The sequence below is a fragment of the Aliiglaciecola sp. CAU 1673 genome, from assembly GCF_029223185.1.
Lineage (GTDB): Bacteria > Pseudomonadota > Gammaproteobacteria > Enterobacterales > Alteromonadaceae > Bowmanella.
In genome coordinates, this window is record NZ_JARHUG010000015.1 from 1 (window position 1) to 115,343 (window position 115,343).

General features: G+C 51.2%; 104 protein-coding genes, 1 other RNA gene and 2 pseudogenes (1 of these 107 running past the window's edge). 54 read left to right on the forward strand and 53 right to left on the reverse strand.

Annotated features, from left to right (window positions below):
- Nucleotides 1-109 precede the first annotated feature (109 nt).
- The 4 genes from P2G88_RS14310 to P2G88_RS14325 form a co-directional block, all read right to left on the reverse strand.
- Nucleotides 110-547 carry a secondary thiamine-phosphate synthase enzyme YjbQ gene (locus P2G88_RS14310; RefSeq protein WP_275797109.1) on the reverse strand — a complete coding sequence of 146 codons (438 nt, stop codon included), beginning with the start codon at nt 545-547 and terminating at the stop codon, nt 110-112.
- A 362-nt stretch (nt 548-909) separates the two neighbouring features.
- Nucleotides 910-1,722, reverse strand: coding sequence for a phosphate ABC transporter ATP-binding protein PstB (pstB, locus tag P2G88_RS14315; RefSeq protein WP_275797111.1), 813 nt, complete (start codon nt 1,720-1,722; stop codon nt 910-912).
- A 16-nt stretch (nt 1,723-1,738) separates the two neighbouring features.
- On the reverse strand, nt 1,739-3,304 hold the full coding sequence (gene pstA / locus P2G88_RS14320) for a phosphate ABC transporter permease PstA (protein WP_275797113.1): 1,566 nt from the start codon (nt 3,302-3,304) through the stop codon (nt 1,739-1,741).
- Entirely contained in the window at nt 3,297-5,408 is a 2,112-nt protein-coding gene (locus P2G88_RS14325) for an ABC transporter permease subunit (RefSeq protein ID WP_275797115.1), read from the reverse strand. The genes pstA and P2G88_RS14325 overlap by 8 nt, the downstream gene beginning before the upstream one ends.
- Nucleotides 5,409-5,580: 172 nt before the next feature.
- On the opposite strand from P2G88_RS14325, the gene P2G88_RS14330 reads away from it, so the two are divergent.
- From P2G88_RS14330 to P2G88_RS14345, 4 genes are all read left to right on the forward strand, one after another.
- Entirely contained in the window at nt 5,581-6,087 is a 507-nt protein-coding gene (locus tag P2G88_RS14330; RefSeq protein ID WP_275797117.1) for an ACT domain-containing protein, read from the forward strand.
- A 128-nt stretch (nt 6,088-6,215) separates the two neighbouring features.
- A complete protein-coding gene (gene ppk1, locus P2G88_RS14335) occupies nt 6,216-8,309 on the forward strand; it encodes a polyphosphate kinase 1 (protein ID WP_275797119.1) in 2,094 nt (697 codons plus the stop codon).
- Complete coding sequence (gene ppx, locus P2G88_RS14340; protein WP_275797121.1) at nt 8,306-9,835, forward strand: exopolyphosphatase; 1,530 nt, start codon at nt 8,306-8,308, stop codon at nt 9,833-9,835. Before ppk1 ends, ppx begins: the two co-directional genes overlap by 4 nt.
- A gap of 277 nt (nt 9,836-10,112) precedes the next feature.
- On the forward strand, nt 10,113-10,385 hold the full coding sequence (locus P2G88_RS14345; protein ID WP_275797123.1) for an HU family DNA-binding protein: 273 nt from the start codon (nt 10,113-10,115) through the stop codon (nt 10,383-10,385).
- Between the two features lie 48 nt (nt 10,386-10,433).
- On the opposite strand, the gene P2G88_RS14350 is transcribed toward P2G88_RS14345, so the two are convergent.
- From P2G88_RS14350 to P2G88_RS14375, 6 genes are all read right to left on the reverse strand, one after another.
- Entirely contained in the window at nt 10,434-11,519 is a 1,086-nt protein-coding gene (locus P2G88_RS14350) for a PQQ-dependent sugar dehydrogenase (protein ID WP_275797125.1), read from the reverse strand.
- Nucleotides 11,520-11,622: 103 nt separating this feature from the next.
- Nucleotides 11,623-13,632 (reverse strand): asparagine synthase (glutamine-hydrolyzing), encoded by a 2,010-nt coding sequence (asnB, locus tag P2G88_RS14355; RefSeq protein ID WP_275797127.1) that lies wholly within the window; start codon nt 13,630-13,632, stop codon nt 11,623-11,625.
- Nucleotides 13,633-13,702: 70 nt separating this feature from the next.
- Nucleotides 13,703-14,776 carry an aspartate carbamoyltransferase gene (locus P2G88_RS14360; RefSeq protein WP_275797129.1) on the reverse strand — a complete coding sequence of 358 codons (1,074 nt, stop codon included), beginning with the start codon at nt 14,774-14,776 and terminating at the stop codon, nt 13,703-13,705.
- Nucleotides 14,770-14,892 carry a hypothetical protein gene (locus P2G88_RS14365; RefSeq protein WP_275797131.1) on the reverse strand — a complete coding sequence of 41 codons (123 nt, stop codon included), beginning with the start codon at nt 14,890-14,892 and terminating at the stop codon, nt 14,770-14,772. Before P2G88_RS14365 ends, P2G88_RS14360 begins: the two co-directional genes overlap by 7 nt.
- Nucleotides 14,879-16,309 (reverse strand): sodium:solute symporter family protein, encoded by a 1,431-nt coding sequence (locus tag P2G88_RS14370; RefSeq protein ID WP_275797132.1) that lies wholly within the window; start codon nt 16,307-16,309, stop codon nt 14,879-14,881. The genes P2G88_RS14365 and P2G88_RS14370 overlap by 14 nt, the downstream gene beginning before the upstream one ends.
- The gene (locus P2G88_RS14375) at nt 16,302-16,712 is read right to left on the reverse strand and encodes a hypothetical protein (RefSeq protein WP_275797134.1); all 411 of its coding nucleotides are present in this window, start codon (nt 16,710-16,712) and stop codon (nt 16,302-16,304) included. Before P2G88_RS14375 ends, P2G88_RS14370 begins: the two co-directional genes overlap by 8 nt.
- Before the next feature lie 77 nt (nt 16,713-16,789).
- On the opposite strand from P2G88_RS14375, the gene P2G88_RS14380 reads away from it, so the two are divergent.
- Both P2G88_RS14380 and P2G88_RS14385 read left to right on the forward strand, forming a co-directional pair.
- Nucleotides 16,790-18,028: a Zn-dependent hydrolase gene (locus P2G88_RS14380; RefSeq protein ID WP_275797136.1), complete on the forward strand. Its 1,239-nt coding sequence runs from the start codon at nt 16,790-16,792 to the stop codon at nt 18,026-18,028.
- Between the two features lie 59 nt (nt 18,029-18,087).
- A complete protein-coding gene (locus P2G88_RS14385) occupies nt 18,088-18,585 on the forward strand; it encodes a hypothetical protein (RefSeq protein ID WP_275797138.1) in 498 nt (165 codons plus the stop codon).
- Nucleotides 18,586-18,639: 54 nt separating this feature from the next.
- Here the strand turns inward: P2G88_RS14385 and P2G88_RS14390 are convergent, their stop codons facing one another.
- A complete protein-coding gene (locus P2G88_RS14390) occupies nt 18,640-19,587 on the reverse strand; it encodes an MBL fold metallo-hydrolase (RefSeq protein ID WP_275797140.1) in 948 nt (315 codons plus the stop codon).
- 188 nt (nt 19,588-19,775) lie between these two features.
- Here P2G88_RS14390 and P2G88_RS14395 point away from each other — a divergent pair, with 188 nt between their 5' ends.
- From P2G88_RS14395 to P2G88_RS14405, 3 genes are all read left to right on the forward strand, one after another.
- Complete coding sequence (locus P2G88_RS14395) at nt 19,776-19,949, forward strand: hypothetical protein (protein WP_275797142.1); 174 nt, start codon at nt 19,776-19,778, stop codon at nt 19,947-19,949.
- 49 nt (nt 19,950-19,998) lie between these two features.
- A complete protein-coding gene (locus P2G88_RS14400) occupies nt 19,999-20,349 on the forward strand; it encodes a VOC family protein (protein WP_275797144.1) in 351 nt (116 codons plus the stop codon).
- Between the two features lie 189 nt (nt 20,350-20,538).
- Nucleotides 20,539-20,955, forward strand: a complete 417-nt coding sequence (locus tag P2G88_RS14405) for a GNAT family N-acetyltransferase (RefSeq protein WP_275797146.1) — start codon at nt 20,539-20,541, stop codon at nt 20,953-20,955.
- Nucleotides 20,956-20,960: 5 nt separating this feature from the next.
- Here P2G88_RS14405 and P2G88_RS14410 read toward each other — a convergent pair whose 3' ends face one another.
- On the reverse strand, nt 20,961-22,799 hold the full coding sequence (locus P2G88_RS14410) for a hypothetical protein (RefSeq protein WP_275797148.1): 1,839 nt from the start codon (nt 22,797-22,799) through the stop codon (nt 20,961-20,963).
- A 249-nt stretch (nt 22,800-23,048) separates the two neighbouring features.
- On the opposite strand from P2G88_RS14410, the gene P2G88_RS14415 reads away from it, so the two are divergent.
- From P2G88_RS14415 to fliB, 9 genes are all read left to right on the forward strand, one after another.
- Complete coding sequence (locus tag P2G88_RS14415; RefSeq protein WP_275797150.1) at nt 23,049-24,338, forward strand: NAD(P)/FAD-dependent oxidoreductase; 1,290 nt, start codon at nt 23,049-23,051, stop codon at nt 24,336-24,338.
- A 137-nt stretch (nt 24,339-24,475) separates the two neighbouring features.
- Nucleotides 24,476-25,384 (forward strand): hypothetical protein, encoded by a 909-nt coding sequence (locus tag P2G88_RS14420; RefSeq protein ID WP_275797152.1) that lies wholly within the window; start codon nt 24,476-24,478, stop codon nt 25,382-25,384.
- Between the two features lie 131 nt (nt 25,385-25,515).
- Nucleotides 25,516-26,574 (forward strand): efflux RND transporter periplasmic adaptor subunit, encoded by a 1,059-nt coding sequence (locus tag P2G88_RS14425; protein ID WP_275797154.1) that lies wholly within the window; start codon nt 25,516-25,518, stop codon nt 26,572-26,574.
- Between the two features lie 22 nt (nt 26,575-26,596).
- On the forward strand, nt 26,597-27,304 hold the full coding sequence (locus P2G88_RS14430; RefSeq protein ID WP_275797156.1) for an ABC transporter ATP-binding protein: 708 nt from the start codon (nt 26,597-26,599) through the stop codon (nt 27,302-27,304).
- Complete coding sequence (locus P2G88_RS14435) at nt 27,301-28,458, forward strand: FtsX-like permease family protein (protein WP_275797158.1); 1,158 nt, start codon at nt 27,301-27,303, stop codon at nt 28,456-28,458. The genes P2G88_RS14430 and P2G88_RS14435 overlap by 4 nt, the downstream gene beginning before the upstream one ends.
- Before the next feature lie 5 nt (nt 28,459-28,463).
- Nucleotides 28,464-29,648: an ABC transporter permease gene (locus tag P2G88_RS14440; RefSeq protein ID WP_275797160.1), complete on the forward strand. Its 1,185-nt coding sequence runs from the start codon at nt 28,464-28,466 to the stop codon at nt 29,646-29,648.
- A 5-nt stretch (nt 29,649-29,653) separates the two neighbouring features.
- Nucleotides 29,654-30,937 (forward strand): DUF2254 domain-containing protein, encoded by a 1,284-nt coding sequence (locus P2G88_RS14445; protein ID WP_275797162.1) that lies wholly within the window; start codon nt 29,654-29,656, stop codon nt 30,935-30,937.
- Nucleotides 30,938-31,000: 63 nt separating this feature from the next.
- Entirely contained in the window at nt 31,001-31,954 is a 954-nt protein-coding gene (locus tag P2G88_RS14450; RefSeq protein WP_275797164.1) for an ABC transporter substrate-binding protein, read from the forward strand.
- A gap of 136 nt (nt 31,955-32,090) precedes the next feature.
- On the forward strand, nt 32,091-33,392 hold the full coding sequence (fliB, locus tag P2G88_RS14455; RefSeq protein ID WP_275797166.1) for a flagellin lysine-N-methylase: 1,302 nt from the start codon (nt 32,091-32,093) through the stop codon (nt 33,390-33,392).
- 1 nt (nt 33,393) lies between these two features.
- On the opposite strand, the gene P2G88_RS14460 is transcribed toward fliB, so the two are convergent.
- From P2G88_RS14460 to P2G88_RS14475, 4 genes are read right to left on the reverse strand one after another with little or no spacing between them, the layout of a single operon-like run.
- Entirely contained in the window at nt 33,394-34,584 is a 1,191-nt protein-coding gene (locus P2G88_RS14460) for an FAD-dependent monooxygenase (RefSeq protein ID WP_275797168.1), read from the reverse strand.
- Nucleotides 34,571-35,779: a 2-octaprenyl-6-methoxyphenyl hydroxylase gene (gene ubiH / locus P2G88_RS14465; RefSeq protein ID WP_275797170.1), complete on the reverse strand. Its 1,209-nt coding sequence runs from the start codon at nt 35,777-35,779 to the stop codon at nt 34,571-34,573. Before ubiH ends, P2G88_RS14460 begins: the two co-directional genes overlap by 14 nt.
- Nucleotides 35,758-37,071, reverse strand: coding sequence for a Xaa-Pro aminopeptidase (gene pepP, locus P2G88_RS14470; RefSeq protein ID WP_275797172.1), 1,314 nt, complete (start codon nt 37,069-37,071; stop codon nt 35,758-35,760). The genes ubiH and pepP overlap by 22 nt, the downstream gene beginning before the upstream one ends.
- Before the next feature lie 8 nt (nt 37,072-37,079).
- Nucleotides 37,080-37,640 (reverse strand): UPF0149 family protein, encoded by a 561-nt coding sequence (locus P2G88_RS14475; RefSeq protein ID WP_275797298.1) that lies wholly within the window; start codon nt 37,638-37,640, stop codon nt 37,080-37,082.
- Between the two features lie 444 nt (nt 37,641-38,084).
- Between P2G88_RS14475 and ssrS the strand changes: the two genes are divergently transcribed.
- Nucleotides 38,085-38,267: non-coding RNA, 6S RNA (ssrS, locus tag P2G88_RS14480), on the forward strand.
- Here the strand turns inward: ssrS and P2G88_RS14485 are convergent.
- Nucleotides 38,268-39,917, reverse strand: a complete 1,650-nt coding sequence (locus P2G88_RS14485) for an alpha/beta hydrolase (RefSeq protein WP_275797174.1) — start codon at nt 39,915-39,917, stop codon at nt 38,268-38,270. It abuts the RNA gene before it with no gap.
- A gap of 213 nt (nt 39,918-40,130) precedes the next feature.
- Here P2G88_RS14485 and P2G88_RS14490 point away from each other — a divergent pair, with 213 nt between their 5' ends.
- Entirely contained in the window at nt 40,131-40,547 is a 417-nt protein-coding gene (locus P2G88_RS14490) for a DoxX family protein (protein ID WP_275797176.1), read from the forward strand.
- Between the two features lie 97 nt (nt 40,548-40,644).
- Here P2G88_RS14490 and P2G88_RS14495 read toward each other — a convergent pair whose 3' ends face one another.
- A complete protein-coding gene (locus P2G88_RS14495) occupies nt 40,645-41,067 on the reverse strand; it encodes a DoxX family protein (RefSeq protein ID WP_275797178.1) in 423 nt (140 codons plus the stop codon).
- A 291-nt stretch (nt 41,068-41,358) separates the two neighbouring features.
- On the opposite strand from P2G88_RS14495, the gene P2G88_RS14500 reads away from it, so the two are divergent.
- From P2G88_RS14500 to P2G88_RS14540, 9 genes are all read left to right on the forward strand, one after another.
- Nucleotides 41,359-42,957, forward strand: a complete 1,599-nt coding sequence (locus P2G88_RS14500; RefSeq protein WP_275797181.1) for a GAF domain-containing hybrid sensor histidine kinase/response regulator — start codon at nt 41,359-41,361, stop codon at nt 42,955-42,957.
- Nucleotides 42,954-43,607 (forward strand): 5-formyltetrahydrofolate cyclo-ligase, encoded by a 654-nt coding sequence (locus P2G88_RS14505; protein WP_275797183.1) that lies wholly within the window; start codon nt 42,954-42,956, stop codon nt 43,605-43,607. The genes P2G88_RS14500 and P2G88_RS14505 overlap by 4 nt, the downstream gene beginning before the upstream one ends.
- Complete coding sequence (rpiA, locus tag P2G88_RS14510; RefSeq protein ID WP_275797185.1) at nt 43,594-44,247, forward strand: ribose-5-phosphate isomerase RpiA; 654 nt, start codon at nt 43,594-43,596, stop codon at nt 44,245-44,247. Before P2G88_RS14505 ends, rpiA begins: the two co-directional genes overlap by 14 nt.
- A gap of 151 nt (nt 44,248-44,398) precedes the next feature.
- A complete protein-coding gene (gene serA / locus P2G88_RS14515; protein ID WP_275797187.1) occupies nt 44,399-45,628 on the forward strand; it encodes a phosphoglycerate dehydrogenase in 1,230 nt (409 codons plus the stop codon).
- Between the two features lie 88 nt (nt 45,629-45,716).
- Nucleotides 45,717-46,358 (forward strand): methylamine utilization protein, encoded by a 642-nt coding sequence (locus P2G88_RS14520; protein ID WP_275797189.1) that lies wholly within the window; start codon nt 45,717-45,719, stop codon nt 46,356-46,358.
- Nucleotides 46,351-48,702, forward strand: a complete 2,352-nt coding sequence (locus tag P2G88_RS14525) for an EAL domain-containing protein (RefSeq protein WP_275797191.1) — start codon at nt 46,351-46,353, stop codon at nt 48,700-48,702. Before P2G88_RS14520 ends, P2G88_RS14525 begins: the two co-directional genes overlap by 8 nt.
- The gene (locus P2G88_RS14530; protein WP_275797193.1) at nt 48,699-49,901 is read left to right on the forward strand and encodes a hypothetical protein; all 1,203 of its coding nucleotides are present in this window, start codon (nt 48,699-48,701) and stop codon (nt 49,899-49,901) included. Before P2G88_RS14525 ends, P2G88_RS14530 begins: the two co-directional genes overlap by 4 nt.
- Nucleotides 49,902-49,906: 5 nt before the next feature.
- Complete coding sequence (locus P2G88_RS14535) at nt 49,907-50,821, forward strand: hypothetical protein (RefSeq protein WP_275797195.1); 915 nt, start codon at nt 49,907-49,909, stop codon at nt 50,819-50,821.
- 124 nt (nt 50,822-50,945) lie between these two features.
- Nucleotides 50,946-51,923, forward strand: coding sequence for a tetratricopeptide repeat protein (locus tag P2G88_RS14540; protein ID WP_275797198.1), 978 nt, complete (start codon nt 50,946-50,948; stop codon nt 51,921-51,923).
- A 3-nt stretch (nt 51,924-51,926) separates the two neighbouring features.
- Here P2G88_RS14540 and P2G88_RS14545 read toward each other — a convergent pair whose 3' ends face one another.
- From P2G88_RS14545 to tkt, 5 genes are all read right to left on the reverse strand, one after another.
- Complete coding sequence (locus P2G88_RS14545) at nt 51,927-52,619, reverse strand: DUF481 domain-containing protein (RefSeq protein ID WP_275797300.1); 693 nt, start codon at nt 52,617-52,619, stop codon at nt 51,927-51,929.
- Between the two features lie 362 nt (nt 52,620-52,981).
- Nucleotides 52,982-53,881, reverse strand: a complete 900-nt coding sequence (locus P2G88_RS14550; protein ID WP_275797200.1) for a fructose bisphosphate aldolase — start codon at nt 53,879-53,881, stop codon at nt 52,982-52,984.
- Nucleotides 53,882-53,976: 95 nt separating this feature from the next.
- The gene (locus P2G88_RS14555) at nt 53,977-55,155 is read right to left on the reverse strand and encodes a phosphoglycerate kinase (protein ID WP_275797202.1); all 1,179 of its coding nucleotides are present in this window, start codon (nt 55,153-55,155) and stop codon (nt 53,977-53,979) included.
- Nucleotides 55,156-55,168: 13 nt separating this feature from the next.
- On the reverse strand, nt 55,169-56,188 hold the full coding sequence (gene epd / locus P2G88_RS14560; protein WP_275797205.1) for an erythrose-4-phosphate dehydrogenase: 1,020 nt from the start codon (nt 56,186-56,188) through the stop codon (nt 55,169-55,171).
- Between the two features lie 58 nt (nt 56,189-56,246).
- Nucleotides 56,247-58,247 (reverse strand): transketolase, encoded by a 2,001-nt coding sequence (gene tkt, locus P2G88_RS14565; protein ID WP_275797207.1) that lies wholly within the window; start codon nt 58,245-58,247, stop codon nt 56,247-56,249.
- A 262-nt stretch (nt 58,248-58,509) separates the two neighbouring features.
- Here tkt and metK point away from each other — a divergent pair, with 262 nt between their 5' ends.
- The gene (gene metK / locus P2G88_RS14570) at nt 58,510-59,661 is read left to right on the forward strand and encodes a methionine adenosyltransferase (RefSeq protein WP_275797208.1); all 1,152 of its coding nucleotides are present in this window, start codon (nt 58,510-58,512) and stop codon (nt 59,659-59,661) included.
- 44 nt (nt 59,662-59,705) lie between these two features.
- Here metK and P2G88_RS14575 read toward each other — a convergent pair whose 3' ends face one another.
- Nucleotides 59,706-60,548: an HDOD domain-containing protein gene (locus P2G88_RS14575; protein WP_275797210.1), complete on the reverse strand. Its 843-nt coding sequence runs from the start codon at nt 60,546-60,548 to the stop codon at nt 59,706-59,708.
- Between the two features lie 36 nt (nt 60,549-60,584).
- Nucleotides 60,585-60,746 carry a hypothetical protein gene (locus P2G88_RS14580; protein WP_275797212.1) on the reverse strand — a complete coding sequence of 54 codons (162 nt, stop codon included), beginning with the start codon at nt 60,744-60,746 and terminating at the stop codon, nt 60,585-60,587.
- Nucleotides 60,747-60,778: 32 nt separating this feature from the next.
- Between P2G88_RS14580 and P2G88_RS14585 the strand changes: the two genes are divergently transcribed.
- Both P2G88_RS14585 and P2G88_RS14590 read left to right on the forward strand, forming a co-directional pair.
- A complete protein-coding gene (locus P2G88_RS14585; RefSeq protein WP_275797213.1) occupies nt 60,779-61,576 on the forward strand; it encodes a M48 family metallopeptidase in 798 nt (265 codons plus the stop codon).
- A gap of 89 nt (nt 61,577-61,665) precedes the next feature.
- Complete coding sequence (locus tag P2G88_RS14590; RefSeq protein WP_275797215.1) at nt 61,666-62,886, forward strand: DUF418 domain-containing protein; 1,221 nt, start codon at nt 61,666-61,668, stop codon at nt 62,884-62,886.
- Nucleotides 62,887-62,907: 21 nt separating this feature from the next.
- On the opposite strand, the gene P2G88_RS14595 is transcribed toward P2G88_RS14590, so the two are convergent.
- Complete coding sequence (locus P2G88_RS14595) at nt 62,908-63,741, reverse strand: mechanosensitive ion channel domain-containing protein (RefSeq protein WP_275797217.1); 834 nt, start codon at nt 63,739-63,741, stop codon at nt 62,908-62,910.
- 239 nt (nt 63,742-63,980) lie between these two features.
- Between P2G88_RS14595 and P2G88_RS14600 the strand changes: the two genes are divergently transcribed.
- The 4 genes from P2G88_RS14600 to P2G88_RS14615 all read left to right on the forward strand — a co-directional run bounded on the left by P2G88_RS14600 (nt 63,981) and on the right by P2G88_RS14615 (nt 71,814).
- Nucleotides 63,981-65,756, forward strand: a complete 1,776-nt coding sequence (locus P2G88_RS14600) for an autotransporter assembly complex family protein (RefSeq protein ID WP_275797219.1) — start codon at nt 63,981-63,983, stop codon at nt 65,754-65,756.
- Nucleotides 65,753-69,505, forward strand: a complete 3,753-nt coding sequence (locus P2G88_RS14605) for a translocation/assembly module TamB domain-containing protein (RefSeq protein WP_275797221.1) — start codon at nt 65,753-65,755, stop codon at nt 69,503-69,505. Before P2G88_RS14600 ends, P2G88_RS14605 begins: the two co-directional genes overlap by 4 nt.
- Nucleotides 69,506-69,557: 52 nt before the next feature.
- Nucleotides 69,558-70,286, forward strand: coding sequence for a 16S rRNA (uracil(1498)-N(3))-methyltransferase (locus tag P2G88_RS14610; RefSeq protein WP_275797223.1), 729 nt, complete (start codon nt 69,558-69,560; stop codon nt 70,284-70,286).
- A gap of 202 nt (nt 70,287-70,488) precedes the next feature.
- The gene (locus P2G88_RS14615; RefSeq protein ID WP_275797224.1) at nt 70,489-71,814 is read left to right on the forward strand and encodes a GAF domain-containing sensor histidine kinase; all 1,326 of its coding nucleotides are present in this window, start codon (nt 70,489-70,491) and stop codon (nt 71,812-71,814) included.
- Between the two features lie 35 nt (nt 71,815-71,849).
- Here P2G88_RS14615 and P2G88_RS14620 read toward each other — a convergent pair whose 3' ends face one another.
- The 3 genes from P2G88_RS14620 to P2G88_RS14630 form a co-directional block, all read right to left on the reverse strand.
- Nucleotides 71,850-72,845 carry a hypothetical protein gene (locus P2G88_RS14620; protein WP_275797226.1) on the reverse strand — a complete coding sequence of 332 codons (996 nt, stop codon included), beginning with the start codon at nt 72,843-72,845 and terminating at the stop codon, nt 71,850-71,852.
- A gap of 155 nt (nt 72,846-73,000) precedes the next feature.
- Nucleotides 73,001-73,642, reverse strand: coding sequence for a response regulator transcription factor (locus P2G88_RS14625; protein WP_275797228.1), 642 nt, complete (start codon nt 73,640-73,642; stop codon nt 73,001-73,003).
- Entirely contained in the window at nt 73,639-74,724 is a 1,086-nt protein-coding gene (locus tag P2G88_RS14630) for a sensor histidine kinase (protein WP_275797230.1), read from the reverse strand. The genes P2G88_RS14625 and P2G88_RS14630 overlap by 4 nt, the downstream gene beginning before the upstream one ends.
- 215 nt (nt 74,725-74,939) lie before the next feature.
- On the opposite strand from P2G88_RS14630, the gene P2G88_RS14635 reads away from it, so the two are divergent.
- Both P2G88_RS14635 and P2G88_RS14640 read left to right on the forward strand, forming a co-directional pair.
- Complete coding sequence (locus tag P2G88_RS14635) at nt 74,940-75,695, forward strand: hypothetical protein (protein ID WP_275797232.1); 756 nt, start codon at nt 74,940-74,942, stop codon at nt 75,693-75,695.
- On the forward strand, nt 75,692-76,663 hold the full coding sequence (locus P2G88_RS14640; RefSeq protein WP_275797234.1) for a hypothetical protein: 972 nt from the start codon (nt 75,692-75,694) through the stop codon (nt 76,661-76,663). The genes P2G88_RS14635 and P2G88_RS14640 overlap by 4 nt, the downstream gene beginning before the upstream one ends.
- A 14-nt stretch (nt 76,664-76,677) precedes the next feature.
- Here the strand turns inward: P2G88_RS14640 and P2G88_RS14645 are convergent, their stop codons facing one another.
- Nucleotides 76,678-78,018 carry an MATE family efflux transporter gene (locus P2G88_RS14645; RefSeq protein WP_275797236.1) on the reverse strand — a complete coding sequence of 447 codons (1,341 nt, stop codon included), beginning with the start codon at nt 78,016-78,018 and terminating at the stop codon, nt 76,678-76,680.
- 20 nt (nt 78,019-78,038) lie between these two features.
- The gene (locus P2G88_RS14650; RefSeq protein WP_275797237.1) at nt 78,039-78,491 is read right to left on the reverse strand and encodes a MarR family transcriptional regulator; all 453 of its coding nucleotides are present in this window, start codon (nt 78,489-78,491) and stop codon (nt 78,039-78,041) included.
- Nucleotides 78,492-78,684: 193 nt separating this feature from the next.
- Here P2G88_RS14650 and gshB point away from each other — a divergent pair, with 193 nt between their 5' ends.
- The 4 genes from gshB to P2G88_RS14670 are packed head-to-tail and all read left to right on the forward strand — an operon-like array spanning nt 78,685 to nt 81,516.
- On the forward strand, nt 78,685-79,644 hold the full coding sequence (gene gshB, locus P2G88_RS14655) for a glutathione synthase (protein ID WP_275797239.1): 960 nt from the start codon (nt 78,685-78,687) through the stop codon (nt 79,642-79,644).
- Between the two features lie 20 nt (nt 79,645-79,664).
- Complete coding sequence (locus P2G88_RS14660) at nt 79,665-80,222, forward strand: YqgE/AlgH family protein (RefSeq protein WP_275797241.1); 558 nt, start codon at nt 79,665-79,667, stop codon at nt 80,220-80,222.
- A gap of 51 nt (nt 80,223-80,273) precedes the next feature.
- Nucleotides 80,274-80,690, forward strand: a complete 417-nt coding sequence (gene ruvX / locus P2G88_RS14665) for a Holliday junction resolvase RuvX (protein WP_275797243.1) — start codon at nt 80,274-80,276, stop codon at nt 80,688-80,690.
- A gap of 55 nt (nt 80,691-80,745) precedes the next feature.
- Entirely contained in the window at nt 80,746-81,516 is a 771-nt protein-coding gene (locus tag P2G88_RS14670; protein ID WP_275797245.1) for a transporter substrate-binding domain-containing protein, read from the forward strand.
- Between the two features lie 17 nt (nt 81,517-81,533).
- On the opposite strand, the gene P2G88_RS14675 is transcribed toward P2G88_RS14670, so the two are convergent.
- The 4 genes from P2G88_RS14675 to P2G88_RS14690 form a co-directional block, all read right to left on the reverse strand.
- A complete protein-coding gene (locus tag P2G88_RS14675; RefSeq protein WP_275797247.1) occupies nt 81,534-82,013 on the reverse strand; it encodes a YbaK/EbsC family protein in 480 nt (159 codons plus the stop codon).
- A 135-nt stretch (nt 82,014-82,148) separates the two neighbouring features.
- Nucleotides 82,149-82,463 (reverse strand): DUF2007 domain-containing protein, encoded by a 315-nt coding sequence (locus P2G88_RS14680; RefSeq protein WP_275797248.1) that lies wholly within the window; start codon nt 82,461-82,463, stop codon nt 82,149-82,151.
- A 3-nt stretch (nt 82,464-82,466) separates the two neighbouring features.
- On the reverse strand, nt 82,467-83,579 hold the full coding sequence (locus tag P2G88_RS14685) for a PilT/PilU family type 4a pilus ATPase (RefSeq protein ID WP_275797302.1): 1,113 nt from the start codon (nt 83,577-83,579) through the stop codon (nt 82,467-82,469).
- Between the two features lie 21 nt (nt 83,580-83,600).
- The gene (locus tag P2G88_RS14690; RefSeq protein WP_275797304.1) at nt 83,601-84,638 is read right to left on the reverse strand and encodes a type IV pilus twitching motility protein PilT; all 1,038 of its coding nucleotides are present in this window, start codon (nt 84,636-84,638) and stop codon (nt 83,601-83,603) included.
- A gap of 110 nt (nt 84,639-84,748) precedes the next feature.
- Here P2G88_RS14690 and P2G88_RS14695 point away from each other — a divergent pair, with 110 nt between their 5' ends.
- The 4 genes from P2G88_RS14695 to P2G88_RS14710 all read left to right on the forward strand — a co-directional run bounded on the left by P2G88_RS14695 (nt 84,749) and on the right by P2G88_RS14710 (nt 87,372).
- Nucleotides 84,749-85,453: a YggS family pyridoxal phosphate-dependent enzyme gene (locus P2G88_RS14695; RefSeq protein ID WP_275797249.1), complete on the forward strand. Its 705-nt coding sequence runs from the start codon at nt 84,749-84,751 to the stop codon at nt 85,451-85,453.
- 28 nt (nt 85,454-85,481) lie between these two features.
- Nucleotides 85,482-86,300 carry a pyrroline-5-carboxylate reductase gene (proC, locus tag P2G88_RS14700; protein ID WP_275797250.1) on the forward strand — a complete coding sequence of 273 codons (819 nt, stop codon included), beginning with the start codon at nt 85,482-85,484 and terminating at the stop codon, nt 86,298-86,300.
- A 3-nt stretch (nt 86,301-86,303) separates the two neighbouring features.
- The gene (locus P2G88_RS14705; RefSeq protein ID WP_275797251.1) at nt 86,304-86,846 is read left to right on the forward strand and encodes a YggT family protein; all 543 of its coding nucleotides are present in this window, start codon (nt 86,304-86,306) and stop codon (nt 86,844-86,846) included.
- Nucleotides 86,847-86,946: 100 nt separating this feature from the next.
- Nucleotides 86,947-87,372, forward strand: coding sequence for a DUF4426 domain-containing protein (locus P2G88_RS14710; RefSeq protein ID WP_275797252.1), 426 nt, complete (start codon nt 86,947-86,949; stop codon nt 87,370-87,372).
- A gap of 156 nt (nt 87,373-87,528) precedes the next feature.
- Here P2G88_RS14710 and yaaA read toward each other — a convergent pair whose 3' ends face one another.
- From yaaA to P2G88_RS14725, 3 genes are all read right to left on the reverse strand, one after another.
- Nucleotides 87,529-88,308, reverse strand: coding sequence for a peroxide stress protein YaaA (gene yaaA / locus P2G88_RS14715; protein WP_275797253.1), 780 nt, complete (start codon nt 88,306-88,308; stop codon nt 87,529-87,531).
- A 79-nt stretch (nt 88,309-88,387) separates the two neighbouring features.
- Nucleotides 88,388-88,789 carry a VOC family protein gene (locus tag P2G88_RS14720; protein WP_275797254.1) on the reverse strand — a complete coding sequence of 134 codons (402 nt, stop codon included), beginning with the start codon at nt 88,787-88,789 and terminating at the stop codon, nt 88,388-88,390.
- 2 nt (nt 88,790-88,791) lie between these two features.
- Nucleotides 88,792-89,301 carry an O-acetyl-ADP-ribose deacetylase gene (locus tag P2G88_RS14725; protein ID WP_275797255.1) on the reverse strand — a complete coding sequence of 170 codons (510 nt, stop codon included), beginning with the start codon at nt 89,299-89,301 and terminating at the stop codon, nt 88,792-88,794.
- Nucleotides 89,302-89,491: 190 nt separating this feature from the next.
- On the opposite strand from P2G88_RS14725, the gene tal reads away from it, so the two are divergent.
- On the forward strand, nt 89,492-90,445 hold the full coding sequence (tal, locus tag P2G88_RS14730) for a transaldolase (RefSeq protein WP_275797256.1): 954 nt from the start codon (nt 89,492-89,494) through the stop codon (nt 90,443-90,445).
- A gap of 31 nt (nt 90,446-90,476) precedes the next feature.
- Nucleotides 90,477-92,126: a glucose-6-phosphate isomerase gene (gene pgi / locus P2G88_RS14735; protein ID WP_275797257.1), complete on the forward strand. Its 1,650-nt coding sequence runs from the start codon at nt 90,477-90,479 to the stop codon at nt 92,124-92,126.
- On the opposite strand, the gene P2G88_RS14740 is transcribed toward pgi, so the two are convergent.
- Nucleotides 92,123-93,517 (reverse strand): ATP-binding protein, encoded by a 1,395-nt coding sequence (locus P2G88_RS14740; protein ID WP_275797258.1) that lies wholly within the window; start codon nt 93,515-93,517, stop codon nt 92,123-92,125. The genes pgi and P2G88_RS14740 overlap by 4 nt on opposite strands.
- A gap of 236 nt (nt 93,518-93,753) precedes the next feature.
- On the opposite strand from P2G88_RS14740, the gene P2G88_RS14745 reads away from it, so the two are divergent.
- Both P2G88_RS14745 and P2G88_RS14750 read left to right on the forward strand, forming a co-directional pair.
- Nucleotides 93,754-93,930 (forward strand): DUF3545 family protein, encoded by a 177-nt coding sequence (locus tag P2G88_RS14745; RefSeq protein ID WP_275797260.1) that lies wholly within the window; start codon nt 93,754-93,756, stop codon nt 93,928-93,930.
- Between the two features lie 247 nt (nt 93,931-94,177).
- Nucleotides 94,178-95,206 (forward strand): DUF2157 domain-containing protein, encoded by a 1,029-nt coding sequence (locus P2G88_RS14750; protein ID WP_275797262.1) that lies wholly within the window; start codon nt 94,178-94,180, stop codon nt 95,204-95,206.
- 1 nt (nt 95,207) lies between these two features.
- On the opposite strand, the pseudogene P2G88_RS14755 reads toward P2G88_RS14750, so the two are convergent.
- From P2G88_RS14755 to P2G88_RS14785, 7 genes and pseudogenes are all read right to left on the reverse strand, one after another.
- A pseudogene (locus tag P2G88_RS14755) lies at nt 95,208-95,324 on the reverse strand (uracil-DNA glycosylase); the annotation flags it as partial.
- A 99-nt stretch (nt 95,325-95,423) separates the two neighbouring features.
- Nucleotides 95,424-95,540: pseudogene (locus P2G88_RS14760) on the reverse strand (uracil-DNA glycosylase); the annotation flags it as partial.
- A gap of 99 nt (nt 95,541-95,639) precedes the next feature.
- On the reverse strand, nt 95,640-96,242 hold the full coding sequence (gene ung, locus P2G88_RS14765; RefSeq protein ID WP_275797305.1) for a uracil-DNA glycosylase: 603 nt from the start codon (nt 96,240-96,242) through the stop codon (nt 95,640-95,642).
- Between the two features lie 49 nt (nt 96,243-96,291).
- Nucleotides 96,292-97,575, reverse strand: a complete 1,284-nt coding sequence (thrC, locus tag P2G88_RS14770) for a threonine synthase (RefSeq protein ID WP_275797263.1) — start codon at nt 97,573-97,575, stop codon at nt 96,292-96,294.
- 1 nt (nt 97,576) lies between these two features.
- Nucleotides 97,577-98,533, reverse strand: coding sequence for a homoserine kinase (thrB, locus tag P2G88_RS14775; protein WP_275797265.1), 957 nt, complete (start codon nt 98,531-98,533; stop codon nt 97,577-97,579).
- An 8-nt stretch (nt 98,534-98,541) separates the two neighbouring features.
- Nucleotides 98,542-101,001, reverse strand: coding sequence for a bifunctional aspartate kinase/homoserine dehydrogenase I (gene thrA / locus P2G88_RS14780; protein WP_275797267.1), 2,460 nt, complete (start codon nt 100,999-101,001; stop codon nt 98,542-98,544).
- Between the two features lie 226 nt (nt 101,002-101,227).
- A complete protein-coding gene (locus P2G88_RS14785) occupies nt 101,228-101,620 on the reverse strand; it encodes a response regulator (protein ID WP_275797269.1) in 393 nt (130 codons plus the stop codon).
- A gap of 100 nt (nt 101,621-101,720) precedes the next feature.
- Between P2G88_RS14785 and aceK the strand changes: the two genes are divergently transcribed.
- The 3 genes from aceK to P2G88_RS14800 all read left to right on the forward strand — a co-directional run bounded on the left by aceK (nt 101,721) and on the right by P2G88_RS14800 (nt 105,695).
- Nucleotides 101,721-103,454 carry a bifunctional isocitrate dehydrogenase kinase/phosphatase gene (aceK, locus tag P2G88_RS14790; protein WP_275797271.1) on the forward strand — a complete coding sequence of 578 codons (1,734 nt, stop codon included), beginning with the start codon at nt 101,721-101,723 and terminating at the stop codon, nt 103,452-103,454.
- Nucleotides 103,455-103,723: 269 nt separating this feature from the next.
- Nucleotides 103,724-104,575, forward strand: coding sequence for a hypothetical protein (locus P2G88_RS14795; RefSeq protein ID WP_275797273.1), 852 nt, complete (start codon nt 103,724-103,726; stop codon nt 104,573-104,575).
- Between the two features lie 10 nt (nt 104,576-104,585).
- Nucleotides 104,586-105,695 (forward strand): DUF4785 domain-containing protein, encoded by a 1,110-nt coding sequence (locus P2G88_RS14800; protein ID WP_275797274.1) that lies wholly within the window; start codon nt 104,586-104,588, stop codon nt 105,693-105,695.
- Nucleotides 105,696-105,726: 31 nt separating this feature from the next.
- Here P2G88_RS14800 and P2G88_RS14805 read toward each other — a convergent pair whose 3' ends face one another.
- Nucleotides 105,727-106,125 (reverse strand): MAPEG family protein, encoded by a 399-nt coding sequence (locus tag P2G88_RS14805; RefSeq protein WP_275797275.1) that lies wholly within the window; start codon nt 106,123-106,125, stop codon nt 105,727-105,729.
- Between the two features lie 33 nt (nt 106,126-106,158).
- Between P2G88_RS14805 and P2G88_RS14810 the strand changes: the two genes are divergently transcribed.
- Nucleotides 106,159-107,097, forward strand: coding sequence for a pyridoxal-phosphate dependent enzyme (locus P2G88_RS14810; RefSeq protein WP_275797276.1), 939 nt, complete (start codon nt 106,159-106,161; stop codon nt 107,095-107,097).
- Here P2G88_RS14810 and P2G88_RS14815 read toward each other — a convergent pair.
- The 6 genes from P2G88_RS14815 to P2G88_RS14840 form a co-directional block, all read right to left on the reverse strand.
- Nucleotides 107,087-107,509 (reverse strand): DUF192 domain-containing protein, encoded by a 423-nt coding sequence (locus P2G88_RS14815; protein WP_275797277.1) that lies wholly within the window; start codon nt 107,507-107,509, stop codon nt 107,087-107,089. The two genes, P2G88_RS14810 and P2G88_RS14815, sit on opposite strands and share 11 nt — an antisense overlap.
- A gap of 62 nt (nt 107,510-107,571) precedes the next feature.
- Complete coding sequence (locus tag P2G88_RS14820; protein ID WP_275797278.1) at nt 107,572-108,747, reverse strand: hydroxymethylglutaryl-CoA reductase; 1,176 nt, start codon at nt 108,745-108,747, stop codon at nt 107,572-107,574.
- A 332-nt stretch (nt 108,748-109,079) separates the two neighbouring features.
- Nucleotides 109,080-111,692, reverse strand: a complete 2,613-nt coding sequence (acnB, locus tag P2G88_RS14825; protein ID WP_275797280.1) for a bifunctional aconitate hydratase 2/2-methylisocitrate dehydratase — start codon at nt 111,690-111,692, stop codon at nt 109,080-109,082.
- 245 nt (nt 111,693-111,937) lie between these two features.
- Entirely contained in the window at nt 111,938-112,774 is an 837-nt protein-coding gene (locus tag P2G88_RS14830; protein WP_275797282.1) for an HDOD domain-containing protein, read from the reverse strand.
- Nucleotides 112,771-113,028, reverse strand: coding sequence for a DUF1289 domain-containing protein (locus P2G88_RS14835; RefSeq protein WP_275797284.1), 258 nt, complete (start codon nt 113,026-113,028; stop codon nt 112,771-112,773). Before P2G88_RS14835 ends, P2G88_RS14830 begins: the two co-directional genes overlap by 4 nt.
- A gap of 18 nt (nt 113,029-113,046) precedes the next feature.
- Nucleotides 113,047-115,343, reverse strand: partial view of a CusA/CzcA family heavy metal efflux RND transporter gene (locus P2G88_RS14840; RefSeq protein ID WP_275797286.1) — the 3' portion only. 820 nt of this gene lie beyond the right edge of the window; the window shows 2,297 of its 3,117 coding nt (coding positions 821-3,117); the start codon falls outside the window, past its right edge; its stop codon occupies nt 113,047-113,049.

Here is a 115,343-nt window from a genome sequence, read left to right on the forward strand (position 1 = left end):
GTCTCTAAGCATGGTGAATCCATGTTGTTCACTATGCTCATTAGATCAAAGGCCTGGATCTGCGTCCAGGCCTTTTTCAACAGTCTGAGGCGCCTTTTAGGCGCCTTTTTTATTTTCGATCTGAGTATGATTCCCCCATTATGGTCGCCACCAGGGTTCTTACCCCGCCTTGATTGCGATGCTCACATAGATAGACCCCTTGCCAGGTACCCAGCGCCAACTGACCATCACTGATGGGGATCATCAAACTTGCGCCCAGCAGACTGCTTTTTAGATGGGCCGGCATATCATCGCTGCCTTCAAAGGTATGCTGGTAGTAGGCCGCGTTTTCCGGCACCAGAACATTGAAGTGACTTTCAAAATCCCGCCGCACCGTAGGATCGGCGTTCTCATTGATAGTAAGGGATGCCGAGGTGTGCTGAATGAAGAGATTCAACATGCCTATTCGAATATTCCTCAACTCAGGCAATTGACTGATCACTTCCTCGCTGATCAGGTGAAATCCTCTTGGACGGGCTTTAAGTTGGATTTTTCTTTGTTGCCACATAAGCGCTCTGTACGATGAGTACCGGGTTGTTGCCTTAACGCTAACATCTGTGGTGTGTTCAGATAAATGAGAATAGATGTTTTCTTATTTTTCAGGGTAGATTGTTGTGACTTTTCCGAATCTAAAACCCAAGAGAGAACACATTAAATAACTTTAATATCAATATATTATTAAAGAACATTTAGTTTTTATTACCTGGCAGAATGGCTCTGTAAATCGGGCTGCATAATGCCACTGGCATAACGGTCATGGTTGAGGTTTGAGCTGTCCCCCATCCTTGGGGTATCGCCCAGATCGGCCGTCCGGGGCCTCCCGTAAATGGCTAGTCGAGCTGCGAGCCCTCGCTCGCCTCGAGACGCCATTTACCCAAATCGGCCGGTGATGTATTCCTCGGTTTGCTGCTCCTTGGGCCGGGTAAACAGGCGGTTGGTATCTGAGTATTCAATCAGATGGCCGTTGTGTAAAAAGGCGGTGAAGTCCGATACCCGGGCGGCTTGCTGCATATTATGGGTTACCACCAGTACAGTGTACTTCTGCTTGAGTTGAGTGATCAGCTCTTCGATGGTCAGGGTGGAAATGGGATCCAAGGCCGATGTGGGCTCATCCAGCAATAAAATTTCCGGTTGCAGGGCAATGGCACGAGCGATCACCAAACGTTGCTGCTGACCGCTGGAAAGGGTTAGTGCCGAATCGAACAAACGGTCTTTTACTTCACGCCACAGGGCCACATCGCGAAGGGCCTGCTCAGCCGCATTATCCAATGTGCGCCTGTCCTTTACGCCCTGTACTCTTAACCCATACACCAGGTTGTCATACACCGACATGGGAAAGGGATTAGGTTTTTGAAATACCATGCCGACCTTGGAGCGAAGGGCCGCCACATCCTCTTTACGGTGATAGATATTACGCCCGTTCATCAGCACCTGGCCTTCGATGCGGCAACTGGGGATCAGATCGTTGAGACGATTGAAGCAGCCCAGCAAGGTCGATTTGCCACAACCGCTGGGACCGATCACAGAGGTAATTTGGCGCCTGGGTATGCGCATCTTGATATCGTGTAAAGCGCGCTTCTGGTCGAAATACAGGGTCAGATTGTCCACCTCAATGGCCACATCGTCGGCACTAAGATTATCCAGATCGACTTCCGGCTTAGACAGATCAAAATACTCAAACATCCGTTACCCCGTTTCGCTAACGCAGCAGGTTTTGATACAACCGCCGCAGGCGGGCCCGTACCCAAATGGCGCTGATATTCAACAGCAAGACCACCAACAATAACAACAAGCAGGAGGCAAACATCATCGACGAGCCATGGCCAATATTGTTGCTATGAAAAGCGCCATCATAAATAAGCACCCCTAAGTGCATAAACTGCCTGTCCAGATGCAGGAATGGAAATTCTCCATCAATCGGCAAGCTGGGTGCAAATTTAACCGCGCCCACCAGTAACAACGGCGCCACTTCACCTGCGCCCCGGGCAATGGCCAGGATCACACCGGTCATAATACCCGGACTGGCCATGGGGATCACCGTGCGCCACAACGTCTCATATTTGGTAGCCCCCAGGGCATAACTGCCCTGGCGAAGGGAGTTGGGCACCCGGCGTAATCCTTCTTCGGTAGCTACTATCACTACCGGCAAGGTGAGCATGGCCATGGTCACCGATGCCCAGAAAATGCCTGGGGCACCAAAAGTCGGCGCCGGTAAATGCTCACTGAAAAATAAGGCATCGATGCTGCCGCCCACCTGGTAGACCAAGAATCCGAGACCGAATACGCCGTATACGATAGAGGGTACCCCAGCCAGGTTATTCACCCCAACCCGGATGAAGGACGTCAGCCAGTTGTCAGGGGCGTACTCGTTGAGGTAAATCGCCGCCATCACGCCCAGCGGCGTCACCAACAGCGTCATCATCAGCACCATGACCACCGTACCAAACAGAGCAGGAAACACTCCACCGGCACTGTTGGCCCGTTTGGGTTTTTCACTGACAAAATCCCACATGGCGCCCAAACACCAGCCCAACTCTTGCCAGAAATCGAACTGATTAGGCTGATAGTATTCCTCCACTTGCGCCAGCGGCAGCTCGTAGCGCTCTCCATTTGCAAAGCGCAATACCATGCGATAACGGGCCAACTCCTGTTGTAAAGCACCGATATCGCTCATGGTTTTGGTAAACTCTTCCTGCAGCCGCAGCTTTGCCGGCGCATCTTCCTCTACACCCCGCAAATTCAGCTCGTTAAGACGCAGATGGATAGTGGCCAGGCGCCCACTCTCTAACGTCTGTAGTTTCAGCACTTTTTGTTCAACAAGGTGACGCACCTGCGCAATCTCGGGCTCAGCGATTTCCTCATCGCCATTAACAATACTCTGTAACTCGGCAAAGAGTCGGTTGCCGTTACGAAGCTGAATGTCGGCAAGCGCAGGCAAAGGCTGTAAGGAGACAATGCTGCGCTCTTCGATCAAATGCTGTTGGTCACTAAACTGATACAGCGAAGCCTGATTAAATAACCAACGGCTTTGTCCCCGCACTATAGTGAAATCTTCCGACAGCAAGGTCGCAAACAAAGTGTTTTGTTGTCCGTGCTGATCGTATTTGAGTTCATAGATCTGAGAAGGCCAAAAATGGGTCATTCCTTTTATCAGCATAATGCCAACCATGCCCAGCAGGGCCAACAGCATCACAGCAACCACCGCAGCACTGGATACTACCGGTAACCCCTCGCGTAATCCCCTGAAACGGCTGGACTCAGACACTTTGATAATGCTTCCGTAAACGCCCCCGGATAAGCTCCGCTAAGGTATTGATAAAAAAGGTAAAAGCAAAGAGCAGTAAGGCCGTCAAAAAAAGCACCCGATAATGGATACTGCTGACTTCCGATTCTGGCAATTCAATAGCGATATTGGCAGTCAACGTACGCATGCCGGCAAAGATGTCCCAGTCTGCCACTGGAGTATTGCCGGTAATCATCAACACAATCATGGTTTCGCCAAAGGCCCGTGACAATCCCAGCATAATCGAAGAGAAAATACCGGGATAAGCAGCCACCAGCACCACACGACGTAAGGTTTGGGTGCGAGTGGCGCCAAGGGCAAAAGAGGCCTGGCTAAGGTGCGCAGGCACTTCAAAAATGGCATCTTCGGCCAGAGCATAGATACTGGGCGCAATCGCTAATCCCAGTGCCAGCGACACCACCAACGCATTCTTGCTGCTGTAATGGGCATCATCTTCAAACGGGAATCCTTGCGGCCACCAAAGTTCCGTCAAGACCATCCCCAGTTCTGAAGACAACCATATCAATAGCAGCAACATGGGAGCCAGTAACAACAGTTCCCAGCCGGATTTCCATTTCAGGCTCAACGCTCGTGCGATAGGCTGCTGCAACAACGCGGCCAGCACCAGAGTTGGTGGCAACAACAGCACAAACAACACAATCCCAACCAGATGATCGGCCACCAAGGGAATCAACCAGATAGCTGCAATAAAACCAATCACCACTGAAGGAATAGCTTCCAACAGTTCTATACTGGGCTTAACCCAGTTACGCACTGCCTGCGGCATAAAATAAGCGGTATAAACTGCGCCACCCACGGCCACAGGAATGGCGATACACAAGGCAAAGATAGCGGCTTTAAAACTGCCGATAAATAGGGGGACCAGACTGTACTTGGCCTGACTTAAATCCTCGGCGGCGGTGGATTGCCACACATAGTCTGCGCTCGGATATCCCTCATACCATACCGGTTTCCACAGGCTATCAAAACTGACGATAGAACTGGCGTTATCCACATTCCATTGTTGGATAAGCTTGTCATTCCAGACATACAGACGATTTTCAGTTAACCAAATATCCTGGCTGTCTATGCCGACTTTGCTGCTACGAAGGATCTCCCCGGTGGTGCCCAAAAACAGTAGCAGTTCGCCCTGTTCTCCCAGCACCACCCCTAAATCATTGCCCTGCGCCGACTGAAGCGCCTTGAGCTGAAATTTCTGGTTGAGGTGGTAGATAGGATGATAAACAAAGTGACCGTCCTGATTTTGCACCGACCACTTTTCCACCATGCCATTTTGGTGCCCCACCAATACCGCCTTGTCCCCGGGGAAAGCCAGTATACGGCTTACGTCGTCGGCCAGGGTAAGGGAATGGCGATACGTCTTGCCCACAAACAACAGTTCCTTACCCTGACTGAACAACGCGGTTTGCAAAGCCGGTAACAGCACGACATCACCCTGGTGGTTGATGGATTGCCTGCGGATATCCAAGGGGTTTTCACGGGATACCCAGACAAGGTTCCAGCCTTGCGCATACTTAATTGCGACCACCACCCAATCGCCGGACAAGGACACTTGCCAATCCAATGCCGGACGGGACTCTTCGGCACTTACCGCATAGAACGACGCCAGTTGTTCTTTGTAAAACTGGTCACCGTTTCTAGACAGCCTCTCTACCCGCACCAGTCCCTCCTTGGACAGTTGGAACAGATAGCGACCACCGTCAAAATACAATGTTTTGAAGCTTCCCTGACAGTCCAGCGGCAAGGTTTTTAAGGCCTGTAATGCGCTGCCTTTTTCTTCTTTTTGATACAGGGACAAACGACAGTTGTCATCGGCAAAGAGCATGGCCCGACCAAGCTGTAAGTCCTCCATCAGCATGACGCTATTGTTATCTGGCACCGACCATTGCTTGACGAAAGACAGGGAGGGAGTAAAGAGTAAGGGCGTGGTCACATAGAGTAAGTGCCAGATCAGCAGCCCCAGTGTCACCAGCACCGTGAGGCCGCCCACCGTGATCACGCGAGAGGCAACGCGGTCCCGTCGCAAGCGGCGCTTGTGCAAGAGTCTGTCTTGTGCTGAAACCACCCAAAAGCCCTGTAATCTGTGCCGGTCGCCATTGTAAAGGCCATACCGGACAAATCCTAGTGCCCTGATTCACTTACTAAGCCGTTGAACACAGACAATAAATTTATCGCCCCCGCAAGCCAGGTAGATTATAGTTTTTGGTAACAGTGGTGACGTTAGGCTAGGAGAATCAATGAAGTCCGTGATCTTTACCCTGCTAGGCAAAGACAAGCCCGGCATTATGGAAGCCATTTCCCGAACCGTCAGAAAACAAGATGGCAACTGGCTGGCCAGTAACTTTGCCCATATGGGCGGACACTTCACTGGCTTTGTGGAAGTACAGTTACCCGAAGACAATATCCAGCCACTGCTCAATCAGCTGGATGCCATGCCGGAGCTGAATATTCGCCTGGTACAAGGCGATACTCAGGGGGCCAGTCAGACCCACAAGGCCGCACTCGAGATAATGGGCAACGATAAACCGGGGATAGTGCAGGAACTCACTTCGGTGTTGCACAAATTCAATATCAATATTCTTAAGTTCAGTTCCAGCTGTGAGCCGGCTCCTAATTGGGGTGGTCAGTTATTTAAGGCCAGTGTGCAGATCGAGTTTCCTGATAAATTCGATTTGGACCCACTGCGTCAGGCGCTGGAGCAGATCGCCAACGATATGGTGGTGGATGTAGAATGGCAGGGCTGAGCCCTCAGGGTTGAACCCGCAGGGGTTAGGCCCTAGGGTCAGCCTGCTTCTGTCACAAAAGCTTCATCCAGTATGCGGAACCTAATTTGCTAAAATCCGGCGCTAATACGCCCCTTGCTAAGTATCTCATGAGCACCTATACCACGCCCTATTACCCGAAAGAATTAAGCTGGTTGGCCTTTAACCAGCGCGTATTGCAGGAAGCCGCCGACAGGCGCAATCCGATCATTGAACGCATCCGTTTTTTGGGGATCTACTCCAATAACATGGATGAGTTCTATCGGGTGCGGGTGGCAGATGTAAAACGTCAGATCTATATCCATCTGAACGATAAAAATATCGAAGCGGCGGAACAGACCAAAGCGCTGATGGATAAGATCCAGGCCAGGGTTAGGCTGATGACCACTGAGTTTGAGCGTGTCCATGCCGATGTGGTGACTCGTTTGGCCCGCTACAATATCCATTTGATATCCAAAGACGAATTGGACAGCTACCAGACGCAATGGGCCAAAGCTTACTTCCAGAATAAGCTGTTGCGTTATATCGCCCCAATTCTGATCACCAGCAAGGTCAACCTGGTAGAGCGTTTAAATGACGCCGCAACCTATCTTTTCGTTGGCATCCACAAAGAAGGCAAAGCCACTCAATATGCTGTGCTCGAAGTCCCTACCGAGTACACCAGCCGCTTTGTGCTGATCCCGCCGGAAAAAAGCCGTAAGAAGAAGCATATTGTGCTGCTCGATGACATTATTGGCCTGTGCCTGGACAGCATTTTTAAAGGCTTTCTCGACTTCGATCGCCTGGAAGCCTATTCCTTTAAGATGACCCGGGATGCGGAATACTCCATAAACGATGAAATTGATGAAAGTTATGTGGAGAAAATGTCCGAAAGCATGAAGCAGCGCCTGATTGCCGAGCCAGTACGCTTTATTTTCGACTCGGAAATGCCGGAAGACATGCTTCGTTTCCTGCAAAAGCAGCTGCATATTTCGTCATTGGACAGTCAAATCGCTTCCGGCCCCTATCGCAACTTCAAGGACTTTATCGGCTTCCCCAATGTGGGTCGCGAATACCTGGAAAACCCAACACTCCCGGCCATCAATACCCGGGATTTTGCCGATTTTGATACGGTTTTCGATGCCATCAGTCACCAGGATATTCTGCTTTACTATCCCTATCATCGATTCCTGCACCTGACCGAGTTTGTGCGCCAGGCCGCCTTTGACCCCAGCGTTAAACATATTCGCCTGAATATTTACCGGGTCGCCAGCCGCTCGCGCATCATCAACTCGCTAATCGATGCGGTCAATAACGGTAAGCAGGTTACCGTGGTGGTGGAACTGCGGGCCCGTTTTGACGAAGAGGCTAATATTGAATGGTCTAAGGCCATGACCGATGCTGGCATTAAGGTGATATTGGGCATTCCGACCCTGAAGATCCACGCCAAGCTGTGTGTCATCAGCCGCGAGGAAAAAGGCCAACTGATTCACTATGCGCACTTTGGCACCGGCAACTTCAACGAGAAAACCGCCAAGATCTATACTGACTTCAGCCTGTTCACCCGCAATCAGGATCTTGCCCAGGAAGCGGTGGATGTGTTTGATTTCATTCAATATCCCTACCGACGCTTTAAGTTTCAGTATTTGCAGGTCTCGCCTGTTAATGCCAGAACCAAGATCCAATTGCTGATCCGCCAGGAAATTCAAAACGCCAAGGAAGGGATCAAAGCGCAGATCCTGCTGAAGATTAACAATCTGGTCGATCTGTCACTCATCGAGGATCTTTACAAAGCCAGTCAGGCGGGCGTGCGTATCCGGGCTATCGTCCGGGGAATGTGTGCTTTGGTACCAGGGGTCAAGGGGCTTAGTGATCACATTCATGTTATCAGCATCGTCGATCGCTTTTTAGAACACCCCCGGGTCATGGTGTTTGAAAACGGCGGCGATCAAAAAATCTTTATCTCCTCTGCCGATTGGATGACCCGCAATATGGATAATCGTGTAGAAGTAGGCTGCCCTATACTGGATCCCAAGCTTAAGAAACGGGTGATTGATATTCTCAACATTCAATTCCGCGACACCGTTAAGGCCAGGGTTATCGATCAGGAGCAAACCAACAAATATGTACGCCGTGGTAACCGACGGAAAATTCGCTCCCAGGAAGAGATCTACGAATACTTTAAGGCGCTGGAAACTGTGCCAAGAGAGCCAGGCGCTTCATGATCCAACTTGCTAAAGCCTTCTCAGAGATAGAAAGCCGCGATACCACTCATGTGGCGGCATTGGATATTGGTTCCAACAGCTTTCATTTGGTAGTAGCCAGAATTGTAGCAGGCAGCGTGCAGATATTGTTTCGGGTGAAACAACGGGTGCGTTTGGCCGATGGGTTGGACAGCGAAGGGAATCTCGCCGCAGAAGCCATTGAAAGAGGCATTGAAGCATTGCAGCAGCTTGCTGACAGCTTACGTGGCTTTAATCCCGACTCGGTGCGCATTGTCGCTACCTACACCCTGCGTAAGGCCCGAAATGCCCATGACTTTATACGTGCCGCCCGCAGAGTACTCCCCTATCCGGTAGAGATTATTGCCGGTGTCGAAGAAGCCCGGTTGATTTACCAAGGTGTTGCACACACCACCGAAAATGCGGGTAAACGTCTGGTCATCGACATCGGTGGTGGCAGCACAGAATTTATTATTGGTACCGGCTTCAAACCCGAGTTGTTGCGCAGCTTACAGATGGGTTGTGTAAGTTTTACCCAGCGTTTCTTTGCCAGTGGCGAATTAAAGAACAAGGCCTTTAACAAGGCCATTACCGCCGCGCGTCAAGAAATGGAAATGATCGACAAAAAATACCGGCAACTGGGCTGGGATGTGTGTATAGGCACCTCCGGCACAATCAAAACCATTGCCGGCCTCGCTCAGGAAATCAATTCCAACCTCAAGCCCGGTACCTTTACCCGCAGCGAACTGCAGAAGATGATTGAGATGTGCTGCAAGGCAGAGCATATCAACAAGCTCAATATCAATGGTCTTAGCGAAGACAGGGTGCCCGTCTTCGCCGCCGGCTTGGCGATCCTCAGCGCCTGTTTCGACAGTCTGGAAATCAAAGAGATGGAGTTCTCCCAGGCCGCCCTGCGTGAAGGCGTTATCTATGAGATGGAAGAGCGCCTGCAACATCAGGATATTCGCGAACGCACCGCCGAAAGCCTGGCCATACGATACGATGTGGATACCGATCATGCCAAACGGGTGTTACATACCACCCTGCAAATTTACCATCAGGTGGCAGAAGACTGGGACATTAAACATGACGAATTGCACAGTCTGTTAGGCTGGGCCGCACTGTTGCATGAGGTGGGTCTGCAAATTAACTCCCGCGGCGTGCAGCGCCATTCCGGCTATATTCTGCAAAACGCTGAACTGCCAGGCTTTAACCAGGAGCAGCAAAACCTGCTGGCCAGTCTGGTGCGTTTTCATCGCAAGAAGATCAAAAACGCGGAGTTGACGGATTTTTCCCTATATAAACAGGAGCAGATCCTGCGCCTGATCTGCATCCTGCAATTGGGCGTGATGCTGAATATTAAGCGCCAGGACAATTTTTTGCCGAAAATCAGCGCCAAGGTGAAGGGGAATACTCTGTCTTTGGAATTTGCTGATGGCTGGCTAGATGAAACACCGCTGGTCAAAGCGGATCTGGATCTGCAAGCAGATATAATGCGAGCCTGCGGCCTGAGCCTGAAATTTCGCTAATGGATTCATGAATTTGTCACCCATTTGGGGCAGCATAGCGGGCTGCTAACGGTCAATCTGACGCCATTTGCCTCATTTCTGGCAAGAATTTCGTCAGAATCAAAGACAATAGTGGAAACAATAAAGGGATAGAGGCAGTATATGTATGGAATCAGGTACCGGCCTTAGCATTCATATACCACGCCACCATCGCCTTTGTTGTAGGTCTGGGGTAGCGTATTTCGGCTGACCGACAACGACAGAACCAAACTAAACGAGAAAACCAAAGGAAGCATCCATGAACAAGACTGATCTGATCAATCAAATGGCCGAGCGCGCCGACATCTCCAAAGCCACTGCTGGCCGCGTTATCGATGCCATGACTGGCGCCGTTACTGAAGCCCTGTCTAAAGGCGAAGAAGTTACCATCCTGGGCTTCGGCACATTCAAAATTTCTGAGCGTGCTGCCCGCACTGGCCGCAACCCACAAACCGGCGCCGTGATCCAAATCGCAGCCTCCAAAGTGCCTTCATTCAAAGCCGGTAAAGCTCTGAAAGACGCTTGCAACTAATCATCAGATTAATTGCATAAAGGGCGCCAAATGGCGCCCTTGTTGTTTCTAGTGACGGGTTATCGCGAACAACCGGCCATCATCACTCAAAAGATAGATCTCACCTCTTGGCCCCACTTCAATATCTCTGAGCCGGGTCGCCAACTCCGTAAACAGACTCTCTTGTGCAGTCACCCTGCCCTTGTCCAGCACCACCCTGCGTACTTCCTGGCTTTTTAGGGTGGTGGAAAGCAAATCCCCTGTTAACTCGGAAAACATAGCACCACGATAAACCACCAGCGCCGATGGAGCGATAGAGGGCGTCCAATCCACCAGCGGCTGCTGCATACCAGGATACTCCGTAAAAGGGCTGATTTGCGCGCCGGAATAGTCCTTACCGTAGGTGATCACCGGCCAGCCGTAATTTTTTCCAGCCTCGATGAGGTTGATCTCATCACCGCCTTTAGGGCCATGTTCATTGGCAAACAGTTGCTTGCGGACCGGATCGAAGGCCAGTCCCTGTGGATTACGATGACCCAGGCTATAAAGGCCTGTGGCTCCACCTTCAATAGCAGGGTTGTCAGTAGGTAGACTGCCATCATCCATCAGCCTGATCATTTTCCCCAGATGATTGGATGGCACTTGCGCCTGCTCCCGGTAGTCAAAGCCATCGCCGCTGCTCAGTACCAGGCTGTTATCCTGCAAAAACGCCAGCCGCCCGCCATAATGCACCGGCGTGGCTTTTAAAGGCTCTGCACTGAATAACACTTGTTGTTCTATCAACTTGTTGTCTTTGAGCTTGGCACGCATCAAACGCAATTGATTCCCGTTTTCCTGGCCATGGGCATAGGTTAGGTACAGCCAACCATTTTCGGCATAATCCGGATGCAGCACCACATCCATCAATCCGCCCTGGCTTTTAAAAAAGACCTCAGGTACCCCTTGAATCGGCGCGGAAATCTGCCCGTCTTCAACGATGCGTAGCTGTCCCGATTTTTCCGACACCAGAAAACGGCCCTCAGACAAGATAACCACCGCCCAGGGGAAATGGAGGCCACTAATCACTTCCCTGACTTGATAATCCGGCATGGGTGTTTGCGCCATACCTGGCAGACTCAGGCACAGTGCGCCGATCAACCCAATCAGCCTTTTCATCACAGATTGTCTCCTTGTCGCCATAGATCACTTCCTCAGTATGCAACGACTCTTAAAAAATTTCCGTATTTCAGTACGTTGCACTATCCACTACGGATCTACATCAGACCACCCAGCCCAAAGCCTGAGCACGCTCATGAGCAAGCGCGGGGATATCCTGCTCGACAAAGTGACGGTGCAGCATCATCACACCCAATACATGGTTAAGCAGGGCATCGATCTGCACTTTGTCGGCTGCCGGTGTGCTCTCACTCTCCTGACGGGCCATCAGCGTTTGCACAAAATCGCTGTCCACCAGACCCGTTTTGGCCAGAGCAGATGGCGAGGCATACTTCTCAAATAAGCCTTTGAGTTTTTTCCACTTTTTATCGTCGGTATGGGCAGGCGGCGCCATAAAGGCAAACTTCTGACGTTCATATAACACCGTCGGCAAGAGTCCTTTCATGGCCTCTCGCAGCACGTGTTTTTCTTTACTCCCTTTGATGCGAAGCTGAGGTGGAATGGTGGCGGCAAACTCGGCTAAGTGATGATCCAGGAAGGGCGGACGAGCCTCCATGGAATTGGCCATATCGACCCTGTCTCCGCCCCAAGTCAGGATCTGTCCTTCGAGCATGGTTTTTATCCACACATACTGGGCTTTATCCAACGGGTGGCGCCCCTCTAAATAGCTATCATCCAACTTTGCAGCAATCGCAGTTCCTGGCTCATATTCCGCTAATTCATCGCGAATATCCGGGTGCAGCAATTGCCTGGCTAATTCCGAACAGCCCAACCAGGGCTGCAAACAGCTTGGGGTGAATCCGACCTTGGCATTGATGGCATCGGAGACATATTCATCTTTGGGCAGCATGGCACCTTGGAACAGCTTGTTGGAATCCGCCAGGGTGCGCTGCCACTCTGCCGCCTGAGCACTGTCCAAACCTTCCATACCATGCAGGAACATGTCTTTTCTGAAAGCCGGATAGCCGGCAAATAGCTCATCGGAGCCCTCACCGGTTAACACGACTTTGTATTGGTTGTGGGTGACATGCTGACTCATCATCAGCTTGGCCACCGCCAGCGTGTTATAGATAGTGCGCTCGGTATGCCACAAGGTACGGGCGAAATTATCGTAAAGCAGGTCAGCATTGAGTTTTAGGATATCCTGCTCGGCACCAGTGGCCCTGGCCATTTCGGTGGCAATGGTCGCTTCATCGTATTCGTCATGGTCGAAACCGATGGTGAAGGCGCGAATGGGAAACTGGGAAGCTGAGGAAGCCAGGCCCAAAATTGAACAGGAATCGATACCGCCGGAAAGATAACAGCCTACCGGCACATCCGCATTGAGGCGCAGTTGCACTGCTTCCAACAGTTCTCTGCGTACCCCCTCTACGTAGTATTCATCGTCATGACGTGGGCGCGCTTCGGGCAAGGGGAAATCCATATCCCAGTATTTATGGGTTTCTATTTTAAAGCGCCCCTGATGACGGGTGATCTTAAGCATATGGCCAGGTTCGACCTGATGTATGCCCTTAAAGGCGGTGGTGCCCGGCACCATCACCTGAATCAGTTGATGGAACAGTCCTTTGTTATCAAACTCGGCCTGTACCTGCGGATGGGCGAGTACGGTTTTGACTTCAGATCCGAATACAATATGGTCATCGGTTTGCGTCCAGTACAAAGGCTTGATACCAAAGCGGTCTCGCACCAGGTAGAGGCTGTCCTTTGCCTCGTCATACAAGGCAAAGGCAAATTCACCGCGCAAATGGGGTAAGGTTTTTTGCATGCCTAAGCGCAGGTAAAGATGGGGCACGATTTCTGAATCGGATTTGGTCTCGAAATGCTCGCCCTGCGCAGTTAACTCGGCACGAATACGTTGGTAATCATAAAACTCGCCGTTGTGGGCGAAGATAAGCTGTCCGCCATGCATAAAAAACGGCTGCCGGCCACGGCTTTCATTCAGGTCGATAATCGATAGCCGGGCATGGCTCATGCCCATACCGACCCCGGCAGGATTGCAATACCCGTAATTATCAGGTCCCCGGTGGTGCATGATGGCGGCCATATTGACCAGGACTTGCGAGTCAATGTCATTCTGTTTACGACTGGCAAAGATACCGGCTATTCCACACATAATAACTCCTATTCAGTTTAAAGCTGCGACGAGGGGCCCTCGCCCCTCACTCATCACTCCTTACCCTAAGTCAAATCACATCCAACACCCGCTCTGCGCGTCTGACCAGACAGGTTAACAGCGCCATCCGCAGGAACACCGCGCCCCGGGCTTGCGAGAAATACCAGTTGTGGGATGTGTTATCCAAGCTGGTACTCAGTTCCTCGCCCCTGGCCAGGGGATGCAGGATGATGGCATCGGCCTTCAGCGGCGAATCCTGGTCCAGGCCATATCGCTTGCCATATTGTTTAAAGGTATCGCCCTCCCAGGAAATGGCATTGATGTAGACCACATCCGCTTGCGGCAGCACTTCATAGAGGTCGTCACAGGTCCTGACGTTTAGACCTGCTTCCTCCATTTGTGCCAGTTGCCCCTCACTGAACATCTCTTCGGCATTTTTGTCGTTGATGATGGTGACCCGGCTGAAGCACTGCGGAAACACACACAGCAGTTTGAGCAGGCTGCGCACGGTGCGCATTTTCGCCGGCAAGCCGACAATGCAGATATCCAACGGCTGTGGCGGTGTTTCTTCCACCAGGGAAGGCCGCCATTTAAATATGGTGTACAGATCGGCAAGCGCCTGGGTGGGATGTTCATCGGTGCCGTTGCCAGCATTAATAATGGGAATACGCAGGCTGCTCATCATTTCCCGGACAGAGACTTCTTTAGAGTCACGCAGCACTACGCAATCACCGTAGTTATTGAACATTTCGGCCACATCACGCAGCGACTCCCCTTTGGCGATACCAGTGGTGGAACGGTCAGTAATCGACATGATGTCCCCCCCCAAACGGTGCCAGGCACTCTCGAAGGACAAGCGGGTGCGGGTACTGGGCTCATAAAAGGCCGAGATCAGGATCTGCCCATTCAAAGAAGAGCTAAAACGATCGGGGTTGGCTTCGTATTTAGCAGCCAGACGAAACAGTTGCAGCAGGGTGTTGCGGTCAAACTGATCAGCCGAGTAAATATGCTGATCGGAGAGCCTAGTCAGATGGTCGCCGTCTTCGACAATGGCCCGAAGCAATTTTTTAGGATGAGCATCACCGTGCACATCGGGGCGACTACGATCAAACTGGATCACGCGTTCAAGATTGGGATCTACCATAAAGATTTATCCTTAAGGTCAAGGGCATAAAATAACAGCAGCACCAGCGGCGCCAGGGCAGTTCCGATAAGAGCTATCCACACCAGTAAGGCGAGTAGAGATTCACTGAGATACATCTTTGGCCTCCTTAAACAAGCGCCAGTCGAAGCGCCCAGGCTTCAGCCATAGTCCCAGCAAGCAGACAGCAAAAGACACAAGACAAGAACTGATGGCGGCCACATAAAAGCCAATTGAAAAATACAGGATAAGACTGCACAGGGTCCCAAGTGCCATGGCCGCTGCGGCGAAACGCCCGGTTAAACCAGGGTGATAAAGCCCAAACACGATGGGAAAAATGGTGGACGCCACAAAGGCGCCGGTGAAATTGAGTAGCGCCCCCAAAGTCGCCATCTTGGGCAAGCACAACAACCAGGTCACCACTCCCAGCCCCACCACAATCCACTTGTTGGCTTTGAGTAGTTCGTCGCTGGCGGCTTTGGGTCTGAGCAAACGCTTGTAACCGTCCTGGGTTAATAAGTCGGAAGTGGCCGCCAGTAGCGAGTCCATGCTTGATGCCAAAGCCGAAAACACCACTACAAACACAAATACCGCACCGATACTGCCCAGCAATTTGGCCGCCACCAGCGGCCCCACCATATCCGCACTCGGTGGCACAATGCCCAGACTCATCGCCGACAGAGCAATAAAGCCGGTGACAATAGGAATAGGCAGCCACAGCAGGCCGGCGGTAAAATAGGCCCGGCGTCCAATACCAGCTTTGAAGGCAAAGGCGCGCGACCACCAGACATTGGAATGAAATATCTCACCAATGCCAAAAAAGATGTTATTAAACAAAAACATAATAGCGGCGGGAAAGGCCAGATTGAGCAATTCCGGTTGCCACTCACTGACCTTGCTGTGAATTTCGGAAATACCTACCGTATCGATACAGACCCAGGCAATAATCAGCACCCCGGCCAGGATCAGCAAGGATTGCACAAAATCCGTGGCGATCACCGCTTTGAGCCCCCCCAGCAAGGTGTAGAGCACACATATCAGTAAAATGGCGCTCATGCCGGTGTGATAATCCAAATCACTTAAGGATGAGAGCAAAATGCCACCGGCCATGCCCAGGCTCACCAACCAGCCAATGGCATAACACAGAGAAATCAGCATAAACACCCACCAAGCGCTTTTGCCGTAGCGGGTGCGGATAAAATCACCGCTGGTAAAACCATGGGGCATCAGTGCTTTAATACGCGCCGCCATGGGCGCAAACAACAACAATCCCAACGCCGCCATGCTGTAACCGACCATCCCCCACACCCCAAACTGATAAGTCAGTTGCGGCGCCACCAGGGTGGTATTGCTGGTGATCCAGGTGGCCATAGCCGTAGCGGTGGCAAAAGCCAATCCCACATTACGCCCGGCCAGGGCAAAGTCGTCGATGCTGCGGTTATTGCGTCCCAAAAACCAACCAAATGCGACCCACAAAAGCCCAAAGCCAAGCAAAATAAACATGGCTACAGAGGCGTCTAACTGTGCCTCAAGCATGGTTTTGCTCCCGCCGTTGGAAGACCAGTAGCAAGGTCAGCAGGAATAAAAATGCCAGCAGGCCAATAAAAAACAGCGCCAGCGCCTGTTCGAGGGAATGGTGGCTTACTTCAATTTCTGCCAACAGTCTTGGCGGATCAGCGGGATCACGGGACAGAAGCCTTGCCTGGTAGTGACCATCGGCAAAGCCCGAAAGGGTAGCTTGACGTTGACCTGTGACGTCAACGCGAACCGTCTTTGCAGCATCATCGAGGGAGATGATCTGCAATGTGTCATAACGACCTTCATACTCTTCAAAGTGCAGCACGAAGTAACCTTCCTGTGACTGCACTTGCTCTGCTGCTCCCCCTTGGGCGAAGCAAAAGAGCAATAACATCAAGGCCCTACAAAGAGTACCTACCATGGCACCTCTCCTGTGAGTGGCTTATATACATGCTAACATCTGTACATCCCATAGACAAAAACGCGCGCGGAGGCCCCATGCCCCAAGTACACATCGAATTGTCCAGATTACAAAACGACCTGCTGGAACTGGCCCACATTGGCTACGACCCCATCAGTAAAGGGATCAACCGCCCCGGCTTTAGCGAGGCCGATATGCAGGCCAGGCGCTGGCTTATGGACAAGCTGGAAAAGGAGGGATTTTCGGCGGCCCTGGATAGCGCCGGCAATGTGATTGGCAGTTTATATCCGGATTGGGACGGACCTGTGGTGGCCATGGGTTCGCATATCGACTCGGTCCCCTGTGGCGGTATGTTTGATGGTACCTTGGGCGTGCTGGCTGGCCTTGAATGCATGCGGGTGGCACGAGATCTCAAACTGGATCTGAAGTTTCCATTCGAAATCTACGCCTTTGCCGAAGAGGAAGGTCGTTTTGGCGGCATGATGGGGGTGCAAGCCATTACCGGACAACTCACCCCTGACTGGCTGGAGAAAGCCCATGATGCCAGTCACAAGCTCCTTAAAGATGAAATGGAAAAGTGCGGTCTGAATGCCATTGATGCCCTTAATGCCCGGGTCGACCCCAAACATTTTCATGCCTTTTTGGAACTGCATATTGAACAAGGACCGGTACTTGAGCGCATCGGTAAGCCTATTGGCGTGGTAGAAGCCATCTCCGGTGTTTACAAATGGCTGGTGCGCCTGATTGGCAAGGCTAATCACGCCGGTACCGCGCCCATGGATATGCGTAGCGACGCCTTTATGGGGCTGGCCGACTTTGCCCATGAGATTCCGCGCATTATCAGCGAAGAAGGCACCGACAAAAGCCGTTTAACAGTAGGTAAGGTGGAACTCAAGCCCGGCTATGCTCACACCGTGCCGGGTGAGGCCGAATTTACCCTGGTCGGTCGGGATACCGATCCACAAATCATGCGCAACCTGGCCGACGCCTGTCGCAAGGTACTCTCTTCCATTGCCCGTAAACACAATCTGATGTTCGAATTTGAACAAATGAGTTGGCTGGAACCACAGGCCATGTCTGATCAGGTTGTCAAAGCTTTTTGTAATCAGGCCAAAAAGCTTGAACTGGAGCATGTGGTAATGCCTAGCGGTGCCGGTCACGACGCTCAGTATATGGCGCAAGTTACCCCCACCGGCATGATCTTTGTGCCAAGCGTCGGCGGGGTTAGTCATGCACCGGATGAATGGACTCATTGGCAGGACATCGAAAAAGGTGCCAATTTGCTATTGCAAACTGCATTACATTACGCCCATTAGCGCCCATTTTACTGAGAAAACAAAGCTTTGATTGTGTTGGTGGGGCCGACTATGCAATCATGGGCGCAAATTATAATATCCCCCAGTTTATGCAATCGAAGTACGGACTCCTGTGGCGCTTCGCGGCGGCCTTTTTTGCCAGTTTTACCCTCGCCAGCGTGGCCCATAGCCAGTTTGTGCTTACTCGTCTTACCGAAATTCAGGTGCAAATTCCCTCTGCCGACTGGCTGCGCATGACCGTAGAGGATTGGCTGGGATTATTGCCCACTTATGGCAGCCTGGTAGCAATTGGCTTGCTTATCGCCTTTACCCTGACCGGCTTTTTACGCAAGCATTACCGTAGCCTGCCAGGTTGGCTGTATGGTGTCGCCGGTTTTACCGCATTGCTGGTGATTCAACTGAGTTTGCAACCCATTATGGATATCACCCTATTAGCTGGTGCGCGCAGTGCCATGGGCATTGCCTGTCAGGGGCTGGCCGGCTTTGTCGGTGGACTGGTGTTCTATCTGCTAAAACCCCGCGCCAGACAACATTTTCGTACTTCAGCCAGATTCTAAGCGTACATAAAAACAAAAAGCCGGCGACGCCGGCTTTTTTAATGGCGCATTGGGTTATTCGCTTGTCATCGCCAGCGTTGAGCCAAGCTCTTTGACCAGCCCAAGCACATTCCAACTCATCAGCATACGCGCATCCAAGCCATAGTCGTAGAAGTAAGGGTAAGCGGCGAGAATGTCATCCACTACCTTGGTGAGCGCTTCGCGGGTTAATTGCCCTTTGTCATCCAAATTGCCAGGCATACTCATTGCCGCTGATACTGTTTCCCGTAGCAAACGCACCTGAGCAATATGCTGATCAACAATATTTAAACGGGCAGGATCGCCATGACCTGCATACAGGGTTTGCGCCTCAGGGAATTCCTTTTTCAGACGCTCAAAGGCCAATAGCGCCTCTGCTGAATGACCTTCGCCCACATAGTAAAAACTGCGGTGCATGGTGGCATCGCCAGTAAACAGCCAACGCTGCGCTGGAAAATACAACACCAGTTGCGCTTCGGCCTCTCCGGCGCCGAGATCCACTGGCAGAAACTCGATATCGCCGATATTTAGCACCTTGCCACTTTCCAGTACCTGCGGCGTTATCCAGGTAGATTCTAGATCATCACCATACATGGGCTTGTAGCTGGTCAGAAATTGATTGTGAAAAGGCTCGATGCCTTGCACCACCGACGCAATGCTATACAACGGAAATTCACCTAGCTGACGGCGCAGTTCAGAAAACCCGGCAAAGTGGTCTGAATGAGCGTGGGTGATAATCGCCGCCAGCAATGGTTTTTTCAGGCTTTTTATCTGTGCGGCCAGTAGCTTTGCGTCAGAATTAAGCATTTGACCGTCGATCAACAGCAATCCCTTTTCCGACTCAATCAGGTAAGAGTTGACCGACCAGGTCTGCTCAGAAACATGGCGATGTACTTTTAGTGCACTTTGTTTTGCAGCGGCAACACTCTGGGTACAAAGCAGGGCCAGCAAAACGGCAAAAAAGACTTTTCTAAATATCAACATAATGACTCCTTCTCTTTTATCCCGACCATAGCGCTGGGATAGTATTTCGCAACTCTAGTGGGACTAATTCAATGTTTAGCGATGCCAATAGAGAATACTTCCATGACTCAAAATGCCGTTACAAAGCCTGCACCATTGTCCATGGGCTAGACTAAATATCTCCACCTACTTGCACTTAAGGACGCCCCATGAATAAGCTACAAATGATTGAAGCCTTCAAAGACATCGAGAAAAAATTTAAACGCAACCTGGAAGTGGCGGAAGAAGTATGGGAGCCCAGTTCGCCCTTTATGGAAGTGGCCCGTAAGCAAGCCGCCAAGGTCATGGAACAGGAAATTGCCGAGCTTATGCGCGAGATTTAACTTTCTCAGTTCCACAGCTTACAACACAGGTTAACCCAAGGAGAAGACATTGAACCAACATCATAAAATCAGTTACTTAGAATTACCTGCCAGGGATCTTCCGGGTACCAAAGCGTTTTTTAGCCAGGTGTTTGGCTGGGAATTCACCGACTATGGCCCCGAATACACCTGTTTTACCAATGGCGGCATGCCCGGTGGTTTTTACAAAGCCGGTGTCAGCGCCTGCACCGATAAAGGCAGTGTGTTAATGGTGATGTACAGTGAGGACCTAAGCACCACCCAAACCAAGGTGGAAAAGGCGGGCGGAAAAGTGATTAAACCCATCTTCAGCTTCCCCGGTGGCCGCCGCTTCCACTTCAGCGATCCCAGTGGTAATGAATACGCTGTCTGGAGTCACTAAACATTGGGCTGGGCTTTAGCCCGGCCCAACGTTTCCAATACCTCACCCAGTTCGAGAACTCTTTAAATGGCTGAAGGCAAGAAAAATCATGCTGGCCAGGCATTTAGCGCCGTGGTAAAAACCTACCAGATAGTATCAGAAGATTCTCGCCACTAAACTGACAGGTGCGGCACCTGCTAACGTTAAAAATTGAAAATAAGAAAAGCCACCCCAGAAGATCTAAAAGCCCTGCTGCCCCACGCCCAAGCCGCAGCCACTACCTTTGCAGTTGAGCAAGCGGCGTTTACCAAGGCTTATGTCCATCTGCTGGAGAGCGACGCCTCCATTATCCTGGTGGCTGAACTGGAAGAGGAAATTGTAGGCTATTGCCTGGGCCACCAGCACTTGACGTTTTTTGCTAATGGCCGCAGCAGTTGGCTGGAGGAAATCTTTGTGCAGGAAGCCTATCGCAAAACCGGCGTGGGCAGAAAACTGATGGATGCCTTTGAAGAGTGGGCCAAAAGCCATGACTACAAACTGATTGCCCTGGCCACCCGCAGGGCGGCAGCTTTCTACAAGGCCATTGGTTTTGAGGAATCGGCGGTATATTTTCGCAAGCTGTTATAAACGCGCTAATGCCCCCGGACCAGATCCTGATACGCGGGCTCTGCCCGTAAGGCACTGAAATCAGACCCTTTTATTACTTCCCAGGAAGCGAACCGTTTAAACAGCGGGGTTTGGGTCGCCGCTTGCAAATGCATGATGGCGTTGCGGCGATCCTCGGCACTGTTCGTCTGTTTGGCCCTTTGCGTCAGCGTCTTGGCCAGAACAAAGTGCAACTCGGCGCGGACAGCCTCCCAGCCACCATCAAACCAGGCCCGCTGATAACCCTCACTATGGCGAAGTTCATCCTTTAACAAGGCCGCGGCAGGATCCCAGTGTTTGGCAGCATAATGGGCCCTGGCCCACAGCAAAATCAGTTGCGATTTGTTGTAGCGCGCATTGGTATGATCCAGGGCGCTAAAGCCACTGGTATAGGAGTCGGTTCGCTCGCGCTCATCGCCAATGGCAATATCTTCCTCCATACGGGCAATCGCCTCTGGCATTATCGCCAATAGTGCATTTAATTGGCTGGTGGCGACCGCTTCTTTGCTCTTAAAAGCCGCGTTAAAGAACGCCAAAGCCTGCTCCAGATTTTCTGGAATAATAGTGGGATCAAAATGGGCCAGGGTATCCAGATGAAAATCCCAAAGGTCGTGCTCTGGTAGCGGGTCGTCACGATAATTTCTGGCCAAGGCGCGGGCAGGCCATTGCCCGGTTGTGCGATAGAGCCCCTCATCTACGCGCTTGGCAAAGCGAGATGTGGCACCGCCCAATTCAATGCTTAAAAGCGCCTGGTAAATTTCAGCCGCTTTGCCTGGCTCTTCGGCCGCTTCCAGCATTCTTGCCCGCAGGAATTGATTGCGGGCGCTTAAACGATCGCCATAGCTGCCGCTGCCGCTCAGCCCCTCACTTAGCCAATCCAATAGTTGCAGATGCTGTTTGGCACCGATAGCAGAAAGTGCGGCCTCCAACAGGCTAAAACGCAGGTTATCGCCATATTTCTCCAGCACCCGATAACGCAAATCTTCAGAAGCCACAAAACCGGCCTCCCTGGCCTGCCACAACGCCGGGATCAGCGCCTTGATGGCCGCTTCGCGAACGGCATGGTTCCCCCTTTCAACGGCCAGGGTCAAGCGCCAGAGTTGTAATTCCCTGAGATAACTATCATCACTTTTCCCAAGAGCCTTGCGTAGATGGTTAGCACCGTTTTCAATAGCCTCAACACTAAGACTACGTTGTTCCAATAACCAGGCCCCATAGAAGGCATTGGCAAAAACATTGTCTTTATCCAGGGACAGGGCACGCTGATATACGGCAGCGATATCCATCTGCTCGGCAATCTGGTTCAAGCGCCGGATTTGTCCCAATCTGGCAATGTGGGCCAAAGTGGTGGCTTGCTCGTGGATATCCAGCGCCGGTAACCCACGGTACAGCACTTCAACCAGTTGATTACTGAGTTTGTCTGCCTCGTGCTCCGGCAACTGGAAATCCCGCACCCAAATGCGTGCCATTTCAAATTGCTTGTTGCGAATCCCCGCTGCGCTGGGGTTTAGCGCTAAGGCCTGATCATATAATCGCCAGGCTCTGGGATAATCTTTGGCCTCTTGCAACCAGTCAGCAGCCTGCTGTAACTCGTTGACCGCTGCGTTGCGTTCCTGCCAATCCAGATAGAGACCGGACAATGTCCAGGCCCCTACCAGTAACGACAGCACCGTAACTGCGCCACCTATCCATTTCAGCCAGGTCGCCACACGCTTACCTAACCCCGGCGACTGCTCGCTGTGACAATAGCGGCAGATGGCCGCGGTTACCGGTATCTCGGCGCCACAAGCCACACAGTGGCGGGTGGGTTGATGCGAAGCTGTCACCAGAATTGGCTCCAACAAGCTATGTAACAGCCAGTATAGAAGCCCACGCCATCCTGCGCCCGGTCAGATTTAACATTAATTTAACTAATGCGAGACTGAGAAAATATGCCCCTTATCCGCCATGGGTTTTGCCATGGATTACCCTTATGATGAATAACATTAACGCTATCGAAACGACCAATAACCAAAATCAACAAAAGGCGCTTCGAGTGACAAGGCGACGGATTTTTCAATACTGGAGTTAATCACATGAAAAAGATCCTGATCGTCGGCGGTGGTGCCGGCGGGCTAGAACTCGCCACCCGTTTAGGCCATCGCTATGGAAAATCCGGCAAGGCCCAGGTCACTTTGGTGGATAAAAACACCAGCCATATATGGAAACCGCTTTTACATGAGGTCGCCAGCGGCTCGCTGGATACCAGCACCGATGCAGTGATTTACAGCGCCCATGGGGCTCTGCACCACTATCACTTTCAACACGGTGAGTTTATAGGCTTGGACGAGGCCAGGCGCCAGGTATTGCTGGCGCCCATGCTGGATGATGAGGGACAGGAACTCCTGCCACAGCGGCAGTTGGCTTATGACATATTGGTGCTGGCCATCGGCAGTCAGAGTAATGATTTTGGTACGCCGGGTGTGGCTAAACACTGCTATTTTCTCGATTCAGCCAAGCAAGCCGCGCGCTTTCACCGCGCCCTGACCAATGCCTTTATCCGCGTCAATCAGCAACAGGATGAGCGCCAACTCAATATTGCCATTGTCGGCGGCGGCGCCACGGGGGTGGAGCTTAGCGCCGAGCTTTACCATGTGGCGGCTTTAGCAGAGCGCTACGGGATGCAAAAAATGAGCGGTAAGCGCCTGCGCATCCAGTTGGTAGAAGCCGGTCCCAGCATCTTACCCGCCCTCCCTCCACGCATAAGCAATGCCGCCCGCAAGGAACTGACCAAGCTCGGGGTGGAAGTGCTGGAGAGCACCAAAGTCAGTAGCGCCTGTGAGCAAGGACTGATTACCCAAAGTGGCAAACTGCTGGAGGCCGATTTAATGGTGTGGGCCGCCGGCGTCAAAGTGCCGGAGTTTATCCGTGCTCTTGGGGTGTTCGAACTTAATCGTCTCGGTCAAATTCTGGTAGAACCGAATCTGAAGGCCAAGGGCCACCAGGCTATTTATGTGTTGGGCGACTGCTGTGGCTTTTTGCAGGCAGATGGCACTTGGGTGCCACCGAGGGCGCAATCGGCCCATCAGATGGCCAGTTTGGTGGCGCGTAATATCGATTTGGAAATCAAAGGTAAAGCGCTGAAGCCTTATCAGTACAAGGATCATGGCTCACTGGTGAACCTAAGCCGTTACAGTACCGTAGGTAGTTTAATGGGCAATCTGACTGGCGATAGTCTGTTTATTGAGGGACGTATCGCACGCATTGTGTATATCAGTTTGTACCGTATGCATCAGGTGGCGATTCACGGTTGGCTCAGGGGAATGCTGATGATCCTGGTGGAAAAAATCAACCATGCCGTGCGGCCGAAACTCAAGTTGCATTAGCCATACAGCTTCTTTGCAGCAGGTTGGGCATTGCCAACAGGGAAGGCAATTTTACTTCCCCTCTAGCAGGTGTTAGCGTTGCCTTCTGAAACATCGTTGAGTAGTTGCATGGACGTAGATGGGTGTCAGTGGTAACTATGTACAAGATCGGGTTGCAAACTAATCTCTCAGTGGCTAAGGACAGATCATTGGGGTCTGTGCTGGCCTTGATTTTGGTGCTTGGGGTAACACTTCTTGCCCCTTCAACTACCCGGGCAGAAGAGCTGCGTCTGGGCATTTTTCAGGACCACTATGCCGAAGTACGGACTTACTTCGACACCCATGGCTGCAAACCTCTTGGTCCTGAGGACAATCAGACTAATCAGATCCTCACCGAGTTCTTACTGCTGTGTAAGGCCCTGTCAGACGCCGACTCTCCATACCAAATCACCTTGGTGCCCTATCCTATCAACGCCAGGCTGTTGAAGGATATTTCTTTGGGAACGCTTGACGCCTCAGCCTATGCTATTTGGTCCAAGGAGCCGGCTCTTTACCCCAACACTGCGTTGAGTCCAGCGTTGCTTGAAAAAGGCGAGTTCAGCAAAGGTCTGTATACCAGGCCTGCCCTGGCCAGCAAGTTCGAATACCAATCCAAGGCCAGCTTCAGGGGATTAACTGGTGTAGCCAACCAAAACTGGCACTATGATTGGCGCCATATGCATTGTGCCGGTATCTATACTACCCATATTAATCAGTACCAGCAGATGTTTGCCTTGATTGAGCAAGGTAAAGTCGATTTGGTGCCGCTGACCTTTGGCCAGGAGACGGACCTTCAACGCCGGGTGTTTGGCATTTCACTCTATCCGCTGCCGGGCATCAAGCTGGCCTTCGATGACTCACTGCATTTTGTGTTTAGCTCGCAAACCATATCCGGAAAAGCGGCGCATCGTCTTGTAGAGAATGAATTGGTTCGAATGAAGCGAAACGGGGAAATAGACGCTGCCTACACCCAATTGGGCATCCTTAATCCCAGTACCACCCATTGGCAAGACGTGGGCTGCCAATAGCAGTTCTGTCGCTTCTCGACGGAGATTTAAAAAAGGCTGTAACGGCTTTCGGTCTTCCATTTCCCCCATTGAGTGACTTTTGGCCTATTTCATTCAGCGCTGGCTGTGCAATCATAAGGGTATAACTTTCAATGAGAGGGATAGCTCTGGTGAATGACAAAAGCGCGCTTTTGCAGCAACTGCGTATCGACCCCAATGATAAAAAGGAACAACAGGGATTAAAGGCTTGGCATCTGCTGCTAAGCATTGTGCTGACGGTTATTGTCACACTGCTGATATCCCGCTCTTTCTTTTCATCAACCGCTCAACCGGTCAATACCACAAAACAAAATGCCTCTGCAGGACCTGCTACAGCACCTGCGACCAACGCGGCAAAAACGGAGTCTGCCAACGACGCTCCTGCCGTCAAAATACCCACTAGCGATGCGGTGCTGAATGCCTCAGGCTATATTACGGCCAGACGCATGGCCACGGTCTCGGCCGAAATCATGGGCCTTATCACCGAAGTGAATGTGGAAGAAGGGATGAGCGTAGAAAGCGGCCAGGTATTGGCCAGGCTCGACGATGCCCTGGCTAAAGTCAGTCTGGATCTGGCAAACGCCCATGTGCAGGCGCTGCAGGCCCGACGCGAGGCCCTACAGGCCGAACTTTCTGAAGCCAGGCGCAACCTTGAACGCGTCACTAAAAATCAATATTCCAGCGAAGCCGAGCGCACCCAAGCACAAACCCAGGTGCAAAGCCTAAGTGCCGGTTTGCAAAGCGCCGTTGCCGATATCCAGGTGGCAAGCCTCGAAGCCAAAGGACAGCAGGAGCGATTGGATGACCACACCATCCGTGCCCCCTTTGCCGGCGTAGTCACGGTGAAAAATGCCCAACCCGGTGAAATCGTCGCCCCGACTTCGGCGGGCGGCGGTTTTACCCGCACCGGGATCTGTACCATAGTGGATATGCAGTCGCTGGAAATCGAAGTGGACGTCAATGAATCCTTTATCGGTAAGGTATCGCCAGGGCAACAAGTGGAAGCGCGCCTGGATGCCTATCCGGACTGGGTAATTCCGGCGTCGGTGATTGCCATCATCCCCACCGCTGACCGGGCCAAGGCCACGGTCCAGGTACGCATCAAATTAGAAACCAATGATCCCCGTATTTTGCCGGACATGGGCGTAAAAGTGGCTTTTCTTAAAGCCTGAACAGAACAGAAGGGAAAACAAAATGACGCATGAAAACCTCTTTATCCTGAAAAACTTATCCAAGCGTTTCGTTAAAGGAAAGGAAACCATCAGCATCTTCGATGGCCTGGATATGACCATTCCCAAAGGCGACTTCCTGGCCATTATGGGGCCATCAGGCTCGGGCAAAACCACGCTTTTGAATTTGCTGGGTGGAGTAGACCAACCCACTGGCGGCGAAGTGATTTTTGATGGCGAACGCGTAGATAGCCTTAGCGAAAGCCAACTGACCAAGTGGCGTGCCAATAACATTGGCTTTATCTTCCAGTTCTACAATCTGATGCCGATGCTAAACGCCGAGCGCAATGTGGAATTGCCCCTTTTACTGACTAACCTCAGCAGCAAGGAGCGCATGCAAAGGGTGCATACGGCGCTGAAATTGGTGGGCCTGGAAGACCGTGCCAAACATATGCCCAGTGAAATGTCCGGCGGTCAGCTGCAGCGGGTGGCCATTGCCCGCGCGGTGGTATCAGATCCCAAACTGCTGCTATGTGATGAGCCCACGGGCGATCTTGACCGTCAGACCGCCGATGAGATCCTGCAAATGCTGCAGCTGCTGAACCGTGATTTCGGTAAGACCATAGTCATGGTTACCCACGACCCGGCCGCCGCGCGCTATGCCTCGCGCACTCTGCATCTGGACAAGGGTCAATTTGTAGAGAAAGAACAGCTGATGGAGAAATCCGCATGAAAGACCTCTACCTGGTGTACAAGAACCTGACTCGCAAGAAAATGCGCCTGTTTCTCACCAGTTTGGCGATTTTTGTGGCTTTTCTGATTTTCGGTGCCGTCACTGCGCTGCAGGGCGCACTTAATTCCGGCATCGAAATGTCAGCGGATAATCGCTTGGTGGTTGTGCATAAAACCAACTTTACCAATCCCCTGCCCTACGCCTATGTCAACAAAGTGCAGAACATTGATGGCGTGCATCAGGTCACCCATGCCAACTGGTTTGGCGGCTACTATCAGGAGCCCGCCAATCAGGTGATCACCATGGCGGTGGATCCGGATACCTACTTCGATGTGTACAGCGAGTTGGTGGTCAGCCCTGAGCAAATGGCGGCCTGGAAGGCAAATCGCGCCGGCGTGATGGTGGGTGAACGCCTGGCCAAGGTCAACAATTGGAAGGTCGGCGATCAAATCCCTATTTCTTCGAATATTTTCTCCAAGAAAGAAGGGGGACATACCTGGGAGCTTAAGGTGGAGGGGATCTTCGGCGCCACCGATCCACAGGTGGATACCGGCTATATGGTGTTTCACTACAAGTACTTTATGGAAACCCAAAGCTGGGGCGGCGACAACGTTGGCTGGCTGGTGCTGACCACCGACGACCCGGCGATTAACGAACAGGTGGCCAAAGCCATCGACGAAACCTTTGCCAACTCCCAGGCAGAAACCGATACCAGTACCGAAAAAGCCTTTAACAAGGCGTTCATCGAGCAGATTGGCAATATCGGCCTGATTATCTTCGGTGTGGTGTTTATGGCTTTCTTTACCATCCTGGTGGTGGTGGGCAATACCATGGTGCTGGCAATCCGCGAGCGTACCGCCGAGATTGCAGTGCTTAAGACGTTGGGGTTTTCCTCACCCCGTATCTTTCGCATGATTTTAGCCGAATCCTGTCTGCTGTCTTTTCTGGGAGGATTATTGGGGTTAGGCGCGGCCTATCTGGCCGTAGACGGTGCCTCGGAGTTTCTGGCCCGCTTCCTGCCCAATCTGGTGCTGGATGGCAGCATTGCCCTGCAAGCCTTGGGCTACATGCTGCTACTTGGCCTTGTCACCGGCATCGTGCCGGCCATCAGCGCCTTACGTTTAAACATCATCAGTGGCTTTAGCAAGGGGTAATCAGGATGAGTATTTTTTCGCAAAGCTGGGCGGTGATCGTGATGAATATCCGCAGCCTGCCCAGACGCTTATGGATGTCGTTGGCCATGGTGTTGGCCAGTGCGGTGGTGGTGGCGGTGCTGCTGGCCTTTTTGGCCATGGCCAAGGGTTTTGAAGTAACCCTGCAAAGCGCCGGTGCCAAAGACGTGGCATTCTTTCTACGCACCGGCTCGGCAGCGGAGCTGAATAGCTCGGTAACCCGCGACCAGGTGAATCTGATTGCCGAGGCACCGGGTATTGCCAGAAGCGGCAACAGCCCCATTGTCTCGCCAGAGCTTTATGTGATTGTCGATGGCATCAAGAAAAGCAGCCTGACCGAAGCCAACATTCCGCTACGCGGCCTTGATCCTCAGGGTGTGGAACTTCGCCAGAACTTCACTCTGGTGGCTGGCCGTATGTTCGCGCCTGGCACCGATGAACTGATCGTGGGGGAAGGGATTCTGCGCGAATTCAACGGCTTCGATCTGGGTTCAGAGGTGCGCTTTGGCAAGTACAAATGGAAAGTGGTGGGCGTATTCAGCACCGGCGGCAATGTGTTTGAAAGTGAACTATGGGCCGATGCCAAGGTGATCCAAAGCCTGTACAACCGTGGTAGCACCTATCAGTCGGTGCGTGCCAAGCTCACCCCCGATGCCGATCTGGAAGCCATCAAAGCCTATCTTGAGAATGACCCGCGTATTACCCAGGAAGTACAAACCGAAGAGGCCTATTTTGCTGCACAAGGTAAATCCTTGAGCTATATGGCTATCTTTGGCCGGGTGATCAGCTCGGTGATGGCCTTTGGTGCACTGGCCGGCGCCCTGAACACCATGTATACCTCGGTGGCGGATCGGGCCAAGGAGATAGCCACCCTTCGCGCCATTGGTTTTAGTCATTTCTCTGCCTTTGTGGGGACCATGGCCGAGGCACTGGTGCTGGCGCTGATTGGCGGCATAGTTGGTGCGCTGTCTGCCTTTGCCTTGTTTGACGGCATGAATGCGTCGACTCTGGGTGGCAGCTTTACCCAAGTAGTCTTCAGCTTTGAGATGAGCCCCGAGTTGGTACTGCAAGGGGTTTATCTGTCACTGATCATCGGTTTTGTCAGTGGCTTTTTCCCGGCCTGGCGCGCAGCTAGTGTGCCGGTGGCTGTCGCCTTTCAAGGGGGACGCTAGGAGTCATGCCTGCATCAAAGGCCGCTTATGCCCTGGCAGACCGTCTGCGGTTTTGGCTAAACCGTTTAGGCGAGCGATTGTGGGTGCGACCCCTTGTGGTTTGTCTGCTCTCCATCGCGGCGGTCTTCCTGGCCAAATGGCTGGAAGGCACGGCGGTCGATGACTATCTGCCGGATGTGGGACGCGCCTCCGTAGAGGCGCTGCTCTCCACCCTCTCTGCCAGCATGTTGGTGATCGCTACCTTTTGTGTGGGCTCCATGGTCTCCGCTTATGCCAGTGCGGCGTCCACCGCCACCCCACGCTCCTTTAACCTGGTCATTGCCGATGATGTCTCACAGAATGCGCTGGCCACCTTTGTGGGTGCCTTTATTTTCAGTATCGTCGGTATTGTCACCGCCAAGAGTGAGTATTTCTCCGCAGGTGGCTACTTTATTCTGTTTTGCTTGACCCTACTGGTTTTCGCGCTGGTGGTGTTTACCTTTATTCGTTGGGTCGACCGCATTGCCAGGCTCGGCCGCATCGGTCCCACCATCGAAAAAATTGAACAGGCTACCCACAAGAGCTTACAAAATTACCGCCTTCGTCCCCATCTTGGCGGCTCCCCATTGGCATCGGAAGAAACCTTTCTTACACCACTTCTGGCAGACAAAGTGGGTTATGTGATGCGGGTAGATCTTGCCCTGTTGCAAAAGCAGGCAGAACGATTAGGTTGCCACATTCGCATCAATGCGATGCCGGGAGATTTGGTTATCACTGACAAACCTTTAGCCTGGTGGGTCGGTAAACTAAAAGAGGCTGAGATTGACCAAGAGGCCTGCCGCAAAGCCTTTGTGGTAGGCAAGGCCAGAACCTTCGATGAAGATCCGTATTTTGGTTTGATGACCCTGTCACAAATTGCCATGAAAGCCCTGTCCCCCGCGGTCAATGATCCCGGCACTGCGGTGGATGTACTTAGCAGTCAATTGCGCTTGCTGGTGCAATTTACCCAACCCACCAATGAAGAAGAGACATCACCAATCCTCTTTGCGCGCGTACAAGTCCCGCCGCTCTCTTCCGACAGATTGCTGGATAATGCGTTTTCCGGCATAGCCAGAGATGGTGCCAGTAGTATTGAAGTAGTGCGCATGCTCCTGCTCTGTCTGGAGACGTTGGTACAAAGCGAGCGTGACGATATTCGCCAAAGTGCATTGATGCTCACTCACAAAGTGTTGGCCCATGCCAAGAAGAACCTGACACTGGAGGAAGAAATCCAGCAAGTTCAAAAGGATGCCGACTTTTTGGAACATTGAGGCTATTGTTAAAAACTGGAATACAGGGGCTATACTGTTCAAAAAAGCGAGAGCAAAACCATCGTGAATGCAGTGACTCGAATTTTGTTTCGCAACCTCCCCATTCTGGTGATGTTTGCCTGCCCTGCGGCAACTGCCGATACTGATTTACTGGTCTCGTACGAGCTAGGCGGTAAAGTTTATCAGGTGCAAGGTAGTAAGACTGCCGACGGTTATCTTTTCAATGCCGACGAGCCCGGTAAAAGTCTTAAAATTATGACCCTGAACTGGCCGCCTTATATTGGTGAACATACCTGTAAACAAGGTTGGGTGCAGCAACTGACCATTGCCCTTTTGCATAGCCGCGGCTATAGCGTACTGTCACAGTTCAGACCCTGGGCCAGATCCGTTTATGAGGTAGAAAACGGCATGGCAGACATTCTCTACCCCGAATACCTGATCGAGGCAGAGGCACCCTCTGATGTGTTTGCTAAAACCAAACGCCTTGATCACCTGGCCTTGTCCAACTCTTTCCCCGGTGGCAGTATTGCCCTGATTAAGCGGCGTGGTGAACCCGACCCCTATCAAGGCGATTTACATAATCTTAAAGGATCATTGATTGGGGTGGTCAGGGGTTACCAGAATACCCCGGAATTCGATGCCCTGATGGACAGCGGCTATTTTCGGGTGATGGAAACCACCAACGATCAGCAACTTGCTAAGATGTTGGTGGGTAACCGGGTGGACTTGATTATCGGCGATCCCAAAGTCATTTTTACCGAGCTTAGCCAGGTGGATTTGCCCGGCCCGCAAGCCGCATCAGCCATCGCCAAACTGGAGGTGTTGGAGCCGGCATTACAATATAACCCGCTTTATTTTGCTCTGAGCCGCAAGCGGCCACAGTGGCAGCAGGTGCAAGCGGATATCAATCAAGCCCTCAACCAGTTTGAAAAAGCCGGCGAAATTCAGGCTATCATCAATCGCACCATGGAAAGCTGCAGCCCACCTGATGACGATGAAGAAAGTAATCAACAATAGTATGTAATGCAGTCGGCCCCAATTTAGATAGAGTTTTGATTTTTTCTGGCCTGTTACTTGCTGTTCCTGCTGTATTGTCGTCAATTGCATGACGTTTGCGGCAAATCATCATTCTCAAATTTAATCAATACAGGAAATGACTGCTTTGCCACATCGCCATGACGCTCCATCTCATAACAGAGCACCAATTGCCCCATCCGCATCGCAATTGAAGCAAATTGTTGTACCTAAGTTTTACAAAACCTTTCAGTGTATTGGAGCGGAGTGTGAGAACCATTGTTGCCATGACTGGACAGTGACGCTGGATAAAGACACTTACCAAAAATATAAAAAGCACGGGGATATCAAAGTACGGCAGATCGCCCAAAAACACACAAGTAGCTGTGGTCAACACAGTCTGAATTACCGGCAAATTAAGATGGACAAGGATGGTAACTGTCCCTTTTTAGACACTGATCGCCTCTGTTATCTGCACAAATACCATGGAGAGGAAATATTGCCAGCTACCTGCCAAATTTATCCGAGGGAAGATCGTCTGATGGGCACTGATTTGGTATCCAGTCTCTCTATTTCCTGTCCGGAAGCGGCAAGAAATATACTGCTAGATCCAAGCGCTATGGTGCTGGATCTAGAACCTCTGTCCGCCCGACAAGCCTTACCCAAATTCTATCTTACGGGTCAGATTGACGATATCGAAACTCTGAGACTGTTCAAAGATGCTGCCTTTGCTGGGCTGCTCGCAGAAAACACAGAGACGGTGGAAGGACGGCTTTATAACCTTGGATTCTTATTCAGATTAACGGCGCAGCGGTTAGCCCAAAAAGAAGCACTCAGGCCTTTATTCACTAACTTTACTCAGCTAATTCACGACGGAAAACTCAACGACTTGTTTGCTAAGACTCAGCCTGCCCAGAAGGCACAGGAATTTGTGACCCAACAGCTTCTTGGAGATGGGGGTTTTATTCGAGACAACCAGGCATTTACTCACTATCAACAACGCGCATTCAAAAAAGTCATCAGCAAGACTCAGATAACACAAGCCGCTGATAGCAATAGCCCTGTTGCAGAGGGCAGACTGGACCTGAAAGACTTCTATAACAGCCATTGCCGGCAAGGCTTTACCTCATTAGTGGATAGTCATGGCCATGCCTTTATTAACTTCTTTCTGCATTGGGTATACAGCACACCTTTTGACCTGACTAATGCCGACCGCCTGTTTGCCCGGTTCGCACAATTCACCCTGAAGTTTTTCTATATTCGTCTCATCTGCAGTCTTTTGGCCGATGATGAGGAGCATGGAGCACTCTTGGTCGGCGTTATTCATAGCATTTCAAGACGAGCCGATCACGATACTCATCTTGCCAATGAGGTCTATCAGCGCTTGCAGGCCGGTGGAATGGCCCAGCATGAACATTTCCTGGGCCTGATTAAAGTTTAAGCTAGGGCGCTAGCTCTTGGTGACTTCCTACTGCCAATTGAATGGCAATTTGTTTTGCTATCGGAAGTGAATCCACCGTATTCATTCCCAGGCCTCGTATAAGTTTTTTAAGAGGATGGTTACCGTCAAACAAACGCTTAAAGCTCTCCATCGCCGCAATCATCTTCACTGCTTCGGTTTTACGCCAGCGCTCATACGGGCGTAAATGTTTGGCCAGGCCAATATCCACTCCCTGCGAATGCAAGTTTAACAGTGCATCGGCCAAAGCCGCCGCATCCATCATGCCCAAATTGGCGCCCTGCCCGGCCAATGGATGGATGGTATGGGCGGCATCTCCGGCTAACACGACTCTGTCTTTTAACCACTGATTGGCATAGCGCATGGTCAGCGGATAACTGGCCCGCTCACTTTCAAGATGGCACAGACCAAGTGTGGCGCCAAAGGCGGCGGTCAGTGCCTTGTCAAAATCGGCCTTGTCCATCTGCATCAATTGCTGTGCTTTGGCCGTATGTTGTGACCAGACGATGGAGCAAAGATGAGGCTCAAAAAGCGGTAAAAAGGCCAATGGGCCAAAAGGTGTAAACACCTGCCTGGCCGTGTTGCCATGCACCTCTGCGGTGCGGACGGTGGCCACGATGGCGCTATGCTCGTAGTCTTTAAAGCGGATGGGTAAACCGGTCAATTTTCTGACCATAGACTGTGCACCATCAGTGCCTACCACCAACGCTGCACTGATGACTTTGCCGCTTTTGAGCTTTGCTGTCGCCTTTTCCGGCATTAACTGAAGGTCTGTCAGAGCATCATCAACCAGCTCCACATTGTCTGCCGCTAACAGCTGCTCGCCAAGGGCGTTCAACACCACCTGATTTTCAATGATATGACCAAGATGCGGCAAATGGAGCTGCTGATGATCGAAGTCGATGGCCGCAAAACTATCCTGCTCCCACACTGACATATGGGTATAAGGAGCAACACGCTGTGACACTATGCCCTTCCAGGTGCCTAACCGCTTCAGCAGATTTTCGCTGGCCTGATTAATGGCACTGACCCGCAGCTCGGGGGATTTACCTAAGGCACGCATAGGATGAGGCTCTGCCAGCACGGCCACCTGTAGCTTACTGTCCTTCAGCGCCAGCGCCAGTGACAATCCGACCATACCGCCACCGACAATTACAACATCATAGCTTTGCAACGCTTTTCTCCTTCGCGCTCTTGCCCATGGCCCGCCAGGCCAGGCCATCCGACAGCGGCCCGCAGCGTGACATCAGGGTTAATCCGAGGTTACGTCCCACTACCAAGGGCAGGAAGTCATTGGAAAAGGTTTTGACCAAGGTATCGGTCAGACCTATCACCTGCTGCTGATCACCAATACGCTGGCGATGATAACGATGCAGAAGTTGGAAGCGGCCAATATCCTCTTCCTGTGCTCCCGATTGCAACAGGTTAGCCAGCGCTTCCACATCACGAAGGCCAAGATTAAAGCCCTGACCGGCAATAGGATGCAGTGTATGCGCCGCATTACCCAGTAGCACCGTACGGTGGTGAACGCTTTGCCCGACAGTGACCAGACGCAGCGGATAACCGGCCCGTATGCCTACCCGTACAAAGCGGCCCAGCCCATAGCCAAAGGCCTGCTGCAGGCGCTGTAAAAAAGTCACATCATCCAACTGCAAATAGGCATCCAACTCGTCAGCGTGAAGACTCCAGACTAATCCACCATAACGCTCAGACAGCGGTAAAATGGCCAAAGGGCCGCTTGGCGTGAAGCGCTCGTGGGCAACATACTGATGGGGCCTGTCCATTTCGACATTGGCTACCAGCGCCGCTTGGCCATAGTCTTGGATGCGACTTTGGATACCCAGTAGTTTGGCCGTTGGCGAGTCACCACCATCGGCAATGACCAGTAGCCTGCTATGCAGGGTTTGCCCGGAGGCCAGCGTTAACACAACCTTTTCCTGCTGTTGCTCAACGCTCACAACCCTGTCCGGGCAATGCCAGGTAATGGCTTTGCCACTTAGCGCTTGATGTAAATCTTCGCCCAGTTGCTGCTGGCTGACTACCAGTCCCAGCGCATCCACATCCAAACGCTTGGCATCCAGGCTGCATTGCCCCAAGTGCCCCTTGTCGCTTACTTTAATATGGCGGATCGGTGTGTACCGGCTGCTATCCAGCGATAATCCCAACTTGGCTAAGTATTGCGCAGAGTGATAGGCCAGGGCGATGGTGCGCCCATCGAAACTGGGGTGGTTTTGCGAGGCCTGATAGGCTTTGGCCTCAATCACAGTGATCTTAAGGCCGGCGTCGGCCAAAGCCAGTGCCAGCAGGCTGCCGATGGTACCGCCACCGACAATCACCAGGTCTTGGTTTATCGGTGCTGTGCCATCCAAGTCTCTATCTCCTCAATGGTCTTCGGGGCGCCAACGGTGAGGTTTTCAAACCCGTTCGGAGTGATCAACAAATTATCTTCAATACGAATGCCGATGCCTTTGTATTTGTCATCTACCTCAGCATCACAGGCCACGTAGATCCCCGGCTCCACCGTTAACACCATACCTGGCGCAAAAGGACGGTCTTCGCCTTCTTGTTTGTAATCCCCCACATCATGCACATCCAGACCTAACCAGTGCCCCAAACCATGCATAAAAAATTGCCGGTAGGTTTTCTCTTCCAGATTTTGTTGAAGATGTCCACTTAACAACCCAAGTTCCAACAGACCTTCGGTGATGACCCTTGATGCCACTTCTGTGGCCTGGACCAAGGTGCTACCCGGTTTGATCTGCTCAAATGCCGCCAGCTGCGCTTTAAGCACCAGGTTATAAAGCTCGCTTTGGGCCTCGGTGAATTTACCGGTTACCGGAAAAGTGCGGGTAATATCGGCAGCGTAACCATCCAACTCGGCACCGGCATCGATCAATACCAGGTCACCGGCTTTAAGTTCATCGCTATTTTGGGTGTAGTGCAAAATGCAGGCGTTTTCGCCGCTGCCAACTATGGTGCCATAAGCGGGGTGACGGGCACCCTGCATGGCAAATTCATGATGAAGCTCTGCTTCCAGTTGATACTCATAACGTCCCGGACCGCAGAAAGCCATGGCCCGTTTGTGTGCATCCACCGAGATCTGTGCAGAGCGGCGCATCAGGGAAAGTTCGGCATCGGACTTAAACAGACGCATTTCATGGATAAGATGGCGCACATCAACCAGGGTGTTGGGGGCTTTGTAACCTTTTTTTGGGGCTGCTCGCAGCGCAGCCAGGGTGTTAAACACCAATTGATCAGCACTGGGATAGCTGCCCTGGGCAAAATACAGATGGGATTTGCCGTTAAGATAGTCAAGCAACTTGTCGGCAGCGTCTTCGATTGCGTAGGCTTCGTCCATACTCAGCTGTGTCTTAGCCATATCAGGCCCTAAGCGCCTGCCCTGCCATATCTCGGCTAATTTGTCTTTTGGACGGCAGAAAAGCACGCAGCGCAGCTGCCCATTCAGCTTTTCCAGCAACAACAAAGCATCTGGCTCATTGAAACCGGTCAGATAGAGAAAGTCACTATCCTGGCGAAACGGATACTCCGTATCGCGGCTTCGTGTCGTTTCGGCTGCCGCCTGCACCACACACAAGCTATTGTCAGCCATGGATTCTGCCAATCTCTGGCGGCGCTGTGCATATTCACTTTGACTGATCATAGGGCGTTTTAATGCAAGGTTTTGGGTGGATTAATCTGGCCATCAGCACGCTTGCCCAATTCGTTAAAGCACAACATGGAAGAAACGCGCACATATTCAAGCACCTCATACAGGGCCTGCTCAGACTCCTCGTCCTCATTCATTTCTTCTTCCATGCGACTGATCTCGGCAAAGTCTTCCAAGGCCTCACGTACATCGTCTGAACAACTACGTAAATCACTTTGAAACAGTCCAAAGCCCAGCATAAAACCTTGCACCCAGTTAAGCAGTGCCTGGCCTCTGTCGTTGATTGGCGCGGCATCATCCGGCAGACACAGGGCCAGGGAGAAATCATTGGATTGCAATTGCTTCAGGGTACCCTGGAACAAGTCATTAAGTGACTGCTTCACGGCATCTGACAGGGGCTCGCCCTGATTGATAAAATCGGCCAGCGCACTCAGCCACTCTTTACTTTCTGGCGGCATACCGCCGGCTAACATCCCAACCATCATGCCTTGCAATTCTGCCGCGTCGCTGGCAATGGTCTGGGCCATCAATAGGGAGCAAAGATCGTCGTAAATTTTATGGATGTCGGTCAAACTGAATACTCTATCTGAAAGCGGCTGGACTGTTAGTGTACCCGCTGTGCCGGGCTTTGACATCACTTTGCGCGAGATTGTCTTCTTAGTATTAATAGCTATTTTGCAGATCTATCAGCCAGTTAGACCAAATTAACGGCATTTGCACCGACTCAGATAAAAGCTTACTGGTGTTCGCCAACAGCAAAGGCTTATAATGAAAGGGCGTTGAGTTAAAAGCGCGATAAGAACCAAAACAAAAAAACGCTGTCTTGGATAATATAGACAAGACTGCTTCTCAACCGGCAAGGACGGTCAACATTGACTGGTGCAAAGACTGCTTTGCAGACCGCCTGGTCAGGCAGCAAAAATCGAATTTAGGGCGTCACCCATGTGATTAACTCTTACGGATTACCGGCAAGCAGTTAATAACCAAGGTGTCTCCCAACACAGTTACGTCTCCTGGGATGTTAGCCGGCTCAGTCATGTCCCTGGCCGATGCTATCATCAAAGGGGGTTGATTCTTCTGCTTTTGTGCAGGCTCGGCTCGTACCGAGAAGCCTACGGTAGTGATGATACTCCCGCCCTGAACTTTCGGTTCAAGGGCGAATACTGAGCAGCGGCATCGCCGGGAGACACCTACTTTTCCATGACAGAACGCCACGTGGCGAGCAACGCCTCTTTCGTCAATGCCAAGGCGTCGCTGTTACGATAGGAGTCATGGGCAGATTGAACAATAATCTGCACCTCTGCATCTTTTAGGCTGGCGCTGAAATACTCAACCACACCATCGCTAATCGTCTCACAATCCTTCTCACTGCAATGCAGCTCTCCCTGACTACCGACGATAGAGAAAACCTTTACACCGGGTGCAAAGGGCAGTCGGCTTAATTCATCCATAAGAGGATGCCCCGGCGCCAAGACCTCGATACTATTGGGGCCGCCTTCCGCCAGATAGGGAGACATTTCGCTCCTGACATAGGCCAGCAGCCGCCTACCACTCTGCGTAAAAAGGCCAGTGAATTGCCCCGGTAAGTTGACAAATGCCGAGGCCAGACTGCCCACCGTCGAACGAGCCAAATTGCTGCCTCTGTGCGGTGTATCCATCAGTACCAAGGTGCGCACATAGGGTCGTGGCGAAAAGATGAAGATATCCCGAATTTCCTGCATATTGCTGACGGTTTCAGCCAGTGCTTCCGGGGATTGGGAAAAGGTGCGGTCCCACAACGCCATACCAGAATCAGTGGCAAACATCCTTGCTATCAGTCCCCCCATGCTGTGACCTACGACCACCATATTGGTAGCAGCCAGCGATTGCTTGTCATGAGATAAGGTAGCCACCAGGTGATCTGCAGCCGCCCGTATGCGCATGGCGTTGTAAAAAGGAGGCGGACCGCTGGGGTAAAAGGCATGCCAGACCTGGAATTTTTGCGACAACATGGGATCACTAAAAATCATCCAGCTGAGGTGACTCCAGATCAGCGGATTGGAGTTAAGGCCGTGGATCATTAAAACCGGAATTTTGTTGGCATCGAAGGGTTCCAGCAAGTAGATACCAAAACGCTGATCTACCTTGACTGCATTAAACAATCCTTGCCAAGAAATGCTGTCTAACTCAGCGTGCTCCAATAGCAACAGGTATGCAGGACCTGCACCATCAGCCAAGCTGTAAAGGTTCTCTCCCAGTGAATATTGCTTATTGTGTTTATGATCTATTGCCACAAAAGATAAGCTGATTTCCTGCTCGCTCAACTGAACGCTATCCAGCAACAAAGTTAGGCCCCTGAAGATCCCTTCCGGCGGATAGAAGCTATCAATACCGTGGTTTTGGTTTGGCCTATGGGCGATCAGCGCCTGCCCTAAGCTCTCCTGTTGCCAATCGGGTCGATAGTACTCGGGCTGAACATGCAAATCTTGCGCAAACCAAAAACGCTCGAATGCCATCCCTTGCTCATCTGTTGGCAAAGATATAGCCAGGCGCAAAATGCCAAGTTCCAGCGATGATGAAAAACGATCCCGTGAATACAATAGTCTCGCCAACTTGCCGGTAAGTTCGTTATAGCGATTCAACAGGGCGAAACGAGTTTGTGGGTCCAGTTCCGGCGCTTGCAGCAACTTCTGACTGCAATATAAATGCACGGCATCTACCAGCCTTTGATCCTCCGAGAACGCGCTAGATCGCAGGCATTGCATTAAAGATGATTTTTCGTGCAGACGTCCCGATGACAGAGCCTGCAATAACGACCGACTCGGCATGTTGAATTCAATATCGGACACTTCTGCAGCCATCGGTACTGCTGGACTAATGCTTACATAACGCGCAGAGCTGCAACCGAGCATAAAAATTATGACCACCCACTGCAGTACAAGCAAAGAAAAACGCTTCAGCATCAAACAATCATTCCATTAATTAGAACCAAAACTGCAATTTAATGCGATTTTAATTCTATTATTTTGAAGCAATAATCTTCATCGTCAAATCAACGTTATGAGGGTTACCTGATGAAAAGTGAAATCTTGAAACTGGATCCACAAGGCAACTTCGCCGCTTCTGTTAATGTAGTCGCACGTTTGCTGATTGTCGGCTTATTCTTCTTGGCAGGGGTCAGCAAAATTAGCGCATACGATGCGACCGCGGGCTGGATGGAGGCGATGGGTGTCCCCGGCGCTTTGTTACCTTTAGTGATTATTGCCGAGGTCCTCGGCGCACTGTTACTGATTATTGGTTTCCAAACACGCTTCGTTGCTCTTGGCCTGGCCATCTTTACGCTGGTGTCCGCCTTTGTATTTCACCTGGACTTTAGCGACCAAACACAGTTTCTGATGTTTTATAAGAACCTGTCTATCACCGGCGGATTCCTGATCCTGATGTTACTTGGAGCGGGACGCTTCAGCCTGGATGGAAAACTGAATCAATAGCGAAGAATTCGGCCGCCCAGAGGGCGGCCCTTCGTTCCACTGGGCCTCTAGTCTCTCTGCGTCAGTCGGAGCCCATAGCGTACGTAAATGCCCTTTTTCAGTGACTCGCTTTAAACTGACCATCCAAACTAAAGCGCCCGCCCCCCAATAACATCAGCGCAAGAAAGCCACCGGTGATAGACAGGTTCTTATAAAACATCAGAAACTGTGTTTGGTCGCTGAATTCAGTATGGAAAAGAAAAGCGGAGAGAATGGTAAAGGCGGCCAACCCCAGCGCAACCAGTCGGGTTTGGTAGCCCACTATCAGCAAAATGCCGCCAAATACTTCAGCCATTATGACCAGGGGTAATAAACTTCCGGGGACGCCATTCGCTTCCATCCAGCTAGCGGTCATCTCATAAGCGCCGATTTTGCTGGTACCAGCCAGCAGAAATAAAGTCACCAAAAAGACACGAGTTACCAGATTCAAAGCTGCACATAACGAAGAGTCGTTTTGTAGCTTTAATAGTTCAGTTTTCATGAAACATTCCTTTAGAAGATGTGGTTTATCTGTTGTTCAGATTCTGCCTTTGGCACCAATCGCCATTCAAAGGCCTGGGTGCAACTAAGCAATGATTAAACTGAGCAGAAATGAGTATGGCTGGTTTTGCTAAAAATTAAATGACGATAGTGCTTTGCCGCCCGTCGGCTGACTTTGTCTTTTCCCGAAAGTCTGTCTTTTAGCACTTTTCTTACTTTATCCGGTAAAGCTGTTGTCACAGACCCGCACCTCTGGCTAGGATTAGAGAAAGCGTTGTAAACGAGATTAAATATGCCTGCGGCTCCGTTTCCTGCCGATGAACTGGACAGATTACAAGCTCTTCTGGATTACGAGGTATTGGACACCGAGGCCGAGCAGTCATTTGATGATTTAACCAATCTCGCCAGCCACCTTTGTGATACCTCAATTGCGCTGGTCAGTTTGATCGATACCACCCGTCAGTGGTTTAAAGCTAAAGCCGGTTTGGAGGCCTGTGAAACGGGACGGGATATCGCCTTTTGTGCCCATGCAATTTTACAACGGGATATATTTGAGATCCCTGATGCCAAGGCCGACCCGCGCTTTGCAGAAAACCCCCTGGTAACCGGTCCGCCGTTTATCCGCTACTATGCAGGGGCACCGTTGGTAACACCGCAGGGATATGCGATTGGTACACTTTGTGTTATCGATACTCGTCCAAAATCACTGTTGCGCTCACAAAAGGAAGGATTGCAGATCTTGGCCAGGGCTGTGGTGTCTCAGTTGGAATTGCGCAAGAGTCTGGATAGGCAAGCTAAGCTTAGCCAGTTCAAAATGGACTTTTTCTCCAATATGAGCCACGAGTTGCGTACTCCACTCAATGCCATTTTGGCGCTCAGCCAACTGATGCAAGAGCAAATTGTTGGTGCATCCCCGAATTTAGATCAGCTTTTTCAGAATCTGAAAACCATAGAGTTCAGTGGTGAGCGGCTGCTTAACCAAATCAACAATGTGCTGGATATAAGTAAGCTGGAAGCAGGCAAAATGCGCTTGGTGGAAAGGGATTTTGATTTTCGCACTACCTTCACTCATGTCTATGACATGCTGGCGCCGCAGGCCAAAGCCAAACAACTGGATTACCGCTTACATATAGATCATGCGCTACCGCCGTTCTTATATATGGATGAAGACAAAGCCATTCAAATCCTGACGAACCTGCTGTCCAACGCTGTCAAATTTACCCTGCCGGGCAAACAAGTGAGCACTTACATTCAAAAGAAAGACGATTGGTTGGAGATTATGGTCAGAGACCAGGGCATTGGTATTGCCCCCGATTATCAGAAGCGCTTATTCCATCGTTTTGAGCAAGTCGCAGAGCAAAAAGGCGGTACCGGATTAGGGTTGGCCATTTGCAAATCCTTGGCAGAGCTGATGGGCGGCGAAATCTTTGTCACCAGTGAGCAGGGGAAAGGCTCGTTGTTTAAGGTCAGGTTGCCATTCAATGAAGGCAAATGCCCTTTGATTGATCAAAATCCGCTACTGACGCTGAAGACCGATCTAGATATTTTACTGGTGGAAGATAATGCCATTAATCAGGATGTAGCCAGGGCGGTTCTGGAGAATGAGGGGCTGACAGTGAAGATTGCCCCGGATGGGGAACAGGCCATTGCGCTGGCCGCAAAGCAACCCTGGTCTATGGTGCTGATGGACAGGCATCTACCCGATATGGACGGGATTGAAGTCAGCAGGAAGATAAAGGCACTGTGCCCGGATTTGCCTATTGTGATGTGGTCTGCCGATCAACATGTTCAGCATCATCCCAGTACCAAAGATGCCGGCATTGCCGATTATCTGAACAAGCCGCTGGATAAAAATGCACTGATTCGGGCTTTGAACAAGTATGGAAAATGACCCCAGTCAATAGTCAAACCCTGCGCCAATCCTTTCGTCAGAAGCGCCGCAGTCTGGATCATCAGGCCCAAACACAAGCCGCTTTCGAAGCCAGCAATCTGTGCCTGACATTAGCTCAAGTCAAACAGGCAAAGCGGATTGCCTTTTATTTGGCCAATGATGGTGAACTGGATCCTGCACCGTTAATCCATCGCTGCTGGGAACTGCAAAAGGAGGTGTATCTGCCGGTGCTGCATCCCTTTAGTCAGGGCTATCTGATGTTTGTGCGCTATACCGCGGATACCCCCATGGCGGCTAACCGCTTCGGTATTGCTGAACCGCAAATCGAAACACAGAGCATTTGTCCGCTGGCAGAATTGGAGCTTATTTTTACCCCTTTGGTGGCCTTCGACGCTAAGGGTAATCGTATGGGCATGGGAGGCGGCTTTTATGATCGCACGCTGGCCCCGATTTATCGCGATAAACTTAAGACCCAGGTAATTGGCTTGGCTCATGACTGCCAACTGGCAGTCGATTTGCCGGTGCAACCCTGGGATATTCCGCTGCATGGGGTGGTGACCCCATCCAGATTTTACTCCTTCTGCGCGGCGACTTCGGGTACGCTATCGCCGTCAGAACACAATCGATGTAATAGCCATGAATCAAAATGAAATGAAGAAAGCGGCGGCCTTGGCTGCCCTAAAATATGTGCAGGATGACGCTATTGTCGGCGTCGGTACCGGCTCCACAGTGGGCTACTTTATTGAGGGTCTGGCAGACCTTAAACACAAAATTCAGGGCGCCGTGTCCAGCTCAGATGACTCTACGGCCAAACTCAAAGCCGCAGGGATCGAAGTATTCGATCTGAATAGCGTTGACGACTTGGACATCTATGTGGATGGTGCCGATGAAATCACCAGCCACAAAGCCATGATCAAGGGCGGTGGCGCAGCACTCACCCGGGAAAAGATTGTGGCGGCGGTGGCTAAGCAATTTATCTGCATAATTGATAAAAGTAAGCAAGTTGGCGTATTGGGAGCCTTTCCTTTGCCAGTGGAAGTGATCCCCATGGCGCGCTCTTATGTGGCCCGTGAGTTGGTCAAACTGGGAGGCGATCCGGTATGGCGACAGGGTGTGGTCACCGACAACGGCAACCATATTCTGGATGTTCATAACCTGGAAATTCTCAAACCCATGGAGTTAGAAAACCGCATTAACCAGATCGTGGGCGTGGTCACTAACGGCTTGTTTGCCAATCGTGGCGCCGATGTGGTGCTGGTAGGCACCAGCGAAGGCGTTGTCACCCTCTGATTTAAATGCAAAGTGGGCGTCCTCAATCATTAGGACGCCGCTTGCTTTTTAAGCTTTCCTACTAAGATCCCCTTTAATCGGCTTGGCGCTTCTGGTAATTTAGCCATCCAGACGGCCTTTAAGTTTATTCCCAACTCTCCAGGAACACGCCATGAGCAAAGTATCACTGCCCAAAGACAAAATTCGTATCTTATTGCTAGAAGGCGTACATCAGAGTGCATTGGCCACGCTAAAAGCGAATGGCTACACCAATATTGAGTATCTGAAAACCTCCCTCGGTGAAGAGGAACTGGTGCAGAAAATCCAGGATTTCCACTTCGTTGGTATTCGTTCCCGCACTCAATTGACCGAGACAGTCTTTGAGGCGGCGCAGAAACTGGTGGCAGTCGGCTGCTTTTGTATTGGCACCAACCAGGTAGATACCGAGGCGGCAGAACGCCGGGGCATTCCGGTATTTAACGCCCCCTTCTCCAACACCCGCTCGGTGGCGGAATTGGTCTTGGGCGAAATTTTGCTGCTTTTACGTGGTATTCCTTTGAAAAATGCTCAGGCTCATCGTGGAATTTGGGATAAGAGCGCCAATGGCTCCTTTGAAGCCAGGGGTAAAACCCTGGGCATTATCGGTTACGGCCATATCGGCACACAGTTGAGTATCATGGCAGAGCATGTCGGTATGCGTGTGCAATTCTACGATATTGAGAACAAGCTGGCTCTGGGTAATGCCCAGCAGGTGCATAGCCTCAACCAATTGCTGAAAAGCTCCGATGTGGTCACCTTGCATGTGCCGGAAACGCCACAAACCAAGGATATGATCGGTCCGGCCGAATTGGATGCCATGAAGCCAGGTGCCATCCTGATTAACGCATCCCGCGGCACAGTGGTGGACATTGAGGCCTTAGCCGACGCTTTGCGCGAAAACAAAGTGGGCGGTGCGGCAATTGACGTTTTCCCGGTTGAACCAAAATCCAACGACGAAGAATTCGTGTCACCGCTTAGGGAATTCGACAACGTTATCCTCACCCCTCATGTAGGCGGAAGCACCCAGGAAGCCCAGGAAAATATTGGTGTTGAAGTGGCAGGTAAACTGGCTAAATACAGCGATAACGGATCCACCTTATCGGCGGTCAACTTCCCCGAAGTATCTCTGCCAGAACACCGGGGACGTTCCAGACTGTTGCACATTCACCGTAACATCCCCGGCGTACTGACCAAAATCAACCAGGCTTTTGCCGAGAAAGGCATCAACATTGCCGCTCAGTACCTGCAAACCACCCCTAACATTGGTTATGTAGTGATCGATGTTGATTCTGATCATGCCGATGAGGCATTCCAGCACCTTGCCAGCATCGAAGGCACCATTAAGACCCGCATTTTGCATTAATCGGGAAGGGGCGGAATAGCATGCCGCCCCTTTACCTCTCCGATGATAGGGGTATAGTTATGCCATACCTTTTGCCATCGGAATATCAATGACTTATCGCTGGTCCTTGGGCTGGATCCTACTTTTTGCTTGTAGCGGAATGGCAGCCGAGCTGGAAGTCGAAGTCAAGGCACCGGATAGCCGCCCACTGGCACATGCCGTGGTCTATCTGCTATCTGATGCACCTCTGCCCCCGGTAAAACCTGGTACCGTGGCGGAGATGGACCAAATCAAAAAGCAATTTAAGCCCCATATTCTGGTGGTGCAAAAAGACACCCAAATTGTTTTCCCCAATTCAGACTCCATCAAGCACCATGTGTATTCCTTTTCACCGGCAAAAACCTTTGAGTTGCAGTTGTATAAGGAGAAGCAGCCCGCATTGCCTTTCGATACACCGGGCCAGGTAGAATTGGGCTGCAATGTGCATGACTGGATGTTGGGCTATATCTATGTGGTAGACACTCCATATTTTGCCCAAACCGATGCCAGTGGTGTTGCCAGAATTGAAGCTCCAGCTGGCAACTACCGGCTTTATCTGCGCCACCCCAGAATACAGGACGCGCCAGAAGCCCTGGAGACTCCTTTGCAACTCGGCGAGAAGACCAGACATCGCTTTGTATTGCAACAACCCTTGCTACCCTCTCTTCAATCTTTTGAAGAGGATACGGACGAATTTTCCGGTTATGAGTAATGTTTTGCCAGTGAAACTCAATAGTCTGAGAAGCCGCATGCTGCTGGTCTTCCTGCTGATGCTGGCACTGATCATGGTGGCGACATTGGTGACGGTACAAACCGCAACCTATGGTCACTCCACAGGCCAGGTTAGAAGTCACGCCCTGACCTCAGCCCGAGTCGTGCAAGACAAAATTCAGAACCGCGCCACTCAGTTGAGTACAGCGCTCAGTACTTTTTCACAAGATTTCAGCACCAAGGGGTTGATCAGAACAGGCAAAGACGATCCTGCCTCACTTCGTTCCGCCTTGGGTAACCATCAAAAACGCATGGAAGCAGACTTGAGTTGGGTGTTGGACCAAGATGGAAGGTTGCTCAGCAGTACCGCAGAGACCGAGGCAAAGCATCTGGAAGTATCGGCAGAACGTTATCTGACTGGCGGCATCCACTGGCTTAAGCTCGATAACCACTACTACCTGGTGCAAGCCGCACCAGTAAAGTTTGTGGAAAGCTCACCAAGGGCTAATGCCTGGCTATTTGGCGCGATTGATGCTGCGAAGTTAATCGAACAGCAGTTAGTCGAGTTAACAGACATGCAAGTCAGTTTGATGGCCGATGGCGCCGTGGTCGTGGGTAGCACCTTACCCATGGTACAGGCAGAAACACTGCTCAGCCAGGTCAATCAGGTGCTTCACTCCCCGGGCAGCCTGAAGTTGGATGACATGGAACTGCTGTTTTTCACCTTCCCCATAGGTCAGGCTGATGCTCTGAGTTTGCAGTTGGTGCTGGTCACCCCTGCCGATAAAGCCTATTTATCCTACAACAGTCTTTTAGGGCAATTAGCCCTTATCCTGGCCCTGGCGGCAGCCCTGGCACTGATCGCCGCCATTGTCGTATCCAATGGCATTACGAGGCCGCTGACCTCGTTAGTGTCCGTGACTAACAAAATCAGTAAAGGCCAGTATATCGATGAGGTGCCGCAATCCAGTACCGCAGAAATTGCTTCCTTGTCAGGGGCTATTAGTGAAATGCAGCAGGGCATTCGCCAACGTGAGTTGGAAATACAGCAACTGGCTTATTTCGATGCCCTGACTGGTCTGCCCAACCGCAACCAATTCAACGAGCAGTTGCGCGAACTTATTGCTGCCCAAAAAGCGGTTACACTGCTGGTGATGGACCTCGACCGATTCAAAGATATCAACGATACTCTGGGTCATGGCATTGGCGACCAATTGCTCAAGTTGGTCGCGAACCGCTTGGCAACGCTGGCAGTACCCAATCTGTTTATGGCCAGGCTTGGCGGAGATGAATTCGGTTTACTCTGTTTTGACGATAAACAGGTGGACGCCGACACTTTCGCCAAAAAAGTGCGGGCCATTTTTGAACAGCCCTTTGCCATCAATAAAATTGTGTTGGAGTTAGACGCCAGTATCGGTTTGGCGGTGTGCCCTGAGCACAGCAGTGATCCGGATAATCTGGTACAACTGGCTGATATCGCCATGTACAGCTGCAAAGGTCACCATCACAGTTATGCCATCTATGCACCGGCACTGAACAAGTATTCGGTACAGCGCCTGAGCCTGATGACAGAGCTGAAATCGGCTTTGGCTTCCGACCAACTGCAACTGTACTACCAACCCAAGCTGGATCTTAAGAAGAGTAAGGTGGTTGGGGTGGAATGTCTGGTGCGCTGGATCCACCCGGTCCATGGTTTTATTGCGCCCGACCAGTTTATTCCTTTGGCAGAACAAACCGGTGCCATCCGTCATCTGACCAATTGGGCACTGAGAAAAGCATTACAGCAGCAACAAGCCTGGCGTAATCTTGGTTTTGAATTGCAAGTAGCGGTCAATATCTCCGCCCTTGATCTGGTGGACATGAAATTGCCTGAGCACTTAGCCGCTTTGTTAGATGAGTACCAGGCTAATCCCTCCAGCCTGATCCTGGAAGTGACTGAAAGCGCGCTAATGATGGATGCAGAGGCCGCCATGCGGGCGCTGCAGCGTATTCACGATATGGGATTGGTACTCTCTATTGACGATTTTGGTACCGGCTATTCCTCTATGGGTCAACTCAAGCAGATGCCGGTACATGAATTGAAAATAGATAAAGCCTTTGTCCTGGATTTGGCCAACAACAAAGACGATCAGGTGATGGTCAAAACACTGGTGTCACTTGCCCAACACCTGGAACTGAGCACAGTGGCCGAAGGCGTGGAGGACGAACAAGCCCTGTCTATGCTAAGGGAGGTCGGTTGCGACAAAGCGCAAGGCTTTTATTTAAGCAAACCACTACCGGCGGCACAGTTTGAGAGCTGGCTGAGGAGCTATCAGCCTCCCCTGGCAACAGAGTTGAATGCGTGAAGCCCCTGTTTACTGCCGCTTTACTGATTTGCCTGCCAGTTCAGGCAGCACAACTCTCAGGTGTGGTACAGACCGCATTGGTGTCCGCTGACGACAGCCACAGTTGGCAAAATGACGGTACCGGACTGCTCCGCCATGACGATAATGGTATTGCGCTTGAACAGTCACTGATACGCCTGGAACAGACTTTAAACACAGATTTTTCATTGGATATAGTGGCCAATTACCATGCCGATGGTGAACAACACCTGGGCTTAACCCAGGCCTTGCTGCAATACAAACCCTTGTCTGCAGGCACAGTTAAATTCAAGGCTAGGGCCGGCTTCTTTTATCCACAAATGTCGCTCGAAAATCTAGATACAGGCTGGTTATCCCCCTATCACTACACGCAAAGCGCAATTAACAGCTGGTTGGGAGAGGAATTGCGTATCGCTGGGCTGGAAATGAGTTTGTATAGTCCTGGACGGCAGCGCCGCAGTCCCTGGTCATGGGAGCTGTATGTCGGCGCTTTTCGTGGTAATGACCCTCTCGGCACTCTCATCAGCTGGCGTGGCCTCGCGCTGCATGATCGGCAAAGTCTGCACAACGACAGGGTTGAATTTGCCCCTTACCCTTCTGTAGTTGACCCATCGCGCATCAATCACCCTGACTGGGTAGAGCCCTTTCATGAAATTGACGGCAAAACAGGAGGCTATGCCGGCCTGCACCTGTCCTATTTTCAGCGCTTCGAACTTCGTTATTATTTTTATGATAACCGCGCTAATCCCCTGGCAGTCAACGCGCAGCGTCTGTATGCGTGGCATACCCGCTTTCACTCACTGGCTACGTCTTATCAGCTAACGGCAGAGACAAAGTTCATTGCTCAATGGATGCAAGGAGATACAGAAATGGGGCCGCGCGGGGTTGAAGCAGACTTCGACGCCTGGTATCTGCTGCTCACCCATCACATTGCACAGCACAGACTTAGCCTGCGTCTGGATCGCTTTATGGTCAGAGAAGACGATATCTGGCCCTGGGATTATAACGACAGTGATGGTCGTGCACTGACCCTGTCCTGGCGCTATGACCTATCATCCCAATGGCAACTGGGGCTAGAGCAACATTTCAACCAAAGTACTGTTGTTAATCGCGCGACGGTCGGCGAAAATATGGATACCGAACAGAATCAGACCCTCGCCATCGTGCAGTTTCGTTGGTAAACATATTGCGTCTCACTCAACTGACTTTCTTCCTCCTTGTAGTAGCTCACTTGGCGACCTTGAGTGTTGCGGCCAAAGCCGATGTTGATATTCATGCGCTTTGTTTAACCTCACCCAAACGCTGTCTTGAACAAGTGCCTGCGCAATTAGCAAAGGAGAAGGAGGGCAGTCGTAGTTGGTATCGCTTGAAGATCTATGAACTGGATTCATTGCTGCATTTGTTACAGCTGGACAGGTTAAAAGAAGCCCTTCAGTCTGTGGCGCAAAGAACAGACCAGCCTGATGCATTCCGAATCCGCCTGTACACTCACCAGGCAAAACTGCTGACCTTAGAAGGTAAGCAGGAAGAAGCTGCAGACTATCTAAGCAAAGCCATCGTGTTACTGGATCAGGGTCACCAGCTATTTCCTGCACCGCTGCTGCAGGTGCATATTGCCAACTTACAGCTCTATCAGGGCCAGTATGCAGAAGCACTACAAAGACTGCTGGCAGCAGAGGATAAGTTCAGCAAAGGTGGCTCTGCGCTATTTAACTTGGAGCTCTATACCAATCTTGGCCATGCCGCCTCTTACATTGAAGATTATAAAGGCCAACTGAAATATCGCCAGCAGGCGCTCAGGTGGGCAACTCTCTTAGAGAATCAACACCAATTGGGCATTGGCCTCTACAATCTGGCCAGGGCACATCAAGCGCTGGTGCAATATCAGCCGGCCCTGGACTACTTTGAAGAAGCCTACCAGGCGTCTTTGGGAGCCGGGGACAAAGCCACTGCTCATCAAGCCTTGCTAAGGCTTGCCCAAGTCAGTTTGGACAATGGTCAATACAGCCAGGCCAAGCATTTTTTCTCTAGGCTGGAGAGCGAGTATTTACCTCCTCCTATGCACAAACTCGAACAGCAATTAAACGATTTGCTGAACTAGTTCTTCTCGACCTACAGCCACTCTCTTAGTAACAGGGCCGCTACAAGCAGTGACTTGCACTGCGAAAATTGGTATAAATTCTGCATTGGTCCCCCGCATTAGTGCAATTTCGTTGGTAAGTATCTTGCGCCGCGTTTCATTCTGTTTTGCTGTCTATTCAACCCTTGCATTGTCCATCTGTAGCCTGCCCTCAATGGCCTCGGAAGAAGCGCCCGTTGATATTCATAGCCTTTGTCAAAGTTCTCCCGTTGCTTGTATAGAGCACCTCCCTGAAGAGCTTGCAAAACAAAAAGAAGGTAGCCGTAGCTGGTATGCGCTGAAAATATACCAGTTCGATGCTTTGCACATTCTGGAGCGCAGCGATGAACTAAAAGCAGCAATATCGCCGTTTCTGGCCATGCCAAACTTACCTGTTATGTTCAGTGCACATCTTTATACCCACTATGCGAAATTGCTAAGCGTGGAGGGCGATAAGAAAATGACAGATAAGTACCTGAATAAGGCAATTAACCTGTTGGATGAAAACCACAAGCACTTTTTGTCGCCTATGTTGCAAGTGCAAATTGCTAACCTTGAGCTTTATCAGGCCCGCTATAGGCAAGCTTTTGACAGACTGCAGGCTGTCGAGGTCGACCATGGTGAGGGCGGAACAGCCCTGTTCCAATATGAGCTATATAATAACTTAGGTCATGCGGCATCTTTCCTTAAGGATGTTGATGGGCACCTCAAGTACCGTCTGAAAGCCATGGAATGGGTAACGTTGTTACAAAATCAGCAAAAGCTAAGCGAGGGCGTTTACAACCTGGCGCGGGCTTATCAAGGCTTAGAACAACATGAGAATGCATTAACTTACTTTTCTGAAGCCTATCAGTTAGCTACACAAGCAGGTGATGAGGTTAGTGCGCAGATGGCCTTGCTAAGGCTGGCAGAGGTTAGTCTGGCCTGTGGTCAAAAGGAAAGAGGAAAAGCCTACTTACAACAACTGGATGAAAGCAAATTGCCGGAAACCGCCCGGGATTTATGGACTGAACTCAGTGGGTTGTTGGGCGCAACAGGCAAGCGAAAAGATGAAGAAGGCCGCATTATTGCGGCCGTGAACTAAACCTCAGAAGAAGGTATAAACCAGGGTCACCGCAGTCTGGGTATCCAGGTTTTCTTTATCAGCATCCACATCGCTATTGTGATTCAGCAATAAAGACAACTTCATCGCCAGCGAACCATTGATCTTCGCTGATACCGAGGTTTCTGACTTAGACTTGGTGTTGTGGCTACCCACTTCCGTACTGATTGCTTGTCGGAAATTGGCGTTGTCAGAAATTCGCCATTTAAAGTCCAAGGCACCACGAACGATAGCGCCGTTCAGACTTTCGCCATCATCCTTTTCCACAAAGGAGTAACCCGGACCGATGCTGTAACTGAAACTGGTGGCTTCGTCATTCCACAGCTGCTGCGCCCAACCGGCGGCGACAGTGGACTGGTAATCAAAACCACTGAATCTGTCATCTTCATATGAGGCGAAGGCAAACAAGCGGTGATCGGGGTTGGTTAACTTGTAGTTACCCTGGCCAGAAAGAAACACTTTCTGGGCTGACGTTTTTGACTCCTTGCCATCATCTGTCTCCACTTCATCCTTCTTAACCAGAGCCTCGACCACATAGTCATTGCTCCATCTTGATAATTCCTGATGGGCATTGACAGCCCCCTTTACGGAAGACGTCTCGGTGTTACCTGTGGTGACGATAAGCCCGAATTCCCCATCCATACTGAAGGGCTTTTCGGCTTCGCCATCTGGCGGCATGTAGTCAGGAGAAAATAGCGCATCTAAAGCGTCGGCATTAGCATGGGCCACCAGGGGCGTGGCAAGAAGCAGAGCTAGCGCCAAAGAAGTTTTATTTATCATATAGTTATCTCTTTTTTTCTGCTAGTTAGGGTCGATTGTAACTAAATTACAAAGCGATTGGCAGGAATTTTTCCTCCCCCCCTATTGTTGTTATCCAATAAATATGTAACTAGCGCAAGTACATTTTTAAAGGGCTGCAGGGAATTTTCTGATTAGAAGAGATAGGGCTGAAATGGTTCCGGCAGAGTTTATGAATAGCAGGAAAATAAAAAGCCCGGAGAGAAAACCCGGGCTTTTTTGATGACAAAATTACAGAATGCTTAGGTGCGGGAAGCCTGGAAAATGCCCTCGATAGCCTTATCCAACATGGCATTGAACTCGTCGTCAGACTGCTTGGCCGACAAGCCCTCGGTCAGTGCACGGGAGAAGCTGGCGATCATGCCATTATTATGGGACAGCTTAGTGTTGGCATCATCACGGCTGTAGCCGCCTGACAGTGCAACCACCTTGACCACATTAGGATGCTCGATGCAATCGCGGTAAAAATTATCCACATCAGGCAGGGTCAGTTTCAGCATCACCTTCTGGCTGGCATCCAGCTTATCCAGCTGCGCCAATAGCGCCTGCTTCAGCAATGCCTCTGCTTCGGCCTTGTTGGGACAATGAATATCCACTTCCGGCTCAATGATAGGCACCAGGCCAGCGGCCAGAATCTGTTTGCCCACTTCGAATTGCTGGGCTACCACCGCTTCAATGCCTTTGGCATTGGCCTGCTTGATCACAGAGCGCATCTTGGTGCCGAATACGCCTTGACTGTTGGCTTTGGCCAACAACGCATCCAAGCCTGGCATCGGCTTCATCAGCTGTACGCCGTCGGCTTCATCCATCAGGCCCTTATCCACTTTCAGGAAAGGCACTACTTGCTTGTTTTCCCACAGATAACGGCTAGAAGGCTTACCTTCAATGTCGCGATCCAAGGTGTTTTCAAACAGGATAGCACCCAGGATGCGCTGGCCATTAAAGGCTGGGCTGGTGCAAATGCGGGTACGCATCTGATGCACCAGGCTGTACATCTCTTCCTCGTTTGACCAGGCAGATTCTTCTACACCATACAGGCCCAAGGCCTTGGGGGTACTACCACCGCTTTGATCCAGGGCGGCAATAAACCCATCCTGGGTCATCACCTTTTTCAGCATCTCAGATTTGGCTTCGGCTGCCATGGGCAACGCTCCTTTTATTGTTGATGGCCCCAAAAAAGGACCGGGTACAGAGTTAAAGATGAGGACTTTTCGCCCTTCTTATTGATACAAAACAGTTAAGCCCTGGCGCGTTTTTCCAGCATGGCTACGGCCGGCAGCACCTTGCCCTCAAGAAATTCCAGGAAAGCACCGCCACCGGTAGAAATATAGGAAATCTGTTCACCGACGCCGTATTTGTCTACCGCTGCCAGGGTGTCACCGCCACCGGCGATGGAGAAGGCTTTGCTCTTGGCGATGGCCTCGGCCAGCGCCTTGGTGCCATCGGCAAATTGGTCGAATTCAAAGACGCCAACGGGGCCGTTCCAGACGATGGTACCGGCTTTTTCGATAAGTTCCGCCAGTTGCTGAGCAGTTTTTGGACCGATATCGAAAATCATGTCCTGCTCACCTACCGCATCCACGGTTTTAAGAGTCGCCTGGGCGGACTCGGAAAACTCCTGGCCAACGACCACATCTACAGGCACCGGAATATCACCACCACGGGCTTGTGCCTGGGCCAGCAGGCGCTTGGCTTCGGGAATTAAATCTTCTTCATACAAAGACTTACCCACCTTATTGCCTGTCGCGGCGATAAAGGTATTGGCGATACCGCCACCCACAATCAACTGGTCCACCTTGCTGGACAGAGATTCCAACACGGTCAGTTTAGTGGAAACCTTAGAGCCGCCGACAATAGCCACCAGCGGTCTGGCCGGATGTTCCAGGGCCTTACCCAGGGCATCCAGTTCATCGGCCAGCAGTGGGCCTGCGCAGGCAACAGGCGCGTAAAGACCGGCGCCATGGGTGGAAGCCTGGGCGCGGTGTGCGGTGCCAAAGGCATCCATTACATAAATGTCGCACAGGGCAGCATAGCGTTTGGACAGAGTTTCGTCGTCTTTGCCTTCGCCTGGGTTAAAGCGGACATTTTCTAAGACCACCAGTTCACCGGCTTCAACATCCAGGCCATTCAGATAGTCTTTAGCCAGGCGTACCGGACAATCCAATGCTGCTTTCAGATACTCCACCACTGGCGCCATTGAGTATTCTTCTTCGTACTGACCTTCTGTGGGACGGCCCAAGTGTGACATCACCATCACCTTGGCGCCGGCGGCCAGCGCCATCTTCAGAGTCGGCAGGGAGGCAATAATTCGGGCGTCAGAGGTAACCTTGCCGTTTTTAACCGGCACATTAAGATCCTGGCGGATTAAGACCCGCTTACCACGCAGGTCCAACTCAGACATTTTCAATACACGCATGCTTTTTCCTTTTCTATTGAGTCTTATTGGGTTGCGCCATGGCCATGGCGGTATCCAGCATTCGGTTGGCAAAGCCCCATTCGTTGTCACACCAGACCAGTGTCTTGACCAGACGTTTATGACTGACCCGCGTTTGCGTACCATCGACAATGGCAGAATGGGGGTCGTGATTAAAATCGCAGGATACCAGCGGCTCCTCAGTATAGCCGAGAATGCCCGACAACCGTCCTTCACGAGCGGCCATCAACGCCTGGTTAACCTTGTCGATGGTGACATCGTTTTGCAGCGTCACACTCAGGTCCATGGCAGTCACATTGATGGTGGGCACACGTACGGCGATCGCTTCGAAACGTCCGGCAAACTTGGGCAGAATACGTTCAATGCCACGGGCTAATTTGGTGTCCACCGGAATAATCGACTGACTGGCGGCGCGGGTACGGCGCAAATCCTCATGATAAGCATCGATTACCTGCTGATCATGCATGGACGAGTGAATAGTAGTGATAGTGCCGCTATCCACACCAAAGGCTAAATCCAAGGCCTGGATCACCGGCACAATGCAATTGGTGGTGCAAGATCCGTTGGAGACGATGCGGTCTTCGCCCTTAAGCAAATGATCGTTAATGCCATAGATGACCGTGGCGTCCATATCGGCGGTGCAAGGCTGGGCAAACAACACTTTTTGGGCGCCTTGCGCCAAATGCAATTCGCCGGCCGCTCTGTCGCCATAAACGCCGGTGCATTCCAGTACGATATCCACTTCCAGTTCACCCCAGGGCAGGCCCTCAATACCGGACTGCTGCAGGAGTTGTACATTGTCACCGGCAACGGTCAGAAGCCTATCCTCAAGGGTCACCGCGAAGGGGAAACGGCCATGAGAGGTATCGTACTTAAGTAGATGAGCGATGCCTTGAGGCGCGGCCAGTTCATTGATGGCCACTACCTGAATGTGACGGTTGCGCCCGGTTTCATACAACGCCCGCATCACATTGCGGCCGATACGACCAAAGCCGTTAATGGCAATTCTTAACATCAGTTCCCAATCTGCATAGAAAAAAAGGCGCACAAGGCGCCTTATTGTATCTGGGGGATTACCGGCCGAGCAAGGCCAGCGCGGTTTTACTCACATTTTCTGCTGTAAAGCCAAAATGCTTCATCAACGCGCCACCTGGGGCCGATTCACCGAAGCTGGTCATGCCTATCACGGCGCCATCCAGGCCTACGTACTTATTCCAATAATCCGCATGGGCCGCTTCTACCGCAACTCGCTTAGTCACAGCACGTGGCAAAACAGCTTCTTTATATGCCACATCCTGGGCATCAAACACATTGGTGCTTGGCATAGAGACCACACGCACTTTAACGCCCTGCTCTGCTAGTTGTGCGGCACCTTGCATGGTGATATCCACTTCAGAGCCTGTGGCAATCAGAATCAATTCTGGCTGGCCGTCACAGTCTTTAAGTACATAACCGCCTTTGGCAACATCGGCCAGTTGCTGGTCAGTGCGCTTCTGCGCGTTCAGGTTCTGACGGCTAAAGACCAAAGCAGTGGGGCCGTCTTTATACTCGATAGCCGCTTTCCAGGCCACGGCCGATTCGGCCGCATCACAAGGACGCCAGGTGTGCATCTTGGGCGTCATGCGCAAATTGGCGATTTGTTCCACCGGCTGGTGGGTAGGACCATCTTCCCCCTGACCGATACTGTCATGGGTGTAGACAAAAATATTGGGGATGCCCATCAGGGCCGACATACGTACCGCGTTACGGGCGTATTCCATAAACATCAGGAAGGTAGCACCATAAGGACGGAAGCCGCCATGCAGGCCAATACCGTTCATAATCGCGCTCATGCCAAATTCGCGTACACCGTAGTAGATGTAGTTACCGCTGGCATCCCGATTTTCCAGGCCCTTGGAGCCAGACCACAGGGTCAGGTTAGAGCCGGCCAAATCCGCCGAACCACCCAACAATTCAGGCAATATGGCCGCAAAGGCTTCGATGCTGTTTTGTGAGGCCTTACGGCTGGCAATATTCTCAGCCTTGTCCTGGCACTGCCGGATAAAGGCCTGGGCTTTGGCGTCAAAATCAGCAGGCAAATCACCGGCAAGGCGACGTTTCAGTTCAGCTGCAAGTTCTGGGTGGGCCTTGGCATAGGCGTCAAACTTGGCGTTCCAGGCCGTTTCCCTTTCTGCACCCTTGGCTTTGGCATCCCAGCCAGCATAGATATCAGCAGGGATCTCAAAAGGCGCATAGGGCCATTTGAGGAATTCGCGGGCTGCGGCAATTTCATCATCGCCTAAGGGCGCGCCATGGCAATCATGGCTACCGGCTTTATTGGGTGAGCCAAAGCCGATAATGGTCTTGGTACAAATCAGGGTGGGCTTGCGGGTTTCTGCGCGCGCCGCCTCGATGGACGCTTTGACTTGCTCTGGATCGTGGCCATCTACCGCTTCAATCACATGCCAGCCGTAGGCACGGAAACGAGCCGGTGTATCATCGGTAAACCAGCCTTCCACATGACCATCGATGGAGATGCCATTGTCATCCCAAAAGGCAATCAGCTTGCCAAGACCCAGGGTACCCGCCAGTGAGCAGGTTTCATGGGATACCCCTTCCATCAGGCAGCCGTCACCAAGGAAGCAGTAGGTGTAGTGATCGATGATCTCGTGGCCGTCACGGTTGAATTGCGCCGCCAAGGCCTTTTCGGCAATGGCCATCCCTACAGCGTTGCTGATGCCCTGCCCCAGAGGACCGGTGGTCGTTTCTACGCCAGGGGTATAACCGTATTCGGGGTGACCCGGGGTTTTGGAATGCAGTTGGCGAAAATTCTTCAACTCTTCCATGGGCAGATCATAGCCGCTTAGGTGCAACAGCGAATAAATCAGCATCGAGCCATGTCCGTTGGAGAGGACAAAGCGGTCGCGGTTTTCCCAATGAGGATTGGCAGGATTATGTTGCAGATAGTCCGTCCACAGTACCTGGGCAATATCGGCCATTCCCATAGGGGCACCTGGGTGACCGGATTTGGCCTTTTGGACAGCATCCATACTCAGAGCACGGATGGCATTGGCAAGTTCGCGACGTGACGGCATTGAAATCTCCTGCGGCGATCCTTTTGGTTCGCTTTTATGTACTAGGCTCGAAAGGGTGCCTATTTTTACTCAGGGACGGGCTAAACTCAACGAACAAAGGGCGGTTGGCGGCATATTGTTTACCGATGACGCCCAGTAGCGCAGGATGTTTAGACGTCTAGACGTAAAAACTGGCATTTCTTCTCAGACAGGTTAAAATGCCTGTCATCTGGGCCGATAATTTCTGAGACGCCCAAACCCGTTTGTTTTATATGGAGAATTCATGGCTAAACATCTGTTTACCTCCGAGTCAGTATCCGAAGGCCATCCCGATAAGATTGCCGACCAGATTTCCGATGCCGTATTGGATGCCATTCTGAAGCAGGATCCCAAGGCCCGGGTGGCATGCGAAACCTATGTGAAGACCGGCATGGTTTTAGTAGGCGGTGAAGTTACCACCTCTGCCTGGGTGGATATTGAAGATCTTACCCGCAAGACCGTACGTGAAATTGGCTATGTGCATTCCGATATGGGTTTTGATGCCGACTCTTGCGCTGTGCTAAACGCGATTGGCAAGCAAAGCCCGGATATCAATCAAGGGGTAGACAGAACCCGTCCCGAAGATCAGGGTGCCGGTGACCAAGGTCTGATGTTCGGTTATGCCACCAATGAAACCGATGTGCTGATGCCTGCGCCTATCACCTATGCCCATCTGTTGGTTCGTCGTCAGGCTGAAGTGCGTAAGAACGGAACCTTGGAGTGGTTGCGTCCCGATGCCAAGAGCCAAATCACCTTCGTCTATGAAGACGGCAAGCCGGTGGGCGTAGATGCCGTTGTGCTTTCTACCCAGCATTGCGACTCCATCACCACCAAGGCGCTGCAGGAAGCGGTGATGGATGAAATCATCAAGCCGGTGATCCCGGCTCACTGGTTAACCAAAGAGACAAAGTTCTTTATCAACCCCACTGGTCGCTTTGTGATCGGTGGCCCCATGGGCGACTGTGGCCTGACCGGCCGTAAGATTATCGTTGATACCTATGGCGGTATGGCCAGGCACGGCGGCGGCGCTTTCTCTGGCAAAGATCCCTCCAAAGTAGACCGCTCTGCCGCTTACGCGGGCCGTTATGTCGCAAAAAATATCGTTGCTGCAGGCCTGGCCGATAAGTGCGAAATTCAGGTGTCCTATGCCATCGGTGTGGCTGAGCCGACCTCTATCAGCATCGAAACCTTTGGCACCGGCAAGCTCGACGAAGACCGCCTGATTGCTCTGGTGCGCGAGCATTTTGACCTGCGTCCTTATGGACTGATTAAAATGTTGGATCTGGAAAGGCCTATCTATCAGGCCACCGCCGCTTATGGCCACTTCGGTCGTCATGAATTCCCGTGGGAGTCCACTGACAAGGCTGATGCACTGCGTCAATCCGCAGGCCTCTAAGCTCTCCGACGCAAGAAAAAATCCCGGCTCTCGCCGGGATTTTCTTAATGGGCAAAAGCCTTATAGGTCGAATTCACTCTATCCTGCACAGCCTTGTCACTCCACCAGGAAATCCCCTCAATCAGCTCTCTTTCCTTGTAATATTCAAGCCAATCCCTGGGCTTTTCGGCAATATCGATACCATCCTGTAAAAGGGCTGAGAGGGTCATGAAATCCGCATAATCCACCGCATCGCGCTCCTTAAACTGACGCCATTCGGTCACCGCCTCGACAATATCATTGGGAAATTCCCAGGCTTTAAGCACCAGTTCAGCCACCTTGCTGCTAAAGGACATTAGCGCATACTCCAGAAAACTTTGGCCGGCAAACACATTGGGATGACGCTCAGCTTCCATAAAGATCGGCAAATGACCAATATTACTCAGCAGTGAGGCCAAGGTCAGACTATCCAGACACAAACGTCCGGGGCGGTGATGATGCACATATTCCTGAAACAGTACCGCCGCACCCGCCATTACCCGGCAGCTTTCCTGCCAGGATTTTTGCATTTGCGTACGGATAAGCTGGTGCTTGGAGTTGAACAATTGCTCCATGGCGATAGCCACAGAAATATTTTTAATCTGTTTCAGGCCGATGCGGGTAACCGCCTGTTGTAAGCTTTCTACTTTAATCGAACGCCCCAGATAACCGCTATTGGCCACCTTCACAATCCGTGCGGTCATGGCTGCATCATGGCTGATGACGTCGGACAGTTTGGCCAGGTTAATCTCAGGATCTTCGGCGGCCTTAGTCACTCTGAGAGCAATGGCCGGTAAGGAGGGTAATATCAGGGTATCGTGCTTAATTTTGTCTTGAAGTAAGGTAAACAGCGCATTTTCGGTGGACATAAAATACAACCTGCATATCAATTCTGGATAAAAAGGCTAGTGTTTGATGGCGATGGCGTGAACATTCACCACGCTTACTTCAAATATAGCCAGGGTTCGCCAAATGCCCAGAACTAAAATAGATTTTTTTAAAGCTAAGTAACTGATATCTAGGGCTGTTCCCATATCCGGATTGGTTTTTTCAAAAATAGCACGCAAAATAAGAACAGCCTCTTCAACAAGGAATCAGGATGACATTTAAACCCTTAATAACCGCCGTCTGCATCGCGTTGATGGTCAGTTCATGTGCCAAGTCCCCATTAGGGCGTTCGCAGCTAAAGCTTTATCCCTCCAATCAAATGGATGCCATGGGGATCCAGGCTTTCGACAGCATGAAGTCAGAGCAGAAGGTCTCACAGACCAAAGTGACTAACAGCTTTGTCAGTTGCGTGGCGGACTATATTACCCGTCAGGTGCCCAAGTCAGTATTTGCCGGCGAATGGGAAGTGGTGGTTTTTGAAGATGATCAGGTCAACGCCTTCGCCTTGCCTGGTGGCAAAATCGGGGTGTATACAGGACTGCTGAAAGTCACCGAGAATCAGCATCAACTGGCGGCTGTTATGGGCCATGAAGTGGGCCATGTAATTGCCGAGCATGGTAATGAACGCATGTCTAACAGCACCCTGATTGGGGTGGGTATGGAAGTGACCAACCAACTACTGAATGCAAATCAGATCGCCAACAACAATATGATTATGGCCGCCATTGGCTTGGGTGTGCAGGTAGGTGTGCAACTGCCTTTTAGCCGCACCCATGAAACCGAAGCTGACATTATTGGCCTACAACTGATGGCGCAGGCAGGCTTCGACCCTCGTCAGTCAGTCAACCTCTGGCAGAATATGGATAAAGCCAGTGGCGGCCAGCGCCAGTTGGAATTCCTCTCCACCCACCCGGCGCCCGCTACCCGCATCGAGGACTTACAGAATAATATGGATGGGGCGATGAATATTTTTACCGCCAGTGCAGAAAAGCCTAACTGCCGCAAATAAGCCGCTCGTTTGTCAAACAGTGACTTTTGTCACTGTTTGACTCTGCCTCCCCCTTATAGACTAAGACCAAGTCTACGAAGGGAATAACTATGCAAGCCAGCTTAAACCAACGCTTAATATCACTTGATGTGCTGCGGGGCATCGCCTTGCTTGGCATTTTGCTGATGAATATTCAAAGCTTTGCCATGCCGGGAGCCGCGTATATCAATCCAACAGCCTACGGTGATCTTACCGGCATCAACCTCTGGGTATGGTCATTAAGTCATATCTTTGCCGACCAGAAATTTATGGCTCTGTTTTCCATGCTTTTTGGCGTCGGGGTATTGGTTTTTACCGACAATGCCAAGCAAAAATCGACCTCAGTTGCGACCCTACATTACCGACGCATGGGTTGGTTACTGCTGTTTGGTCTGATCCATGGTTACCTTATCTGGTATGGCGATATCCTCTTTTGCTACGCCTTGTGTGGCATGCTGCTGTATTGGGTTAGAAACTGCCGGGTGCGCACCTTGTTGCTGCTGGCGTTTGTCGCCGCCATCATTGGCAGCGCCTTGAACCTGCTGACGGGTTTCGCCATTGCCCAATTACCGCCGGAAGCGCTGGTTGAGATGAACAAAAGCTGGCTGCCCAGTGCCGCACAGTTGCAGCAAGAGTTGGATGCCTATCGGGGTAGCTATCTTGAAGCGTTAGCCTTTCGTGCGGAAGAAACTCTGTTTATGCAGACCTACGTCATGCTAACGATGTTTATCTGGCGCGCATTGGCCATGATGCTGCTGGGAATGGCGTTGTACCGTCTTGGATTTTTCTCTCTTCGGTTGTCAGTGAGAAGGTATGTAGTTATCGCTACAACGACGCTGCTTATGGGATTAGCGCTGGTACTTTTCGGACTGAGTCAACACTTTCAGCAAGACTTTGCATTGCAATACAGCATGTTCACCGGCACGCAATTTAATTATTGGGGTTGTTTCCTGATGGCTACTGGCTATGCAGCACTGATAATGGCGTGGGTGAAAGCCGGTGGCCTTTGCTGGTTTCAGTCTCGCCTGGCTGCGGTGGGCAAAACCGCCTTTAGTAATTACATCCTACAAAGCCTGCTTTGCACTGGGCTATTTTATGGATTGGGTCTGTTCGGTCATCTTTCCCGCTACGAGCAATTGCTGGTGGTCCAGGCGATATGGCTGTTGCAACTGGTCTTGGCCCCAATCTGGCTGAAACACTTCCAGTATGGTCCTTTAGAGTGGTTGTGGCGGGGACTGACATATTGGCGAAAACCGGTATGGACAAAGGCGCAAACAGAAAGGGCGGCATAGCCGCCCTGCAAAAACCTGGGATTACTCCCCTTCTTTGTGCACATGCACATCCATTTGTGGGAAGGGGATTTCGATACCCTCGGCATCAAAACGCAGCTTAACCTTCTCGGTAAAGTCCCATTTCACCGCCCAGAAATCGGGCGACTTCACCCACGGACGAACAACAAAATTAACGCTGCTGTCAGCCAGCTCAGACACTGCCACCACAGGAGCAGGTTCAGTCAAAATACGCTCATCTTCTTTGGTCAGCGCCTCGAGAATTTGTTTGGCTTTTAACAAGTCACTGCCATAGCTGATTCCCACCACCATATCTACACGGCGCGTCTCCATGGCAGAGTAGTTTGTGATATTGCTCCCGTAAATGGCACCATTGGGGACGATAGTCATCTTGTTGTCAGGCGTCATAATGGTACTGGTGAAAATACCGATACTTTTCACCGAACCGGCGGTGCCTGCGGCCTCCACATAGTCACCGGTCTTAAAAGGCCTGAACATCAGCAGCATCACCCCGGCGGCAAAGTTGGACAGAGAATCCTTCATGGATAAACCGATGGCCAGACCAGCTGCACCGAGTAAGGCAACCAAAGAAGTGGTATCGACGCCCAACTGATCCAACGATGCCACTATCACAAACAGCATTAACACGGCGTTCAGGATGGATTTTGCAAAATCCACCAGCATATTGTCGTAATTGGCGCGTTCCATCAGCTTGCCGAAAAGTGCCATCAGCGCTTTGACGACCCACCGACCAATCACAAAGACCAATATGGCCATGGCGATATTGATCCCCCAGGGGATAAGGTAAGTTTCAATCAAGGCGGTCATCTGCTCGGTATCCAACATAGTGTCTCCCATTATTGTTATCTTTTGGCTGCAATAGCATAGAAAAGCACGTTACCCACAGCCAGTACTATTTCAGTTTGGCTTACAATTAGGCAATCAGACGCGCTTGGCTTGGAAAGGGTTTTCCCTGGTGCTAACGTTGGTAAAAGGGAGATGCCGCCGACACAGGGCATAGGGCGTTGGCTGTAAGAGGCAATTGGCCGCAGAACAACAGTGAACATTGAGTCACGCCAAGCACAACGGAAAAATCTTTGAAAATATTGTCCTTGAATCACAGTTCAACCCCATACGCAGCATCTGTCCTGCTGTTGCTGGGATCTTTGCTGTGGATACCGACTACCCAAGCTCAGGACATATTGCAGCTCACCATCCTGGGAGCCGATGAAAAACAAACACAGAATATTCTGGCTCACTTGGGGCCCATCCCTGACGATGAGAGTCAGATCAGTCGTTTTATCGGCAAGGCTCGGGCCCGCGGTCGTGAAGCCTTAATCGCTCTTGGTTACAACAATGCCAGAATCGATCTCAAAGTAGATCGTAAAGTGTCACCGATAAAACTCACCCTGAATGTAACGCCGGGGCCCCCTACCAAAATAGCCGTCATGGATCTGCGTCTGGAAGGCGATGGCCTGCAAGAGCCGGACTTTGTGGCAATCATTGAAGAGATACGCTCATTCAAGGGGCGACGCTTGGATCATGGCCGTTATGAGAAATGGAAAGATCGCATTGAAAGTCATGCCAGAAGCCACGGCTATCTGGATGCCAAATGGGTAGAACACGAATTTGTAGTCGACCGTCTGCGTCAGGAAGCCAAGGTCATCCTGCATTTTGATTCCGGCATGCGCTACAGATTGGGCGATATCGCCTTTAATGGCTCGGATATCTCCTCCAGCTTACTGGACGGTTTAACCCCTGTTACGGTGGGCGATCTCTACCAAAGCAACCAGATAACCCAATTGGAATCTGCCCTGCGCAAATCCGGCTATTTCGATGAGGTTTGGGTCAGTCCGCGCTTTAACGACATCAAAGACCAGCAAATTCCGCTGCAGGTGAAACTTAGCGATGCTCCCAGTCACAGTTTTCGGGTCGGCCTGGGCTTTGTCACTGATACCGGCCCCAGGGCTTCATTGACCTGGCGTACACCAAGGGTAAACCGCTGGGGTCACAGTCAGGAAAGCACCATTCGCTACTCCCCGGTGAATCCTTATTTAAGTGTGTTGTACAAAATCCCCGGTGATGACCCTTTGAATGAGAACTATCAAATCCGATTGGGACTGGAAGAAAATGAATTTGGCGATCTCACCAGTCAGCAACAACACCTGGCCGTGGCCAAGCAAACCGTTAAAAACCGCTGGGTAATCAACTATCAAATCCGCTATCTCAAAGAAGACTGGCGCTTTGATGATGGCGATTTCCAGGCGGATTATCTGCTTCCCGGGGTAAGCGTATCCCGTACCCGCCGCCAAGGACCGATCAGAGATCCTGAAACCGGCTTCAGGCAAACTTATCTGCTCGAAGCCACGGACAGCGCCCTTGGCTCCAACAGCCGCTTGGTGCGGGCAACTGCCTCCTGGCGCTGGTTACAGCGCTGGGATCGCCACCGTCTGGTATTGCGAGCACAAGCCGGTATCAATGTGATCGATGGTGATGAAGTAGATGAATTAGCGCCGTCGCTACGCTTTTTTGCCGGTGGTGACCAGAGCATCCGCGGCTTCGATTACCACAGCTTGGGCCCCACCCAACTTTACGAGCAGGATGGTCAACTCCTGGAACGCGTGATCGGTGGCAAAATGCTGGCGGTCGCCTCGGCAGAATATCAGTACTATGTGAAGCCAGATTGGCGTGTGGCCTTTTTTACCGATGGGGGCAATGCCTTTAATGGCCGCGACATACATGCCGTGCAATCCATTGGCACCGGTGTACACTGGCTCTCCCCCGTAGGCGCGATTCGCGTTGAGGTAGCCTATGGTATCAGCGAAGAAAACCCACCCTGGCGCATCCATATCAATATGGGAGCGGAGCTGTGAAGCCCTTCTCCTATAAACTTGTGTTGAAAGCCTCATTGCTGGCCTTAATGCTGCTATTTGTGTTGCTAGTGTCACTTTTTGCTTACGTTGCCGGCACCACATCCGGTGCCCGCTGGGCAGTGGCGATTAGCCAACAATGGGTACCGGCACTCAGCCTTACCATAAATGAAGGAACGCTGCTGCGTGGGCTGGTCGTCAGCAATCTGCACTATCAAGATGCCACCCTTGAGTTGGCCATTGAAGAATTGTCGGTGGATCTCTCCACCCGTGATTTGGTGCTGCCCCGATTTAAACTTCAGCAATTACATGCCCGTGGCATCACGCTCGCCATTACCCCACAAGATCCGCCCACTGCAGAGGCACAAGACCCAACCAGTTTCCAATTGCCGACCTGGTTACCGCCGATCATCCTGGCCGACACACGCATTGAAAAGATAAAACTAAAGCTGCCACAACTTGATGCCAGCATGGACTTACTGACCGTGGCTGGCAGACTGGAAGGTGGGCATTTGCGTATAAAAATGTTGGCCCTGGACGGTTCTGAATGGCAGCTAGTCCCCTCTTCTGAGCCAGTACAGCCGAGCGAATGGCCGCTGGCGGCTCTGCCGGCTTTGGAAGCCCCTCTGCCCATTGAACTGACCCAAGTGCTGATACAAAACACCCACCTTCTTCAAGATAAGCAGGCTTGGACAGTGAACAGGCTGATATTTGGCCTTAAGTGGCAGGGACAGGGGCTGGATATTCCGACTTTCTACCTGGAAGCGGCCGACTATGGGCATCTGACGATGACAGTCGGCGCGCAGTTATTACCCCCCTATCACATCGAAATTGATGCACAGGTGCAGCCAGCAAACACCCTGCTCCCCGACATCTTTAATGCATCACCAATTGAGATAAACAGTCGAGGGGATTTAAGCGAGTTGAATATTCAGGTACGCCAGGCAAAACCTCAGGCTGATCTTACTGGCCATATCAATCTCACGGACCCCACTCTGCCTTTTTGGCTAAACCTGCATGCCGATACCCAAAGCCTGAGTCAGCTTGTCTCCCTGCCCGACGAAGCGCGATTGCAATTGGGACAATTGCAAGGTCAGGTGCAGGGCACTACAGAGCAACAGAGGCTACAACTGAGCTTGGCATTTTCCGGCTTTGGCCTGGGCAATGATCAGGAACCGGCCAATCTTGGTCTGAGTGCGTTCCATGAGGGTAGTGCCCTGAAGGTGGACGACCTGCAACTTAGCGACAAAGTCAGCGGTAGCGCCCTGCGTGCGCAAGGCCAACTGGCCTATGCTGATGGCCTGCAATGGCAGCTGAACAGCCAGATTGCCTCCATGCGCGTTGATACCCCCTTATCGCCCTTTAAGGGACATTTCTCTGGGCAATTTGCCCATCAGGGACACTGGGAAGACAAAGGCTATGCTCTGGTGCTGGAAAATCTGCAGCTGGATGGCGAGATAGAAAATACTCCCCTTAGGGTCATGGCCAGCGGCCAGTTGGATATGTTCGAGCAGATGCAGATCCACGGTCTGCAGGCTGATATTCAGGCATTGGACAGCACCCTGAAAGTCAGCGGACAGCTGGATAAGCAATGGGCGATTGCAGGAACATTTAAGAGTGACAGACTCAATCGCCTGCATGCTGATACCCGCGGTAAAGTGCAGGCCAATATCAATCTAAGCGGGCCTTTGGAAGACCCCCTGCTTAAATTGAATGGGAAATTCGAGCGCGCTCGCTTCGGTATTCAGGATTTCTCCGATGTCACTTTTAGCGGCAGTTACCAGCTAGCGAAAAATCATGCTTTGGAATTAGCAGTTAATGCACCCCAGATCATCCTCAATGAAAATCAGCTATTTGCTGCGGATTTATCCCTCAACGGCGACGCGTCCAAGCACACTCTGACCCTTGAGACAAAAGGGGATGTCGAAGCCCAACTGAACATCAGTGGAGGAATGGACAGCACCTTATCTGACTGGAATGGCACGCTTAACCGGGGGCAATTGGCCTTATTCAATGAAAAATGGGGATTATCTGAGCCAGTGCCTATGCATTTTGGGGCAAACACCGTAAAAGTTGGCGGGCATTGCTGGGAAGGTAAGCACAGTGAACTTTGTTTAGCTGACACCAATTGGCAGGAAGCTAAGCAGCTGCAGATAAATGCTAAGCTGGATGCCGGTGCTTGGTTTAGTCCGCGCTTGCAGGAACAGCAACTTGAGGCCAAAGCTGAGTTGGAAGCCAGCATAAGCTTTGCCGATGCCTTCAAGCTGGATGTCATGGCAAACCTGGAGCAAGGCAAAATATCCCAGCAATTTCAGCAAGAGTTTTTGCCGCTTTTAAGCTGGCAGCAGGGCAGCCTGTCTGTGCAGATGCAAGAAGACAATATTCATTTAAACGGCCAATTGCAGGACAAGGCATTAAAACCACTGCTGGATCTCTCTGCCACGCTGCAAGGAAAAGAACAGCAACTTAGCGGGCGACTGGCTATGGCACCATTGCCCCTTGCCGGGTTTAGGGCCTTGATCCCGCAAGTCAGTCGGCTGTCGGGTAATCTGCAAGCGGGTATCGCCTTATCCGGCACCCTAGATGCACCCGCTATCAGCGGTGACCTGTCATTATCGGAAGGCAGTTTTGCGGTGACCGCTACCCAGACCAGGGTAGATAAAGCCGAGCTGGATCTGCAATTTGATGGCAACACAGTACGCTTTGATGGTGCCTTTAATATGGGCGAAGGCCAATCCTTGGTACGCGGTGATGCAAGCTGGACCGGCACCGATGACAAGTGGCAGGAAGCACTGAAGCTCAATGCCAAAATCAGTGGTCATGCCCTTAAAATCGATGTGGAGCCGGAGTTGCAGGCATGGGTAAGCCCTGATCTGACGGTGGTGTTTGACAATATCCTGCAGGTAGATGGGCGAATCAATATAGAAAGAGGACAGCTGGCCTTGCAGGAATTGCCGCAATCAGCGGTAGCCGTTTCCCCGGATATGCGGATCGTCGGCGACCAAACGCAACAACAAGATGATCTGCCGCCTACCAACCTGTCGTTACAGGTGGAATTTATCAATCCCTTTTCAGTTCAGGGTTTCGGCTTCAATGGCAAAATTGATGGTGCATTGGAAGTACGGCAGAAAAGTCCCTCTGCGCCGGAGGTTTTCGGCAATCTGGATATTGTCGAGGGCCTCTATAAGGCATACGGACAACGCTTGAGTGTAAAAGATGGCCGTTTGCAGTTTGTCGGTCAGGCCGATAATCCAGTGGTTCAGCTGCGCGCCATCAGGCCACTTAAAGGCACCGATGTGGAAGCCGGTATCACCGTAAATGGCACCGTGGATGCCCTGCAGGTAGAGCTTTACTCCAAACCGGTGATGGATCAGCAAGCCATTTTGTCCTACGTAATGCGTGGCAAAGCCCCTGGCGGAGAGAGCACCGACTCTCAGTCCCAAGCGCTTTTGATGGCCACCAGTACCGGATTGGAAATGACCAATGCCAGTGCGCTGACCGATACCCTCAACAGCATTCCGCTTATCAGCGATATCACCCTGGATACGGAAACCGATGCGGTGAATGGCGATACTCTGGCCACCGTCAGCGGCTATATCGGCGAGCGTATCTACATTAAATACGGTGTTGGCATTCTCGAACCTGTTAGTCAGGTCACGGTGCGCTTTTATCTGATGAATCAACTGTGGCTGGAGGCCATCAGTGGTTTGGAGCGCTCGATGGATATCTACTATAGCTTCGATGTAGATTAGCCATGCCCGCCCCTGCTACCATTGGCCTTATTCCAGCAGCGAATCACTTTTCATGCGTATTCCGAGAATTTTTCATCCCGACCTTTTAGCAGTAGATCAGGAGATCTCACTCAGCCCCGATGCCATCAATCATATCGGCAACGTTTTACGGCTACGCAGTGGCCAACCCGTAGTACTGTTCAATGGGGACGGCAACGAGTATCCCGCAACCTTAATAGAAGTGGGCAAGCGTCATGTCAGTGCCATGATCGATGCCAAGCTCTCCGTTAGCTGCGAGTCTCCCCTTGGCATACACCTGGGACAGGCGGTATCCAAAGGCGATCGCATGGACTTTGTACTGCAAAAATCGGTGGAGCTTGGTGTCACCGACATCACCCCCCTGACCAGTGAGCGCTCGGTGGTGAAACTGAGCGAAGAGCGCTGGACCAAAAAACACGAACAGTGGCAGAAAATAATCGCCGGCGCCTGCGAGCAGTGCGGACGCAATCGACTGCCCACCCTGCATCCGGTGATGTCTTTAAGTCAGTGGACGCAGCAATCCACCCAGCAATTGCGCCTGACCCTGGATCCCAGAGCCGAACTGAAAATGGACCAGTTACACCCGCCCAAAGAGGGCATACGCTTGTTGATTGGCCCCGAAGGTGGTTTAAGTGATCAGGAAGTCTATCAAGCCCAACAACATGGTTTTATTGGTATTCAACTTGGTCCCCGGGTCTTGCGCACTGAAACCGCGGCACTGACTGCGATTGCCGCACTGCAAAGCCGCTTCGGCGATTTGTAAACAACCTGAAAATTGTTCAATTTGCAGGCAAGCTGCTTTCTGCTAAAGTGGCCGCTTCCTGCTCATATTTTCATCAAACAATATGCCAGACATTGCTTCTGCTTCGGCCCTCCAGCTTGTTCCCGGCGTTGAGGGCGCGCTGAAAAAGGCAATAGAAAGTGGTCGAAACAGTGCCTTAAACCTGTGGGTTGCAGGGGCCTCTATGCAGGCTGTTTTGACTGAGTTGGTCAGCGCTCTGGAAAGCATCGATGATGACCTGAAGTGCTCGATCATGCTGCTGGGAGAAGCCGACAACAAACTCTATTCATTGGTCGGACCCAACCTGCCCGAAAACTACAGTATGGCCATTAGCGGCGTTGACATTGGGCCTACCGTTGGCTCTTGTGGCGCCAGCGCATACCTCAAACAACCAGTCATCGTTGCCGACATTCAAACTCATCCTAACTGGCAACCCTACCGGGCTATTTGCGAACAACACCAACTGCGGGCATGCTGGTCACATCCGATTTTTTCTGCCAATAAGAAAGTGCTTGGCACCTTTGGTATGTATTACTCCAGTGTTCGCGAGCCGAGCCCACAAGAGCGCTCCCTGATCGCCATGGAAGCAAACATTGCCGGCATGATTATGGAGAGAATGCTGGCAGAAAAATCCCAGGAAACCGCCAGACAATCGCTGGAGAGAGAAGTACAACGACGTACCCAGGAATTAACACAGTCCAATACCCGGTTAAGAGAAGCCCTGCAACAGCGTAACGAAGTACAACAACAGCTCCTGGAAATTGAAAACCTGTCGGCATTGGGCACTATGACCGCCAGTCTGACCCATGAAATTAATACTCCCATTGGGGTAGCGGTGACGGCGCTAAGTCATTTGCAGAATCTGCATGACAAAGGGCAGAAGCAATTTGAGGCAAACCAATTGACCCGCAGTGCGTTACTCCAGTTCTACCGGGAATCTGCAGAAGCAATGGCGATCCTTGAACGCAATTTGCAGCGATCGGCTGAGTTAGTCAGCACCTTCAAACAATTGTCATTGGACCAACATACTCAGCATAAGCGTCTGTTTAACTTATGCGATTACCTTTGGGAAATCCTGCTGTCACTGAAACCAAAGTTAAAACAATACCGGTTAATGTTTTGTTTGGATGTAGATGCCGATTTGGAGATTAACAGCTATCCGGGGGCGATTAGCCAAATCCTGGTGAATTTGATTATTAACTCCATGCATCACGGCTATCAAGAAGGCCAGAAAGGAAGAATAACTATCCGGGTCAGCCAACAGCAGCAAGAACTGGTAATGGAGTATGCCGACGATGGCAAAGGCATGAACGCGGAAACCATAGAGCGCATGTTCGAGCCCTTTTACACCAGCGCCCGCGACAAAGGGGGCAGCGGCTTGGGAATGCACATTTGCAAAGACTTGGTGGAGAAACTGCTGCACGGCACTATTGCTTGTACAGCAGAGCCGGATAATGGCTGTCAGATCTGCCTGAAGATGCCGCTTATCAACAGCGATGGATCAAAATAAACAAAAAAGCCGCTAAACGCGGCTTCTTCGGATTGTTATTGGCTAATCGGCAGATGACTTCGTAGCGGCAGTGGTAACACATTCACCACAACCTGACGAGCCTGATGCCAGAAGGCTGATAGCAACAACAACACACTACCAATCACCAAACCGGTCATCGCAAAGTTCGCCTGCACCATGCCAAAAGTATCGAACAGGTTGGACAGGGCGTAAATCACATACCCCAGTGCAGAAACCATCAGGGCTCTCCTGTCCACAGCGATGGAGACAAGGCCCAGCACCAGATACACCGCCAACACGATCACCATGCTGTTCAGATCAGCGCTACCTGAAAGGATCCCCAGTGCTGAGAAAATCGGATGCACCAGTAAAGGGGCTGCTAATAAATGCAGCCAGAAGGCCACATCGGAGCGACGGGTGATGCGCTCTTTGTCCGAACTATCCCAGTACATAGCCACCGCAAACACCAGCAAGCCGCATGCAAACAGTGCTGCTTCGATCCAGTCCGGGGAAATCATGCGATTAGCAGCCAACATGGCAAACACCGCAAATCCCGCACCTGCGACACCAGCCGCCACAGTTACCGGAACATGGAAACGGCGCCAATGCAGCCAGCCACCAATGGCAGTAAGCAGGCCAGAAAGCATAAACCACTGAGGGTGCGGAGTTGATGCCATCATCAAAGGCGTGGCGAACAAACCACCAAGGAACGCCAGCAGCAGGCCGATAGCCGGTAAAGCCATGCGACGACGCAACACGAAAAACTCTGCCAATCCCCAAGCAGCGGCCGAGAATGCCAGGCTACCGGCAAAATGGCCGGTGTGCTGGGTCAGCCAGCCGATGGAAGCCAGCACCAAGGCACAGGCAATCACCACAAAAATGTCATTGAAGCCGGTGATCAGACGAAAATTCTCTTCATCCTGGCGATATTGTTTTTTACTTTGTTCGACAAATTGACGAAAAGCCGTTACCGACTGCGAGGTTAAGACGCCTTTAGAGACGGCTTGATTGAGGTCTTCATCACTATACATGCTGTTCTCCTGAATAAGCTTGACCACAAGCTGTCGCAAGACTTAGGCCAGAAGAATATAATTCATAAATATCAATATCTTACAACAAGTCATCAGCTAAAAAGATGGTCAAACCTGCTACCACAGTGAGTAAATTCCCAACTATTTGGTGAGATTTAAATCAATCCTTCTTCAATGGCTTTAAGTACCGCCCTGGTGCGGTCGCGAACACCGAGCTTAGCCAATAAATTCGATACCTGATTCTTAATGGTGCCCTCTGATTTAAACAGTAACTCGCCAATTTCGCGGTTACTGCAACCTGCCGCCATCAGTCGTAACACGGCTTTCTCGTTGTCAGTAAGGGCTTCTGCTGGTTGGAATGTCTCGAAGGCCTTCTCAATGCCTTGCAGCCCCTTAAGCACAGTTTCAGTGACTGCCGGCTGGATCAGGGTTTTGCCCTGATGCACGGTTTCAATAGCCTCGACCAGCGTTTCCAGCGACACATCTTTGAGCAAGTAACCCTTGGCACCGGCCTGAATCGCCTCCAACACAAGCTTATGGTCATCGAAAGTGGTCAGCATGATGGTGGGCAGGCTCACACCTGCGGTTTGCATGGATTTCAAGCCCTCAATCCCCGACTGCTTAGGCATGCGGATATCCATTAAAATCAGATCGGGCTGACAGGCTTTGATTTTATCCAGCACCTGCTCGCCGTCACTGGCTTCACCCACTACCTTAAGCTTGTATGACAGGGACAACAGGCTTTTGATCCCTTCCCGCACCAGGGTTTGATCATCCACCAATAGAATCCGGATCATGCGGCCACCTGCGGCAGGCTGATCTGGGTTTGAAAGCCTTGTGCATCGGCGTTGAACTGCACCTTCCCACCAATGGCTTCTACTCGTTCACGAATTCCCTTCAGGCCATTGCCGGCGCAAAAGGCCGGTTGTGACTTACCATTGTCTTGCATCCACAGCACAAGCTTGTCTCCCTCGTTATGCAGGCTCAGCGCGAAATGATCGGCCTGACCGTGTTTAAGGCTATTGGTCAGGCTCTCTTTCACACACATCAGGATGGCCTGCGCCTGTTCCATATCATCCACTTCGGCTTCATATTGCATATCCACTTGCAACCTGGGTACTTCGCTGGTCAGATTTTGCAGCGCTTTGCGCAAATCGATGGCCGATTTCTCGCGAATTTCCGAGACCGCCTCGCGTACATCTCCCAGCAGCAAACTGGCGATGGCATGGCAACGCTGCACCAACTGCTGCGCCTCGCCATCGGTTTTTCTGGCGGCCACCTGCAAATTGATGGTTAATGCGGTTAAATGATGGCCCAACAAATCATGAATATTGCGGGCAATTCGAGTGCGCTCAGCTTGTTTTCCCGCTTCTGCCAAAAGCGCCTGGGTGGCCAGTAATTCCCGGTTAAGACGATTGGCGGCTTCCTTGGCATCTCGTTCCTTAATGGTGGTGTTCATGGTAATCAACGCAAACACGTTGAAGCTCCAATACAGCAATCCGGTAAGCAGGATGTAGTCTTGTCGCCAGTAAAACATAAACACCAGCGCCAGGGGCAAAGACCACAGAGGTGAAAGCCATAATGCGCGCCGGATGGGCATAAAATGCGGCAGCATCGCCGACCAGATGGTCATCAAAATGGCGTTGTAGGTAAGGGGTACCACAAAGTACAAGGCCAGAACGATGAAAAACATGATCACCAAGCTGAGCATGCGTACGGCGTCGTCGTGCACGAATTTGCGCTCAGAAGTAGAAGTTAAAAAAGCAACCAGATAGGCAATATAGAGAAGTGCAGCCACCGGCACTTGCCAGGACGCCAAGCCCGACATGTCCAACATAAAATAGATGGATGAACCGCCTACCAGTGACCAGGTAAGCATGGCACTTGCCAATTCTATATTGATTGTCTGCCCAATTATCCTGCCTAACGCTACCAGTCCCAACGCACTCTCCCGCCGATTCGATGACCACAGGTTACGAAGAAGAGACCGCTTTGCCAATAGGCCAAAAGTCACTCTCCAGATCATGACTTGTGGCACTGATGTTGTCTGCGCGGTGAATTTAGACTCTCTCAAAACCCTAGCTGGAGAGAAAAATGCAAAACCTGCATTCCATATTGTTTGTATTGCACGTGATTCTGGGTAGTGCCGCTCTGCTTTTATTCTGGGCACCGATGACCATGAAAAAAGGCGGAATTGATCACAAGCGTTTTGGTACCTACTACGCTACCACCATGTTTGGTGTTGCCTTTACCGGCGCCGCCATGTGCCTGCTGGTATTGTCGGATCCTATTGCAATTCATGGGCAAAACCTCGCGCCAGAGAGACAAGTCGAAGCGGCATGGACCATTCGCCTGTTTTCCTTGTTTTTGCTGTATCTCAGCTGGCTGACCTTCACCACCGTTAAACACGGATTATTAGTACTTAGATGCAAAACAGACCGCCACGCGCTCAGGGCGCCTGTGCACCAGGTCTTTGTCGTTGGTCTGATCCTGGGCGGGATTACCCTAGCTGCCTTAGGGCTTGCCACCGGCAAAATCCTGCATGTGGTATTTGGTGCAGTTGGCACTGTATTGGGCTCGCAAATGCTGCATTACTGCCTGAAAGCTCAGCTAAAAGCCAAAGAGTGGTGGGTAGAGCACTTAGGCGCCATGATTGGTTCGGGTATCGGTGCCTACACCGCTTTTATCGCCTTCGGTGCCCGTCAGCTACTCAGTGGCATCGGTACCTGGCAATTACTTTTCTGGATCTTACCGGGAATAGTGGGGGGCATATTTATCGCCAGACTGTCGCGGCAATACAGTCAGCCGGTAAACACAGGAATTCCACCAACAACAAGGAGAGAGTCATGAAAGCTAAGAACCTGATAGTCATTGCGATGTTGCTGACGCCCTCATTCGCCAGCGCCGGTCTGCAACAAGCCATCAGCGCCTTTGAGGCTGGCAAGGATGCCCAAGCCAAAACCCTCTTTGAAGCTGAGCAGGATTCCGCCCAAGCCAAGCTCTATCTGAGCCGCTTGTGGATGTTTCAAGATTTGGATAAAGCGGAAGATTTAATTGAACAAGCCATGAAACTGGCCCCCGAAGATCCGCAAATCCACTTTGTGCGTGGTCAGGTAATGGGCCGTCAGGCCAGCAACAGTATTCTCTCTGCCTTTAGTTATGCGAAAAAGTCTCTGCAAAGCTTTCAACGTGCCGTTGAGCTATCGCCTGACACGGTAGAATACCGGCAAGGATTAATGGGTTTTTACCTGCAGGCCCCGGGAATTGCCGGCGGTGATCCGAAACTGGCTTTTGAACAAGTTGAAGTCATCAAACAGCTCGACGCCATGGCAGGTGTCTTTGCTGAGTTGGATTATTTGGCCGCCACCGACAATGAGCAAGCTTATAAAGATTTAATGCTTAAGGCTCAGTCAGATTATGCACAGCGACCAGAAGTACACTTTAAGGCGGGCATGGCGCTGGTTCAAAAGGAAATATTTACTGATGCCATGGCCCAATTTAAACAAGCCATCACTAAAGAAACGGTCGATGAGGATGCCATCCGTGCCAGGCTAAATGCTTTGTACCAGTTGGGAAGATCCGCCGTGCTCAGCGAAACCGGATTACAGGACGGCATCGCCGCCCTGGATGAGTACCTGGCCTGGGAAGGTAAGACCTTTCGTGGCCTGCCCAGTAAAGATTGGGCAAATTTCCGTCGTGCCAATCTGTATCAACTGCTTAACCAGAAGCAGCAAGCCAAAGACATCTATCTGGCTTTAAGCAAAGTGGCCGACGAGGATCTCGCCGGCAGAAGCAAAAAGAAATTGAAAAAACTCTAGGTTGGGATCAAGCCTCAGACAAAGGCCAGCCGCTTTCTGAGCTGGCCTTTTAACAAATACAAACTCAGCAAAGCTTGCATCATCACTGTCACAATCGACAAGTACCACAACTGCTCAATCTGAAAATCCTGCTGTGCTGACAGCCAGACCGCCGGGATGGCAAAGGTCAGGATGCGGGTTGCCGAGCTTATCAATGACGGCCAGGTATTGCCCAATCCCTGGAAAAAGCCTGAGCAGCAAAAAACCAGACATGAAGGGACAAAATTCCAGGCAATCAGGGTCAGAAATCCGGTGGCAATGGCCAGCGTGCCCGGATCATCAGTAAACCCGCCTACTAACCACGACGCCTGAGTCAAACACAGCATTGTCAGGCAGGCCATCAGCCCGATACTCAAAATAACTGACCATTTGAAGGTTTCCTTAATGCGATCAGCCTGCTGCGCGCCGAAGTTCTGCCCGACAATGGTCGGCGCCGCAAAACCCAAAGCCATGGCTGGCAATAACAGTGCCTGCATCACTCGCGAACCAAGGCCAAAGCCGGCCTGAGCATCGGCCCCAAATCTTTGGATGGCCCAGTAGATCACTGCCATATACAGGAACATCAGCACAAACTCGGCACCAGAGGGAAAGCCGATGCCCAGCAATTTTCGCCAAACAGACCATTGTGGTCGAAGGGCATCAGGTGCCAAGCGCAAGCTATGCTCCAGTTTATGAAACAAACGCCATAGCATCACTACTCCCACCAAGGCAGCCAGCGAACTGGCTAATCCGGCGCCGGCAACCCCAAGGGGAATCCCCGTACCCAATCCGGAGATAAGTACAGGTGCCAGGATGATATTTAGCAACACGGTCAGTAGCTGTATTTGCATCATTGGCTTGACCATACCCAGCCCGCGCATAGCCGCCCCCATGGCTACCAGGCAAAACTGCAAACCCAGGTTAGGTAAAAACCAATATAAATACGTGCTGCCCTGGACGATCACTTGCTGATCTTCGGAGAAAATCCCCAGATACTGCTCGGCAAAGCCATAGCCCACTGCCATCACCAGGATCATCATCAAGGCCGATAGCAATAAAGACTGATTGAATACCTGATTAACCCTAGACATCTCTTTTCGACCAGCGGCATGGGATACAAGGGCGGCGGTACCCACATTGAGAATTTGCGTCAAGGCAATAATCACAAAGGTGGCATTACCGGCCGCGCTCACCCCGGCCAGCGTTGCAGCCCCCAGATGCCCGATAAAGTATAAATCCACCAAAAAGTACAAGGTCTGTACAAACATGCCAATGGCAATAGGGATGGCCATCTGCACCAGATGGCGGGGGATGGAGCCTTGGGTTAAATCCTGCATTTGATTCTGCCTCCTTGCACTTAAAACAACTTGCCCATGGGTTGGCTCGCGTGCAGTAATTTTTCCAGTAAATCCAAAAGTTGAGTTTGCTCGGTTGCAGCCATATCCTGCAGCGCCTCTTCGGCGCCTAGGGTCAAGCTGCCGAGCGCTTCTTCAAGCACCCTTGCCCCGGTTTCAGTCAGTTTCACCAGACTCACTCTGGCATCCCTGGCGTTCTGCTGCTTTTCCACCAAATGGTTCTTCTCCATAGGCAACAGCAAACGGGTCACCCCGGATGCCGTCAGCCCGACGCCCTGGGCAAGCTCAACCCGCCGCAAGGTGAGTTCCGGCGCCCGGCTAAGGCGATACATCACCAGAAACTCGGAGAAGCTGATGCCGTGCAGGCTCAGGCCACCTTCTACTCGTTTAAGCAACTGTGTCTGTGCCAGAGACAAAGCCATTAGCAATCGGATTGGAGCGGATAGTGCTTGCATTGATGTAACCTCCGTTGAATTAATTGCAACATATTTGATCGCTCAAGCATATTGCAACATTATTTTTTGCAGGTGACAACGAAAGGAAACGACATGTTTGCCATTAATTCAGAAGGACGACCATTAAAGTATTGAAAATACCGACCCTTAGCACTATCTAAGAAGCTCGCATTAAAAACCAATCAGGATATTCATGAGTCTCAAGCTCGGCATCGTGATGGACCCCATCGCCTCCATCAATCCCAAGAAAGACACCAGTTTTGCCATGCTGCTGGAAGCACAGCGACGCGGGTATGAGATTCATTATATGGAGATGGGTGATCTCTATCTGGATCTTGGCCAACCCAAGGCACTGGTGAGAAGTCTGCACGTGCAGGACAATATGCTGGATTGGTTTAGCTTAGGCAGTAAAGAGCAGGTGATGGGCCTGGATGAGATGGATGTGATCCTGATGCGCAAGGATCCGCCCTTCGATAGCCAATATTTGTACGCTACGCAAATACTGGAGCTGGCTGAGCATGCCGGTACTTTGGTCGTCAATAAGCCTCAGGCGCTTCGCGATTGCAATGAAAAGCTCTATACCGCCTGGTTTGCCGATCTCTGTCCAGCAACCCTGGTTACCAGTCAGGCTCAGCTGATTCGCGAGTTTCATGGCAAACATCAGGATGTGATTTTAAAGCCGTTAGACGGCATGGGCGGCGCCTCGATTTTCCGGGTGGATCAACAGGGGCTGAATCTGGGTGTGGTAATTGAAACGTTGACCCAACACGGAAAACGCTACGCCATGGTGCAGGAATACCTGCCCGCCATTGCCGAGGGTGACAAACGCGTCCTGGTGGTAGATGGCCAGGTGGTGCCCTATTGCCTGGCGCGATTGCCAAGCAAAGGAGAAACCCGCGGCAACCTGGCTGCCGGTGGCACCGGCCGGGCACAACCCATCAGTGAGTCAGACCGGCGTATTGCACAAGCCGTAGCGCCAAGTCTGGTGGAAAAGGGCTTACTCTTTGTTGGCCTGGATATCATCGGTGACAAGTTGACCGAGATTAATGTCACCAGCCCAACTTGTGTGCGCGAAATCGAAGCGGCTTTCTCCATCAGCATCACCGGAATGCTGTTTGACGCTATTGAAAAACGACGCAATGCCCATACTTAACTTTTAAAGGGGGCGCCATTATGCAAAGCTTTGAAAACCATTTTCTAATCGCCATGCCGAGTTTGGAGGATCCTTATTTCTCCCGCTCCCTGACCTATATCTGCGAACATAATGAGCAGGGTGCGATGGGCATTGTGATTAATCAGCCCACCGGACTTAAGTTAAAAGACATGCTCAAGCAGGTGGATGAGTCCATTCTGGTAGAGGACGGCAAAGCCGGTCAAGCGGTATTAGCCGGCGGCCCGGTCAGCACCGATCGAGGTTTTATCCTGCACACCACACAACCTGGCTGGAGTTCCAGCCTGGCGCTGACCTCGGATATTATGGTGACCACCTCCAAAGATATTCTGCAGGTATTGGGTAACAGTAAAGGCCCAGATAAGTCACTGGTTGCCCTGGGTTATGCGGGATGGAGCGCAGGCCAGTTGGAAGATGAAATACAAAGTAATTCCTGGCTGTTGATCGAAGCGGATCTGGAATTACTGTTCGATGTCCCTATCCATAAAAAATGGCAGGCTGCCGTCAACAAGTTGGGGGTGGATATCTGGCAATTGGCACCGGATTCCGGCCACGCCTGAGCAACCATGAGAAAACCATTCCAAACACGCTCTTCTTTCAGGCTCTGATAAATGACGAATCGTACGCTACTGGGATTTGATTTCGGTACCAAAAGTATCGGCGTTGCCGTGGGTCAGGAAATTACCGGCACGGCATCTCCCCTGCCGGCCCTTAAAGCCCAAGATGGGGTACCGGATTGGGATCTGGTGGCTAAAATTATCGAGGAATGGCAGCCTCATTTGGTGGTGGTTGGGATGCCGCTGAATATGGACGGCACCGAGCAGGATCTGACCCAGCGCGCCCGTAAGTTTGCCAATCGATTGCATGGCCGTTTTGGTGTCAAAGTGGAAGGCTGTGACGAGCGCTTGACCACCTCCGATGCCAAAGCCAGGTTATTTGAGTTAGGCGGATTTAAAAAGCTGGAAAAAGCCAAAATCGACAGTGTTTCCGCCTGCCTGATCCTGGAAAGCTGGATGGGTGCAGAGTAACTAGAAAATACACCACAATTAGTGAATACTGGGGGAAATGGTGAAATCGGTCCCCATGCGAACCCTGCTGTCACTTCTTATATTTCTTGCCAGCCAGAGCCACGCCAGTGACGCGCTGAAAGTCGCCATATACGAACCCCACTTTGCCCCTTACCTACTCTTTACTAAACAGCAAACCGATGTCAGCGGTATCATTCCTGATTTATTGGAAGATTTCAGTCGCGAGCATGAACTGTCCGTCCATTACGAAGTGGATAGCCGCCAGGGTGGAGAAATGAAGCTTTACGGTGGCCAGGTCAATATGATGGTGCTAAGCAAAGAATGGACAAAGCATCCGGATAAACTGCTGTTTAGCGACAGTATTATGCCATTCAGAGATTATTTGTATGTGCTCAGCCCGGATAAGGCCAAGTTACTGGCCGATGCGCAGAATGTATTGCGGATCTGCACAAGAGTATTCTATGTCTACCCGCAGCTTGAGCCTCTTTTCCAATCTGGCAGAGCCTTACGCATTGACGGCACCGATCAGGAATCCCAAGTAAGGATGCTGCAAAATAACCGCTGTGATTTCGCCTATCTCAATAGATTGATGCTTTTATGGATGGTCGACAATCGCTTTCCGGGTGTGCGTTTTTATCAGGTTTCGGCCTTAATGGCTGACGCACCGCTGCAGCTGGCGTTACATCCCAGCATTGGGCACCTGCTACCGGCCTTAAATGCCTACCTGAAAATGGCGCGCAATAATGGCACCGTAGAAACCTTGATGGATCATTACCTAAGCGAAGAATCCAAGACTAGCGTGGTAGAAATAAAGCCTGTGGACTAACGTCCACAGGCCTTTTTTTAGTGATACATCTGGTTGCTGACGCGACCGTGCCTGGCGTCATCGGTCAGGCGTTTAAAATCCGCCTGAGACAAATGCACCAGATTACGATGATCGCCACCTTCCAGGTAAATATCGTCCAGTTCATTCAGGCTTTCATCAACGATACTGTCCATATTGTACGCACCGGGTAGCGGAGGTACCGCGCCGTGCACGCAATCATCAAAACACTCATACACCTGTTGTTCTCGCATCAGATGATAGCGGCCATTTAACTGTTCATTCAGCTCAGTCAGACTTAACTTGCTGTCCGCCGGGATCACCGCCATTAACCGATGGCCCTGATGATCTTCCAGAATAACGGCTTTGGCTATCTTGCGGGACGGGACTTGCGCAGCAATGGATGTACCTAAAGAACTATGGGAAGGATGATGTGTTACGGTGTCGTATTGCACACCTCTTCCCTCCAGATAGGACGTAATGCGACGTGAAAGACTCATACGTTTTCCTCCCTTTCGGGGTTGGCAAAATAACAGGCCAGTGGCCTCAACGCGGCCTATGGGCCTTGACGTTGAGATAAAGGGGCAAGGGCCGATTCATCATCAACCTGTTGAGTATAGAGCAGTCTTGTTGATCTAGCTGTGACTGGGTTCCCGGCCACAGCGCCAGCAAAGCTCAAAGCTACCGGCATTTTCTTCACCACACTGACGGCAAAACCAGTCTTGTAGCAGACTGGGTTGTTCATGCAATCTGTACACAAATTCAGTGGCTTTGGGCAGCCACTCGTCGTCGGTCAGCCACACCTCCGGCAGGCAGTCGAAGGGGGATAAATCCCCCATCGCGCCGATGGCATACTCGTTTTTGATAAAGCAAGGAATGCCTTTTTCATCCAGCAGTTGCTTAACCTGCCAGACCAGGAACCTGTCCTCATGGGCGAACAGGCGCACCATGTCTTAACCCATATCGATGGTGACGTTGGACAACGAACCCAGGTTGGGTCCTTCGTCTTTGTCGAGTTTAATCATCAGGCGCAAGTCGTTGGGCGAATCGGCATGGTGCAAGGCTTGATCCAGACTGATCCTACCGGCTTTGTAGTGCTCATAAAGGGCCATATCGAAGGTCTGCATCCCCGCTTCCTTGCCTTTTTGCATGGCTTCTTTCAGACCACCGGTTTCGTTGCGCTGGATAAGATCGCGCACCAGTGGCGTATTCAGCAGTACCTCTATGGCAGCAACCCGGCCCTTGCCATCGATGGTAGGCACCAGTTGCTGAGCAACGATGGCGCGCATATTCAGACTTAAATCGAAACGTAGCTTTTCATGCTGCTCATGGGGAGCCAGGTGCATGATGCGCTCAATGGCCTGGTTGGCGTTGTTGGCGTGCAACGTTGCAACGCATAAGTGGCCGGTATCGGCAAAGGACATCGCGTATTCCATGATTTCCATGGAGCGGATCTCACCGATAAGGATCACATCAGGCGCCTGACGCAATGAGCTTTTCAAGGCATCGTCAAAGGATTTGGTATCAATACCCACTTCACGCTGGGTGACCACACAATTACCATGTTCATGCACAAACTCGATAGGATCTTCAATCGTCAGAATATGGCCTCGGGAGTGATGGTTGCGATGCCCCATCAATGCTGCCAAGGAGGTGGATTTACCGGTACCGGTAGCCCCCACAAACAACACCAGGCCGCGCTTGGCCATAATGATGTCTTTGAGTACCGGTGGCAGGCCCAAATCATCGGCCTTGGGAATTTGCGTGACAATACGACGGATAACCATGCCAGCCATATCGCGCTGCCAAAAAGCACTGCAACGAAAGCGCCCCACCCCTTCCCGGGCGACGGCAAAGTTACATTCCTTGGTGTCGTCAAATTCCTTCTTCTGCTTGTCGTTCATCAGGCTGTGCACCAGGCCCAGTGCCTGCTCAGGCAATAATTTTCCTTCTGCCAACGGGGTCATCTGCCCGCTGACTTTGGCACTTAAGGGAAAACCCACCGTGATAAACAAATCTGACGCGCCCATATCCACCATCTTTTGCAGATAGGGGTTCATATCCAAATACATATCCATCACAACCTCCTAGAACTTAGGTTGTTTATCTATCGAACGGGATGCAGCTTCCTGCGGTGAAATCTGCCCTAAGGCCACCAAACGCTGCAAACACTGATCCATGGTCTGCATACCATGGGACTGACCAGTCTGAATCACCGAGTACATCTGCGGCACTTTGTCTTCACGAATCAGGTTACGGATGGCCGGAATACCAATCATGATTTCATGAGCGGCCACTCGTCCACCACCGTTTTTCTTAAGCAGGGTTTGCGAAATCACCGCACGCAAGGATTCGGACAGCATAGAGCGCACCATGGATTTTTCCTCGGCCGGGAACACATCGATAATACGGTCGATGGTTTTTGGGGCACTGTTGGTATGCAAAGTACCGAAAACTAGGTGACCGGTTTCGGCTGCGCTGATAGCGAGGCGTATGGTTTCCAAATCCCGCAATTCGCCCACCAGAATCACATCCGGGTCTTCACGTAAAGCCGAGCGCAGGGCGTTATTGAAACTATGGGTATCTCGGTGAACTTCCCGTTGGTTGATCACCGACATCTTATTCTCATGCACAAACTCGATAGGATCTTCAATGGTCAGGATATGCTCACGCTTGCTGCTGTTGATATGGTCAATCATGGCCGCCAGGGTGGTACTCTTACCCGAACCGGTAGCACCGGTGACCAGCACAATACCGGTAGGCTGGTTGATGATATCCTTGAAAATCTGTGGTGCGCCCAGGTCTTCCAAGGTTAATACCCTGCTGGGGATAGTACGCAACACAGCCGCAGCGCCACGATTCTGTACAAAGGCGTTAACACGAAAACGCGACAAGCCTTTCACCTCAAAAGAAAAGTCCGTTTCCAGATTTTCCTCATATTCCTTTCGCTGCTTGTCATTCATAATTTCATAGATCAGGGCATGCACCTGTTTATGATCCATCTCAGGAATATTGAGGCGGCGCATTTCCCCATCTACTCTGATAATGGGCGGCAGGCCGGCACTCAAATGCAGGTCAGAGGCATTGTTCTTGACACTAAAAGCTAAAAGTTCGGTAATATCCACGGCCAACTCCGTCAGTAATCGATTCAGAAACAAAGGCTTACTTCTACCATACTTAGTCAGAAGGATGGGTATCCTTTGTCATAACACGAACGCTAAAAAACATGGGATCTATGCAATCAACAATAGCAGAACGGCTCGCCGACGTACTAGAAAGACTGGGCAAACAGAGTCTCAAGATCCATGCTGACAAAGAGGCGGTGAAATTGATCGCCGTTAGTAAGACCAAGCCGGCAGAACAGGTTGCTGAGGCCTATCAGGCAGGTCAGCGCCGGTTTGGTGAAAACTATGTGCAGGAAGGGGTGGAGAAAATCCAGGCCTTGTCGCATCTTGCCCATATGGAATGGCATTTTATCGGTCCGCTGCAATCTAATAAAACCCGGCCGGTGGCAGAACATTTCCACTGGGTACAATCGGTGGATCGCCTGAAGATTGCCCAGCGTTTAAATGAACAGCGGCCAGAGCATATGCCGCCCTTGAATGTGCTGTTGCAATTTAATGTCAGTCAGGAACAAAGCAAATCCGGCGCCGAGGATGAAAAAGCACTGTTTGCTTTGGCCGAAGCGGTGCAGACCATGCCCAATTTATGTTTGCGCGGTCTGATGACCATTCCCAGTGCAACCGATGACCAACAGGCCCTCCGCCAAGAGTTTGAGGCCATGCAAGACTTGTTTCTCAGATTAAAATCCCAATATAACCAGGTAGATACCTTGTCCATGGGCATGTCTGGTGACTGGACCATGGCCATCGAGTGTGGTGCCAATATGGTACGATTAGGCACTGCTATTTTCGGGGAGCGGCAAACGCGCGCTTCATAAATTCACCGGCTCAGGAATTCCTTTTTTCATGCAACACAGAAAAATCGCCTTTATCGGCGCCGGTAACATGACCCGCAGCATCATCGGCGGAATGGTTAAAAGTGGCTACCCGGCTAATCTGATTTTCGCCAGCAACCCTTCCCTTCCTAAATTGGAAGCACTGAAGCAGGAATGTGGTATCCATATCACCCAAGACAATTTAGACGCAATTCGCCAGGCCGAGGTGGTGGTACTGGCGGTTAAGCCCCAGTTGATGGAACAAGTCTGCCAGCACCTGCAGCAAGCGGACATGAGCGGTAAGTTATTTGTGTCCATCGCCGCCGGCATAAAAGTCGCACGCCTGCAGCAAATGCTAGGCGGTCAATATTCAGTGGTGCGCACCATGCCTAATACCCCAAGTGCTTTGGCCTTGGGTATGACAGGTCTGTATGCCGATAGCCAAGTGGGTGAACAGGATCGCGACTTTGCCACCGCCCTGATGGGGCAAATTGGTGAAACATTGTGGGTCGCCGAAGAAGAAATGATTAATGGCGTGATTGCCTCAGCGGGCAGCAGCCCAGCCTACTTCTTCCTGTTCCTAGAAGCCATGCAGGAAGAGGCGATAAAGATGGGTTTTGAACGCACTGACGCCAGGTTACTGGTGCAGCAAGCGATGCTGGGCAGCGCCCAAATGGTATGCCAGAATCCACAGTTGGAACTAGCTGAATTGCGCGCCCAGGTAACGTCCAAGGGCGGCACCACTGCCAAAGCCGTAGAGCATTTTGAACAACAAGGATTACGTCAGTTAGTGTCAGGCGCCATGGGCGCCGCAGTTACCCGGGCCAAACAAATGAGCGAAGAGTTTTAGTCTATGAATTCCATGCACTTCCTAGTCAGTATCCTGTTTGATCTTTATCTGATGGTGGTACTGCTGCGCCTCTGGCTGCAGCTGGCACGCGCCGACTTTTATAATCCCTTTAGTCAATTTGTAGTCAAAGCCACACACCCTATCGTCGGTCCATTGCGCCGGGTGTTACCGTCTTTGGGCAATCTGGACACCGCCACGTTGGTACTCGCCCTGTTGGTAGCTGCGACCAAGGTTTTTGTGATTTCCCTGATGATGGGTGGAATGGGTATTAATCCTTTAAACCTATTGACCGCCTCCTTGCTTATCGTGGTCAAGGAGATGTTTTCGCTGGCCTTCTGGGTACTGATTCTGCGCGCCATATTAAGTTGGGTAAGTCAGGGACGTACCCCCATTGATTTGGTCTTGTACCAGCTAACCGAGCCAATGCTAGCCCCCATAAGACGTATTATTCCTCCGATTGGTGGATTAGATCTGTCAGTACTGGTGGCCATTATTGCTTTGCAGTTTTTGCAGATCCTGATGCAGGACCTCCTTGGATACATGTAACACCGAGGCCAGCCACCAAGCTTGCTTTTTTACAGATCATAAATCTGAAATTCCGGCCCTTGGATTGCGGTCTATACTGATTGAAAAACCCGGAGGTATTATGAAAAACCTAATATTTTCCCTGATCTTAGCCAGCCTGTTGCTACCTTTACACGCTAATGCTGAGCAAATGCAGCAATTGGGGCGTTGGGACGTGCATTATATGGTGGTCACCAGCACTTTTCTGACCCCAGAGGTAGCCAGCGCCTATGGGATCCAACGCAGTAATTACAATGCAGTGGTGAATATTTCTGTCCTAGATTCAGAGAACAAGAAGGCGCAAGAAGCGGCCGTCACTGGCCAAGCGGTTAACCTGATTGGTGTGGTCAAAGAGCTGGATTTCAAGCAAATCAATGAGGGGGAAGCGATTTACTATATTGCTGTCCTGCCGTTTCGCGACCAGGAGCAATATAAGTTTGAAATCTCAGTGCAAAAAGGCGGCGAAACTCAAAAACTTAAGTTTGAGCAAAAGCTTTACCCCGATTAGTGTCTGAGCAGTCTCTTCCACCAAGATAGCCGGGGCTTTTTGTTCCGGCTCTTTATCTAACTTTCCAAAAATGTACCACCAATTGAGTTAGCTACCCTTCCAGTCCGACCTGCGGTGAGAGCGAATCCATATAAATTCCTGGCTGCCCTGTCATTGTTACTCCTGACTTTCTTTGCGGGTAAATACCAGCTCAGTTTCAGTGGATTGCAGTGCATCAAAGCCATAGCCACTCAAATCAAAGGCTTTAAGTTGATGCACTTCTGAAAGGCGGTTTTCGATAATAAACCGGGCCATCATGCCCCTGGCCTTTTTGGCAAAGAAACTGATGACCTTGAACTGGCCATTCTTCCAGTCCTTAAAGATGGGAGTGATCACCATGGCTTCCAGACTGCGCGGCTTCACCGCCTTAAAGTATTCATTGGAAGCCAGATTAATCAGCACATTGTCGCCTTGCGCGGCCAACGCCTGATTCAGCTTGTCGGTAATCAGATTACCCCAGAATTGGTAAAGATCCTTACCTTTGGGATTGGCAAGTTTGGTACCCATCTCAAGCCGATAAGGTTGCATCAAATCCAGTGGCCTTAGTAAACCATATAAACCGGACAAAATACGCAGATGGGATTGGGCAAAGGCTAAATCTTCTTTGTTCAGCGAATTTGCATCCAGCCCGGCGTAAACGTCACCATTAAAGGCCATCACAGCTTGTTTGGCATTATCCGCTGAAAAGGGTAACGACCAATCATTAAAGCGCTGGGCATTCAAGGTCGCCAAGTTATCGGAAATACTCATCAATGAGGCCAATTTAGCGGGCGATAAATCGCGACAAACCTGAATAAGCGCCTGCGACTCATCCAACAGTTGGGGTTGAGTAAAATCCGCAACCGGTGATGGTGTATCAAAGTCGAGATTTTTAGCAGGGGAAAGCACGATCAGCATCTTGGCACCTCTAAGATGAAAAGCCGCTACTATAGCCAGCCACCACCGGTGGTTCAAACCTCTTTCACTTTTGCCAAGGCTATACCGATCTAAGCTCCACCGTATTACCTTGCGGATCTTTTATATAAATGGATTGACCATAGCCTTGTGCACCATAGCGCTCGGCGAAGTCACCGGTTTCAACCCCTTTGGCCTGAAGATAGCCTATCAGCCTTTGCTCTTCGATGGACTCCAGTTGCAAGCAGAAGTGATCCAGATTGTTGCCTTCGGCTGTGGGTGCCTTTCCTCCCGCACGCCCAAGCTCGCCATCCAATGTAACCAAGTCAATCAGGGCATTACCCGCACGAAGTTGAACTAATCCAATGTCCACTGAAGTGTGACGCTCCACCTTGCAGCCAAGCACATCGCAATAAAAAGCCAGCATGTCTGGCAGTTTGTCCGTGCGAAGCACAATATGATCGATACCTACGACTTTTAGCATCACTATTCCTCTATGGCTTGTTGCATGGCCTGTAAAATATCCATCGAGAAAGCACAAAGGAGTATCTCTTGGACATATACACAGTTTTTACTGGCCTCGCGCAATGTCTTCGCGGCGATAGCACAGGCTTGCTCGACCGGATACCCGAAAACCCCGCAACTGATAGCCGGGAAAGCAATACTGATAAGATGCTGCTGTTCTGCCAGTTGCAGGCTGTTGCGGTAACAATCAGCCAAAACCGACGCTTCTCCTGATTGTCCCCCCTGCCATACCGGACCGACGGTGTGAATAATGTATCTGGAAGGTAATTCGAATCCTGGGGTTATTTTGGCATAACCAGGCTGACAGCCGCCCAACGTTGCGCAGTATGCCTTAAGCTTAGGACCGGCGGCTCGATGAATGGCGCCATCCACGCCACCTCCCCCCAACAAACCTTGATTGGCGGCATTGACAATGGCATCCACGGCCAGCTTGGTAATATCCGCCTGCACTGCTTTAATACTGATTTTCATAGGTCGTCTGATTTGTCGCAAAGACAACAGAAAGGTTACTATTACTCTTCTGCGGCGGTCAAAATTAAAGACCCAGGCCATTCAACTGGCCTACCCGATTCAGCGCAAGCGAGAGACACCGCGGTCGCCGCTAGAGTTCCACCCAGCAATGTTGTAAATTTACAACTAAACAAGCATTTTTGAGGGCAATATGGCTAATCAACTGGAAGAATTAAAGAAAATTACCACCGTGGTAGCGGACACCGGCGATATCGAAGCTATCCGTAAATATCATCCGGTCGATGCTACCACCAACCCTTCCCTGCTGCTTAAAGCCGCTCAGCTGCCTCAGTATCGTCGCCTGATTGAAGAAGCCGTGGCCTATGCCAAGCAACAGACTTCCGATCCCGAGCAACAAATCATCGAAGCAGGCGACAAGCTGGCAGTGAAGATTGGTCGTGAAATTCTGGATATTATTCCTGGCCGCATTTCCACCGAAGTGGACGCACGCTTGTCTTTCGATACCCAGGCCACCATGGATAAGGCCCACAAGCTTATCGAGCTGTACGGCAAGCTGGGCGTCAGCAAAGAGCGTATTCTGATCAAGATCGCCTCCACCTGGGAAGGGATCTGCGCCGCCGAGCAGTTGGAAAAAGAAGGCATCAACTGCAACCTGACCCTGCTGTTCAGCTTCGCTCAGGCTCGTGCTTGCGCCGAAGCCGGTGTCTATCTGATATCCCCCTTTGTGGGCCGCATTCTTGACTGGTACAAAGCCAATACCGATAAGAAAGACTATCTGCCTCATGAAGATCCTGGCGTAAAGTCGGTCACCGAAATCTACGGCTATTTTAAAGAGCACGGCTACAAAACCGTGGTCATGGGGGCCAGCTTCCGTAACACCGGCGAAATTCTGGAACTGGCAGGATGCGATCGCCTGACCATCAGCCCCGAACTGCTGGAGCAGTTGGCGCAATCCAGTGCCCCGCTGAGCATCAAGCTTAAAGATCATGGCGCCAGCAAGACACCGGGTGAGCGTATCGATGAAAAAACCTTCCGTTGGCAGATGAATGAGGATGCCATGGCCACCGAAAAGCTGGCTCAAGGGATCAGAGGTTTTGCCGCTGACCAGGTAAAACTGGAGCAAATGCTGAAAACTTTCTTTTAAATTGCATCGCTAACGTTATCAAGGAGAGCCCATGAGCAGCCTGACCCAATCTGTCGCCTGGCAGTCGCTAACTACGCTGGCCCAAAGCATAAAAGGCCAGCATATGCGCGACTGGTTTGCCGCCGATCCTACCCGGGCAGAGGCATTTAGCTTATCTGCTTGTGGACTCTACCTGGATTACTCCAAAAACCTGGTTAACCGACAGGTGATGGACGCGCTATTTTCACTGGCTGACGAAAGACAGCTGGCAGCAAAACGCGATGCCATGTTTGCCGGCGAGGTTATCAATCACACCGAAGGACGCGCTGTGCTGCACACGGCACTTCGCAACTTCTCTGGCCAGGCCAGGCATGTGGATGGTCAGGACGTGATGCCACAGGTGTTGGCGACACAAGCCAAAATGAAAGCCTTTACTCAAGCTATTCACAATGGCGAACACAAAGGCTATACCGGCAAAGTCATCCGTCATGTGGTCAGCATTGGTATCGGCGGCTCTTTCCTGGGTCCCAAAATCATGTCGGAGGCACTTAAACCTTTTTGGCAGGATAAGGTGAAGGTGCATTTTGTTGCTAATGTGGATGGCAGCCATATCCAGGATGTGCTTAAAGGCCTCGATGCACAGGAAACCCTGGTGGTGATGTCGTCAAAATCCTTCACCACCCAGGAGACCCTGCAAAACACCCTGACAGCCAGGGATTGGTTTCTGCATAGCGGTGCCAAACAAACGGATATCGCCAAGCATTTTGTGGCGGTATCTTCCAATGTAAAGGCCGCCACCGAGTTTGGCATTGCCGAAGAAAATATTTTCCCCATGTGGGACTGGGTAGGCGGGCGCTACTCTTTGTGGTCGGCTATCGGCCTGCCTATTGCCCTGCAGTTAGGATTCGAGAACTACCTTGAATTGCTGCAAGGGGCCTACGAAATGGATTGTCACTTCCAAAACGCCCCGCCAGAGAAGAACCTGCCAGTGATCATGGCCATGCTCGGCGTCTGGTATGTGAACTTTTTCGGTGCACAAAGCCATGTGTTATTACCCTATTACCACTATTTACGCGGTTTCCCGGCCTATGTGCAACAGCTGGATATGGAAAGTAATGGCAAGTCTGTGACCGTGGATGGCGAGTGGGTGGATTATGCTACCGGCCCGGTGATCTGGGGTAGCGAAGGCACCAATGGACAACATTCATTCCACCAGTTGATTCACCAGGGACAGGTGATGATCCCGGCCGACTTTATGCTGCCACTGAATGTCCCAAATCAGGACAATACTCATCATGCCATGCTGGCTTCCAATTGCTTTGGTCAAACCCAGGCCCTGATGCAGGGTAAAACCTATGAACAGGTTCTATCGGAACTGCGTGCCAAAGGACTGGACGAGGAAAGCGCTAAGGTGCTGGCCAGGCATAAAACCATGCCCGGCAACAAACCCAGCAACACCTTGTTGTTCCAGCAACTGGATGCCAGAACATTGGGTGCCTTAGTCGCGCTTTATGAGCATAAGGTGTTTGTGCAGGGAGTGATTTGGGGTGTCAATTCCTTTGACCAATGGGGTGTGGAATTGGGCAAAGTGCTGGGCAATCAAATTTTGGATAAATTGCAGGATAGGGAAGCATCCCTGGGCTTCGATGCTTCTACCAATCAACTTATTGAGAAATTCCGCAGAGCACAAAACGGACATTAACGACCAAGGTCTTTGGTCCGTGCTTGTATGTGAGTGGGCAATGACAGCGTAAATAAACTCCCGGCGCCAGGTTTGGATTCCACGGTTAATTGTCCTCCCAACTTGGCGGTTACCAGGTTATAGCTGATAGACAATCCCAAACCCGAGCCGCCGCGTCCTCGCTTGGTGGTGTAAAAGGGCAGGAATACTTGCTTTCGCACATCTTCGGACATGCCCACGCCGTTGTCTTTGCAACGAATAAGCACCGTCCCAGGTTCCTCAGCCAAGATCTGCACACAAATACAATTTCCCCGATGAACAGCAAAGGCATGCAGGCAGGCATTACTGACCAGATTAGTCATGATCTGCGCCAATGCGCCTGGATAGCTGTGCATCTCGACCGGACCTGAGCAAAGCAACTCCACCTCAACATTTTTGCTTTTTAACAGCGGGGTGAGGCTGGACATCACCACGCGCAGATAGTCGCTAAGTTCAAAAGTCACCAGATCCAGATTGTGCTGATCCACTGCGGTTTTTTTGAAGTTCTGGATAAGGTCAGCCGCCTCACGCAAGTTTTGCCCAATCAGAAGCAAGGTTTGCGACATATCCTCCATACCACGCTCCATGGCTGAACGGGTCAGGGACTGTTTTCCCATCTTTGTGCGCAGTTCCTTGAGCACATGCTCACAATAACTGGTGGCGGTCACGGCAATGCCTAAAGGGGTATTGACCTCATGCGCCACGCCCGCTACCAGGTTACCCAAAGACGCCATCTTCTCATTCTCGACCATCTGCTCCTGAGTTTTCTTCAGGGTATACAGCGTTTTTTCCAGGCTGGCAGTACGTTGCTGCACCAATTGCTCCAAAGATTGATTGGCGACTTCCAATTGACGGGCATAGTCATCACGCTCTTTGGCACTGAGGATCCGCGACACCAGTTCACTAACTGAGGAAACGAAATCCAGTTCCTCGTCGCGCCATTCGCGCTGCTTGCCAATTTGCTCGCAACATAAAATACCGACCATCTTTCCGCGATGGCGAATAGGCGCATCCAGAATTGACTGAATATGCAAAGGATTAAGGTAACCTTCAGTAAACTCACAGGTCAGGGGGTTAGTTTTAGCATCTTCTGCGGCAATGATAAGTTTGGTGTCCAGCGCTTCGAAATAGCGAGGATATTGCTGGCGGGTGAGAATGGTGTCTTCTTCGCGGGTTTGATGATGGAGATCGATTAAAAGCTCACATCGCATACAAGAGGAATCCGAATCCAGCATCCACAGGCTGGCCCTCTCAACTTTAAGGCCTCTGAGCAACACCTGCAGAATATATTCCTCTGCCTGCGCGACATTACCTGTGTCGATTATATCGGATTTGGTCGCTTCAAGAAGCAACGCTTCAAGATACGGCTGCATTAGACCTGCATGCTCCCTGTGCATCTGCCCGCAAAGGCGTTTTCAGTCTTAAATTACTAGAATAGTCTATGCAAAATAGACTGGCAGATTGATTAATTTTTTATCAATTCAATCAGGGAGTTATGACCTGTCATAAAATCTTCAAAAAGTGTTAATAAAAAGTAAAAGGAGTTGTTCTATTTTCGAGCTGGCTATGGTATATCCATAAGTGCGGTAAACAAATAAGGAGATCTCCCGTGGATCAGTCAGATTTGATGTCGATGTTAGACTTAGAGTCCCGTCCCGCCAAGAGCAAGAACAAGAAGCGTAAGTGGAGAGAAATCGAAGCCATTCAGGATGAATACAGACTTCGCCGTGAGTTAGCTGATATGGATGTAATGTTGGATTACGAATTAAGCGAATCCGACTTGTAGAATAGTTTGAAAAGCCCTGCACCGCAGGGCTTTTCTGCTTTTACCCATTGCTGTAGACCTGCTTTTTCAAGGATTTCAGGTTTTGGGGTGGGGTATTCCTCGAAAAGTGGTGTGATACTGTACTCGCCGCATTCAGCTTTGTTTTCTTCTTCAGGCTTTCTGAAGAATCTTGTGTCTGGCGTGGTGACATTTCATTCCATCATCCATAGTATTGCTCAAATCAGAATCACTTCATTACGGATAATCCATGAAGATCTCCAAACAATTGCTGCAGGATGCAGTAGCAAACAGTATCCTTTCACAGACCCAGGCCGACGCCTTGTATGGCTTTTTACAGCAACGACAAGACCAGACTCCCCGCTTCGATTTTACCCATGTGCTGTATTATCTGGGTGGCATGTTGGCTATCGGCGCCATGACCTTATTTATGAATCTGGGCTGGGAAACCTTTGGTGGGGCGGGGATTTTTTTTATTTCCCTTCTATACGCGGGTATCGGTCTTAAAATGAGCCAGCACTTTGAAGCGCGGTTTCTGAGCATACCTGCCGGTATCTGTGCCACCTTTGTGGTCGTGCTCACCCCGCTGGCCATCTATGGATTGCAACATTGGCTGGGGATTTGGCCCGATGACAGCCAATACCGGGAATACCACCGGATTGTGCACTGGCACTGGCTGTATATGGAACTAGGCACCCTGGCGGTGGGTGCAACTTTGTTATGGCGTTTTCGCTATGCCTTTTTGGTGATGCCACTGGCCGTCACCTTATGGTATTTGAGCATGGATCTGGCAGCCCTATTAAATGGCACCCCGGTTGATTGGGAGCTTCGTAAATTAGTCTCCATGTATGTGGGTCTGCTGATGATAGGCCTGGCTTTTTGGATAGATATTCGTTCGCGCATAAGCGTCGATTATGCTTTTTGGATTTATTTGTTCGGCGTCATCGCCTTTTGGTGTGGATTATCGCTGCAACACTCCGACAGCCAGCTTTCCAAGTTTATTTACCTGTGTATCAATCTAGTCATGATTGGGGTTGGTGTAGTACTGGTACGAAGAGTCTTTGTCATCTTTGGTGCTATTGGGGCGGCGGGATACTTTGGTCAACTGGCTTGGAATGTATTCAAAGAAAGCTGGGGATTTCCCATCGTACTGACCTTGATCGGCCTTGGCGTTATTTACCTTGGGGTATTTTGGCAAAAGCGTGAGCAACAGCTTAGTGAGAAGGCCAGAGCCTGGTTACCCCAAGCCCTTCGCGAACTGTTGGAAGCCCGGCATTAACCTAAACCTGCCAGTCGATGGGTTCCTTTCCCTGACCTACAAGCAACTCATTAGCTTTGGAGAAATGCCCACAACCAAAGAAACCACGATGGGCGGATAGAGGCGAGGGGTGAAGGCCGTCTCGAGACGAGCGCGGGCGCACAGCTCGGCTAGGCCTGAACGCGAGGACAGAGGACGTCCGAGCTGGGCAAAGCCTCGCCAGGGATGTCCTCCTACCTTAAACCTGCCAGTCTATGGGTTCCTTTCCCTGCCCTACAAGTAACTCGTTAGCCTTGGAAAAATGTCCACAACCAAAGAAACCACGATGGGCGGATAGAGGCGAGGGGTGAAGGCCGTCTCGAGACGAGCGCGGGCGCACAGCTCGGCTAGGCCTGAACGCGAGGACAGAGGACGTCCGAGCTGGGCAACGCCTCGCCAGGGATGTCCTCCTACCTTAAACTTGCCAGTCGATGGGCTCCTTTCCCTGCCCTACGAGTAACTCATTAGCTTTGGAGAAATGCCCACAACCAAAGAAACCACGATGGGCGGATAGAGGCGAGGGGTGAGGCGCCTTTAGCACAAAATGTTTGTTGCCATCGATAATGGCGCCTTTTTTCTGTGCGTGACTGCCCCACAGTAAAAATACAATACCCTGCCCGGCTTCATTTAACAGCTGGATCACCCTATCCGTAAACTGCTCCCAGCCAAACTTGGCATGGGAATGGGCCAACCCCTGTTCAACGGTCAGCACGGTATTCAGCAACAGTACACCCTGCTCTGCCCACTTTTGCAAGCAGCCATGTTGAGGAATTTGAAAGCCGGGAATATCCGACTTAAGTTCCTTAAACATATTCACCAATGAAGGTGGCGTGGCCACACCGGGTAACACCGAAAAGCAAAGCCCATGGGCCTGTCCCGGTCCGTGATAGGGATCCTGTCCCAGGATCACCAGCTTAACCTGTTCAAAAGGCGTGTATTTAAAAGCGTTAAATACATCAGCCTTGGGCGGATAAATCACTTTGCCACTTTCACGTTCCCGCTGGACCCGGGTAAGCATTTCCTGAAAGTAAGGCTGTTGTTTCTCAGGACCCAGCAATGTCTGCCAATCAGACATTGGCAATACGCTCCAGAAGATGTTGTTTCAGTCTATCGTAGTCATAGGGCAGGGTGACCGACAATCCCTCTTTACCCGCCACTTCGGCCAGGGCCGGCGGCAGGCTAATGGGTTGTCCCAACACATTCTCTACTGACTCTCGGAATTTGGCTGGATGGGCCGTACCCAGAAATATCCCCCGCTGGCCTTCAGCCAACTCCCGCTTCAGAGCTTTATACGCTACCGCCGCATGGGGCTCACTGATATAGCCCACAGAGGCCAACTGACGCATGGCGAGCTGAGTATATTCTTCATCTACCGCATCGGTGGACAGACAGCTTTTGTCCAGGTAACCATATTGGAATAAGGCCTCAATACGTGGCCAGTTATTGGGCTGGCTTACATCCATGGCATTAGACAGGGTGGCCTGGGTAGGCTGCGGTGCCCATTCACCGGATTTCCAGTAACGGGGCACGGTGTCATTGCTGTTGGTGGCTGCCACAAAATGGCCGATGGGCAAGCCCAATGCCTTAGCAATCATCGCCGCTGTAAGGTTACCAAAGTTACCACTGGGCACCGACACCAGCGGTGCCTCTCCTTGTGGTAATTGTGCCACTGCCTCAAAGTAGTAACAGACTTGAGCGAGCAAGCGACTGATATTAATGGAGTTGGCGGAGTTCAGATGCAGCGCCTTGCGGGCATGGCCGTCATCAAAACTGGATTTCACCAATTGCTGACATTGGTCGAAATCGCCTTCGATGGCGATAGTATGGATATTGCCGCCTAAGGTGGTGAACAGCTTTTCCTGTAAGGGGCTGATTTTGCCCTTGGGATAGAGGATCACTACCTGAATATTGTCCAAACCATGGAAGGCATGAGCTACAGCGGCACCGGTATCGCCGGAGGTGGCGGTCAGAATAGTGATTTTCTCGCCTTTGGCCAGCTGTGCCAGGCATTGGGCCATAAAGCGACCACCGAAATCCTTAAACGCCAAAGTCGGCCCATGGAAAAGCTCCAGACAATAAATATTGTCTTCCACTTCCACCAGAGGTGCCTCAAAGTTAAAAGCCTGCTCGACCATGGCTGATAATCTGGCTTTGGAGATTTCGTCACCAATCAGGCGATGCAAAATTTCGGCACTACGCGCTGCAAAAGGCATGGCCAACAGCGCGGCAATATCATCAAAAACCGGTAACGAAGCGGGGAAAAACAGCCCTTGCTGACTGCCAAGGCCCTGTTTGACAGCCTGACTGAAGGATACGGTTTCACTGGGCACTTTTAGATTGAAGAGTTGCAAATTACACCTTTAACGCTTGTGAACCACCAAGATCCAGCCGGCAAACGCGGCTGAAGCCCTCTGAATTCTGTATATAATGCTCGCCAAGCCAGGTTTCGATTCGCTTGGCAGTGTCCAAATTGTCTGTTACCGCAAACACGGTCGGCCCCGAGCCGGATATTCCAAAGGCAATGGCCCCCTGTTGCTGAGTGAAGGCTCTGGCCTCATCAAACCCTGTCAGCAGTGACTTACGGTATGGCTCGGCAATCACATCCTGCATCATGGCACCGGCTAAAGCACGATCGCCGCAGTGCAAGGCATGGACAAACACACCTAACTGACGGCCAAAGGTCAGGGTATCTGCCAGCGGGACCGTTTTAGGCAATATCCGCCGCGCTTCGGCAGTAGAAACCTTAATCCCTGAATAACACACCACCCAGTACCAGTCATCAAATACCGGTAGTGACAAGGCCACTTTGTCGCCTGCCTGGGCCATCAGCACCAGTCCGCCGAGATAGCTTGGCGCGACATTGTCATAGTGCACACTGCCACTGATTTGGCCTTCCAGCTCACCCATCATTTCTAACAATTCGGTTTTGCTAAAGGGCTCACCGTAAAAGGCATTCAGGCCATGCAAAGCGGCCACTATGGAACTGGCGCTGGAGCCCAGACCACTGCCGATGGGAAGATTTTTATACAGCACCATGGCCACAGGTACAACCGGCTTGCCGCGCTGTTTCAGACGCTCAGAGAAGAAATGGTAGCTGTGGGTGATAATGTTATCGTCCACCCCGGGAGGTAGTTTGTGGGCAAAGGTGCCTTTGATGGACAGACTGAAGCTTTCAGCCTGGCTGACCTCCACTTCATCGCCGAGCAGACTGCCGTCCACAGGTTTTAGTGCGGCACCTAATAAATCAAAACCTAAACTGACATTGCCAATGGAAGCGGGCGCATAGGCCCGGATCATCTCATACTCCATGATCGACTTTACTCCTGTTTCCACGGCATGGTGCGCAGGATATCGGCAAATACACCGGCGGCGGTAACTGCCGCACCCGCACCATAACCACGGATCACGAAAGGTATGGGTTGGTAATAAAGGCTGTGAATGGCCAAGGCATTTTCACCGTCTTTTACCACATGCAGGGGGTGACGGGCATCTACCGCCTGAATACCGACCTTGCAGCGCCCTTCTTCGATACTGCCCACGTAGCGTAGCACTTTGCCTTCGGCCTGGGCAGCACTGAGGCGCTTACGGTAAACCTCATCCAATTTACCAAGGCGCTGCATAAATTCATCCACCGAACCACTGGCATCAAAATCTGCCGGCAAAATAGATTCGATGTCGATGTCTTTAAGCTCCAGTTGCAAACCAGATTCCCTGGCCATAATCAGCAGCTTTCGCGCCACATCCATACCGCTTAGATCGTCACGGGGATCAGGCTCAGTAAAGCGTTTCTCGCGGGCAATAAGGGTAGCTTCAGACAGGCTAAGGCCCTCTTCCAGCTTACCGAAGATAAAAGAAAGCGATCCTGAAAGAATACCTTCAAAGCGCACCAGTTCATCCCCGGCATAGATTAACTTTTGCAGATTGTCGATCACCGGCAGGCCTGCACCTACGGTGGTTTCATACAAGAACTGGCGACGGGTCTTTTGCGCTGTGTCACGCAGAGCATCATAAAAGCCCATATCGGCGGTATTGGCTTTCTTATTGGGGGTGACCACATGGAAACCGGCCTGCATCATGGCCAGATATTGATCGGCGATTTCAGTACTGGTAGTGCAGTCAATAATCACCGGGTTGACCAGGCTGTTGTCATGTACGAACTGCTCGAGTCGCTCCAATGAATAAGGCGCGGTGTTGTGCTCAAGCACCTCACGCCAGCCATTTTCCAAATCGATGCCGCCTTTTTGCAACAGCAAGCCGTTACTGTTGGCGATGCCATAGACCTTGAGGCTGATATTGCGTGCCAGTAACTGCTTCTGCTGACGGGTAATCTGGCTTAATAGCTCACTGCCCACCGTGCCACAGCCAATCAGAAATACGTCCAGGGTGTGCAGATTGCTAAAAAAATTCTGGTGTACCACCTTTACCGCTTCTTTGGCTTTGCTGGCATCGATCACGGAAGAGATTGATCGCTCAGAAGAGCCCTGGGCAATGGCAACGATATTGACGCGGGCCTGGGTCAAAGAGCCGAAAAACTTAGCCGCCATGCCTTTGGCTTTGCGCATACCGTCACCGACCAGGGTAACGATGGCTAAGTCCTGACGCATCTCGATAGGCTCCAGAAGTTGATTCTGCAGCTCCAGATGGAAGGCTTCTTCCAGGGCAGTCAGGGCGCGTTTGGCATCTTTGCTATGTACACAGAAACTGATGCTGTATTCAGAAGAAGATTGAGTGATAAGGCTAATGGAGATATTGGCGTTGGAGATCACCTCAAACACCCGGGCGGCCATGCCCACCATGCCTTTCATGCCGGGACCAGCGACGTTAAACATAGTGATATCAGACAGATGGGAAATCCCCTTAACGCTGGTCCAGATTTCACTGCGTTCGTTGCTGATCAAGGTGCCGGGCGCGGCAGGGTTCAGGGTGTTACGAATGAGGCAAGGAATATGGTGCTGGGCGATAGGACCGATGGTTTTAGGGTGCAGCACCTTGGCGCCGAAATAAGACAGTTCCATGGCTTCCTGGTAGGTCAGTTTATCGAGCAGCACTGCCCCTTCCACCTGATTAGGATCGGCGTTGTAGACACCGTCCACATCGGTCCAGATTTCACACAGATCGGCATCGATACAAGCGGCCAGAATAGCCGCAGAATAGTCCGAACCATTGCGCCCCAAGGTGACTTTCTCACCTTTGTCGTTACTGGCCACAAAACCCGGCATAATCAGCATCAGTTCTTTATGGCGCGGAATATCGGCAAACCGCGCCTTGCTTTTGGCCACATCGGCAATGCTATCCAGATAGTCCCCTTCAGCCAGCACATGGGTATGGGGGTCGATAATCAGGTTGTCATGACCAAAGTTAAACATGATTTCACTGAAAATTCTGACGCTGACATATTCACCCAGACTCAGGATTTTGGCCGTTATCGGATCCGGTGAGCAGCGCAGCAGGCGAATACCGGCCAGATTTTCATGTAATTCCGAGAGGGTCTTGTCGATATAGAGCAGCAAGTCTGTTTGATTAAACTTATCCAACTGCTGGCCAAGATCTTTGGCAATGCCGGTTAAGGTAGTGTTGAGGGTATCGAATAAAGGCTGAAAATCTTCACCACTCACGGCCTGGTCGACCAATGCTGAGAGAGCATTGGTCACGCCTTTCGGTGCCGAAAGCACCACGGCTGCGCCGTCCGTCAGGTGGGCATCCAGGACGATGTCCTTGACCATCAAATAACGCTTGGCATCTGCCAGGGATGATCCACCAAATTTCAAAACCTTCATGTGCTGCTCCTGTTGGATGTCTTTTAGCCCGGCTCACGTTTGGAAGGGGAAAAAAAAAGCCCGCTTCCTTTGGGGTCGCGGGCTTTGTGTTTTCATTCGTGCACTAACCAGCGACCACCTCGAAGAGGGTGGTAATGGTCATCATGGTCATAGCACGAGTATTCATGTTCATGGCTTCAATCTGCCGTATAGACGTCTATATGTCAATAAGCTTTTTGGCTATAAATTATGCCGAAGCTAAGCGCTTGGCCACCCGATATAAACCGTAATCGGTTAGCACCTGCTTCAGACAAGCGGATGAAATGGGTTTAGGTAAAAATGCCAATGCACCTAACTCCAGAGCACGCGCCTGAGATTGCGGTTGTACGTCAGCTGACACGACCACCACAAATGTTTCAATTTTTTCTTCGCGAATGGCTTCCAGCACGGCCATGCCATCCATATTCGGCATCGTCATATCCAGCAATAACAGTCCGATATGTTGTTGACGCAGGATGCCCATCGCTTCCATCCCATCGGCGGCGAACAACAGTTCCACCGGCCAGTCAACGGGCAGGGCACGTTGTGCCGCCTTTCTCGCCAACATGGAGTCGTCACAGATAAGTACAGGAAAGTCCATTTATGCCTCTTTGTTATTGTTATTCTGTTGGTATTTGCCGTTGTACCAGGCTTATTCACTGGTTATCTTAGTGCCGTATTTATACCGATTCGGAGCGCGCTTGTCAGCCACTAGTCCCAAACAGATTGCTTACGAAATCCTCAAGGGCTTTGAGAAAAGCTTTCGCTGGTATAGCCGCATCACCAAAGAAGCGCAGCAACGTTTTGAACAGGCACGCTGGAAAGAGGTACAGGGTGCGGTGCGAGAACGTATCGCTATCTATGACAAGAGCCTGACCGAAGTGGTCGCCGATATCTACCAGTATGTGCATCCCCACCAGCAAAGTCGTGACTTCTGGTGCGAGTTAAAACTGCACTATCTGAAGCAATTGGATAACCATCCGCAGTTTGAACTGGCCGAAACCTTTTTTAACTCGGTGATCGGTCGCTTGTTCAAACACCAGAAGATTGATGATGAAATCATGTTTGTATTGCCCAGCCGTTGCTATCTGGCTGGGCAGTTCAGGGATAAGGTGGTAAACGACTTCGACGCCACGGGTAGCATCCGCAGTCTGTTACTGGCGATCATGCAGCACTATCGTTTTCAATTGGATTTTGAAGACAGGGAAAGGGATCTGGCCTGGACTGAGCGCTACCTGCGTGAATCTTTCACCCAAGCCCAACTTGCTGCCATCCATAAAGTTGAGATTTTACAGCCGGTTTTCTACCGAAATAAAGCAGCCTATCTGGTCGGCCGTATGTGCGCAGGCAACGAGCAAATCCCTTTTGTGATGGCGCTGATGCTCAACTCCCAGGGCAATATGTATGTGGATACGCTATTGACCGATCGCAACCACTTAAGTGCCCTGTTTGGCTTTGCCCGTTCTTATTTTATGGCCGACACCCAATACCCTGCTGAAGTAGTGGCTTTCCTGCAGCAACTGTTACCAAATAAAAAACACTTCGAACTGTATATTTCCCTGGGCTATTACAAACATGGAAAAACGGTGTTCTACCGCAATTTTCTGCAGCATTTGTCGCAATCACAAGATCAGTTTGAAGCCGCACCGGGTATTCGTGGCCTGGTGATGGCGGTATTCCATCTGCCCTCTTATGGCGTAGTGTTTAAGCTGATTAAGGATGAATTTGCCGAGAGCAAAAAAATCACCCGCCAGCATGTGATTGACTGTTATCGGTTGGTAAAGATGCATGACCGGGTCGGCCGTATGGCCGATACCCATGAATACATGAATTTCCGATTGCCGCTGCATCGCATCAGTGCAGAACTGTTAGAAGAATTGCAGACAGTGGCGGCCAGCAATTTAGAGATTGCGGGCGACGAACTGATCATTAAGCACTTGTATATCGAGCGCAAAATGACGCCGCTGAATATCTATCTGGATCAGGAACAGGATGCGGAAAAAGTGCAAAGCGCCATTGATGATTTAGGGCGCTGCATCAAACACATTGCTGCGGCCAATATTTTCCCCGGCGATATGTTGCATAAGAATTTCGGCATTACCCGTCATGGCCGGGTGATTTACTATGACTATGACGAAATCTGTTATATGAATCAGCGTAACTTTCGCGCCCTGCCCCACAATGATGATCCCTATGCGCTTGATACCCTCTCAGTCGCTCCCGACGATGTGTTCCCGGAACAGTTTGAATACTTTATCCTGAGTAAACCGCCGCATAAGGCACTGCTTAAAGCACTACATCCAGAGCTATTGCAGCCAGAGTATTGGCAGCAGTTGCAAAAAGAAGCTGCTACCGGGCAAATTAAAGACATCCATCCCTATCCCGATAAGCAGCGCTTTATCCGCCGTTTTGGCGGCGACACGCTTACAGACTGATTTTTCAGCAAATAGTCACCCCCCTTCTTCTGCAAGAAAATGTAAGCGAGTACTCGCTTCTGCATAGAAGCAAAAATTTAAAGCATTGTTCCTATTAGCCCAATCACGATGACAATTATTTTTGCAGGTTGGACATCTGACCACTTTACAGCAAAAAAATTTGCCTATAGGCTAACGTCCGACTTAACAAGTCATTAACAAAAGGCGACGGTCCATGCAGGCAGTGTTGTATGGCAGTACGCCAAATAACACGTCAACAGGAGAACAACATGCAACTGTGGAAAAGCCTGATGCTTGCTTTGTCCTTGGGACTGGCAGCCACGGCCAGCGCCAATCAGGGTGTGGCCTTCGTGCATGGCACCGGCAATCAGTCGGATGCCTACAATGACTATTGGACCGGCAATTTTATCAACTCGGTGATGTCGGGTAACGGCAGCCGGTATGTGGTGATAAATTGCAACTTTGATAAATTTATGTGGGACTCGGCCGCCGCCGGCTGCCTGGCAGGTCAACTTACCAGTTTTATCCAGAATCAGGGGATCACCAGTCTGTATGTGATCACCCATTCCAACGGTGGAAATGTAGTGCGCTGGATCCTTTCCAACCCCACCTACGACAGCCGCTACCCCAATATCATCAACAAGGTACGTCAGGTGACAGCCCTGGCACCCTCTAGCCTTGGCACGCCGCTGGCCGATGCCGTTACTGCCGGAAACGTATTTGAAACGACCTTAGGCTGGATCCTGGGCTATGCATCAGATGCAGTTAAGCAACAACAAGTCAGTTGGATGAGCTATTACAACAGCGCCTATCTGTATGGCACCAGCGGTCGCCCTGCCCTGCCCAAGCCCTTTAAAAATGTGGTGGGTTCGGACGTGGACTCAGCTATTTGGGACAGTGACAGCTACTGTGGCGGCTACCAATATCAGGTGTCTCTGGAAGTCACGCAAAACTGGCTGGATAGCTGCTCAGATGGTTTCCTCAATTGCACTTCTCAGGCAGGCGCCGGCAATCTCTGGTTCTATGACAAAAACCGCACCGCCGGAAAGGAGCCTTTGAGCCACCATCAATCACGTCGCCAGTGTTTCAACCTCGACCGCATTTTGCGCGATGATATTTAAGGAGTTACCCATGAAGATGTCCACACTGGTATTGGGTCTGACATTGGCCTTGGGTAGCAATGCGTTTGCCGAGGAAAATGACTTTGCCCATTTTAGCTTTCCCCTGCTCAACCAACAGATAGAAACGGCTGGCGAAAAGCCATATATCACCAGTAGCGATGAGTACAGCATTCAGGTCAGCGGTAAAGCATTGAGTAAAGGTTTAAAGCTGGATCTTACTCAAGGTCAGGCGATGATCCTGGTAAGCCGTTTAGGCACTGCTCAGGCGCTGAACACAGAGATGCTATCTGTGACCGGTAGTCGGCAGGGCCAGTCCTGGGTTGCCGAGCGTATTAGCGCAGAGCAGTTAGCCCAAACTGGGGTTTTCAGCGGTACTCTGGCGCTGAAAACCACTGCTCAGGTAGGCCCGGCATTGCTTAAAACAGCACAACAATTAAGCGATAAAGACAACTACCGGATCACAGTAAAAGAAAAGGGCTCGGCTTATCGCCTGAATATGCAAGTGGCTCGTCAGAACCACACCGATCAGGAGACAGCTAGCGTTTTGGCTTCGATCCAGCATTTAGGTCAATCACTTGATGCGAGCCAGCTTAATGCCACCTTGGTTGCGCCCAACGGTAGCATCCAAGATCTGATGGTGGGCCACACAGGAGAGGGTCAGGTAGAGATAATGATACCTAAGGTCAGTAACCCCGTCCCGCCAAGCCAGGGAATGTACGAAGTGCATCTTTCTGCTAAAGCACAAGATAAGGGCCTGACTATTCGACGGGATGGCAAGATTGCACTGGCCTTCGCTAACAAGCAGGCTGACCTGAACGCAGTGACCTTGGTAACCGACAAGCCGTTGACAGCAGAAGTGGCGTTATATGTGGACGCCCCCAGTCGTTATGAAATCCGTGCGGTGCTCTATGCGACCGATGCCAACGGCACTCTGCAACCAGTGATGGAAACCCATGCCGCACAAACCCTTGGGGCGGGCGCAGCCACACTGAGATTGCCCTTCGATGCAGCCATCTTAACGGCATCCGGTTTAGGTAAGCCTTACATGCTTCGCGATGTACGCCTGTTCGATCAACGACAACTAGGCCTGATTGACAGCCTGGCAGAAGCAAATCTGTAGCTGAAATAAGAACGGGGCTTTCGCCCCGTTTTTACGCTGCCACTTTGGCCATGGCTTCCCACAGCATCAGCATGCTGCAGACGATCCCCACCATCCATACGCTGCTGCGCAGCTTATCCCAGTCAAGCAGATACATCAGGTTGTAAAGGATACGGGCGACCACAAACACCATAGCCAAGGTCTCGGTGTAACCACTCACCGCATCTACCGCAACCACGGCCAATGCACAGGGCGCAAAAACAATCAGAGCCTCAAAGGCGTTTTCATGGGCCGCCTTGGCGCGGGCACCAAAGCCGGTCAGGCTTCGCTGCTGTTCCCTTGGCAAACGGTTGTTATAACCTCCGCTTTTGGCCATGGCATAGGCTAGTGGTGCTTTGGCCACAAAGGGCAGAAGACAGCTAATAAAAATGCAAAGGAGTATGGTATACATAGCGCGACTTTATAGGTTTAAAGAACCAGCATAATGCCCCCATCCTCAGATGCCAATAGCCTGAACACTGCCGCCGACACCCTGACCGCGCGCCTTGAGATTCAATCTCCTTCTCCGCTTCAACTATTTCAACCCGATTGGCCCGGCGCCAGTGAGCTGCAAATATGGGTAAAGCGGGACGATCTGCTGCATCCCATTATCAGTGGTAATAAATGGCGCAAGCTGAAATATGCCTTGGCGCAACTGCAGGTGGAGAATATCGACAAGGTCATCAGTTTCGGTGGCGGGTTTTCCAACCATCTGCATGCCTTAGGCTATTGCTGTCAGCGCTTGGGGATAGCCCTTGAAGCGCGAATTCGGGGGGATTACAGCAAGCATCCTAGCCCCATGATTGATGACTTAATACGCTGGGGCACCACGATTAAGTATTTGAATAAGCGTAGCTACAAGGAGCAAACCGAGCTTGCGGCGGCAAATGCCCTTACCACAGACGAAACGCATACCAGAGTGATTCCAGAGGGTGGTAGTCAACAGCAAGCGCTGCCAGGTGTGGCGGAGATACTCAGTGAGTTGCCCCGGGATTTTGATCATATCCTCTTGCCAGTGGGTAGTGGCGGTACCCTTGCCGGCCTGGTCTCTGCCAGTCCTGGCGCTAAACTGCATGGCATCGCGGTATTAAAGGGGCAAGACTATCTGGAACAATTGGTCAAAAATCTGCTGGATGGGGCCAATCAAAACCACTGGCAAATACTGCATGATTACCATGGCGGCGGTTATGGTAAAGCAGATAAAAACTTGCAGGCATTTTGCCATGAGGTTGAGGAAAACAGCGCCATACCGCTTGAGCCGGTCTATAGTGGAAAGCTGTTTTGTGCTGCAAGGCAGTTGATGGAGAAAGGCTATTTTAACGCCGGCAGTAAGATTCTGTTGCTACATACCGGCGGTCTGCAAGGAGCGAGAGCTAGCGGGTAATACTGACCTTATCGCCAACCCGGATTTGGTTGCGGGCAAACCAGCCCTGATTCATCTCTAAAGCATATTTGGCCAACACTTCAGAGCTTACCGAGCGCAGATCGTGCGGCTCCATGGGCTTGATAGCAATGATACGGCCATGTTCATCCACAAAGGCCACATCCAAAGGGATCAAGGTATTCTTCATCCACATACTGATCACCTTGGGCTGTTCGTAAGAAAAGATCATACCGCAGTCTTCACAAAGTTCGGGACGAAACATCAATCCTTGCGCCCGTTCCTCGAAGGCCTCAGCCAATTCCAGCTTGAGCACCCTATCCTTGATTTTCACCTGTACCGTACCGAACTGAATTTGGGAAGCACATGCCCAAGAACAGCTGAACCACACCAAAAATAACACCCAACGCGTCATAACATGCCCTTGTTACAAAAAAGGCGGGCTCTTGCCCGCCTAACTGCAAGATTCAGGGGTCATTATGGTCTATTTCGACCCATCTTGTCATGGCTGCTGACCCAATGACCGGCAATCACTGCACAAGCCAGGGAAATATCACCTGCCAATACCGTTGCTGCCACAATCTCAGCCAGTTTATTGGCCTTGCCCATGCCGTAGCAGCCCATCAGTTCCAAACATTCTTTTTGGGTTGGCAACCCGGTGCCGCCGCCGTAGCTGGCTACAATCAGTGAAGGCAACGTCACCGCCATATACAGATCATCATTGTCCAACAGTTCGTGCGACAGGTGACCAGCATGAGATTCCACCACGTTGGCTTCATCCTGACCGGTGGCAATAAAGAGCGAAGCAATACCATTGGCAGAATGGGGACCGTTATATGCAGCACCAGCGATACGGGCACCGGTATTCGACAACACTGCCGCTTTAGCCAGCAATTTTGTGTCGGTATGCATAATGCGCTTAATCACCTCTTTCTTGAGCACCACTTCGGCAATCACCCGACGACCGCGAGAATGGATCATATTCAGATGTGAATGCTTCTTATCGGTATCCATATTACCGGACAGCAAATAATCACAAGGAATAGGTGAATTAGCTTTGATCCATTCACTGGCAGCCAAGGTGGCCTTACCCACCATGTTCTGACCGGCCGCATCGCCAGTGGTGTAGTTAAAGCGCAGATAGCGCATTTTTGCTACAGACCATTGTTCGATATGCATCAACTTACCGATGCGGGTGGTACTTTCGGCAACTTTGGCAATATGCTCAAAATTATCAGAGATCCACTGACCAAAGTCCCTGGCCTGACGGGCATTGTCAAACAGGAAAGCCGGTGCACGCTGCATAAATTGTTCAACAACCGTGGTGGTGACGCCGCCACATTCATTGAGTACGCGCATACCGCGGCTGTAGCTCGCCACCAATGTGCCTTCGGTTGTCGCCAGCGGCACATAAAAATGACCTTGTGCATGCTCACCATGGATCAGTACAGGCCCCGCAATCCCCACCGGCATCTGGGTGATACCGATAAAGTTCTCCACATTACCCGGCAGTACCGCTGGGTCAATAGAGTATCCACCGGTGAATTCCAGGGATGCGCCGGTTTCTTTTGACAGAAACTCTCTTCTTAACCGAGCTTGCTCATTGGTGTAATCATCTTTGGTGTTACGGGGGATACGAGGGAGGTCTTGCATTGTCTATCCTTTTTCATTGGTTATCACTGAGAATATAAGCGCAGCGCAAAAACGCCAGTCGCATCAGTGAATTAATTGGTATTCATTACTCAACTAAGCATGATTTAAGCCAACAGCTATTAAACAGGGCATTGATGGCAAAACCATGACGCTCCTCACTTTAATACCACCAATTTGGTGCAGAGCGGAAAAATTTCGCACCAAAATGCGGCTCCAGCACTATAAGTGTGCAACCGGGAGTGTGACCGAATAAATTCCCCATTCGGTTAAGAGCTGGAGGACCTAAAACAAAAAACCGGGACAAGTCCCGGTTTTTTCAGTCTGATTCGGCCTTAGGCCACATTCAAGGTCGGAATGATCTTGGCCTTAGCCGCATCTTCCGCTTTCTTGAACTCATCCATACGGTCAAAGTTCAGGTAGCGGTAGATATCTCCGGCCATGGCATCGATCTTACCGGCATACTGAAGGTATTCTTCAGTAGTCGGGATACGACCCAGGATGGCACCTACTGCCGCCAGTTCCGCAGAGGTCAGGTACACATTGGCGCCATCACCCAAACGGTTGGGGAAGTTACGGGTAGAGGTAGACAACACAGTGCTGCCAGCCGCTACGCGCGCCTGGTTACCCATACACAGAGAACATCCGGGCATTTCTGTGCGCACACCGGCGCTACCGTAGATGTTGTAATAACCTTCTTCCATCAACTGCGCCTGATCCATCTTGGTCGGTGGTGACATCCACAGACGGGTGGTCAGAGGCTTCTTGTACTGCTCAAGCAATTTACCGGCAGCGCGGAAGTGACCAATGTTGGTCATGCACGAACCGATAAACACTTCATCGACCTTATCACCGGCCACTTCAGACAGGGTCTTGGCATCATCCGGATCGTTAGGACAGCACACAATAGGCTCTTTGATATCGGCCAAATCGATTTCGATGACTTCTGCGTATTCGGCATCGGCATCGGCCTTCATCAGCTCAGGCTTGGCCAGCCACTCTTCCATCTTACGGGCACGACGCTCAAGGGTACGGGGATCGCCATAACCGTTGTTGATCATCCAGCGCAGCATGGTGATGTTAGAGCGCAGGTACTCAGCAATGGAGTCTTCGGACAGCTTGATGGTACAACCGGCGGCAGAGCGCTCGGCAGAGGCATCAGACAACTCAAAAGCCTGTTCAACGGTCAGGTTTTCCAGACCTTCAATTTCCAAAATACGACCGGAGAAGGCATTGACCTTGCCTTTTTTAGCGACAGTCAGCAGGCCTTGTTTGATGGCGTACAGAGGAATGGCATGTACCAGGTCACGCAGGGTGATACCAGGCTGCATCTTACCTTTGAAACGCACCAACACAGACTCAGGCATATCCAGTGGCATTACACCGGTAGCGGCTGCGAAAGCCACCAAGCCAGAGCCTGCCGGGAAAGAAATACCGATAGGGAAACGGGTGTGTGAGTCACCACCGGTACCTACGGTATCGGGCAGCAGCATACGGTTCAGCCAGCTGTGGATAATACCGTCACCTGGACGCAGGGACACACCGCCACGATTCATAATAAAATCAGGCAGAGTATGCTGGGTTTCGATATCCACTGGCTTGGGATAAGCAGCGGTATGGCAGAATGACTGCATGGTCAAATCAGCAGAGAAGCCCAAGCAGGCCAGGTCTTTCAGTTCATCACGGGTCATGGGACCAGTGGTGTCCTGAGAGCCAACAGTGGTCATCTTAGGCTCGCAGTAAGTACCGGGGCGAATTCCTTCAACACCACAGGCACGACCAACCATTTTCTGCGCCAGGGTAAAACCTTTACCGGTATCGGCAGGCTGATCCGGGGTCATAAACAGATCCGATGGACCCATGCCCAGGGCTTCACGGGCTTTGCCGGTCAGGCCACGACCCACGATCAGATTAATACGGCCACCAGCACGCACTTCATCCAGGATCACGCGGGATTTGTATTCGTACTGAGCCAGTACTTCGCCGGTTTCGGCATTTTGGATCTTACCTTCCAGAGGGAAGATATCGATCACATCGCCCATGTTCATATTGTCCACATCGGCTTCAAAGACCAGGGCGCCGGCATCTTCCATGGTGTTAAAGAAGATAGGCGCCACTTTGCCACCGATACAGATACCGCCACCACGCTTGTTAGGTACGCCTGGCAGATCTTCACCGAAGAACCACAGTACCGAGTTGGTAGCAGACTTACGGGAAGAGCCAGTACCCACAACGTCACCCACGAAAGCAACAGGGTGGCCCTTGGCTTTAATCTCTTCGATTTGCTTAAGCGGACCGACTTCGCCTTGCACTTCAGGGGTCAGACCTTCACGCTTCATCTTGTACATAGCGCGGGCATGCAAAGGGATATCAGGGCGAGACCAGGCATCCGGTGCCGGTGACAGGTCATCGGTGTTGGTTTCACCTGTTACTTTGAACACAGAAACGGTGACCTTTTCAGGAATTTCCGGACGGCTGGTAAACCACTCGCCGGCAGCCCACGACTCGATCACGTCCTTAGCAAAGCCGTTACCGGCTTTCATCTTCTCTTCCACGTCGTGGAAGGCATCGAACATCAGCAGGGTGTGCTTAAGCTCTTCGGCAGCGAGCTCGGCCAGATCTTTATCATCCAGCAGCTCAACCAGGGTTTCGATGTTGTAGCCGCCGTGCATATTGCCAAGCAGTTGCACGGCTGCATCTTTAGAAATCAGTGGTGAACTGGCTTCACCTTTTACAATTGCGGTCAGGAAGCCGGCTTTAACATAAGCAGCTTCGTCTACGCCTGGTGGTACGCGCTCGGAAATAAGCTCCACCAGAAACGCTTCTTCACCCTTAGGGGGATTTTTCAATAACTCTACCAGCTCAGCGACTTGCTCGGCGCTCAGCGGTTTTGGGGGGACACCTTCAGCGGCACGTTCGGCGACGTGATGACGATATGCTTCTAACACAGTTTGGTCCTCTCTTGATTTAGCTGCCGGCGCACTGGGCTGTCGCTGGCGCGGCAGGGAATTTAAGCTGACGAAGTATAAGGGTTTATTATGAAAATTTAAATTTGCCTGGCCTTTTCTTAACTTATAGCCAATATAAACCGCGTTTATCTTGATGGAATTTTAATAAAAAAGGTGAATGAGTTGAGAAAGGTTCTCAAAAACTGGCCTTACCTCTGAAATTCAACGTCGGATTACCTGATGACCTAGAACAGATCGGGGTTCATCACTGACAGCAATTTCATGGCATCCATTTTGGTAAACTTGATGGCATCCTGAATATCTTCATGATCCAGCTTTAGCTTCTTGACCGCGGCTGGAGACAGTAAATCATCCAGACAATAGCGGTTATCCACCATATGCAGTGCCAGCCTTACCGCCAAATGGCCAATGGCCAGATCGTTGCCGCTTTTGGCCTTCACTTCGTCATGCACATGGGCAATGGTGTAAGCAAACTGCACCGGTAACTGCCAGTTTTCCAGAATCTGCGCCGAACACTGGGCATAGGTAAAGCCCAATACCTCTTGCTGGCGCTGCCATGGCAATTGACCCGCCACATAGCGTTGACATTCACTGGCCAGGTCAGGGAATCGGGTAGCTACCACCAGTTCTGCCAACTGATGCAGCAATCCCATGACAAAATATTCATCGCTACCTCTGGCCTTATTCATCTTAGCCAGCTGCTTGGCAAGCAGTCCCGCGTAAACGCTTTGCTGCCAGAAGCGCTTTAGATTGATGGCTTCATTTTCGAAGTGCCGAAAAGCCGATGCCGCGGTCTCTGCCAGAGCCAGGTTATACAATGCTTCGCCGCCAATCACATTGACCGCTTTGGACAGTGAATTGACCTGGGCAGGAAAACGAAACAAGGCGCTGTTAGCTAACCGCAGTAACTTGGAGCTTAATGACGGGTCGAGCGCAATAATGTCGGCAATATCCGCCGCATCGGCGGCAGGATCGTCGAGCAGAGCGCGGATCTTATGACAAGTGTCAGGTAGAGCAAAAGACTGGCTGGCATATTTGGCCAGTTCATCGGCACGTATCATCTATCCGCTTCTCCAAATCCAAGTTGCTGCTGCGACGCAGCCTGTTCATTGTTTTTCACCGAACTTTGTTGCTGCGCCCGGCGTTTGCGCATGGTGCATGCTTTGATCACCTTGCGTTTCGCATCGGGTGTTAATTGCAACCAATATAGCCGCTCTTCCCGACTTCGGTAACAACCCAGGCAAAAGCCCTTGTCACCGGCCTGACAAACACCGATACAAGGGCTGGGAATATCGAAAAACTCGAGTTGTTCCATGCTGTTTTGCCTGGTTGTTTATGCCAAAGCCCTGCGCTCCACCAGATAAAATGCTACAGGGATCAGGAACAAAGAGACCAACGGTGCCAGTATCATACCACCGAGCATGGGGGTAGCAACGCGCTGCATCACTTCATGCCCTGCACCTAAGCTGAACATAATTGGCAGCAAGCTGGCAAGTATGGTGGTAACAGTCATGGCTTTTGGCCGTATACGTTTTACCGCTCCTGCTATCACCGCCGCTTGCAAACTGTGCTGATCGCGGTGAGTGACTTCCTGCCACGCCTGATTAAGGTAAAGATACATCACCACGCCAAACTCGGCAGCCACACCAGCGAGGGCGACCATTCCCACCATCACCGCTACCGACAAATTAAAATGCAGATACCAAAGTAACCACAAGCTGCCGGTCAGTGCGATGGGTAAGGTGCACAGGATCACCATACTCTGTGACCAACGTTTAAGGGTAATGTACAGCAATACCAAGGACAGTAGCAGCGTCAGCGGAATTAACATGGAAAGCTTGTCGGCAACCCGTTGCATGGCTTCATACTGCCCCGACCAGGACAGGCTGTATTTAGGTGGCAGGTTAAGCGTTTCAGCCAATGCTTGCTGAGCCGTCTGCAGATAGTCGCCCATGGCCATGCCATCAATATCCACAAACACCCAGCCAACACGGCGGGCATTTTCACTTTTTATCATATCTGGCCCTTCTTGCACGGACAGCGTCGCCAGACTGCTTAAGGGCACATACAAACCATCGCTATTGGTCACCGGCAGGTTTTTTAGTGCTTCTAAGTCTTCCCGCCAGTGACGCTCAAAGCGGATATTGATGGGATAGCGCTCATTGCCGTCGATAACTTCACCTATTGCCTCACCACCGATAGCGTAGCGAATAATGTCTTGCAGCTGCGCCAGACTGAGCCCGTATCGGGCCAGCGCTTGCATATCAGGGGCGATATCCAGATAACGCCCTGCCGCCGCGCGCTCGGCAAACACCGAACGGGTGCCAGGCAGCTTGGATAAGATAGACTCTACCTCAGACCCCAAGCGCTCAATCTCTTTAAGGTCAGGGCCGGAAATTTTTATCCCCAGCGGCGTTTTAATACCAGTAGAAAGCATATCAATGCGGGTTTTAATCGGCTGTACCCAGGCATTGGTAACACCGGGAAATTGCACTTTGGCGTCCAGCTCAGCAATCAGCTTTTCCACTGTCATGCCGTCTCGCCACTGTTCCTTTGGTTTGAGTTTGATACTGGTTTCCAGCATCACCAGGGGCGCCGGATCGGTGGCTGTCTCGGCGCGGCCAATTTTGCCAAATACCCGCTCCACTTCTGGCACTTGAGCAATCAACCTATCGGTTTGTTGCAATAGCTGTGCTGCCTTTCCTGCACTTAGCCCCGGTAAGGTGGTAGGCATGTAGAGTAAGTCGCCTTCATCGATAGTGGGCATAAACTCCGAACCTAGATGTTTGAGCGGATAGAGCCCGGACAGCAACACCAACGCAGCGAAAACCAAAGCGGATCGGGGAAAGCGCAATGCCAGGGATAGCAAGGGTTCATAGCCTTTTCGCAGCAGTTTGGAGAGGGGATTCTCTTCTTCAGGGCGAATACCACCACGCACCCAATAGCCCATCAGCACCGGCACCAGGGTAATGGCTAACAGCGCGGCACCGAGCATGGCAAAAGATTTGGTCAGCGCCATGGGGGCGAATAATCGTCCTTCCTGGCCTTCCAATACCAACACCGGCAAGAAGCTGATAGTGATAATTAAGAGCGTCAGAAACAATGCTGGCCCCACCTGTGTGCAAGCATTCGCGACTAATTGCCAATGTTCAACAGGGCTGGGGCGCCTCCCTTGCTGCGACTGGAAATGCTCAAGATGCTTGTGAAGATTTTCCACCATCACAATAGCAGCATCCACCAACGCACCGATGGCAATAGCAATGCCGCCCAGGCTCATAATATTGGCGCTTATCCCAAGCCACTGCATAACAATAAAGGAGAACGCCAGTGACAACGGCAGGATCAATACCGCCACCATGGCAGAGCCCAGATGCCATAAGAACAGCATCAGCACCACGGAGACCATCAGCATTTCCAGCAACAGTTTTTCGTTTAAGTTATCGACGGCCTGTTCAATAAAGGCGGCTCTGTCATAGGTCACCACCACCTCTACTCCTTCTGGCAGACTGGGTTTAAGCGCCTCCAACTTGGCCTTGACCTGTTCGATAACCTGGCGGGCATTGTCACCACTGCGCATCACCACAATACCACCCACTACTTCGCCTTGTCCGTCCAACTCGGCAATACCCC

Excerpts from the sequence above, each read along its gene's own strand:
- P2G88_RS14440 (WP_275797160.1), top strand. The coding sequence starts at position 28,464 with ATGAGTATTTTTTCGCAAAGCTGGGCGGTGATCGTGATGAATATCCGC.
- ppk1 (WP_275797119.1), top strand. The coding sequence starts at position 6,216 with ATGAGCACCTATACCACGCCCTATTACCCGAAAGAATTAAGCTGGTTG.
- P2G88_RS14395 (WP_275797142.1), top strand. The coding sequence starts at position 19,776 with ATGAATAAGCTACAAATGATTGAAGCCTTCAAAGACATCGAGAAAAAA.
- P2G88_RS14795 (WP_275797273.1), top strand. The coding sequence starts at position 103,724 with ATGCAACTGTGGAAAAGCCTGATGCTTGCTTTGTCCTTGGGACTGGCA.
- ruvX (WP_275797243.1), top strand. The coding sequence starts at position 80,274 with ATGACGAATCGTACGCTACTGGGATTTGATTTCGGTACCAAAAGTATC.
- P2G88_RS14640 (WP_275797234.1), top strand. The coding sequence starts at position 75,692 with ATGAAAGCTAAGAACCTGATAGTCATTGCGATGTTGCTGACGCCCTCA.
- P2G88_RS14550 (WP_275797200.1), bottom strand. The coding sequence starts at position 53,881 with ATGGCAGCCGAAGCCAAATCTGAGATGCTGAAAAAGGTGATGACCCAG.
- P2G88_RS14805 (WP_275797275.1), bottom strand. The coding sequence starts at position 106,125 with ATGTATACCATACTCCTTTGCATTTTTATTAGCTGTCTTCTGCCCTTT.
- P2G88_RS14650 (WP_275797237.1), bottom strand. The coding sequence starts at position 78,491 with ATGCAAGCACTATCCGCTCCAATCCGATTGCTAATGGCTTTGTCTCTG.
- P2G88_RS14675 (WP_275797247.1), bottom strand. The coding sequence starts at position 82,013 with ATGAGTCTTTCACGTCGCATTACGTCCTATCTGGAGGGAAGAGGTGTG.
- P2G88_RS14810 (WP_275797276.1), top strand. The coding sequence starts at position 106,159 with ATGCCCCCATCCTCAGATGCCAATAGCCTGAACACTGCCGCCGACACC.
- fliB (WP_275797166.1), top strand. The coding sequence starts at position 32,091 with ATGACTGCTTTGCCACATCGCCATGACGCTCCATCTCATAACAGAGCA.
- P2G88_RS14725 (WP_275797255.1), bottom strand. The coding sequence starts at position 89,301 with ATGAAAATCAGTATTAAAGCAGTGCAGGCGGATATTACCAAGCTGGCC.
- P2G88_RS14505 (WP_275797183.1), top strand. The coding sequence starts at position 42,954 with ATGACCCCAGTCAATAGTCAAACCCTGCGCCAATCCTTTCGTCAGAAG.
- P2G88_RS14625 (WP_275797228.1), bottom strand. The coding sequence starts at position 73,642 with ATGATCCGGATTCTATTGGTGGATGATCAAACCCTGGTGCGGGAAGGG.
- P2G88_RS14330 (WP_275797117.1), top strand. The coding sequence starts at position 5,581 with ATGAAGTCCGTGATCTTTACCCTGCTAGGCAAAGACAAGCCCGGCATT.
- ppx (WP_275797121.1), top strand. The coding sequence starts at position 8,306 with ATGATCCAACTTGCTAAAGCCTTCTCAGAGATAGAAAGCCGCGATACC.
- pstB (WP_275797111.1), bottom strand. The coding sequence starts at position 1,722 with ATGTTTGAGTATTTTGATCTGTCTAAGCCGGAAGTCGATCTGGATAAT.
- P2G88_RS14740 (WP_275797258.1), bottom strand. The coding sequence starts at position 93,517 with ATGCAGCCGTATCTTGAAGCGTTGCTTCTTGAAGCGACCAAATCCGAT.
- P2G88_RS14720 (WP_275797254.1), bottom strand. The coding sequence starts at position 88,789 with ATGCTAAAAGTCGTAGGTATCGATCATATTGTGCTTCGCACGGACAAA.
- asnB (WP_275797127.1), bottom strand. The coding sequence starts at position 13,632 with ATGTGTGGAATAGCCGGTATCTTTGCCAGTCGTAAACAGAATGACATT.
- P2G88_RS14585 (WP_275797213.1), top strand. The coding sequence starts at position 60,779 with ATGACATTTAAACCCTTAATAACCGCCGTCTGCATCGCGTTGATGGTC.
- P2G88_RS14635 (WP_275797232.1), top strand. The coding sequence starts at position 74,940 with ATGCAAAACCTGCATTCCATATTGTTTGTATTGCACGTGATTCTGGGT.
- ung (WP_275797305.1), bottom strand. The coding sequence starts at position 96,242 with ATGCTTACCCGGGTCCAGCGGGAACGTGAAAGTGGCAAAGTGATTTAT.
- P2G88_RS14430 (WP_275797156.1), top strand. The coding sequence starts at position 26,597 with ATGACGCATGAAAACCTCTTTATCCTGAAAAACTTATCCAAGCGTTTC.
- pepP (WP_275797172.1), bottom strand. The coding sequence starts at position 37,071 with ATGATCAGTCAAAGTGAATATGCACAGCGCCGCCAGAGATTGGCAGAA.
- P2G88_RS14545 (WP_275797300.1), bottom strand. The coding sequence starts at position 52,619 with ATGCCGCCAGATGGCGAAGCCGAAAAGCCCTTCAGTATGGATGGGGAA.
- P2G88_RS14500 (WP_275797181.1), top strand. The coding sequence starts at position 41,359 with ATGCCTGCGGCTCCGTTTCCTGCCGATGAACTGGACAGATTACAAGCT.
- tal (WP_275797256.1), top strand. The coding sequence starts at position 89,492 with ATGGCTAATCAACTGGAAGAATTAAAGAAAATTACCACCGTGGTAGCG.
- tkt (WP_275797207.1), bottom strand. The coding sequence starts at position 58,247 with ATGCCGTCACGTCGCGAACTTGCCAATGCCATCCGTGCTCTGAGTATG.
- P2G88_RS14385 (WP_275797138.1), top strand. The coding sequence starts at position 18,088 with ATGGGCGCAAATTATAATATCCCCCAGTTTATGCAATCGAAGTACGGA.
- P2G88_RS14425 (WP_275797154.1), top strand. The coding sequence starts at position 25,516 with ATGAGAGGGATAGCTCTGGTGAATGACAAAAGCGCGCTTTTGCAGCAA.
- P2G88_RS14445 (WP_275797162.1), top strand. The coding sequence starts at position 29,654 with ATGCCTGCATCAAAGGCCGCTTATGCCCTGGCAGACCGTCTGCGGTTT.
- P2G88_RS14750 (WP_275797262.1), top strand. The coding sequence starts at position 94,178 with ATGAAGATCTCCAAACAATTGCTGCAGGATGCAGTAGCAAACAGTATC.
- P2G88_RS14815 (WP_275797277.1), bottom strand. The coding sequence starts at position 107,509 with ATGACGCGTTGGGTGTTATTTTTGGTGTGGTTCAGCTGTTCTTGGGCA.
- P2G88_RS14705 (WP_275797251.1), top strand. The coding sequence starts at position 86,304 with ATGAATTCCATGCACTTCCTAGTCAGTATCCTGTTTGATCTTTATCTG.
- P2G88_RS14695 (WP_275797249.1), top strand. The coding sequence starts at position 84,749 with ATGCAATCAACAATAGCAGAACGGCTCGCCGACGTACTAGAAAGACTG.
- P2G88_RS14830 (WP_275797282.1), bottom strand. The coding sequence starts at position 112,774 with ATGATACGTGCCGATGAACTGGCCAAATATGCCAGCCAGTCTTTTGCT.
- P2G88_RS14660 (WP_275797241.1), top strand. The coding sequence starts at position 79,665 with ATGCAAAGCTTTGAAAACCATTTTCTAATCGCCATGCCGAGTTTGGAG.
- rpiA (WP_275797185.1), top strand. The coding sequence starts at position 43,594 with ATGAATCAAAATGAAATGAAGAAAGCGGCGGCCTTGGCTGCCCTAAAA.
- P2G88_RS14620 (WP_275797226.1), bottom strand. The coding sequence starts at position 72,845 with ATGTATAGTGATGAAGACCTCAATCAAGCCGTCTCTAAAGGCGTCTTA.
- P2G88_RS14800 (WP_275797274.1), top strand. The coding sequence starts at position 104,586 with ATGAAGATGTCCACACTGGTATTGGGTCTGACATTGGCCTTGGGTAGC.
- P2G88_RS14380 (WP_275797136.1), top strand. The coding sequence starts at position 16,790 with ATGCCCCAAGTACACATCGAATTGTCCAGATTACAAAACGACCTGCTG.
- gshB (WP_275797239.1), top strand. The coding sequence starts at position 78,685 with ATGAGTCTCAAGCTCGGCATCGTGATGGACCCCATCGCCTCCATCAAT.
- P2G88_RS14370 (WP_275797132.1), bottom strand. The coding sequence starts at position 16,309 with ATGCTTGAGGCACAGTTAGACGCCTCTGTAGCCATGTTTATTTTGCTT.
- serA (WP_275797187.1), top strand. The coding sequence starts at position 44,399 with ATGAGCAAAGTATCACTGCCCAAAGACAAAATTCGTATCTTATTGCTA.
- P2G88_RS14590 (WP_275797215.1), top strand. The coding sequence starts at position 61,666 with ATGCAAGCCAGCTTAAACCAACGCTTAATATCACTTGATGTGCTGCGG.
- P2G88_RS14575 (WP_275797210.1), bottom strand. The coding sequence starts at position 60,548 with ATGTCCACCGAAAATGCGCTGTTTACCTTACTTCAAGACAAAATTAAG.
- P2G88_RS14680 (WP_275797248.1), bottom strand. The coding sequence starts at position 82,463 with ATGGTGCGCCTGTTCGCCCATGAGGACAGGTTCCTGGTCTGGCAGGTT.
- yaaA (WP_275797253.1), bottom strand. The coding sequence starts at position 88,308 with ATGCTGATCGTGCTTTCCCCTGCTAAAAATCTCGACTTTGATACACCA.
- P2G88_RS14555 (WP_275797202.1), bottom strand. The coding sequence starts at position 55,155 with ATGCGTGTATTGAAAATGTCTGAGTTGGACCTGCGTGGTAAGCGGGTC.
- P2G88_RS14630 (WP_275797230.1), bottom strand. The coding sequence starts at position 74,724 with ATGCTTACCTGGTCACTGGTAGGCGGTTCATCCATCTATTTTATGTTG.
- P2G88_RS14360 (WP_275797129.1), bottom strand. The coding sequence starts at position 14,776 with ATGGTAGATCCCAATCTTGAACGCGTGATCCAGTTTGATCGTAGTCGC.
- P2G88_RS14375 (WP_275797134.1), bottom strand. The coding sequence starts at position 16,712 with ATGGTAGGTACTCTTTGTAGGGCCTTGATGTTATTGCTCTTTTGCTTC.
- P2G88_RS14610 (WP_275797223.1), top strand. The coding sequence starts at position 69,558 with ATGCGTATTCCGAGAATTTTTCATCCCGACCTTTTAGCAGTAGATCAG.
- P2G88_RS14490 (WP_275797176.1), top strand. The coding sequence starts at position 40,131 with ATGAAAAGTGAAATCTTGAAACTGGATCCACAAGGCAACTTCGCCGCT.
- P2G88_RS14390 (WP_275797140.1), bottom strand. The coding sequence starts at position 19,587 with ATGTTGATATTTAGAAAAGTCTTTTTTGCCGTTTTGCTGGCCCTGCTT.
- pgi (WP_275797257.1), top strand. The coding sequence starts at position 90,477 with ATGAGCAGCCTGACCCAATCTGTCGCCTGGCAGTCGCTAACTACGCTG.
- P2G88_RS14595 (WP_275797217.1), bottom strand. The coding sequence starts at position 63,741 with ATGGGAGACACTATGTTGGATACCGAGCAGATGACCGCCTTGATTGAA.
- P2G88_RS14785 (WP_275797269.1), bottom strand. The coding sequence starts at position 101,620 with ATGGACTTTCCTGTACTTATCTGTGACGACTCCATGTTGGCGAGAAAG.
- P2G88_RS14520 (WP_275797189.1), top strand. The coding sequence starts at position 45,717 with ATGACTTATCGCTGGTCCTTGGGCTGGATCCTACTTTTTGCTTGTAGC.
- proC (WP_275797250.1), top strand. The coding sequence starts at position 85,482 with ATGCAACACAGAAAAATCGCCTTTATCGGCGCCGGTAACATGACCCGC.
- P2G88_RS14820 (WP_275797278.1), bottom strand. The coding sequence starts at position 108,747 with ATGCAAGACCTCCCTCGTATCCCCCGTAACACCAAAGATGATTACACC.
- P2G88_RS14645 (WP_275797236.1), bottom strand. The coding sequence starts at position 78,018 with ATGCAGGATTTAACCCAAGGCTCCATCCCCCGCCATCTGGTGCAGATG.
- P2G88_RS14495 (WP_275797178.1), bottom strand. The coding sequence starts at position 41,067 with ATGAAAACTGAACTATTAAAGCTACAAAACGACTCTTCGTTATGTGCA.
- P2G88_RS14350 (WP_275797125.1), bottom strand. The coding sequence starts at position 11,519 with ATGAAAAGGCTGATTGGGTTGATCGGCGCACTGTGCCTGAGTCTGCCA.
- P2G88_RS14525 (WP_275797191.1), top strand. The coding sequence starts at position 46,351 with ATGAGTAATGTTTTGCCAGTGAAACTCAATAGTCTGAGAAGCCGCATG.
- P2G88_RS14435 (WP_275797158.1), top strand. The coding sequence starts at position 27,301 with ATGAAAGACCTCTACCTGGTGTACAAGAACCTGACTCGCAAGAAAATG.
- P2G88_RS14710 (WP_275797252.1), top strand. The coding sequence starts at position 86,947 with ATGAAAAACCTAATATTTTCCCTGATCTTAGCCAGCCTGTTGCTACCT.
- P2G88_RS14310 (WP_275797109.1), bottom strand. The coding sequence starts at position 547 with ATGTGGCAACAAAGAAAAATCCAACTTAAAGCCCGTCCAAGAGGATTT.
- P2G88_RS14345 (WP_275797123.1), top strand. The coding sequence starts at position 10,113 with ATGAACAAGACTGATCTGATCAATCAAATGGCCGAGCGCGCCGACATC.
- metK (WP_275797208.1), top strand. The coding sequence starts at position 58,510 with ATGGCTAAACATCTGTTTACCTCCGAGTCAGTATCCGAAGGCCATCCC.
- P2G88_RS14415 (WP_275797150.1), top strand. The coding sequence starts at position 23,049 with ATGAAAAAGATCCTGATCGTCGGCGGTGGTGCCGGCGGGCTAGAACTC.
- thrB (WP_275797265.1), bottom strand. The coding sequence starts at position 98,533 with ATGGAGTATGAGATGATCCGGGCCTATGCGCCCGCTTCCATTGGCAAT.
- P2G88_RS14485 (WP_275797174.1), bottom strand. The coding sequence starts at position 39,917 with ATGGCTGCAGAAGTGTCCGATATTGAATTCAACATGCCGAGTCGGTCG.
- P2G88_RS14420 (WP_275797152.1), top strand. The coding sequence starts at position 24,476 with ATGTACAAGATCGGGTTGCAAACTAATCTCTCAGTGGCTAAGGACAGA.
- P2G88_RS14615 (WP_275797224.1), top strand. The coding sequence starts at position 70,489 with ATGCAGGCTGTTTTGACTGAGTTGGTCAGCGCTCTGGAAAGCATCGAT.
- thrA (WP_275797267.1), bottom strand. The coding sequence starts at position 101,001 with ATGAAGGTTTTGAAATTTGGTGGATCATCCCTGGCAGATGCCAAGCGT.
- epd (WP_275797205.1), bottom strand. The coding sequence starts at position 56,188 with ATGTTAAGAATTGCCATTAACGGCTTTGGTCGTATCGGCCGCAATGTG.
- P2G88_RS14670 (WP_275797245.1), top strand. The coding sequence starts at position 80,746 with ATGCGAACCCTGCTGTCACTTCTTATATTTCTTGCCAGCCAGAGCCAC.
- P2G88_RS14365 (WP_275797131.1), bottom strand. The coding sequence starts at position 14,892 with ATGTATCTCAGTGAATCTCTACTCGCCTTACTGGTGTGGATAGCTCTT.
- P2G88_RS14835 (WP_275797284.1), bottom strand. The coding sequence starts at position 113,028 with ATGGAACAACTCGAGTTTTTCGATATTCCCAGCCCTTGTATCGGTGTT.